Below are 85,787 nucleotides of genomic sequence, written 5' to 3' on the forward strand. Positions count from 1 at the left end.
CGGTACCCGCATCTTCGGCCCCGTGGGTCGCGAGCTGCGCGACAAGAAGTTCATGAAGATCATCTCGCTGGCTCCGGAGGTGATCTGATCATGGCGAAGATCAAGAAGGGCGACCTGGTGGTCGTCATCTCGGGTTCGCGCAAGGACCGTGGCAAGCAGGGCCGTGTGCTCGAGGTGCTGACGGACCGCGACCGTGTGATCGTCGAGGGCATCCACCGCGTCACGAAGCACGTCAAGGTCGGTCAGTCGCAGCGCGGCTCCCGCACCGGCGGCATCGAGACGGTCGAGGCGCCCATCCACATCAGCAACGTGATGCTGGTCGACCCCGAGACCAAGCGTGGTACCCGGGTCGGCTACCGCACCGAGCAGGTCGAGCGTGACGGCCGCACCCGCACTGCGCGGGTCCGCGTCGCCAAGCGCTCCGGTAAGGACATCTGATGACCGCCGAGACCACCTACCCGACGCCGCGTCTGAAGACCCGGTACAACGAGGAGATCCGCTCGACGCTCCGCTCCGAGTTCGATCACGAGAACATCAACCAGGTCGCGCGCCTGGTGAAGGTCGTCGTGAACATGGGCGTGGGCGACGCGGCGAAGGACTCGAAGCTGATCGAGGGCGCGATCCGCGACCTCCAGCAGATCACCGGTCAGAAGCCGCAGGTGACCAAGGCCCGCAAGTCCATCGCGCAGTTCAAGCTGCGTGAGGGCATGCCGATCGGCGCCCACGTGACGCTGCGCGGCGACCGGGCCTGGGAGTTCCTGGACCGCCTGCTGTCCACCGCACTGCCCCGGATCCGCGACTTCCGCGGGCTGTCCGCCAAGCAGTTCGACGGGCACGGCAACTACACCTTCGGTCTCACGGAGCAGTCGATGTTCCACGAGATCGACCAGGACAAGATCGACCGTGTCCGCGGTATGGACATCACGGTCGTCACCACCGCGACCACCGACGAGGAGGGCCGGGCGCTGCTGAAGCACCTGGGCTTCCCCTTCAAGGAGGACTGACATGGCGAAGACCGCCCTGAAGAACAAGGCCGCGGGCAAGCAGAAGTTCGCCGTGCGGGCCTACACCCGGTGCCAGCGGTGCGGTCGTCCGCACTCCGTGTACCGCAAGTTCGGGCTGTGCCGGATCTGCCTGCGGGAGATGGCCCACGCCGGCCAGCTCCCCGGTGTGACCAAGAGCAGCTGGTAACCAACGACGTCGCAGGTCCGCGGACGGGCCCGGCCACCTAGGCCGGCCCGCCGCGGATACCACGGCGAGGAAGGGCAAACGCCCCCATGACGATGACCGACCCGATCGCAGACTTCCTGACCCGTCTGCGGAACGCGAACTCGGCGCACCACGACGAGGTCACGATTCCGTACTCGAAGCTGAAGTCGCACATCGCGGAGATCCTCCAGGCGGAGGGTTACATCTCCGGCTGGACCGTCGAGGACGCCCGCGTGGGCAAGAACCTCGTGGTCTCCCTCAAGTACGGCCCGAACCGCGAGCGTGCGCTCGTCGGTATCAAGCGCGTGTCCAAGCCCGGTCTGCGGGTGTACACGAAGTCCACCAACCTGCCCAAGGTGCTCGGCGGCCTGGGCGTGGCGATCCTGTCCACGTCCTCCGGTCTCCTCACCGACAAGCAGGCCGCCAAGAAGGGCGTGGGTGGGGAAGTCCTCGCCTACGTCTGGTAAGTCCGAGACGGAAAGGAAGTCAAGCAATGTCTCGAATCGGCAGACTCCCCGTCCCGGTCCCGACCGGTGTGGACGTCAACATTGATGGCGCCGTGGTGACGGTCAAGGGCCCCAAGGGCACCCTGACCCACACCGTCGCCTCCCCGATCCAGGTCGCTCGCGACGAGGACGGTGCCCTGGTGGTCACCCGTCCCGACGACGAGCGCCTCTCCCGCTCGCTGCACGGCCTGACCCGCACCCTGATCTCGAACCTCGTCACCGGTGTCACCGCCGGCTACGAGAAGAAGCTCGAGATCGTGGGCACCGGTTACCGCGTGACCGCCAAGGGCTCGGACCTCGAGTTCGCCCTGGGCTTCAGCCACCCGGTGGTCGTCAGCGCCCCCGAGGGCATCACCTTCGCCGTCGAGTCCCCGACCAAGTTCTCGGTCGCCGGCATCGACAAGCAGCAGGTGGGCGAGGTCGCCGCCAACATCCGGAAGATCCGCAAGCCCGAGCCCTACAAGGGCAAGGGTGTGCGCTACGCGGGCGAGAACGTCCGCCGCAAGGTCGGAAAGGCTGGTAAGTAAGCCATGGCGATCATCGTCAAGGGCAAGGGCAAGTCCATCGCCCGTAAGCGCCGCCACCTGCGTCTGCGCAAGAAGATCGCGGGCACCGCCGCGCGTCCGCGCCTGGTCGTGACCCGGTCCAACCGGAACATCGTCGCCCAGATCGTCGACGACGGCGTGGGCCGCACCCTGGTGTCGGCCTCGTCGCTGGAGGCGGACCTGCGCGCCGCCGACGGCGACAAGAGCGCCAAGGCCAAGCGGGTCGGCGAGCTGATCGCCGAGCGCGCCAAGGCCGCCGGCATCGACGCGGTGGTCTTCGACCGCGGCGGTAACAAGTACCACGGCCGGGTGGCCGCGGTCGCCGACGCCGCCCGCGAGGGTGGGCTGGCCCTGTGACCACGACCATTCCCGCATCGAAGGTGAGGAACCACTGATGGCTGCTCCTCAGCGCAGCAACACGGGCGCACCGCAGGGTGGTGGCGACCGCCGCGATGGTGGCCGCCGCGACAACCGCCGCGGGGACGCCCAGGAGAAGAGCGCGTTCCTGGAGCGCGTCGTCTCGATCAACCGTGTCGCCAAGGTCGTCAAGGGTGGTCGTCGCTTCAGCTTCACCGCCCTGGTGGTCGTGGGCGACGGCGACGGCACCGTGGGTGTCGGCTACGGCAAGGCCAAGGAGGTGCCCGCGGCGATCGCCAAGGGTGTCGAGGAGGCGAAGAAGAACTTCTTCCGCGTCCCCCGCATCCAGGGCACCATCACCCACCCGATCCAGGGTGAGGCCGCTGCCGGTGTCGTCTTCCTGCGTCCCGCCTCCCCGGGTACCGGTGTGATCGCCGGTGGTCCGGTGCGTGCGGTGCTGGAGTGCGCCGGCGTGCACGACATCCTGTCCAAGTCCCTGGGTTCCTCCAACGCCATCAACATCGTGCACGCCACGGTGGCGGCGCTGAAGGGCCTGGAGGAGCCGGCCGCCGTGGCCGCGCGCCGCGGCAAGACCCTCGAGGAGGTCGCCCCGGCGGCCCTCCTGCGGTCCCAGGCCGCCGGTCGCCCGGACAAGGCAGAGAAGGTGGGTGCGTGATGGCCCGCCTGAAGGTGACCCAGACCAAGTCCGCCATCGGCGGTAAGCAGAACCAGCGCGACACGCTGCGCACCCTGGGCCTCAAGCGGATCGGCGACGTCGTCGTCAAGGAGGACCGTCCCGAGATCCGCGGCATGGTCAACACGGTGACGCACCTGGTCGCGGTCGAGGAGGTGGAGTGACGATGGCTGACGAGAAGAAGGCCACTGAGTCCACGGCTCCGGAGGAGGCGCCGGCCAAGGCTCCGAAGGCGACCAAGGCGAAGGCTGCGGCCTCCGAGGCTGCGGCCGAGAAGCCCGCCGCCAAGAAGCCGGCCGCCAAGGCGAAGACCGAGGCTGCGGCCGCGGACAAGCCGAAGGCCGCCGCCAAGAAGCCCGCTGCCACCAAGGCCGCCAAGGAGGAGAAGACCACTGAGGGTGCCGGCGGCACGCTCAAGGTCCACCACCTCCGCCCGGCCCCCGGCGCCAAGACCGCCAAGACCCGCGTGGGTCGTGGTGAGGCGTCGAAGGGTAAGACGGCCGGCCGCGGTACCAAGGGCACCAAGGCCCGGTACCAGGTGCCGGAGCGCTTCGAGGGTGGGCAGATGCCGCTGCACATGCGGCTGCCCAAGCTCCGCGGCTTCAAGAACCCGTTCCGGGTCGAGTACCAGGTCGTGAACCTGGAGAAGCTCGCGTCGCTGTACCCCGAGGGTGGCGAGGTCACCGTCGAGGACCTGGTGGCCAAGGGTGCGGTCCGCAAGGGCCAGCCGGTCAAGGTGCTCGGTGCCGGTGAGCTCACCGTGAAGCTCTCGGTCGCGGTGGACGCGCTGTCCGGTTCGGCCAAGGACAAGATCCTGGCCGCCGGCGGCAGCATCGCGCAGCAGGACTGAGTCGGACGACGGGGCCGGTGGGATTCCTCCCACCGGCCCCGTTGCCGTCTCCACGGTCGGTCGCCCCCGGCTCCCCGGCCGACCACCCCCGGTCACCTGGTGGGGCACCGGATACCCGTGTCCCGCGGGTTGTCCGTTAAGGTTCCTCAGAGACATCTGAGCCGAGCCATGCCCGGAACGGATCGACCAGCAGGCAGACCCCCGGCAGCACGCCGGCCCGGACCGGCTCCGCCGGACGACATCCCGCCCGTCGGCGGAAGCAGGAGGACAGGTGCTCAGCGCATTCGTGCGGGCCTTCAGGACCCCGGACCTGCGGCGCAAGCTGCTGTTCACGATCGCGATCATGGTCGTGTTCCGGATCGGCTCATTCCTGCCCACCCCTGGCGTCTCGTACTCCAACGTCCAGGTCTGCATCGAGCAGTCCGGGTCGGACAGCGGCGTCCTGGGGATCGTGAACCTGTTCAGCGGTGGGGCCCTGCTCCAGCTGTCGGTGTTCGCGCTCGGGATCATGCCGTACATCACCGCCAGCATCATCGTCCAGCTGCTGCGCGTGGTGATCCCGCGGTTCGAGGCCCTGCACAAGGAGGGCCAGTCCGGCACCGCGAAGCTGACCCAGTACACCCGGTACCTCACCATCGGCCTGGCGGTGCTGCAGTCCACCACCGTGATCATCACCGCGCGCAACGGCGGCCTGTTCACCGGCTGCTCGGTGGAGGTGATCCCGGACGGGTCGATCCAGACCACCGCGCTGATGATCCTCACCATGACCGCCGGTACCGGCCTGATCATGTGGCTGGGCGAGCTGATCACCGAGCGCGGTGTCGGCAACGGCATGTCCCTGCTGATCTTCACCTCGATCGCGGCGCAGTTCCCGAGCGCCATGTGGTCGATCGCCGGTGGCTCCGGCGGCCTGGGCGCCTTCGCGATCGTGCTGCTGATCATCATCCTGGTGATCGGCCTGGTCGTGTTCGTCGAGCAGTCCCAGCGCCGGGTGCCGGTGCAGTACGCCAAGCGGATGGTCGGGCGCCGGACCTACGGCGGGTCGAGCACCTACATCCCGATCAAGATCAACATGGCCGGTGTGATCCCGGTGATCTTCGCGTCCTCGCTGCTGCAGGTGCCGGCGCTGCTGGCCGGCTTCGGCGACCAGACCGCGGGCTGGAAGCAGTGGGTGGCGAACAACCTGGCCAACCAGGGCGCCCCGCTGCACATCGGCCTGTACGTGCTGCTGATCGTGTTCTTCTGCTACTTCTACACCGCCATCACGTTCAACCCGGACGAGGTCGCGGACAACATGAAGAAGTACGGCGGCTTCATCCCCGGCATCCGGGCCGGCAAGCCGACCGCCGAGTACCTCGACTACGTGATCACCCGGATCACCGCGCCGGGTTCGATCTACCTGGCCCTGGTCGCCCTGATCCCGACCATCGCGTTCATCGTGCTCGGCGTCGGGACCTCGATCCCGTTCGGCGGCTCGTCGATCCTGATCGTGGTCGGGGTCGGCCTGGAGACCGTCAAGCAGATCGAGTCCCAGCTCCAGCAGCGTCACTACGAAGGGTTCCTGCGATGAGTTCGCCCCGTCTGATCCTGCTCGGCGCCCCCGGTGCCGGGAAGGGCACCCAGGCTGCCCGGCTGGCCGAGCGCCTGGGGATCCCGGCGATCTCCACCGGCGACATCTTCCGCGCCAACATCAAGGGCGGCACGGACCTGGGCCGGGCAGCGCAGGAGTACACCTCCCGCGGCGAGCTGGTCCCGGACGAGATCACCGACTCGATGGTCCGCGACCGGCTGGCCGAGTCCGACGCCGCCGAGGGCTTCCTGCTGGACGGTTACCCGCGCAACACCGCGCAGGTGGCCGCGCTGGACGCCACCCTGACCGACGCGGGCACCGCGCTGGACCTGGCCGTCGAGCTCACCGTCGACCCCGAGGTCGTGGTGCCGCGGCTGCTCAAGCGTGCCGAGATCGAGGGCCGCGAGGACGACACCGAGGACGTCATCCGCCGCCGGCTGGACGTCTACGCCGCCGAGACCGCGCCGATCTCCGGGCTGTACGCCGCCCGGGGCCTGCTGGTGCAGGTCGACGGCCTGGGCGAGGTCGACGAGGTCACCGAGCGGCTGCTGGCCGCGATCTCGGCCCGGCTGGGCTGATGTCCTTCATCGGCCGCGAGAAGATCGAGCTCAAGACCCCGGACCAGATCCGCCTGATGCGGCGGGCCGGGCTGGTGGTGGCCGACGCACTGGCCGCCGCCCGTGCCGCGGCGGTGCCGGGTGCGACCACCGCCGATCTGGACGCGGCCGCCGCCGGGGTGATCGCCGCCGCCGGTGCCACCCCGTCCTTCCTGGGCTACTACGACTACCCGGCCACCATCTGCGCCTCGGTCAACGACGAGGTGGTGCACGGCATCCCGGGGGACCGGGTGCTGCAGCCCGGTGACCTGGTCTCGATCGACTGCGGCGCGATCGTCGAGGGCTGGCACGGCGACTCGGCGTTCTCCGTGGTGCTGGACCCGGCCGACCCGGCTTACCAGGCGCTGGTGGACGTGACCGAGCGGGCGATGTGGGACGCGATCGCCGCCCTGTGGTCCGGCGACGGGCTCGCCGACCGGCTGAACGTGGTCGGGGAGGCGGTGGAGGGCGCGGTGGACGCCAGCGGCGGCTCCTACGGCATCATCGAGGAGTACGTCGGGCACGGCATCGGCACCCAGATGCACCTGCCGCCGGACGTGCTCAACTACCGGGTCCGCGACCGACTGCCGAAGCTCAAGGCCGGAATGTGCCTGGCGATCGAGCCGATGATCACGGCGGGCACCATCGCGACCGAGACGCTGGCCGACGACTGGACCGTGATCACCGCGGACGGGTCCCGGGCCGCGCACTGGGAGCACACCGTGGCACTGTTCGAGGACGGCCTGTGGGTGCTGACCGCGGTGGACGGGGGAGCCGCGGAACTGACCGCCCGGGGCATCCCGGTGGCGGCGCTGGACTGAACCGTTCGCATTTCCCCGACGGTGGCCGATGGCGTATGCTCATCCGTTGGGTGTGCGCCCTCGCGCTGTCGCACGCTCGTCCGTGGGTTCGCCGTTCATCCGGCAGTGCCCGCGCGCGAGCTCGGCACGGTGGGGGACCGGGCACACGCACCGCATCTCGATCCAGCCGGGACACCGGCAGGGGTGCGGGTCGGAAGTGAAGCACAACAGTTAGCGGAGGACATGGCGAAGAAGGACGGTGTCATCGAGATCGAGGGCAGCGTGGTCGAGGCTCTGCCGAACGCGATGTTCCGCGTCGAGCTGACGAACGGTCACAAGGTTCTCGCCCACATCTCGGGCAAGATGCGCCAGCACTACATCCGGATCCTCCCCGAGGACCGGGTGGTGGTCGAGCTCAGCCCGTACGACCTGTCCCGCGGGCGCATCGTCTACCGCTACAAGTAAACCGACCGATCGAGCATCGCCGCTGGCCCGGCTGGGAAGTCGGGCTCCGGCGGCGGAGGAACAGGCCATGAAGGTCAAGCCCAGCGTCAAGAAGATCTGCGACAAGTGCAAGGTGATCCGCCGGCACGGTCGTGTCCAGGTGATCTGCGAGAACCTGCGCCACAAGCAGCGTCAGGGCTGATTCAGCCCGGACCCAGGTCCGATTGACCCCAGGTGACCCACGAGCGGTCACCGTCAGCGCATCGCCGCACCGCACCACCCCCCGGGTGGTCGGTGAACCCCCGGTCCGGAGGCCGGGGCCCGCAGCCGAGCGGGAGGACGATGGGGAAGACCTCCGGACGAAGTACAGGAGCCGTCAGGCACATGGCACGTCTTATCGGCGTCGACCTCCCCCGCGAGAAGCGGCTGGAGATCGCGCTCACCTACATCTACGGCGTGGGTCGCACCCGCGCCAAGGCCACGCTCGAGGCGACCGGGATCAGCCCGGACGTCCGCGTGAAGGACCTGGACGACGCCCAGCTGGTCGCACTGCGCGACTACCTGGAGGGCAACTACAAGCTCGAGGGTGACCTCCGCCGTGAGGTTGCCGCCGACATCCGCCGCAAGGTCGAGATCGGCTGCTACGAGGGTCTGCGTCACCGTCGCGGCCTCCCGGTGCGTGGTCAGCGCACCAAGACCAACGCTCGTACCCGCAAGGGCCCGAAGCGCACCGTCGCCGGCAAGAAGAAGGCCGGCCGCAAGTAAGCCGCCGGCGGCCCGCGTGCTGATCCAGCACCGCAGGGCCGGCAGCAGCACGCGACCCGTAGACCCGCAGCAGAGAGAACGAGCGAATGCCTCCCAAGACCCGTACCGGTGTGCGCAAGCCGCGCCGCAAGGAGAAGAAGAACATCTCCGTGGGCCAGGCCCACATCAAGAGCACCTTCAACAACACGATCGTCTCGATCACCGACCCGAGCGGTGCGGTGATCTCCTGGGCCTCCGGCGGCGACGTCGGCTTCAAGGGCTCCCGCAAGTCGACCCCCTACGCCGCCGGCATGGCGGCCGAGGCCGCTGCTCGCAAGGCGCAGGAGCACGGCATGAAGAAGGTCGACGTCTTCGTCAAGGGCCCGGGCTCCGGTCGTGAGACCGCGATCCGCTCCCTGACCGCCGCTGGTCTCGAGGTGGGCTCGATCCAGGACGTGACGCCGCAGGCGCACAACGGCTGCCGCCCCCCGAAGCGTCGCCGCGTCTGATCCCGTCGCCACCGGTGTCCCGGTCTCGTTCGCGAGGCCGGGACGCCTGTGGCTGGTCGCCCGGGTGGACCGAGACCCGCGCGGCCCTTTGCGTACCTGCGCTGCGTCATATGGCGGACGCACGCTGAGAGGAACACCGAAGTGCTCATCGCACAGCGCCCCACCCTGACCGAAGAGGTCATCTCGGAGAACCGGTCCCGGTTCTCCATCGAGCCGCTCGAGCCCGGCTTCGGCTACACGCTGGGCAACTCCCTGCGCCGGACGCTGCTGTCGTCCATCCCCGGCGCCGCCGTGACCAGCATCCGGATCGACGGTGTGCTGCACGAGTTCAGCACCGTCCCGGGGGTCAAGGAGGATGTCACCGAGATCATCCTCAACATCAAGAACCTGGTCGTCTCCTCGGAGAACGACGAGCCGGTCGTGATGTACCTGCGCAAGCAGGGCACCGGTGACGTGACCGCCGCCGACATCGTGCCGCCGGCCGGTGTCGAGGTGCACAACCCCGACCTGCACCTGGCGACGCTGAACGAGAAGGGCAAGCTCGAGATCGAGCTGACCGTCGAGCGCGGCCGTGGCTATGTGTCGGCCAACCAGAACAAGGCGATGGAAGCCGAGATCGGCCGGATCCCGGTCGACTCGATCTACTCGCCGGTGCTCAAGGTCACCTACAAGGTCGAGGCCACCCGTGTCGAGCAGCGCACCGACTTCGACAAGCTGATCGTCGACGTCGAGACCAAGGCCGCCATCTCGCCGCGGGACGCCCTGGCGTCGGCCGGCAAGACCCTGGTCGAGCTGTTCGGTCTGGCCCGGGAGCTGAACGTCGAGGCCGAGGGCATCGAGATCGGCCCGTCGCCGACCGACCAGGCCCTGGCCGCCGACCTGGCGCTGCCGATCGAGGACCTGCAGCTGACCATCCGGTCCTACAACTGCCTCAAGCGCGAGGGCATCCACACGGTGGGCGAGCTCGTGGCGCGTTCCGAGGCCGACCTGCTCGACATCCGCAACTTCGGTGCGAAGTCGATCACCGAGGTCAAGGAGAAGCTGGCCGAGCTGAACCTGTCCCTCAAGGACAGCCCGCTCGACTTCGACCCGACCGCCGCCGCGTACTACGACGGTGACGAGGGCGACTTCGCCGAGGACGAGCAGTACTGACGCCGGGGAGGCCGGCGACGGATGCCGGCCAGCCCATCATTGGAACCAAGGAGTAACGACATGCCTACGCCCACCAAGGGTCCCCGGCTCGGTGGCGGTCCGGCGCACGAGCGGCTGATCCTGGCCAACCTGGCCACTGCGCTGTTCGAGCACAAGCGGATCACCACCACCGAGACCAAGGCGAAGCGCCTTCGTCCGCTGGCCGAGCGCCTGATCACCTTCGCCAAGCGCGGTGACCTGCATGCCCGTCGCCGGGTGCTGACCGTCGTGCGCGACAAGTCCGTGGTGCACACCCTGTTCACCGAGATCGCCCCGGCGATGGCGGAGCGTCAGGGCGGCTACACCCGGATCACCAAGATCGGCCCCCGCAAGGGTGACAACGCGCCGATGGCCGTGATCGAGCTCGTGCTCGAGCCGGTCTCGCCGAAGCAGGCCGTGGTCCGCGAGGCCGCCAAGGCTGCCGAGAAGGCCGCGCCGAAGACCGAGGAGGCTCCGGTCGAGGAGACCACCGAGGCTCCGGCCGAGGACGCGACCGAGGCGACCGAGGCTCCGGCCGAGGAGACCGCCGAGGAGACCACGGACGAGGCCGACAAGGCCTGAGTCCGGCTGCTACGCACGAGGCCCGGTCCGCCCCCGCCACGGGGTGGGCCGGGCCTTGTCGTGTCCGCGGCGGTAGCGTCGGGGCATGGTGCCGGTGCTCTTCGTCCACGGTCTGCGGACCTCCCGGACCATGTGGCGGCACCAGCAGCAGGCGCTGGAGCGGTTCGGCTGCCGGACCCTGGCGGTGGACCTGCCCGGCCACGGCGAGCGGCGCGGCGAGCGGTTCACCCTGGACGGCGCGGTCAGGGCGGTGGCGGACGGGGTGGACGCCCTGGGCGGCCGGGCGCTGGTGGTCGGGTTGTCGCTCGGCGGGTACGTGGCGATCGCGCACGCGGCGCGGCATCCGGAGCAGGTGGCCGGGCTGGTCGCGGCGAGCTGCTGCACCCGGCCGCTGCGGCTGCTGGTGGACGGCTGGGCGGTGCTGGCCCGGGGGATCGCCCGGCTGCCGGACGGCGGGGCCGGGCTGAACCAGCGCTCGGTGGATGCGGTGCTGTCGCGGCAGGCGGCACAGGACGTCGCGGCGGGCGGCTTCGCGCTGGACGTGATGGACGACGTGCTGCGCGCGATGCGGGCCGCGGACCCGGTGGGCGACCTGAGCCGGGTCACCGCGCCGGTGTGGCTGGTGAACGGCCGCTACGACCACTTCCGCGGCGAGGAGCGCCGGTTCCTGGCGGCCTGCCGGGACGGCCGGCTGGTGATCGTGCCGCGGGCCACCCACCTGGTCAGCCTGAGCGCCCCGGTCGCCTTCACCCGGGTTCTGCTGGACGTGCTGGCCGAGGTCAGTCGGTGCTCAGCGCCCAGGCCCGCACCCCACCGGTGATCCCGGCCTGGTTGGGCACGATCACCACGTCGTCGCCGAGCCGGGCCAGGCTGGTCGCGGTGATCGCCCGGGAGTTGCCGCCGCCCAGGTAGAGCCGGTCCCAGCGGAACACCGGTCGCAGGCCGTCGATCATCCGGCGCACCCGGCGGGACCACATCGCGTCGCCGAGCCGGGCGCGCTGGATCTGGCCGATGTACTCGTCGTAGGTGGTGCCGCGGTGGATCGGGGCGTGCGACCACTCCAGGTGCGGGGCCAGCCGGCCGCCGTCGAACAGTGCCGAGCCGAGACCGGTGCCCAGGGTCAGCACCAGCTCGACGCCCGAGCCGGAGACCACCCCGGCGCCGTGCACCTCGGCGTCGTTCAGCACCAGTGCCGGGACGCCCAGCCGCCGCTCGAACGCCGCCCGGATGTCGCAACCGGCCCAGGCGTCCACCAGCTCCGGCTCGACCCGGGTGTGCGGCCCGGAGCGGGTCACGTAGTGCGGGGTGGCGACCACCACGCCGTGCCGGATCATCCCGGGCATGCCGACCGTGACCCGGTCGGCGGGCGGCAGTTGCCCGGCGATGTCGGCGATGGTGTCCACCAGGCGCTCCGGCGGGAGCGGGTAGGGCGTCGGCACCCGGACCGCCGGGGCGTGCAGCGTGCCGGAGGCGTCCAGCACGGAGGCCTTGATCCCGCCACCGCCGCAGTCGACGGCCAGGGTGTACGGACTGGGCGAGGCGGTGGGCACCGGTCAACGGTAGAGCAGCGGGAGGGTCGTAGGCTCATCGGGTGCCCGAGCTGCCCCCCGCCACCCCCGTGCGTGTCCGGATCGATCTGGCCTACGACGGCACCGACTTCGCCGGGTGGGCCCGCCAGCCCGGGCTGCGCACCGTGCAGGGGGCGGTGGAGGACGGTCTGGCACTGGTGCTGCGCTCGGAGCACCGCGGGCATGCCGCCCCCCGGGTGACCGTGGCCGGCCGGACCGATGCCGGGGTGCACGCCCGCGGCCAGGTGCTGCACGTGGACATCCCCGCCGAGGTCTGGGCCGAGCTGCCCGGGCGCTCCGACCGCGACCCGGCCACCGCGCTGCGCACCCGGCTGACCGGGGTGCTGCCGCCGGATGTGGTGATCCGCCGGGCGCAGGTCGCCGCCGACGGCTTCGACGCCCGGTTCTCCGCGCTGGCCCGGCGGTACGTGTACCGGATCTGCGACGACCCGGAGCTGCGCGACCCGCTGCGCCGGGCACACGTGGTCTGGCACCGCCGCCCGCTCGACGTCGCGGCGATGCACACCGGCGCGCAGCGGGTGCTCGGCCGGCACGACTTCGCCGCGTTCTGCAAGCCGCGGGAGGGTGCCACCACCATCCGCACCCTGGACGAGCTGAGCTGGACCCGGGCCTCCGGCGGGCCGGATGCCGGCCTGGTGGTCGCCACCGTGCGGGCGGACGCGTTCTGCCACTCGATGGTGCGGGCCCTGGTCGGGGCCAGCCTGGCGGTGGGGGAGCACCGGCGGGGGATCGACTGGCCGGCCGAGCTGCTGGTCGGTGGCCGCCGGGACCCGGGCTCCGCGGTCGCCCCGCCGCACGGCCTCACGCTGGAGGAGGTGCTCTACCCGCCGGACGCGGAGCTGGCCGCCCGGGCGGTGCGGACCCGGGCACCCCGGTCCGCCGATGACGTGGAACGGCCGCCGCTGCCCCGCCCCGGCGACTGATCGGGGCGGAACAGCGGCGGCCGGGTCAGGGGGTCAGAACTCCTGGTCCTCGTCGATGACGTGCACCGCGGCCTCCTCGGCGGAGGCGGCACCACCGTCCACCCCGGCATCCACGGCGAACTGGTCGTTGCCACCGGCCTCGACCGCATCGTCGTCCTCGGCCAGGCGCCCGGCCCGGTCGGGCTGGCGGGCCGGATCCACCGGCGGGTCGGCGTCCCAGATCTCGGGCTCCTCCTCGGCCACCCGCTGGTCCAGGGTCTCGCCCCGGGACTCCTCCCAGGGGGTCTCGCCCCAGTGGCTGACCGCGGGGCGCGGCCGCTCCGGCGGGGAGTAGCCCTCGTCGAGCAGGTCGGCCACGCCGCGCTCGACCAGCGTGTCCTCCTCGGGCAGCTGGTTCGCGTCGCCCTCGGCGCCGGTGGCGGGATCGGTGCTGGTGGCAGGGGTGTCCTCGGTCATGGGACCACGGTCGCACCGCCCGGGTCCGGTCGCCAGCGGAGGGCAAATGACCTGGCTCACCGCGGGGGTCCGGGGGCATCCTGACCGGCATGGGCCACCTCGATGTCAACGGAGTCGGGTACGTGCTGCCCGACGGCCGGCCGCTGCTGAACGAGGTGCACCTGCGCGTCGGTGAGGGCAGCCGGATCGCGCTGATCGGGCCGAACGGCGCCGGCAAGTCCACCCTGCTGCGGATCATCACCGGCGAGCTGACCCCGCACGGCGGCACGGTCACCGGCTCCGGCGGGCTGGGCGTGATGCGCCAGGACGTGGGCCGGATCGCCGACGACCGTTCGGTGCGCGACCTGCTGGCCGAGCTCACCCCGGGCGCGGTGGGCGCGGCGGCGCGGGAACTGTCCGCGGCCGAGCTGGCGATGATGGAGTCCGACGACGAGCCGGCCCAGATGCGTTACGCCCAGGCGCTCGCCGACTGGGCGGACGTCGGCGGCTACGAGGTCGAGGCCGACTGGGACCGGGTCACCGACGCAGTGCTGTCCATCCCGTTCGAGCGGGCCCAGCACCGCGGGGTCCGCACGCTGTCCGGCGGGGAGCAGAAGCGGCTGGTGCTGGAGGCGCTGCTGCGCGGCCCGCAAGAGGTGCTGCTGCTGGACGAGCCGGACAACGCCCTGGACGTGCCGACCAAGCGCTGGCTGGAACGGCGCCTGATCGACTCGGACAAGACCGTCCTGCTGGTCAGCCACGACCGCGAGCTGCTCAGCCGGGTGCCGACCGCGATCGCCACCCTGGAACCGCGGCCGGCCGGCGCCGGGATCTGGATCCACGGGGGTGGCTTCGGCGGCTACGCCCAGGCCCGCGCGGACCGGATGGCCCGCCAGGAGGAACTGCTCCGCCGCTGGGAGGAGGAGCGCGCCCAGCTCAAGGCGCTGGTGCAGATGTACAAGCAGAAGGCCGCCTACAACTCCGACATGGCCAGCCGCTACCAGTCCGCTCAGACCCGGCTGCGCAGGTTCGAGGAGGCCGGGCCGCCGGAGCAGTTGGCCGCCGAGCAGCACGTGCGGGTCCGGTTGCAGGGCGGCCGCACCGCCAAGCGCGCCGTGATCGCGGAACGCCTGGAATTGACCGGGCTGATGCAGCCCTTCGATCTGGAGATCTGGTTCGGCGAGCGGGTGGCGGTGCTCGGGTCGAACGGCTCGGGCAAGTCGCACTTCCTGCGGCTGCTGGCCGCCGGTGGCACCGACCCGGAACCGGAGCAGCGACCGGTGGATGCGCTGCCGATCGAACCGGTGCGGCACACCGGCCTGGCCCGGCTCGGCTCACGGGTGCTGCCGGGGTTCTTCGCGCAGAACCGCCAGCACGCCCAGGACGCCGAGTTCGCCGACCGGACGCTGCTGGAGATCCTGCACGCCGGTGACGGCCGCCGGAAGGGGATGGGCCGCGAGCCGGCCAGCCGCGCGCTGGACCGCTATGAGCTGGTCGGGTCGGCCGAGCAGCGGTACGGCACGCTGTCCGGTGGGCAGCAGGCGCGGTTCCACATCCTGCTGCTCGAACTCGGCGGAGCGACCCTGCTGCTGCTGGACGAGCCGACCGACAACCTGGACCTGCACTCGGCCGAGGCGCTGGAGGCCGGGCTGGCCGCCTTCGAGGGCACCGTGGTCGCGGTGACCCACGACCGGTGGTTCGCCCGGGGCTTCGACCGGTTCCTGGTGTTCGGCGAGGACGGCGCCGTGGTGGAGACCCCGGAGCCGGTCTGGGACCAGGGCCGGGTGGTGAGAGCCAGGTGACTTTGACCGTCCCAGGGCGGGGCGGCTACCCTGGTGAGTCGTTGTGCGTTCACCCGTCGAGCACCGGTGCGATCCCACTCGCCCGCTCCCGGCACTGACGTGCGGCAACACATTCATCGGCTGGACCCGGCTTCTACGGGCTGCCGTGGACACAGTCAGATAGAAGAGACGAAGGCTACGACCGTGCGCACGTACACCCCGAAGCCCGGCGACGTCCAGCGGAACTGGTATGTCATCGACGCGACCGATGTTGTCCTGGGCCGCCTGGCCACCCACGTGGCGACTCTGCTGCGCGGCAAGCACAAGGCGACTTTCGCCCCCCACGTGGACGGCGGTGACTTCGTCATCGTCATCAACGCGGAGAAGGTCGCCCTGACCGGCAACAAGCGTGAGACCAAGCTCGCCTACCGCCACTCCGGTTACCCGGGTGGTCTGCGGGCGACCCCGTACTCCGAGCTGCTCGAGAAGCACCCGGAGCGCGCGATCGAGAAGGCTGTCCGGGGCATGCTCCCGAAGAGCTCGCTCGCTCGCCAGCAGCTGTCGAAGCTGAAGGTCTACGCAGGCGCCGAGCACCCGCACGCCGCCCAGCAGCCCCAGCCCTTCGAGATCACCCAGGTCGCGCAGGGCTGACGCCCGCGACGCCAGAACACAGGACGCGAGGAATACCAGTGGCCGAGACCACGGTCGACTTTGACCTTGAGGGCGAGACCCCCAGCAGCTACACCTCCGAGACCGCCGCTCCCGCCGGTCGTGGCCAGAGCCTGACGGCTCCGGGCCAGGCCCTGGGCCGCCGCAAGGAGGCGATCGCCCGCGTGCGCCTGGTGCCCGGCACCGGCCAGTGGAAGATCAACGGGCGCACGCTCGAGGAGTACTTCCCGAACAAGGTGCACCAGCAGCTCGTCAACTCCCCGCTGAAGCTGGTGGAGGTCGAGGGCCGCTTCGACGTCATCGCCCGCATCTCGGGTGGCGGCGTCTCCGGCCAGGCCGGTGCGCTGCGTCTGGGCATCTCCCGGGCGCTGAACGAGATCGACGCCGAGAGCAACCGCCCGGCGCTGAAGAAGGCCGGTTTCCTGACCCGCGACGCCCGCGTCGTGGAGCGCAAGAAGGCCGGTCTCAAGAAGGCCCGCAAGGCCCCGCAGTACTCCAAGCGCTGATCCCAGCGCACGCGGCCGATGGCCCCGAGGGTCCGACCCTCGGGGCCATCGGCCGTTTCGGTGCCGCCAGGTCTGCGGCAGGATCGAACCGCGTCAACGACGGCGTGTGGAAGGAAGGGTCCGCGATGGGACGACTGTTCGGCACCGACGGGGTGCGTGGCCTGGCCAACCGGGACGTCACGGCGGAGGTGGCACTCGACCTGTCGGTGGCCGCCGCGCACGTGCTCGGCACCCGGGGCGAGTTCGCCGGTCACCGGCCGCGCGCCGTCGTCGGCCGCGACCCCCGCGCCTCCGGCGAGTTCCTGTCCGCCGCGGTGGCCGCCGGACTGGCCTCCGCCGGTGTCGACGTGATCAACGTGGGCGTGCTGCCCACCCCCGCGGTCGCGCACCTGACCGGCGCGCTGGACGTCGACCTGGGCGTCGTGCTGTCCGCCTCGCACAACCCGATGCCGGACAACGGGATCAAGTTCCTGGCCCGCGGCGGTCTCAAGCTGGACGACGACCTGGAGCTGGCGATCGAGGCCCGGCTGCGCGAGGACTGGAAGCGACCGGTCGGCGCCGACGTCGGCCGGATCCGCACCGACACCGGCCAGGCCGGGGAGCAGTACATCGAGCACCTGGTGAAGACCATCGGCGGCACCTCGCTCAGCGGGCTGCGGATCGCGGTGGACTGCGCGAACGGCGCCGCCTCCGAGGTCGGTCCCGCGGCGCTGCGCGAGGCCGGCGCCGACGTGGTCGTGATCAACGCCTCCCCGGACGGCCGCAACATCAACGAGGCCTGCGGGTCGACCCACCCCGAGCAGCTGCAGGCGGCCGTGGTCGCCTCCGGCGCCGACCTGGGCGTGGCCTTCGACGGGGACGCCGACCGCTGCCTGGCGGTGGACCACAGCGGCGTGCTGGTCGACGGCGACCAGATCATGGGCGTGCTGGCCCTGGCGCTGCGCGAGCGGGGCGCCCTGGCGCAGGACACCCTGGTGGTCACCGTGATGAGCAACCTCGGCCTGCGGCTCGCGATGCAGGCAGCCGGGGTGCGCACCGTCGAGACCGCGGTCGGCGACCGGTACGTGCTGGAGGAGATGCGGGCGCACGCCTACTCCCTGGGTGGTGAGCAGTCCGGCCACGTGATCATGGCCGACCACGCCACCACCGGCGACGGCACGCTGACCGCCCTGCACCTGGCGGCCCGGGTCGCCGAGACCGGCCAGAAGCTGTCCGAGCTGGCCGGGGTGGTGCGCCGGCTGCCGCAGACCCTGATCAACGTGCCCGGGGTCGCCAAGGACCGCGCCGACTCCGACGAGCCGCTGCTGGCCGCCGTCGCCGCCGCGGAGACCGAGCTGGGCCAGACCGGCCGGGTGCTGCTGCGCCCCTCCGGCACCGAGCCGCTGGTCCGGGTGATGGTCGAGGCCGCCACCCAGGACGACGCCGACCGGGTCGCCGGTGGGCTGGCCGACGTGGTCAAGGACCGGCTGGCGCTGTGACCGGCTGGCCCGCCGCCCCCGGCGCCGAGCACGCCCGGCAGGCCACCTGGCCGGACGAGCTGGTCCGTGAGCAGGTCGCCGCCGTGCTCGCCACCGCCGCCGCGGACCCGAGCGGGATCGTGCCGATCGTCCAGGCCGGTCACCCGGCGCTGCGGATGCGCGCGGTGCCGCTGACCGGTCAGCTCGACGCCGCCACCCTGGCCGAGCTGGTCGCGGTGATGCGCCGCACCATGCACGCCGCACCCGGGGTGGGGCTGGCCGCGCCGCAGATCGGGTTGCCGATCGCGCTGGCCGTGGTCGCCGACCCCGGCGGCGGCGATCCGGAGGTGGAGCAGATCCGCGAGCGGCCCGAGCTGCCGTTCCGGGTGCTGGTGAACCCGCGCTACGACCTGGTGCCCGGCGAGGAGCCGGAGCCGGTCGCGTTCTACGAGGGCTGTCTGAGCGTCGAGGGCTACCAGGCCGTGGTGCCCCGGCTGCGCCGGCTGCGGCTGGTCTGCACCGACGAGCACGGCGCGGCGGTGGACGAGGTACTGCAGGGCTGGCCGGCCCGGATCGTCCAGCACGAGACCGATCACCTGAACGGCGTGCTCTACCTGGACCGGGCGCTGACCCGGTCGCTGTCCACCGTCGAGGAGTACGGCGGTCACTGGGCGAGTCAGCCGCGACCCGAGGAAGCCGCCCGGGTCCTCGGCTTCTGAGCGTCATCCCCGAGGGGGAGAGCACGGTCGTGGGATGTCCTTCGCCCGACCGATGCCGGTGTCGGAACCCCGAGGCACGATAGGGGGAACACCGGGGAGATGTGGGGGCTTTCCCCCATGCCGACCCAGCCGCCCCGCCACCTACCGTTCCAAGCGGTAGCGGGACGACGACTCGGGAGGCGAAGGACAGGTGCTCCAGGACTGGATCGCGGCGATCGAGGGGTGGATCCCCGCGATGGCCGGGTCGCCGTGGGCCTATCCCGCGCTGGCCTTGTTCGCCATGATCGACGGCTTCTTCCCGCCGATCCCGTCGGAGTCGGTGGTGATCGCCCTCGCCTCGCTCTCGGTCGCCCACGGTGAACCCCACCTGCTGCTGATCGGCCTCGCGGCGGCGGTCGGCGCCTGGAGCGGTGACCAGATCGCCTACGTCATCGGCTCCAAGGTGGATGTGCACCGGCTCCGGTTCTTCCGCAGCGAGCGCGGGGCCAAGACGCTGGCCTGGGCGGAGCACGCCCTGGCGCACCGCGGCTCGTCGTTCATCCTGGCGGCCCGGTACATCCCGATCGGCCGGGTCGCGGTCAACATGACCGCCGGTGCGCTCGGCTACCCGCGGCGGCGGTTCATGGGCCTGACCGCGCTGGCCGGCGTGACCTGGGCGGTCTACGGCACCTTGATCGGCGTGGGTGCCGGGGTCTGGCTGGCGGACCACCCGCTGATCGCCGTGGTGGCGGGCGTCGTGGTCGGCACCGTGGTCGGTCTGGCGATCGACTGGGTGCTGCGCCGGTTCACCCGGATCGGGCACACCCCGCCCTCGTCGGCCCCGGCCCCGGCCATCGCGCCGATCCCGGGACCGCCGGTGGTCGCCGCCGGTGCACTGCCGCCCGAGGAGGGCTGCGCACCCCTGCGCTGACCCCGGCACGCCGGTGACCTGGCTCACCCGCCCGGTCACGGCCGGACAACGATCACCGGGTGCCGCGTCACGATCCGGCATCGCCGGGCCGGTTCACCCGAACGGCTGCCTACCCTCGTCCGGGGCCACAGCGCTGTCGCCCCGTCACGTCCCGCCGGGCCGTGGCGAACAGGTGACGGCGGAGGGCGATCGACGTGCGACGGGTGTGGGCGGCAGTGGTGGTGGCGGCCTCGGCCGTGCTCGCCGCGGGCTGTGCCGTCCAGGCCACGCCGACCGTCACCGCGGTGCCCAGTGCGGTCCCGTCCACCGCCCGGGCGATCACCGGCCCCGACTGCCTCGCCCCGCAGGTGTTGGCCGATCTCGGCTTCGACCCCGGCGACCGCGGCTCCGGCTCCGTGCACGCCGACGCCCCGGCGGCCGGTCCGGTGCCGGAGGGCTTCGCGCCGGTGCTGGTGGTCGAGTGCAGCACCGGTGAGCTGCTGACCGACGAGGACGGCCAGTGGGAGGCGGTCACCGCCACCCGCCGCGAGGGTGATCTGGAACCCCTGGTCGAGGCACTGTCCGGCGACCGGACCGCCGCGCCCGGGACCGGGTGCGCCCCGGAGGTGCAGCAGACCGAGCTGTGGCTGGTCGACTCGATGGGCGATGCCGTCCGGGCCGCGGTGCCCGGGTCGGTCTGCGGCCGGCTGCCCTCCCGGGTACGGGCGGAGCTGGACCGGTTGGACGCGGTGGACGTCGAGGCCTACCCGGTCCGGCTGGCCGTGCCACGCAGCGACGGCAGCTGAGCCCTACAGCTTGCGCAGCCGGACCCGGCGCACCGCATGGTCGCGGCCCTTGGTCAGCACCAGGGTGGCCCGGCTCCGGGTCGGCAGGATGTTCTGCACCAGGTTGGGCGCGTTGATCGCGTCCCAGATGCTCTCCGCCTTGGCCACCGCCTCCGCGTCGCTCAGGCTGGCGTACCGGTGGAAGTACGACTCCGGCCGGCTGAACGCGGTCGAGCGCAGCGACAGGAACCGGTCGACGTACCACTGCCGGGCGTCCTCGGTCTTGGCGTCCACGTAGATCGAGAAATCGAAGAAGTCGCTGACCGCCAGGTTGCTGGTGCTGCCCGGCGCGGCCGGACGGGCCGGCTGCAACACGTTCAGGCCCTCCACGATCAGCACGTCCGGGCGGCGGACGACCACCTCGGCGCCCGGCACGATGTCGTAGGTCAGGTGGTCGTACACCGGCGCCCGGACCTCCGCGTGCCCGGCCTTCACCTGCGCGACGAACTGCAGCAGCTTGCGCCGGTCGTAGGACTCCGGGAAGCCCTTGCGTTCCATCAACCCGCGGCGCTGCAGCTCGGCATTCGGGTACAGGAAACCGTCGGTGGTCATCAGCGACACGTTCGGGGTGGCCGGCCAGCGGGCGATCAGCTCGCGCAGCAGCCGCGCGGTGGTCGACTTGCCGACCGCCACCGACCCGGCGACACCGATCACGTACGGGGTGCGGGGGGTGTCCTCGCGCAGGAAGGTCGACGACGCCGCGTGCAGCCGCCGGGTGGCGGTGATGTACAGGTCCAGCAGCCGGGACAGCGGCCGGTAGATCGCGTCCACCTCGGCCAGGTCGATCGGGTCGCCGAGTCCGCGCAGCCGCGTGACGTCGTCGTCACCCAGCGGCAAGGGGGTCGAGGCCGACAACCTGACCCAGGCCTCCCGGTCCAGGTCGACGAACGGGGAGGAGCTGACGGCAGCGTCGGATCGCACCGGACGATTCTGCCTGATCGGCGAGGGTGGCGCGGGCCACAGCGCGTCCAGCGGGACCACCCCCAACGTCTAGACTCGCGGCCATGTGTGGAATCGTCGGGTACGTCGGGGCGCATCGGCCGGATGGCCAGCCGCTGGAGGTCGCGCTCGAGGGCCTGCGCCGGCTGGAGTACCGCGGGTACGACTCCGCGGGGGTCGCCCTGGTCACCGCCGACGGCCTGGCCACCGCCAAGAAGGCCGGCAAGCTGGCGAACCTGGTCGAGGAGCTCGACGCTCACCCGCTGCCGCCGGCCACCGCCGCGATCGGGCACACCCGGTGGGCCACCCACGGCGGTCCCACCGACGTCAACGCGCACCCGCACGTGGCCGGCAAGGTCGCGGTGATCCACAACGGCATCATCGAGAACTTCGCCCCGCTGAAGGAGGCGCTGCTCGCCGAGGGCGCCCAGCTGCTGTCCGAGACCGACACCGAGGTGGTCGCCCACCTGCTGGCCGCGGCCTACGACGAGGTCGGCGACCTGGCCGAGGCGATGCGGACCGTGGTGCGCCGGCTGCACGGCACCTTCACCCTGCTCGCGGTGCACGCCGACCACCCGGACACCGTGGTCGGCGCCCGGCACGACAGCCCGCTGGTGGTCGGGCTCGGCGACGGCGCGAACTTCATGGGCTCGGACGTCGCCGCGTTCATCGCCCGCACCGACCGGGCACTGGAGCTGGCGCAGGACCAGGTCGTCACCATCACCCCGGACGCCGTGGTCGTGACCGACTTCGACGGGAACGCGGCCGAGGGCCGGGAGTACACCGTGGACTGGGACGCGGCCGCCGCGGAGAAGGGCGGCTTCCGCTCCTTCATGGACAAGGAGATCGCCGACCAGCCCCAGGCGGTCGCCGACACCCTGCTCGGCCGGACCGACATCGCCGGGAAGCTGATCCTGGACGACCTGCGGATCGACGAGTCCGTGCTGCGCTCGGTGGACAAGATCATCGTGATCGCCTGCGGCACCGCCGCCTACGCCGGACACGTGGCCAAGTACGCCATCGAGCACTGGTGCCGGATCCCGGTCGAGGTCGAGCTGGCGCACGAGTTCCGCTACCGCGACCCGATCGTCAACGCCCGCACCCTGGTGGTTGCCATCTCCCAGTCCGGCGAGACCATGGACACCCTGATGGCGATCCGGCACGCCCGGGAGCAGGGCGCCAAGGTGCTGGCGATCTGCAACACCCACGGGTCGACCATCCCGCGCGAGTCCGACGCCGTGCTCTACACCCACGCCGGGCCCGAGGTCGCCGTCGCCTCCACCAAGGCGTTCCTGGCCCAGATCACCGCCGCGTACCTGCTCGGCCTGTACCTGGCGCAGCTGCGCGGCAACAAGTTCTCCGACGAGATCGGCGAGATCCTGGCCGACCTGCGCGAGATGCCCGGCAAGATCCAGCAGGTGCTGGACCGCTCCGACCGGGTGCGCGAGATCGCCCGCTGGATGGCCGACACCTCCTCGGTGCTGTTCCTCGGCCGGCACGTCGGCTTCCCGGTGGCGATGGAGGGCGCGCTCAAGCTCAAGGAGCTGGCCTACATCCACGCCGAGGGCTTCGCCGCCGGCGAGCTCAAGCACGGCCCGATCGCGCTGATCGAGCCCGGGCAGCCGGTGTTCGTCATCGTGCCGTCCCCGCGTGGGCGCGACTCGCTGCACTCCAAGGTGGTCTCCAACATCCAGGAGATCCGGGCCCGTGGCGCCCGCACCCTGGTGATCGCCGAGGAGGGCGACGACGCGGTCCGGGCGTTCGCCGACGAGGTGTTCTACGTCCCGCAGTCGCCGACCCTGCTCGCGCCGCTGCTGGCCGTGGTGCCGCTGCAGATCTTCGCCTGCGAGCTGGCCACCGCCCGCGGGCTGGACGTCGACCAGCCGCGCAACCTGGCCAAGTCGGTCACGGTCGAGTAGGCCCGATGATCGTCGGGGTCGGCATCGACGTGGTGGACGTGGCCCGGTTCATCGCGACCGTGGAGCGGGTGCCCGCGCTGCGGACCAAGCTGTTCACCCCGGACGAGCGCGATCTGCCCGACGCCTCGCTGGCCGCCCGGTTCGCCGCCAAGGAGGCGATCGCCAAGGCGCTCGGTGCCCCGGCCGGCATGCGCTGGCAGGATGCGACCGTCCGCCGGGTGGTCGGCCGGCAGCCGGTGGTCGAGATCACCGGCACCGTGGCCGCCCGCGCCGCCGAGCTGGGCGTGGACCGGTTCCACCTGTCCCTGTCGCACGATGCCGGCATCGCCAGCGCGATGTGCGTCGCCGAGCGCGACTGACCCCGCGCCGCGGGCTGCCCGCCCGCATGCGCCCCTCGCGCCTCTGTCGCCGAGAGTGCACGAATGCAGGTCTCAGCGGTCAGGAGGCGTGCATTCGTGCACTCTCGGCGAGGGCGGTGTGGATTGCGTGCAGAGCTGAGCGGGGGAGCTGGAGATCGTCGGCGGTGCAGGTGATGACGCGCCAGCCGAGGGTCTCGAGGTCGCGGCGGCGGGTGATGTCCCGGCGCCAGGTCGTCCGGTCGGTGCGGTGCACGTCCCCGTCGTACTCGATCGCGAGCCGAGCCTCGGGATAGGAGAGGTCCGGCCGGGCGACCGGGTTCCCGAGGCGGTCCAGCACGCATCGGTTCACCTCCGGGTCGGGCAGACCCGCCGCGCGCAGCAGCAGACGCAGGCGGCTCTCCATGCACGAGTCGGTGCCGGGCCGCAGCAGCGACAGTCCTTCCCGCAGCCGTCGCGACCCCCGGGTGCCCGGGGCGAGCTGGTCGACGGTCTGGTGCAGCCGGGCGAGCGTGCTGATCGGGTGCTGTCGCCGCAGCAGGGCGTCCCCGGCGACGACCAGCTCCGCGACGTCCAGTCGGGCACCGAACTGCGTCCACGCGGTCTCCGCGGTGACGACCGGCAGCCGGTACAGGATCACCGTGGCCGGCGGCGCGCCGGTGCGGTGCCCGGCCACACCGGCCCGGCGCGGTGGCATGAACAGGCCCGGGACCAGCACGTGCAGCGCGTCCGGGCTGGGCAGACCGCGCGGTGGATCGGCATCCCACAGCTGCCAGGCAGTGGCATGGCTGAACACGCTGCCGGCCGGGAGCACGGGGAGCAGGTCGAGGCACCGGCCCACCACGTCGGTCGCCGGGCGAGGGCTGCGCGCGCCGTGCCAGGGCGCCGGGACCCGGGCGAGCCGGGAACGCGACACCCCGGCCAGCCGCGCCTCGGCAAGCGTGAACGGGCGGGCGGCGAGATCCGGCGGCAGCGACCGGGCTGAGACAGGCACCCCCGCAGCGTCGACCACCCCGCACCCCCGACGCCACCACCCCACCCCTCCCTGGGGACGACCGCCACCCCGCGCACTCCGTGCACAACTGACCGCTCCGGGTCGCGCCCCGCCGAGAGTGCACGAATGCACGCCTCCCAGGCCCGGAAGCCTGCATTCGTGCACTCTCGGCGCGCTGTGCGCTGTGCGCGGGAGGGGTCGTGCGCGGGGAAGGGCTGTGCGCGGGGAGGCGGTCGTGCGCGGAGGGCGCGGCGCGGTCAGGTGGGGGCGCGCGCCGGGGCGGGCGCGGCTGGGCAGGTGGGGGCCGGGCGCTGGGCGGGCGCTCGGGCGGGCGGCCGGAGAAATCGGTGGCGCGGGGCCGGGCGCGGGGAGGACCGTGGATCCCGGAATCAGGAACCGGGAAGGGTCAGGACGATGCGGGCATGGGGCTGGGACGACGGGTGGGAGGCCGCCTGGGCGGACTCCGGCGCGGGCGACGCCGGCCGGGTGCCCGGGCGGGTGGTCCGGGTGGACCGCGGATCGGTCGAGGTGGTCACGGCGACCGGCGACCGGCGGGTGCGGGTGGACGGCGCGGCGGTCGGGGACTGGGTCGCAGTGGCCAACGACGGCCGCGGGGATGTGCTGGAGCGGCGGACGGTGCTGGCCCGGGCGAGTGCGGGCCGGGACTCCGGCGAGCAGCTGCTGGCGGCCAATGTCGACCTGATCGGCGTGGTCGAGCCGTTGCGGCCCACCGCGAACCCCCGCCGGGTGGAACGTCTGCTCACGTTGGCCTGGGCCGGTGGGGCGCCGCCGGCGGTGGTGCTGACCAAGGCCGATCTGGCCGAGCCGGGCGCCGGCGATCCGGTGCGGTCGGTGGCGGTGGGCGCCGAGGTGGTCGAGGTGTCGACGGTGACCGGGCAGGGCATCGACGAGGTGCGCGAGCTGGTGCGCGGGCGGACGTTCGCGCTGGTCGGGCCGTCGGGGGCGGGTAAGTCCAGCCTGGTGAACGCGCTGGCCGGCGAACAGCTGGTCGAGACCGGCGAGGTCCGCGGTGACGGCCGGGGGCGGCACACCACCACGGCAGGGACGCTGATCGCGCTGCCGGGGATCGGCTGGCTGGTGGACACCCCGGGGCTGCGGACGGTCGGGATGACCGGCGCGGAGGACGGGCTGGACCGGGCGTTCGCGGACATCGCCGAGCTGGCGGAGGAGTGCCGGTTCGCGGACTGCGCGCACCACAGCGAGCCGGGCTGTGCGGTGCTGGCCGCGGTGGACGACGGGTCGCTGGACCCGGCCCGGCTGGACAGCTACCGGCGCCTGGAGCGGGAGATCGCCTCGCAGGCCCGCCGCCGGGAGAGCAAGGACCGCTCGGCCGAGCGCCGGGACGGTCGTGCGCACGCCCGCGGTGTGCGCGAGGTGATGGCGGCCAAGAACCGCCGCTGACCGCCTGCTGACACGGGACCGCCCCGCGACCCGGGTGCCGGGGCGCGGGGCGGTCGGGTGCTGTGCTCAGCGCAGGGCCGGGGCGACCTCGCGCTCGAACAGCTCGATGCTGCTGCGGTCGTAGGCGGCGTCCGCGAAGTAGCAGATCGCGTAGGTCATGCCCAGGGCGCGCAGCTCGGTCAGCTTCTCGGCGATCTGCTCCGGGGTGCCGACCAGCGGACCGTTGCGGAACCCTTCCGCCTCGGCGGCCGCCTTCTCCGGGATGGTCAGGGAGTAGTGCTCCTCGATCCAGGCGATCTTGTCGTCGACCTCGGACTTGGTGGCGCCGATCACCACGTTGTAGTTGGCCGAGCGGGTGATCTCGTCGTAGTTGCGGCCGATCGCGGTGCAGTGCTCCTGCAGTACCTGCGACTTGTGTGCGAAGCCGGCCGGGCTGCCGTCGAAGTTGGTGTACTGCGCGTGCTCGGCGGCGATCCGGAGGGTCTTCTTCTCTCCGCCGCCGGCGATCCACAGCGGCGGCCCGTCCACCTGCAGCGGCAGCGGCGACAGCTGGGCGCCGTCCACCTGGTAGTGCGTGCCGTCCAGGGTCGCCACGCCGTTGGTCCACATCTGCTTCATGATCTGGACGCCCTCGTCCAGGGCGGCCAGCCGGGCACCCGCGGTCGGGAAGCCGTAGCCGTAGGCCCGCCACTCGTGCTCGTACCAGCCGGCGCCGATGCCCATCTGCACCCGGCCGCCGCTGATCACGTCGGCAGTGGTGGCGACCTTCGCCAGGTACGCCGGGTTGCGGTAGGCCATGCAGGTACACATCTGGCCGAGCTTGACCCGGCTGGTGGTGGCCGCGTAGGCGTTCATCAGGCTCCACGCCTCATGGGTGGCCTCACCGTTGGGCTCGGGCACCGCGTGGAAGTGGTCGTAGACCCAGATCGAGTCCCAGACGTCGCCTGTGTCGGCGTGCTGGGCGAGGCCGTTCATGACGGACCAGTGCTCGGCCGGCGCGATGCCGGTGAGGTCCTGCCGCCAACCCTGGGGGATGAAGAGTCCGAAGCGCATGAGCTGAACCTAGCGCCGCCCGGGCCGGCACGGAGGACCTGAGTAGTGTCCGCACGGACCGATCACGCCGAACGGCCGGGCAACCGGGCCGCCGGTCGGACAGGATGGGCACATGATCCACGGGTACACCGCCGCCCAGATCCGCGCCGCCGAACAGCCGCTGCTCGCCGCGGGCCGGCCGCTGATGCAGCACGCCGCGTTCGCGCTCGCCGGGGTGGTGGCGGGCGAGCTGGCCGGCCGCCGGGGGGCGGTGGCCGGGTCGACGGCGGTGCTGCTGGTCGGGTCGGGGAACAATGGCGGCGACACGCTGCACGCCGGGGCGCTGCTGGCCACGCGCGGCGTGCGGGTGCTCGCGCTGTGCACCACGGACCGGCCACATGCCGAGGGGCTGGCGGCCCTGACACGCGCGGGCGGCCGGGCGGTGCTGGTCGTGGACGGGCTGGACCTGGACCCGGACCCGGCGGCGACGGGCGCGGACCGCGGGGCCGGGGGTGCGCCCGGCGGGGCGAGGGATGCGGCCCTGGACACGGACGCCGCCACCGAGGGCGCAGACCTCGACCCGGACACCGCCGCCCGGGGCGCAGGCCGGCACGATGCCCACCCCGCCCCCCTGCCCCGCCTGTGGGCCGGCGACGCCGCCGCCGAGGCCGCCACCGCCGACGTGCTGCTGGACGGCCTGCTCGGCATCGGGGGCCGGGGCGCGCCGCGCGGGGTCGCCGGGGTGCTGACCACCGTGCTGGCGCAGACGCTCGCCGACGGCGGGGACGGTCCGCTGGTGGTGGCGGTGGACGTGCCGAGCGGGATCGGGGTGGACGACGGTGCGCTGCCGACCGACGGGACCGTGCTGCCCGCGGACCTGACCGTGACGTTCGGTGGGGTGAAGGCCGGGCTGCTGCTGCCGCCGGCCAGCGGCCTGGCGGGCACGGTGCGACCGGTGGAGCTCGGGCTCGGGCTGGACGCCGGGGCCGCGGCGGTGATCCGGCTGGAACCGGCGGATGTGGCGGCGTTGTGGCCGGTGCCGGGGCCGGGGGATCACAAGTACACCCGCGGGGTGCTGGGTGTGGTCGCGGGGACCGCCACCTACCCGGGTGCCGCGGTGCTGACCGTGCAGGCGGCCGCCCGGGCGGGGGTCGGGATGATCCGGTACCAGGGACCGGACCGGGTGGTGGACGCGGTGCTGGCGGCCCGGCCGGAGGTGGTGCACGGCCCGGGCCGGGTGCAGGCCTGGCTGCTGGGCCCCGGGGTCGATCCGGCCGACCGGGACCAGGCGGACCGGGTCCGGGCGGCGCTGGCCAGGGCGCTCGCGGCGGGGGAGCCCGCGGTGCTGGACGCCGGGGTGCTGGCGCTGCTGCCGGACCGGGTGGCGCCCTGGTGTGTGCTGACGCCGCACGCCGGGGAACTGGCCACCCTGCTGTCCGGTCGCGGGGCGCATGTGGACCGGGCGGCGGTGGAGAGCGAACCGGTGCGCTGGGCCCGCCGGGCGCAGGAGCTGACCGGTGGCACCGTCCTGCTCAAGGGCTCGACCACGGTGATCGCCGGACCGCAGGGGGTGTGTTACGCCCAGGCCGACGCCCCGGGCTGGCTGGCCACCGCCGGTGCGGGCGACGTGCTGTCCGGGCTGTTGGGGGCGCTGCTGGCCGGGCGGGCGGAGGAGGTGGTCGCCGACCCGTCCAGTGCGGCGGCGCTCGCGGCGGTGGCGGCGCTGGTGCACGGCCGGGCCGCGGACCGGGCGAATCCGGGCGGCCCGGTGACCGCGGGGGCGGTGGCGGAGGCGATCGCGGCGACCGTCGCCGGACTGCTGACCGAGGAGGACGAGGATGCCTGAGCCGACCGTGCTGGACGCCACGCTGCTGGACCGGGTGCGGTCCTGGATCGACACCGGCGGGCGGCACCTGCTCGGCCTGGCGGGTGCGCCGGGCGCCGGGAAGTCCACCCTGTCCGCCGCACTGCTGACGGCGTTCCCCGGGCAGTGCGTGGTGGTGCCGATGGACGGCTTCCACCTGGCGCAGTCGGAGCTGGAGCGGCTGGGCCGGGCGGCGCGCAAGGGGGCGCCGGACACCTTCGACACAGCGGGGTACGTGGCACTGCTGCGCCGGCTGCGGGCGGCGGAGGAGACGGTGTACGCCCCGGAGTACCGCCGGGATCTGCACAACGCGGTGGCCGGGGCGATCCCGGTCCCGCCGGAGGTGCCGGTGGTGATCACCGAGGGCAACTACCTGCTGCTGGACGACCACGGCTTCGGGCCGGTGCACGGGCTGCTGGACGAGTGCTGGTTCGTCGAGCTGGACGAGCGGGTGCGGCTGGACCGGCTGGAACGACGGCACGTGGCGACCGGGAAGTCCCCGGTGGCGGCGCACGAGTGGACCCGGGGTCCGGACCAGCGGAACGCGGAGCTGGTGGCGGCCACCGCGGCCCGGGCGGACCGGCGGGTGCGGGTGGCGTGAGCCACTCGGTGCCCGGTCACCGGCCGCGCGGTGCGAAACTGTCCCGGTGAGCCTGTACCCCGCACGCGCCGTCGTCGACCTGGGCGCCATCCGCGCCAATGCGCGCACGCTGGTCCGGATCGCCGACGGGGCGGCGGTGATGGCGGTGGTGAAGGCCGACGCCTACGGTCACGGGCTGGTGCCGGTGGCGCGGGCCGCGGTGCAGGGCGGCGCGAGCTGGCTGGGCACCGCGCAGCTCGCCGAGGCGCTGGCGCTGCGCGAGGCCGGGATCGATGCCCGGGTGCTGACCTGGCTGTACGCACCGGGGGCCCCGCTGGACCTGGCGGTGGCCGCGGACATCGACCTCGGGGTCGCGGCCGGCTGGGCGCTGGACGAGGTGGTCGCGGCGGCGCGGGCGACCGGGCGGACCGCGCGGGTGCACCTGAAGGTGGACACCGGGCTGGGCCGCAACGGCGTGACCCCGGCGGAGCTGGGCCCGGTGCTGGACGCCGCGGCCCGCCACCAGGCCGAGGGGCTGATCCGGGTGGTCGGGGTGTTCAGCCACCTGGCGTTCGCCGACACGCCGGGCCACCCGACGCTGGACCACCAGCTCGGGGTGCTGCACCAGGCGGTCGAGGCGGCCCGGTCGCGCGGGATCGAGCCGGAGCTGCGGCACCTGGCCGCCTCCGCCGCCGCGCTGACCGCCCCGGAGCTGCACCTGGACCTGGTCCGGGCCGGGCTGGCGCTGTACGGGCTGAGTCCGGTGCCGCAGGTCGGCGGGCCGGCGGACTTCGGGCTGGTGCCGGCGATGACGCTGGAGGCCGAGTTCGCGACGGTGAAGCAGTTGCCCGCCGGGCACGGGATGTCCTACTCCCACCACTACGTGACCCCGGTGGACACCACGGTCGGGGTGGTGCCGCTCGGCTACGGCGACGGGATCCCGCGGCATGCCTCCGGGGTGGACGGTGCGCCGGGTGCGCCGGTCGCGGTCGGTGGCCGGGAGCTGGCGATCGCCGGGCGGGTCTGCATGGACCAGTTCATGGTGGACCTCGGGCCCGGGGCGGCCGAGGTGGCCGGCGACCGGGTGACGCTGTTCGGGCCGGGCGGTCCGTCGGCGGAGGACTGGGCCCGCGCGGCGGGGACGATCAGCTATGAGATCGTGACCCGGCTCGGGGCGAGGGTCCCCCGGGTGTACGTGGACAGCGACGAGGGCGTGAAGGGCGAGGCATGACGATCGAGGTGGAGCTGCCGGACGCCGGCAGCACCCGGGCCTACGGCGAGGCACTGGCCGGGCTGCTGCGGGCCGGTGACCTGGTGGTGCTGACCGGTGACCTGGGGGCGGGCAAGACCACGCTGACCCAGGGGATCGGCACCGGGCTGGGCGTGCGGGGCGCGGTCGCCTCGCCGACGTTCATCATCGCCCGGGTGCACCCGTCGCTGGTGGACGGCCCGGCCCTGGTGCACGTGGACGCCTACCGGCTCGGTTCGCTGGACGAGGTGGACGCGCTGGACCTGGACGCCTCGCTGGAGGAGTCGGTGACCGTGGTGGAGTGGGGCGAGGGCCTGGTCGAGCAGCTCGCCCAGGACCGGCTGGAGATCGCGCTGCACCGCCCGCACGGCGGCGACCCGCTGGCCGAGGACGCCTCCGCCGGGACCCGGCGCGTGACCCTCACCCCGGTGGGCGAACGCTGGCGCGACGTCCCGCTGCCCACCACCCCCACGGTCTGAGGAGACACCCGTGCCGCTGCTTGCCCTGGACACCTCGTCCGCCGCCTCCGCCGCCGTGCTGGCCGACGACGGCGCCACCCTGGCCACCCGGTCCTCCGGCGAACCGCGCCGGCACGCCGAGCTGCTGACCCCGCTGATCGAGCGGGTGCTGGCCGAGTCCGGCGTGGACCGCACCGAGCTGACCGCGATCGTGGCCGGGACCGGGCCCGCGCCGTTCACCGGTCTGCGGGTCGGCCTGGTCACCGCCCGCACGCTCGGACTCGCGCTGGACGTCCCGGTGTACGGGGTGTCCTCGCTGGACGCCCTGGCCGGGGCTGCGCTGGACCTGCCGGAGGCCGCGCAGGCCGGTGAGGTGCTGGTGGTGACCGACGCCCGCCGCAAGGAGGTCTACTGGGCCCGCTACCGCGCGGTGGTCGGCGCCGGTGCCCAGCGGTCGGTGGAGCTGGTCGACGGTCCCGGGGTGGACGCCCCGGCGGTGCTGGCCGAGCGCGGCCTGGACGGGGTGCTGGTGGTCGGACCGGGCACCGCGCTGTACCCGGAGCTGCTGCCCGCCGGTGCGCAGGTCGGCGACCTGGACCCGGCGGAGCTGGGCCGGGTGGCGCTGGCCCGGCTGGCCGAGGCGGTGGCCGCGTCCCCGGATCTGCCGCTGCCGGAGGCCGCCGTGCAGCTGCCGACCGAGCCGCTGTACCTGCGCCGCCCGGACGCGGTGCCGCCGCCGGCCGCCAAGCGGGCCTCGGCATGACGGTGGTGCTGCGGCCGCTGACCGCGGATGACCTGGACGCGCTGGACGCGATGGAGCAGGCGCTGTTCGGGCCCGGGGCGTGGTCGCGTGCCTCGATGGCGGAGGAGATCGCCGGGCCGGGCCGCTGGTACGTGGGTGCGGAGTCCGGTGGCGAGCTGGTCGGCTACGCGGGGCTGTGGTTCGACGGCGACGACGTGCAGGTGATGACGCTGGGCACCCGCCCGGACGCCCAGCGCCGCGGGATCGGCCGGATGCTGCTGGAGGCGCTGGTGGCCCGGGCCCGGGAGCTGGACGCGGACTCGGTGCTGCTGGAGGTGCGGGTGGACAACGCGCCGGCCCTGGAGCTGTACCGCCGGGCGGGGTTCCGGCGGCTGGCGCTGCGCAAGCGGTACTACCAGCCGGAGAACGTGGACGCCTGGACGATGCGCAAGAACCTGCGGACAGCGGACGACCCGGCCACCCCGCAGGTGTGACCGGGTCGTCGGGGACGCGGGCTCAGACCGCCTGCGCCACGTCCTCGAAGTCGAGCCGGGTCTGCCGCGGCCAGCTGGCCGGCATCCCGAAGCCGTCGACGTCGGCCGGCGCGTGGCCGACGTTCAGCACTGCCAGCGCCCGCCAGCCGGTGCCGGTGAAGAACTCGGCATCCACCCCGGCCGCGTCGAAGCCGGTCATCGGACCGACCTGCAGGCCCGCGGCGCGCAGGCCGACGATCAGGTAGCCCAGCTGCAGGAAGGCGTTGTCGCGGGCCATCGCGGTGCGGGCGGCCTGGTTCGGGTGCAGGTTGTCCCGGACACCGGGGATGTGCGGGGCCAGGCGCGGCATCTGCTCGTGGAAGTCGACGTCGGCGGCCACCACGATCGACAGCGGGGCGCGCTGGGTCTTGGCCTTGTTGCCGTCCGCCATGTGCGAGACCAGGCGCTCGCGGCCGGCCGGGGTGCGCACCAGCAGCAGGCGCAGCGGCAGCGAGTTCATCGCGGTCGGGCCCCAGCGGACGACGTCCCAGACGGCGCGGATCTGCTCGTCGGTGACCTCGTCCTCGGCGAAGGTGTTCACCGTGCGGGCGGTGCGGAACAGCAGGTCGGTGACCTCGTCCGGCACGAGCGCGGAGGAGGTGGCGGTGTCAGTGGTCATGTCCTGCTGAACCGGACGGCAGATGTGCGGCATTCCAGATTGTTGCCGTGAGCACCATCACACCCGGACGGGCCGTCCGCGCCGACCGGCCTATCCTTGTGCCCATGCCCGATGCACCCCTGGTCCTGGGGATCGAGACCTCCTGCGATGAGACCGGCGTGGCCCTGGTGCGCGCCCACCCCGACCGCAGTGAGCTCCTGGTCGACACCGTCGCCTCCTCGATGGACGAGCACGCCCGGTTCGGCGGGATCATCCCGGAGATCGCCTCCCGCGCCCACCTGGAGGCCATGCTGCCGACCATCCAGCGCTCGCTGGACACCGCCGGGGTCACGCTGGGCGACATCGACGCCGTGGCCGTCACCGCGGGCCCCGGCCTGGTCGGGTCGCTGACCGTCGGTGCCGCAGCCGCCAAGGCGCTGGCCTTCGGGCTGGGCAAGCCGCTGTACGGCGTGAACCACGTGATCGGCCATGCCGCGGTGGACGAGCTGGTTGACGGCCTGTTCCCGGACCGGGTGATGGCGCTGGTGGTCTCCGGCGGGCACTCCTCGCTGCTGCTGATCGACGACGTGGTGACCGGGGTGCACGAGCTGGGCTCCACCCTGGACGACGCCGCCGGCGAGGCCTTCGACAAGGTCGGCCGCCTGCTCGGACTGCCCTACCCCGGTGGGCCGCACATCGACCGGCTGGCCCGGGAGGGCAACCCGGAGGCGATCCGGTTCCCGCGCGGGCTGACCGCCGCCAAGGACCAGGAGAAGCACGCCTACGACTTCTCGTTCTCCGGGCTCAAGACCGCGGTCGCCCGCTGGGTCGAGGCCCGCCGGGACGCCGGGGAGGAGATCCCGCTGGCGGATGTCTCGGCCAGCTTCGCCGCCGCGGTCGCGGACGTGCTGACCGCCAAGACCATCGCGGCCTGCCGCCGGCACGGGGTCGACACCCTGGTGATCGGCGGCGGGTTCAGCGCCAACTCCCAGCTGCGGGAGCTGGCCGCCGAGCGGTGCGCCGAGGCCGGGATCGACCTGCGCATCCCGCCGATCCGCTACTGCACCGACAACGGCGCGATGATCGCGGCGCTCGGGGCGGCGATCGTCCGGCGCGGGATCGCCCCGTCGGCGCTGGACATCGGAGTGGACTCGGCGATGCCGCTGGAGATCGTCACCGCCTGAACCGCAGCCGCCAGATCCGGGCGCCGAGGGCGAAGGGCAACGCGAACACCAGGACGTGCAGGGCGAACCAGCCCCAGCTCAGCGACCAGGTGGTGGACAGTTCCGCCGGCCCCGCGGTGTAGTCGAAGGTGGCGCCCAGCACCACGCGCCGGGCGCTGAGCGTGCCGTCGCCGGCCAGGTCGGCCAGCGCGTCCAGCGTGCCGAAGCCGTAGGCCAGCCCGGTGTACAGCGCGAAGGCCAGCGCGATCGCGCCCCAGACCGTGCCCGCGGTCCAGCGCGGGATCGGGCGGTCCAGCGCCTCCAGGTAGCCGTCGGCCAGGACGCGCGGGTTGCCCAGGTCGTCCAGCGCCCGGCCGAGGCCGACCTCCGCGGCGGTGGCAGCCAGTTCGCGCCGGACCTCGCGGGTCAGGGCGCTCGCCTGGGGGTGGTCCTGGATCGCCCAGGAGAAGCGGATCAGCACCAGGTCGCGGCGCAGTCGGTCGCGCAGGGTGGTCATGCGGGCTCCTTCGGGTCGCGGGCGGCGATCAGCAGCTCGCGGACGGTGCGGTCGAGTGCCGACCAGGACTCGGCGGCGGCCCACAGCTCCGCGGTGCCGTCGCCGGTGGGGCGGTAGTACTTGCGGGCCGGGCCGTTGGGCGAGGGGACCAGCCGGGAGCTGATCCGGCCCTCGCGTTCCAGCCGGTTGAGCACCGGGTAGACGGTGCCGGTGGTCAGCTCGGTCAGCCCGGCGTCGCGCAGCCGGTCGACCAGCTGGTAGCCGTAGGCCTCCTGCTCGCTCAGGGCGGCGAGCACCAGCATGGGCAGCACGCCCTTGAGGAGTTGGCTGTCGCGGGTCACCTGAACATGGTATCGCCAGCTATCGGGTATTGCCAACTAGCGACTACAGCGGACGCCCCGCCCGCATCTCCGCCACCAGCGAGGCCACCACCGCGTCCAGCTCCCCGCCGTGCCGCCGGGCCACCGCGCGCTGGCGCTGGTACGAGGCGCCCTTGCGCAGGATGACCCGCACCGAGTCCAGCTCCTGGGCGCAGCCCAGCCGCTCGGCCACTGGGGCCAGCTCGGTCAACAGCCGGGCCACCGCATCGGTGACCAGCTCCTCGTTCCCGGCGGCGTCGGTGATGATGATCGCGTCCATGCCGTAGCGCGCCGAGCGCCACTTGTTCTCCTGCGCGAACCACGGCGGCACGGTGGGCAGCGGCTCGCCGCGATCCAGCATGGTGGAGAAGTGCTCGACCAGGCAGTGGGTCAGGGCGGCCAGCGCGGTGACCTCCAGCAGGGTGGGCGCCCCGTCGCAGATCCGGGCCTCGATGGTGCCGAACCGGGGCGAGGGCCGCACGTCCCAGCGCACCTCGTCGAAGGCGTCGATCACCCCGGTGTGCAGCATGTCCCCGACGTACGCCTCCAGCTGCTCCCAGCGCTCGAACTGGAACGGCAGCCCGGCGGTGGGCAGCTGCTGGAACATCAGCGCCCGGTTGGAGGCGTAGCCGGTGTCCTTGCCGCCCCAGAACGGGCTGGAGGCGGACAGCGACTGCAGGTGGGCGAAGGTGGTGAGCAGGGCGCGGGAGATCGGCAGCACCTTGTCCCGGTCCTCGATGCCGACGTGCACGTGCACGCCGTAGATCAGCATCTGCCGGCCCCACCACTGGGTGCGGTCGATCAGGGTGGCGTAGCGCTCCTTGTCGGTGACCTTCTGCTGCGCCCACCGGGCGAACGGGTGGGTCCCGGCGCTCATCAGCTCGACCCGGAGCGGATCGGTGAGCGCCCGGACCCGGTCGATCGCCCGGGACAGGTCCGCCCCGGCCTCGCCCACGGTCCGGCACACGCCGGAGACCACCTCGACCGTGTTGAGCAGCAGCTCCTGCTTGATCGCCGGGTCGTCGTCGCCGACCGCGTCCAGCACGGTGCGGGCCACCTGCCGCAGGTCGCCGGAGTCGGCGTCCACCAGGGCCAGCTCCCACTCGATCCCGACGGTCGACCGCTCGGAGCGGGCGAAGTCCAGCCGCGCCGGGGTGGTCATCAGCCCACCGGCTCCACGACCAGCACCCGCTGCTGCCCGGCGACCCGGGTGAGCACCAGGGTGGTCTCGGCATCGCCGCGCAGGTCGAGCTGGCGGCGCAGCTGCTCGGGCACCACCGCGGTGCCGCGCTTCTTGATCGTGACGATGCCGACCCCGCGTTCGCGCAGGTAGGCCTTCAGCCGCTTGAGGCCGAAGGGCATCGAGTCCAGGACCCGGTAGCCGGTGGCGAAGGCGGTCGGGTGCAGCACGTCGGAGGTCACATAGGCGATGGTGGGGTCGACCAGGCGTCCGTGCACCTCGGCGGCGACCTCGGCGACCAGTCCGGCCCGGATCACCGCACCGTCCGGCTCGTACAGGTAGCCGCCGACCGGCCCGGGGTGCGCGACCGCGCCGGTGCCGCGCAGCTCGGCGGCGCCACCGTCCGACCCGAGCAGCAGGGCGGAGCGGCCCGGACCGGCGGGGGCGAGCGGGCCGCACCACAGGCCGAGTTCGACCACGTCGCCGTCCACCGACACCCACTGGGCCTCGGCGTCCTCGGGCAGCGCCGAGTGCGGCACCCCGGGGCCGAGCTTCATGCCGAGCGCGGGCACCCGGTCGCGCAGGGCCAGCACCCGGTCCAGCGGCGGGCTGTAGGCGGCCGGGTCGTGCCGCCGGGCGCCGGAGCCGGTGCGCCGGGCCGGGTCGGCGTACACCCCGTCCACCCCCTCGGCGGCGAAGTCCACCGCCAGCCCGTCCCCGTGCCGGACCACGGCCTCCGGGAAGTGCCGCAGGTTCACCGTGGCCAGGGCGGCGGTGGTCTCGTCCGCCTCGACCGCCAGCACCGGCAGCCCCACCGCGGCCAGGGTCATCGCATCGGCGCCCAGCCCGCAGGTGAGGTCGGCCACCCGGGTCACCCCGGCGTCGCGGTACCGGCGGGCGTGCCGGGCGGCCACCACCAGCCGGGTGGCCTGCTCCAGTCCGGTGGGGGTGAACAGCATCCCGTCCGCGAACTCACCGAGCTTCTCCCGGCCCTTGGCGCGCAGCCGGGACTGGGTGAGGGCGGCGGCAACCAGCTCGGGGTCCAGGCCGTCCCGCCGCAGCCGCTCGGACAGGGCCATCGCCCGGTCGGGGTCGTAGGGCGGCAACGCGGACAGCAGGGCCCAGCCCTCGGGGCTGAGCAGCTTGGCGAGTCCGGGTCCGACCGAGTCCATCCGGCGATCCTCGCACGCCCGGCTCACTGGCACTCGCCTTGACCGAGTGCTAACGGCTTTCTACAGTGACAGCTGGCACTCTCCATCGGAGGGTGCCAGCCCGTACGACTGCCGGCACCCGCGACGACGGCCGGTCGTTCGGTTTCTTGTACTGGCAACTCACAAGCGAGAAGGGGAGGTCCGCCGTGTCGGTCTCCATCAAGCCGCTCGAGGACCGGATCGTCGTCAAGACGCTCGAGGCGGAGCAGACCACTGCGTCCGGTCTGGTCATCCCGGACAGCGCCAAGGAGAAGCCCCAGGAGGGCGAGGTCCTGGCGGTCGGTCCGGGTCGCATCGACGACAAGGGCAACCGCGTGCCGCTCGACGTCGCCGTGGGTGACAAGGTCATCTACAGCAAGTACGGCGGCACCGAGGTGAAGTACGACGGCGAGGAGTACCTGATCCTCTCCGCCCGCGACATCCTGGCCATCGTCACCAAGTGACGCTCGGCTGAGCAGGCCCCCACCGGTTCGCCGGTGGGGGCCTTTTCGCTGTCCGGAGCTGCCCGGACATGCGACGAGGGCCCTGACGGTCTCGCACCGTCGGGGCCCTCGTCGGGTGACGACGGCGGACTGTCGCGGTATCGCACCGCGGACCGCCGCCATCGAGTTCGTGGGGTGTTACACCACCGCGCTGCGTCCGGCGCGCTCGGCCAGGACGGCAGCCCGCTCGTCCTCGCTCAGGCCGCCCCACACGCCGTAGGGCTCCCGGACGGCCAGCGACTGCTCGCGGCACTCGTTCAGCACCGGGCAGGTCGCGCAGATCGCCTTGGCTGCCTCGGCCCGGCGCCGGCGGGCGGCGCCGCGCTCACCCTCGGGGTGGAAGAAGAGGTTCTCGTCGGCGTCCCGGCAGGCGCCCTGGTACTGCCACTCCCAGAGCTCCATCACGGGGCCCGGGAGGCGGGAGATCTCAGCCATCGACTACTCCTGAACGGTGGTGGTGCGGGGGTCACGATCCGGTCGGCGCCGTTTCAGGACCTGTCCGGTGCGTGCTGATGGGAACACTACAACCGAGTCGGAAGTTGTTCAAGCCTGGGTGCCCAGGGACCTACGTCCCAAGATCATGACGCGGTTCGTGAAGCGATTTCCGCTCTCCGGTTGGAAACCGCGTCAGCCCACCGGCACAATCGGGAACAGGTGCGCTACCCCCTGGCGCGGACGAGGACTGACGAACTGATGCAGAACGGCGATGAGCCGGACGCCCTGCCCGAGGGCGCAACCCTGACCCCGGCGGCGGTCGCACGACGACTGGGCGTGGCCGCCGCCACCTTGCGCACCTGGGACCGCCGGTACGGACTCGGCCCCTCCGAGCACACCGCCGGCGCGCACCGCCGGTACACCGCCGCCGATCTGGAACGGTTGACCGCGATGCGCTCGCTGACCCTGGGCGGCGTCGCCCCGGCGGAGGCCGCCCGGCTGGCCCGCAGCGGGGCCACCGGCCGTCACCTGGCCGTGGTGCCCGATCCGTCCCCGGCGGTGGAACCCGGCGACGGTCCGGTGCCGCTGCCGGAGCAGGAGCCGGTGGCCGCCACCCCGACCGAGGTGGTGGACGCGGCGCTGCGCGGCGACTCGGCCGCGATGCGCGCGCTGCTCACCCCGGGCGAGGACCTGGCCCGCTGGTGGTCCGACCTGATCGTGCCGGCCCGGGCCGGGGTCGCCGCCCGCACCGTGCTGGCCCGGCCCGGGGACGAACCGGACGAGGTGATCGTCGCCGCCGCCCTGGCCGCCCTGCGCGACCGGTTCAGCCGGGTGCCGCGCCACCCGTCCCGCCGCCGGGTCGTGCTGCTGTTCGCCCCGCCCGGGGAGTCACGGCCGCTGGAACTGCACGTGCTCGCCGCCGCGCTGGCCGATCACGGCCTGGACGCCCGCGTGGTGGCCGGACCGGCCGGCCGGACCCGGTTGGGCGAGATCGTGACCATGACCAGCCCGTCCGCCGCGGTGGTGATGTCCGAGCGCGAGGACCCGGACCTGTCGGTGATCGAGGCGCTGTCCGCCCAGCACCCGGAGCTGTTGCAGTTCGTGATGGTCCCGGACGCCGCCGCCGGACTGGTGCCGCTCAGCCATCGGGTGCAGCGAGTACGGTCGTTCGCGGGTGTCCTGCACGAGGTCGTGGCGGTCGCGGAGGGGGCGGCCGGCGGCGTCCGGTGAGCGCCGGGCAGCCCGGGCCACTAACGTCCGGGAAGATCTGGCCGATACAGAAACCATCGACCGGACAGTCTGGTCGGCGGAAGGCGGAGGTCGATGGCGGGCGTCGTGGTGTGCCACGGATCCACGACGGTGCGGGAACGCATCGTCCTGACGGCGCTCGGCGTACCCGCCCTGGCACCGGTGCGAGCAGCGGGTTCGGTCGACGAACTGGTCGCCCTGGCCCGGCGGGTACCGCCGACGATCGTGCTGCTGGACGCACACCTGCCCTCGCCCGGGCCGATCGAGGCGATCCGCCGGCTGCGGGCCATCCCGGCACCGGCCACCGTGGTGATGCTGGCCGTCCCCGGTGACGAGATCGCGCTGGACCGGGCGATCGCCCTGGGTGCCCGCGGATACCTGTCGCCGGACGTCGGCCGGGCCGAGCTCGCGGCGGTGGCGGCGCACATCCTCGCCGGACCGGGAACGCCCGACCCCCGCGGTGCCGACGGCGTGAGCGGCCAGGACGGCCTGGCGGCGGCGGCGACCGCGGCCGCCACCGCGGTGCTCACCCCCGATCTGCCGGCCCAGACCCACGGCGGCGTCGGTGAGGTCCAGCTGACCAAGCGGGAGATCGAGGTGCTGGTCGGGATGAGTAACGGCCGCTCGAACGCCCAGATCGGCCAGGAGCTGTACCTGTCCGAGGACACGATCAAGACCCACGCGCGGCGGCTGTTCCGCAAGCTCGGGGCCTCCGACCGGGCCCAGGCGGTGGCGATCGGACTGCGCCGCGGGCTGATCCACTGACGGTTCGGGGGCGCTGCGCGCGGGGCCTATCATCGGGGAATGACCGACCTGGGCACCCCCGGATCCACACCCGCTCACGACCCCTTCGGCTTCATCGGTCTCACCTATGACGACGTGCTGCTGCTCCCCGGCGAGACCGACGTCATCCCGAGCGAGGTCGACACCACCACCCGTCTGACCCGCGAGATCGAGCTGCGCATCCCGCTGGTGTCCGCCGCCATGGACACCGTCACCGAGTCCCGGATGGCGATCGCCATCGCCCGGCAGGGCGGCATCGGCATCCTGCACCGCAACCTGTCCATCGCCGACCAGGCCCACCAGGTGGAGCTGGTCAAGCGCTCGGAGTCCGGCATGGTCTCCGACCCGGTGACCGTCGGCCCGGACGCCACCCTCGCCGAGCTGGACGACCTGTGCGGCAAGTACCGGGTCTCCGGTCTGCCGGTGGTGGACGCCGACAACACCCTGCTCGGCATCATCACCAACCGCGACCTGCGCTTCGTGCCGGGCGAGGAGTTCGCCACCCGCACGGTCCGCGAGTCGATGACCAGCCAGCCGCTGATCACCGGCCCGGTCGGCATCGCCCGGGAGGACGCCGCCGCGCTGCTGGCCAAGCACAAGGTGGAGAAGCTGCCGCTGGTGGACGACGCCGGCCGGCTGCGCGGGCTGATCACCGTCAAGGACTTCGTGAAGTCCGAGCAGTACCCGCTGGCCACCAAGGACACCTCCGGCCGGCTGGCCGTGGGTGCGGCGGTCGGGTTCTTCGGCGACGCCTGGGACCGGGTGACCGCACTGGTCGAGGCCGGGGTGGACGTGCTGGTGGTGGACACCGCCAACGGTCACGCCCGGCTGATGCTGGACATGGTGCGCCGGATCAAGTCCGACCCGGCCACCCGGCACGTGCAGGTGATCGGCGGCAACATCGCCACCCGCGAGGGCGCTCAGGCGCTGGTCGACGCCGGGGTGGACGCGGTGAAGGTCGGGGTCGGCCCCGGCTCGATCTGCACCACCCGGGTGGTTGCCGGGGTCGGTGTGCCGCAGGTGACCGCGGTGTACCAGGCCGCGCTGGCCGCCAAGCCGGCCGGGGTGCCGGTGATCGCCGACGGTGGCCTGCAGTACTCCGGTGACATCGCCAAGGCGCTGGTGGCCGGGGCGGACTCGGTGATGATCGGCGGCCTGATCGCCGGCTGCGACGAGTCCCCGGGCGACCTGGTGTTCGTCAACGGCAAGCAGTTCAAGCGCTACCGGGGGATGGCCTCGCTGGGCGCCATGCAGTCCCGTGGCGACCGCCGGTCCTACTCCAAGGACCGCTACTTCCAGGGCGACCTGTCCGACGACGAGATCATCACCGAGGGCATCGAGGGCCAGGTGCCCTACCGTGGCCCGCTCGCCGCGGTGGCGCACCAGCTGGTCGGTGGCCTGCACCAGTCGATGTTCTACGTCGGCGCGCGCAGCGTCCCCGAGCTGCAGGACCGCGGCAAGTTCGTCCGGATCACCCCGGCCGGGCTGAAGGAGTCGCACCCGCACGACGTGCAGATGGTCGCCGAGGCGCCGAACTACAGCGCCCGCTGACCCACCCGGAACGACGAAGGGGCCCCTCCGCTCGGAGGGGCCCCTTCGTCGTGGGTGGGTCAGTCCCGGAAGGTCTCGATCTGCGCGCCGAGCTCGACCAGCCGCTCCTGCAGCTGCTCGTAGCCGCGGGCGATGATGTCGACGTCGCGCAGCACGCTGGTGCCCTTGGCGGCCAGCATGCCGAGCAGGATCACCACCGCCGGGCGCAGGGCCGGCGGGCAGGACACCTCGGCGCCGGACCACCGGGTCGGGCCGCTGATCTGCAGCCGGTGCGCGTCCAGCAGCCGCACGTCGGCGCCGAGCCGGGTCAGGTCGGTCAGGTGGATCGCCCGGCCCTCGTACACCCAGTCGTGCACCAGAGTGGTGCCCTCCGCGCAGGCGGCGATCGCCACGAAGAACGGCAGGTTGTCGATGTTCAGGCCCGGGAACGGCATCGGGTGGATCTTGTCCAGCGGGGCGCGCAGCTCGCTGGGGAAGACGGTCAGGTCCACCAGCCGGGTCCGGCCGTTGTGCGCGGTGTACTCGGCGGACAGCTCGTAGCGCAGGCCCATCTCGGACAGGGTGGCCAGCTCGATCTCCATGAACTCGATCGGCACCCGGCCGACCGTGATCTCCGAGCCGGTGACGATCCCGGCGGTCAGCAGGCTCATCGCCTCCACCGGGTCCTCGGAGACCGCGTACTCCACGTCGGCGTCGATCTCGGCCTTGCCGTGCACCCGCAGCGTGGTGGTGCCGATGCCCTCGATCCGGACGCCGAGCAGCTCCAGGTAGAAGCACAGGTCCTGGACCATGTAGTTCGGGCTGGCGTTGCGGATGATGGTCAGGCCGTCCCGGCGGGCGGCGGCCATCAGCGCGTTCTCGGTGACGGTGTCGCCGCGCTCGGTGAGCACGATCTGCAGGTCGGTGCTGCCCGGGTCGGCGACCTTGGCGTGGTACCGGCTGTTGGTGGCGGTCACGGTGAGCCCGAACGGCCGCAGCGCGATCATGTGCGGCTCGACGGTGCGCGAGCCCAGGTCGCAGCCGCCGGCGTAGGGCAGCTGGAAGTCGTCGAACTGGGACAGCAGCGGGCCGAAGAACATGATGATCGAGCGGGTGCGCACGGCAGCGTCCACGTCGATCGCTTCCAGGTCCAGGTCGCGGGGGACCACGATCTCCAGGTCGCGGCCGTCGCCGGACCAGGTGGCCCGCACGCCGATCGAGCGCAGCACCTCCACGATCCGGTCGACCTCGACGATCCGGGCGACGTTGCGCAGGGTGGTGGTGCCGCGGTTCAGCAGGCTGGCGCACAGCAGGGCGACCGCGCCGTTCTTGGAGGTGTTGACGTCGATCCGGCCGGACAGCTTCTGCCCGCCGGTCACCCGCAGGTGGGTGCGCTGCGGGCCGCCGACCGTGACGATCGGGGAGTCCAGGGCGGCGCCGATCCGGGTGAGCATGTCCAGGCTGAGGTTCTGGGTGCCCTGCTCGATCCGGTGCACGGCGGACTGGCTGGTGCCGAGAAGCTCCGCCAGCTGGGTCTGGGTCAGACCGCGGTGGCGACGGGCGGAGCGGACGAGCGAGCCGACGTGGGCCAGCTGCTCAGGCAGGGTGCGCACGGCGGGGATGGCGCCGGTGGCGGGTGCGGTGGTCTCAGTCACCCGGCGACCGTAACTCACGGATGAGATATCGGCGACCCACAGGATGTGAAGATCGGGTGTCTGTGGGGGATTTCGCAGGTCAGCGGGATCTCAGATATGAGTTTCAGGCGATCAGCGTGTCCTGCACCGGGCGTCCGACCGGCGCCGGGTGGTGCTGCGGGGCCGCCGGGGGGAGGGCCGCCGGTGCCCGCGGGCTCGGCACCGGCCACACCGTGCCCGCGCCCTCTCCGGTCAGGCCTTTCTCCGCCCGCCAGGCGTTGAACGCCTCGGCCCAGGCGCGGTGGGCGGTCACCTGGTAGTCGTGCAGCTCGCTCAACGGCAGCTCGCCCAGGTGCGGGAACCGGTCCACGATCCGGTCCAGCACGTCCAGGGTGGCGACCACGTCCACATCCGCGGTGTGCAGCTGCCCGGTGTCGACCACCTGGTACACCCCGCACAGGTCGACCAGCTTGCGCTTGCCCCGCCGGTACCGGTCCTCGGCCCGGTCCAGCACCAGGGGGTCGATCACCGGCACCAGGGCGCCGCCCAGCCGCTCGCTCACCGTCGCCAGGCCGTGCCGCTCCAGCTCCGCCTCCAGCAGGCACAGGTCGAAGGAGGCGTTGTAGGCCACCACCGGCACCCCGTCCCGCATCGCCTGGGCGATGGTGGCGGCGATCTCGTCCAGGGCGCCGGCCGGGGGGACGCCGTGCTCGCGGGCGTGCTCGGTGCTGATGCCGTGGATCGCGCTGGCCGCCGCCGGGATCGGCACCCCGGGGTCGATCAGCCAGGTCCGCACGTGGGTGCCGGCGGCGTCCCGGCGGACCAGGGCGGCGGTGACGATCCGGTCGTGGGTGACGTCGATGCCGGTGGTCTCGGTGTCGAAGCCCAGCAACGGGCCCCGCGTCCATCCGGTCTGGCCGGTCATGTCGGTCATGTCGTCATCCCCTCACGTGCTGCGGCCAGCATCGCACCGGCCGCCGACACCGCCGGGGAGGCGGCCCCGGCAGGTCGCGGATGCGCGATCGGCCGTGCCGTCGCAGGGTGGGAGGGAACCACCCATCAAGGAGGACCCATGCCTGACCTGAGCGGTAAGACCGTCGCGTTCCTGACCAGCGAGCACGGTGTCGAGGAGCCGGAGCTGACCACCCCGTGGCAGGCGGTGCAGGACGCCGGGGGCACCCCGGTGCTGGTGTCGGCCAAGCCCGGCACGGTGAGCGCGGTGAACAACGACCTGGACCCGGGCGGCGACTACCCGGTGGACCGCACGGTGGACCAGGTGCAGGTCGGCGAGCTGGCCGCCCTGGTGATCCCGGGCGGCACGGTGAACGCCGACACCCTGCGCACCCAGTCGGCGTCGGTGGCGCTGGTCAAGGACGTGCTGGCGGCCGGCATCCCGGTGGCGGCGATCTGCCACGGGCCGTGGACGCTGATCGAGGCCGGCGTGGTGGACGGGGTCACCCTCACCTCCTACCCGAGCCTGGCCACCGACCTGCGCAACGCGGGCGCCACCTGGGTCGACCAGGAGGTGGTCACCAGCGAGGTCGGCACCACCAGCCTGATCACCTCCCGCAACCCGGGCGACCTGCCCGCGTTCAGCGCCGCGGTGGTCGAGGCCGCCGCGGGCTGAAACCGGGGCGGGGGCACCGGTAGCCTGACCCGGTGAGCAACGAGATCGAGATCGGCCGCGGCAAGCGCGCCCGCCGCGCGTACTCCTTCGACGACATCGCGGTGGTGCCCTCCCGGCGCACCCGTGACCCGGAGGAGGTCTCGGTCGGCTGGCAGATCGACGCCTACCACTTCGACCTGCCGGTGCTCGCCGCGCCGATGGACTCCGTGATGAGCCCCGCCACCGCGGTGGCGCTGGGCCGGGCCGGCGGGCTCGGGGTGCTCGACCTGGAGGGTCTGTGGACCCGCTACGAGGACCCCGAGCCGCTGCTGGCCGAGATCACCGGGCTGGACGCGGACGGTGCCACCGCCCGGATGCAGGAGATCTACGCCGCGCCGATCGACCCGGAGCTGATCCGGCTCCGGCTCGGCCAGATCCGTGAGGCCGGGGTGACCGTCGCCGGGGCGCTGTCCCCGCAGCGCACCCAGGAGTTCTGGAAGGTGGTCGTCGACGCCGGGGTCGACCTGTTCGTGATCCGCGGCACCACGGTGTCGGCCGAGCACGTCTCCGGCCGGGCCGAGCCGCTGAACCTCAAGCGCTTCATCTACGAGCTGGACGTACCGGTGATCGTCGGTGGCGCCTCGACCTACACCGCGGCGCTACACCTGATGCGCACCGGGGCGGCCGGGGTGCTGGTCGGCTTCGGCGGCGGGGCGGCGCACACCACCCGCACCACGCTGGGCATCCACGCCCCGATGGCCACCGCGCTGGCGGATGTCGCCGCGGCCCGCCGGGACTACCTGGACGAGTCCGGCGGCCGGTACGTGCACGTGATCGCCGACGGCGGGGTGGGCCGCTCCGGCGACCTGGTCCGGGCGGTGGCCTGCGGGGCGGACGCCGTGATGCTCGGCGCCGCGCTGGCCCGGGCGACCGATGCCCCCGGCCGTGGCTGGCACTGGGGCTCCGAGGCGCACCACCCGCACCTGCCGCGCGGCGAGCGGGTGCAGGTCGGCCAGGTCGGCACCCTGCAGGAGGTGCTGTTCGGCCCGGGCAAGACCGCCGACGGCACGCTGAACCTGATCGGTGCCCTGCGCCGGGCGATGGCGACCACCGGGTACTCCGACCTCAAGGAGTTCCAGCGGGTGGAGCTGGTGGTCTCCCCGTACCAGCCCCGCTGACCGCCGGCCGACTCCTGGTCGGCGGGCCCCTGCCGCACTAGCGTGGGCGCCAGTCACGCCCGGCCGAGCGGGCGCACGGAGCGAGGGAGCTGCCGATGTCCGGTCATGGGGTGCTGCACGGCGTCGGGGTCGGGCGGGGGATCGCGGTCGGGCCGGTGGTGCGGGTCGAACCCGCCCCGCAGGTGGCGCCGGACGCTCCGGTCGTGCGCGACGGGTCCCCGGTGCCCACCGAGGACCTGCCCGAGGCGGTGGGGGAGGCGTTCGCCGCGGTGGCCGCCGCCCTGAACGCCCAGGCCGCCCGCGCCACCGGCACCGTCGCCGAGGTGCTGTCCGCCACCGCGCAGATGGCCGACGATCCCGCGCTGCGCCAGCAGGTGCTGGACCGGGTGCGCGGTGGTGAGCCCGCGGTCGCCGCGGTGGATGCCGCCGTGGACGGCTTCGCCACCCTGTTCGAGCAGGCCGGCGGGTATCTGGCCGAACGGGTCACCGACCTGCGCAGCGTCCGGGACCGGGTGGTGGCCCGCCTGGCCGGACTGCCCGCGCCGGGGGTGCCGGAGCTGACCGTGCCCGCGGTGGTGGTGGCCCGCGACCTGGCCCCGGCGGACACCGCGGCCCTCGACCTGGACCGGGTGCTGGCCCTGCTCACCGAGGAGGGCGGCCCCACCGGGCACACCGCGATCATCGCCGGGCAGAACGGCGTGCCCTGCGTGGTCCGGGTGGCCGGGATCACCGCGGTCGCCGAGGGCACCGTGGTCGGGGTGGACGCGGCCACCGGCAGCGTGGTGATCGAGCCCGACGCGCAGGTGCGCGCGGAGCTGGCCGCCAAGGCCGACCGGGAGCGGGCGCTGGCCGAGGACACCGCACCCGGGGCGACCGCCGACGGTCACGCCGTCCAGCTGCTGGCCAACATCGGCACGGTCGAGGACGCCGAGCGGCTGACCGACTCCGCCGCCGAGGGCGTCGGGCTGTTCCGCACCGAGGTGCTGTTCCTCGGCCGGGCACAGGCGCCGAGCGTCCAGGAGCAGACCGACACCTATGCCCGGGTGTTCCGGGCGCTGGGCGAGCGCAAGGTGGTGGTGCGGACCCTGGACGCCGGGGCCGACAAGCCGCTGGCCTTCGCCAACCCGGCACCGGAGGAGAACCCGGCGCTCGGAGTGCGCGGTTACCGCCTGGTGCGCACGGTGCCGGAGCTGCTGCACGACCAGCTGACCGCGCTGGCCGCCGCCGGGGCCGAGACCGGGACCACCCCGTGGGTGATGGCGCCGATGGTGGCCACCGCGGCGGAGGCCCGGGCGTTCGCCGCCGCGGCGCACGGGGCGGGGCTGCGCCGGACCGGGGTGATGGTGGAGGTGCCGTCGGCCGCGCTGCGGGCCCGGGCGGTGCTGGACGAGGTGGACTTCGTCTCGCTGGGCACCAACGACCTGGCGCAGTACACGATGGCCACCGACCGGCTGCGCGGTGAGCTGACCGACCTGCTCGATCCCTGGCAGCCCGCGGTGCTGGAGCTGGTCGCCGCCACCGCCCGCGGCGGGGAGCAGACCGGCAAGCCGGTCGGGGTGTGCGGGGAGTCCGCCGCCGACCCGCTGATGGCGCTGGTGCTGACCGGGCTGGGCGTCACCAGCCTGTCCATGTCACCCGCCGCGCTGCCCGCGGTGCGATTCGCCCTGCGCCGGCACACCCTGGCCGAGTGCCGGGCACTGGCCGAACTGGCCCTGTCCGCCGCCGACTCGGTCTCCGGCCGGTCCGCGGTGCGCGCCGCGGTGAAGCCGGAGGTCAGCGAGCTGGGCTGAGCACGGGGCTGCCCCGCCCCGGACCGCCGCGTAGCCTGACCGGCATGGTGCCGGAAGCGCTGCGCGACCCCGAGACCGACCCGCTGGCCACCCTGGTCCTGGAACCGGAGCTGGTGGCCGACCTGGTACGCCGGGCCCGGGCGACCGGCCCGCACGCCACCCATCACGCACCGTGGACCGGTGCGCCGCTGGCCACCCTGCCGCAGAGCACCCCGGAGGACCTGGCCGCTGCTGCCCGGACCGCCCGGGCGGCGCAGCGGCGCTGGGCGGTCACCGGGCACCGGGAGCGGGCCGCCCTGCTGCGCCGGACCGCCCAGCTGGTGCTGGCCCGGCAGTCGGATGTGCTGGACCTGATCCAGCTGGAGAACGGCAAGGCACGGGCCGCGGCGCTGGAGGAGGTCGCCGACGTGGTGCTGGGCGCCCGGTTCCTGGCCGGTCACGCCGGGCGGGTGCTGGCCGAGCAGCGCCGGCCCGGGCTGCTCGGTCCGCTGACCAGCGTCCGGGTGGCCCGCGACCCGGCCGGGGTGGTGGCGGTGGTCGCACCGTGGAACTACCCGCTGAGCCTGACCCTCGGCGACGTGCTGCCGGCCCTGGCCGCCGGGAACGCGGTGCTGCTGCGACCGGACCCGCAGACCCCGCTGACCGCGCTGTGGGCGGCCGAGCTGCTGGCCGACGCCGGGTTCCCGGACGATCTGGTGCAGGTGGTGCTCGGCGACGGACCCACGGTGGGGGACCGGTTGATCGACCACGCCGACCACCTGCTGTTCACCGGGTCCACCGCCACCGGCCGGCTGGTCGCCGCCCGGGCCGGCGGTGAGCTGGTGCCCAGCACCCTGGAGCTCGGCGGCAAGAACGCGCTCTACGTGGCCGGTGACGCCGACCCGGACCTGGCCGCCGAGGGGGCGGTGCGGGCCTGCTTCGGCGGCACCGGGCAGCTGTGCATGTCGGTGGAACGGCTGTACGTGCACCGGGACGTCGCGGCGGCGTTCAGCACCGCGTTCCGGCGCCGGGTGCGGGCGCTGCGGCTCGGCACCGGGCTGGACTACGGCTACGACCTGGGCTCGCTGACCGGGCCGGAGCAACTGGCCCGGGTGGTCGAACACGTCGAGGACGCGCTGTCCGGCGGGGCCCGGCTGCTCACCGGCGGGGCGCAGCGCCCGGAGATCGGGCCGTACGTCTACGAACCGACCGTGCTCACCGACGTCGGCCCGCACGCCCGGATGTTCGCCGAGGAGACCTTCGGGCCGGTGGTCGCCCTCGGCGAGGTGCGCTCCGACGACGAGGCGGTCGCCGCGATGAACGACACCCGGTACGGCCTGCACGCGGCGGTCTGGTCCGGGTCGGTGCGCCGCGGCCGGGCGGTGGCGGACCGGCTGCGGGTCGGGTCGGTGGACGCGAACGAGGGTTACCAGGCGTCCTGGGGCTCCTGGGCGGCGCCCCAGGGCGGCCGGGCGGACTCCGGCTGGGGCGCCCGGCACGGGGCCGAAGGGCTGCTCGCGCTGACCCGCAGCCGCACGGTGGCGGTGCAGCGCGGGGTGCACGCCGGCCTGGGTCCCGGGCGGCTGCTGTCCGGGCCGCCGGAGCACTGGGCCCCGCTGCTGCTGTCCGGGCTGCGGCTGCTCAGTGGTGTCCGGCCGGGGCGGGGACCGCGGCCTCCGGCGGCGGGATGAACGCCACCTGGTTGCGGCCCCGGCGCTTGGCCTCGTAGAGGGCGGCATCGGCCCGGGCGGCCAGGGTCGCCGGGTCGTCGTCCGGGCCGGCGGTCACCCCACCCATGCTCATCGTCACCCGCAGGCCGGCGGACAGGTCCTCCCACGGGTGGGCGGCCACCATGATCCGGATCCGCTCGCAGGCGGCCAGCGCGTCGGCCGGCGGGCACTGCCGCAGCACCAGCACGAACTCCTCGCCGCCGACCCGGGCCACCACGTCGCCCAGGCGCAGGCAGGCGGTCATGATCTGGCCGACCCGGCGCAGCACCTCGTCGCCGACCGGGTGCGAGTGCTGGTCGTTCACCGACTTGAACAGGTCGAGGTCGGCCACCACATAGGCCAGATCCGGTTCGCCGTGCCGGCCGTGCAGCACCGCGTCCAGCCCGCGCCGGTTCAGCAGGCCGGTCAGCGGGTCGTGGGCGGCGTCGTGGGCCAGCGACCGGTTCAGCGCGGCCAGCTCGGCGGCGTGCTGGCGGGTCTGGTCGTGCGCCTGGCGCACCCGGTCCACGTCGAGCTGGGCGTTCACCAGGATGCCGCGGCGCTCGGCGGCCTGGTCGCGCTGCTCCATCACCGCCTCGTGGTACTGCCGGTGGGTGTCCAGCGCCTGCGCCAGGTCACCGGCGTCCTCGTACACCGCCACCAGCTCGTGCAGCACATCGGCGCGCTCCATCGGGCGCGAGCCCTCGGACAGCACCAGGGCGGAGGTCAGCGTGACCTTCGCGGCGGACAGGTCGCCGAGCAGCCGGTGCAGCCGGCCGAGCGCGGCGTGGTACCGGATGGTCAGGTACCGGGCGGAGACCTGGGGCAGGGCGAGCGCGCACCGGTCCAGCACCTCACGCGCGGAGGCCAGGTCGCCGTGGGCCATCTGCGCCCGGGCCAGCCGGACCTGGGCCTCGGCGACCAACCGGGCGTTGCCGGCCGAGGCACCGACGCCGACCGCGGTCAGCCCGACCGTCACGCCCTGTTCGGCGTAGTGCACCGCCCGCTCGGCCAGCATCCGGGAGCTGGCCGGGTCGGTGACCGACAGCGTCTCGGCATCGTCGGTGGTCAGCTTGGCCAGGCCGGACAGGGTGGCGCAGGTGCCGTCCGGGCGGTCCACCCGCGGCCAGATCGTCATCGCCTCGGTCAGCAGCTCGTAGGCCTTCTCCGGGAACCGGCCCATCGAGATGTAGGTGTCCGCCAGGTTGTTCAGCGCGGCGGCGAGCCCTTCCAGGTCGCCGAGTTCGCGCCGGATCGCCAGCGAGCGTTCCAGCAGCTCCAGGGCGGACAGGTTGTCGCCGAAGCCGTTGTAGACCGCGGCCAGCCCCTGCAGCACCCGGCCCTCCCAGACCCGGTCCTGCAGCCCGGTCGCCAGTTCCAGCGCGCGCTCCATCGCCCCGAGGGCCAGCGCATCGTCGGACAGCAGGTGCCGGGCCCAGCCGGACAGGTACTCCAGCTCGATCTCCACCGCGACCAGGCCGTCGGCCCGCGCGCGCTCCAGCAGGCCGGGGACCAGCGCCACGCACAGGGCCGGCGCCGAGTCGCAGAGCGCGTCCACCTGCGCCAACTCGTGTCGCCAGTCCAACGGGTCGGCATCGCGCACCGCCCGGACAGTCGTCATGCTCGGATTATCGGCCCGGCTCCGGGCGACCCGCAGGCATCAAAAGGGTGAAGCGACCCTGACGCGCCGGAAAACCTCGGCGAAGCGGACATCGCAAGCGCTTCCGCGCCCGCATCCTCACCCGAACGGCCCCGGACACGACGGAGCCCGCCGCACCGGGTGCGACGGGCTCCGGCGGACGGCTCAGATCGTGGCGACCGCCTGGCGGGCGATCTCCAGCTCCTCGTTGGTCGGGTACACCACCACGGTCACCGGCGAGTCGTCGGTGGAGATGATCGTGGGCTCCTTCTTCCGGCCCTCGTTGCGGGCCAGGTCGAGCTGGATGCCCAGGCCCTCCAGGCCCCGCAGGGCGCCGGCGCGGACGATGTCGTCGTTCTCCCCGATGCCGGCGGTGAAGGCGATCACGTCCACCCGGCCAAGCTGGGCGTAGTAGTTGCCGACGTAGCCCTTGATCCGGTGGTAGTACACGTCCAGCGCGGTCCGGACGTTCTCGTCACCGGCGGCCGCCGCGTCGTGCACGTCGCGCATGTCGGTGTAGCCGGACAGGCCCAGCATCCCGGACTTGCGGTTCAGCAGCTCGTCCAGCTGGTCGATGGTGTAGCCGCCCTGGCGCGCCAGGTGGAACAGCACCGCCGGGTCGATGTCCCCGGAGCGGGTGCCCATCACCAGGCCCTCCAGCGGGGTCAGGCCCATCGAGGTGTCGATGCACCGGCCGCCCTGCACCGCGGAGGCCGAGGCCCCGTTGCCCAGGTGCAGCACGATGGTGTTGGTCGACGCCAGGTCCCGGCCCAGCCAGCCGGCCACCTCGCGGGAGACGAACAGGTGCGAGGTGCCGTGCGCGCCGTAGCGGCGGATCTTGTAGTCGGCCGCGATCTGGCGGTCGATGGCGTAGGTGTACGCCGCCGGCGGCATGGTGCGGTGGAAGGCGGTGTCGAAGACCGCCACGTGCGGGGTGTCCGGGAACGCGGCCCGGGCGGCGCGGACCCCGGCGGCGTTGGCCGGGTTGTGCAGCGGCGCCAGCGGGGACAGCTCCTCGATCTGGGCCAGCACCTCGTCGGTGACCAGCGCCGGTCCGTCGAAGACGTCACCACCCTGCACGATCCGGTGCCCGACCGCGGCCAGCTCGGCCTCGTCGATCGCCGGGCCGTGCTGGGCGAAGGTGTCCAGCACCAGGCGCATGCCGACCTCGTGGTCCGGGATCGGCTGCTCCAGCTCGGTCTTGCCGTCCGGGCCCTCGTGCTTGAGCTTGCCGACCTCCAGGCCGATCCGCTCGACGATGCCGGAGGCCAGGGCGTCCCCGGACTGGACGTCGACCAGCTGGTACTTGATCGACGAGGAACCGGAGTTGATGACGAGGACGTTGTTCACTTCGTGCCTTCCGAGGTCGAGCCCAGCGCCTGGGCCTGGATCGCCGTGATGGCGACCGTGTTGACGATGTCCTGCACCAGGGCGCCCCGGGACAGGTCGTTGACCGGCTTGCGCAGGCCCTGCAGCACCGGGCCGACGGCCACGGCGCCGGCGGAACGCTGCACGGCCTTGTAGGTGTTGTTCCCGGTGTTCAGGTCCGGGAAGATGAAGACGGTCGCCCGGCCGGCCACCGCGGAGTCCGGCAGCTTGGTCTGGGCCACCGAGGCGTCCACGGCGGCGTCGTACTGGATCGGGCCCTCGACGTTGAGGTCGGGGCGGCGCTCGCGGACCAGCTCGGTGGCGGCCCGGACCTTGTCCACGTCCGCGCCGGAGCCGGACTCGCCGGTGGAGTAGGACAGCATGGCGATCCGGGGCTCGATGCCGAACTGGGCCGCGGTCTGCGCGGAGCTGATTGCGATGTCGGCCAGCTGCTCGGCGGTCGGGTCGGGGTTGACCGCGCAGTCGCCGTAGACCAGCACCCGGTCCTCCAGGCACATCAGGAACACGCTGGACACCACGGAGACGCCGGGCACGGTCTTGATGATCTCGAAGGACGGCTTGATGGTGTGCGCGGTGGTGTGCGCGGCACCGGAGACCATGCCGTCGGCCAGGCCGAGCTGGACCATCATCGTGCCGAAGTAGCTGACCGAGGACACGATCTCCCGGGCCCGCTCGACGGTCATGCCCTTGTGCTTGCGCATCTCGGTGTACTCGGCGGCGAACCGCTCCAGCAGCTCGCCGGACTTCGGGTTCAGCACGGTCGCGTCGGCCAGGTTCAGGCCCAGCTCGGTGGCGCGGGTCCGGATCGCGGTCTCGTCGCCCAGGATGGTCAGGTCGGCGACCTCGCGCTGCAGCAGGGTGGAGGCGGCGCGCAGGATCCGGTCGTCGTTGCCCTCCGGCAGCACGATGTGCTTGCGGTCCGAGCGGGCCCGGTCCAGCAGCTCGTACTCGAACATCAGCGGGGTGACGACCTCGGGGGACCCGACCTCCAGCGCGGCCAGCGCCTCCTCCGCGTCGGTGTACTTCTCGAACAGCGCCAGCGCGGTGTCCACCTTGCGCTGGGAATCCGCCGACAGCCGGCCGCGGGTGCTCGCCGCGGCGTTGGCCGACCGGAAGGTGCCCGCCTCGGTGCGGATGATCGGCAGCTTGGAGCCCATGCCCGCGATGAGCCGCTCGACGATCGGCGCCGGGGCGAACCCGCCGTTGAGGATGATGCCGGACAGCGAGGGGAAACCGTCCGCCCGGTGCGCGGTCAGCAGGCCCAGCAGGATGTCGGCCCGGTCGCCGGGGGTGATCACCACGACCCCGTCCGAGATCCGCTCCAGCAGGTGCTCCATCGACATCGCGCCGACCAGCACCTCGGTGGACTCCCGGGACAGCAGCTCCGGGTCACCGCTGACCAGGGTGCCCTCCACCGAGTCCATCAGCTGACGCACGGTCGGGGCGACCAGGAACGGGTCCTCCGGCAGCGCCCAGGCCCGGGTCAGGTCGGACAGCCCGGCGCGCACCGCGTCGACCGCCTCCGGGTCGCAGCGGTTGGCGACCACGGCCACCACCTGGGCGTGCGCGGCCTCCAGCTCGGTCAGCGAGGCGGCGGCGACCTGGCGGACCTCCTCCGGGGTGCGGCCCTGGCCCTTGACGCACAGCAGCACCGGTGCGCCCAGGTTCGCGGCGATCCGGCCGTTGAACGCCAGCTCGGCCGGGCCGGCGATGTCGGTGTAGTCCGAGCCGACGATCACGACCACGTCGCACTGCCGGGCGACCGCGTGGTAGCGCTGCACGATGGTGGCCAGCGCGGCCTCCGGGTCGGCGTGCACCTGCTCGTAGGTGGTGCCGATGCAGTCGTCGTAGCTGAGGTCGACCCCGTCGTGGGCCAGCAGCAGTTCCAGCACGTAGTCGGAGTTGCCGGTCGAACGCGCGATCGGCCGGAACACCCCGACCCTCTGCACGGTGCGGGTGAGCAGGTCGACCAGGCCGAGGGCGACCGTCGACTTGCCGGTGTCACCCTCCGGGGACGTCACGTAGATGCTGCGGGCCACGGGTGGGGCTTCTTCCTCTTCGCCGATCCGGGGGTCGCCCCGGTTGGATAGATGATGGGATGAATTCTGCCGGACTGCCGGTGCCCGCCGCGATGCCCTGAGTGGTGGCGGTGGTCACCTCCCCGGCACAGTCACCCCTCCGAGGGGCGGCACCGTGTGACCTTGGTCCCGGAAAACGGGCGATGGCCCGCACCGGGTGGTGCGGGCCATCGCCTCGGGATCACTCGTTGTCACCGCCGGTGTCCGCGGTGTTCTGCTGCGGGCCACCGACCTCGGTGCCGGTCTCGCCGGCATCCGGCCAGACCCAGTTGCGCACCTCCGGCAGGTCCTCGCCGTGCGCCCGGGTGTACTCCCGGGCCCGCAGCCGGGCGTCCACCATCTGCTGGCGCAGCCCGGCGTACTTCGACCCGAGCGACGGCACCTGGTCGATCACGTCGATCACCAGGTGGAACCGGTCCAGGTCGTTCAGCATCACCATGTCGAAGGGCGTGGTCGTGGTGCCCTCCTCCTTGTACCCGCGCACGTGCAGGTTCTTGTGCCCCTTGCGGCGGTAGGTCAGGCGGTGGATCAGCCACGGGTAGCCGTGGTAGGCGAACACGATCGGCTTGTCCGTGGTGAACAGGGTGTTGAACTCCCGGTCGGACAGGCCGTGCGGGTGCTCCCGCTCGTCCTGCAACCGCATCAGGTCCACCACGTTGACCACGCGGACCTTCAGCCCCGGCAGCTCCCGGCGCAGGATGTCGGCCGCGGCCAGCACCTCCAGCGTCGGGACGTCACCGGCGCAGCCGAGCACCACGTCCGGGTCCTCGCCGTCCACCTCGGTGCCCGCCCAATCCCAGATGCCCAGGCCCCGGGTGCAGTGCGCCACCGCCTCGTCCATCGTGAGGAAGTTCGGCGCCGGCTGCTTGCCGGAGACCACCACGTTCACGTACTGCCGGGACTTCAGGCAGTGGTGGTAGGTGGACAGCAGGGTGTTCGCGTCCGGCGGCAGGTACACCCGGACGATCTCGGCTTTCTTGTTCACCACGTGGTCGATGAAGCCGGGGTCCTGGTGGCTGAAGCCGTTGTGGTCCTGGCGCCAGACGTGGCTGGACAGCAGGTAGTTCAGGCTGGCGATCGGCCGGCGCCACGGGATGTGGTTGGTGACCTTCAGCCACTTGGCGTGCTGGTTGAACATCGAGTCGACGATGTGGATGAACGCCTCGTAGGAGGTGATCAGCCCGTGCCGCCCGGTGAGCAGGTAGCCCTCCAGCCAGCCCTGGCACTGGTGCTCGGACAGCATCTCCACCACCCGGCCGAACCGCGCCAGGTGATCGTCGATGTCGGTGGGCAGGTACTCCGCGTTCCACTGCTTGTCGGTGACGTCGAACACCGCCTGCAGCCGGTTGGACGCGGTCTCGTCCGGGCCGAAGATCCGGAAGTTGTCCGGGTTCCGGCGGATCACCTCGGTCAGGTACTGGCCCAGCACCCGGGTCGCCTCGGAGATCGACCCGCCCGGCACCGGCACGTCGACCGCGAAGTCCCGGAAGTCCGGCAGCCGCAGGTCCTTGAGCAGCAGACCGCCGTTGGCGTGCGGGTTGTCGCTCATCCGCAGCTGTCCGGGGGGCGCCAGGGCGGTGATCTCCTCCTTGACGGCGCCGTTCTCGTCGAACAGCTCCTCCGGCCGGTAGGACTGCAGCCAGCCCTCCAGCACGTGCAGGTGCTCGTCGGTGTCCCGGGCCGAGGCCAGCGGCACCTGGTGCGAGCGCCAGGACGCCTCGACCTGCTTGCCGTCGATCACCGGCGGGCAGGTCCAGCCCTTCGGGGTCTTGAAGATGATCATCGGCCAGGCCGGACGGGACTCGTCGCCCGCCGCCGCCCGCGCCTTGATCTCCGCGATCTCGTCCAGCACCTCGTCCAGGAGCTTGGCGAACCGGGTGTGCACCTCGAGGTGGTCCTCGCCGTCGAAGCCGCCGACGAACAGATGCGGGTTGTGGCCGTAGCCGCGCATCAGGTCGAGCAGCTCGTCCTCGGGGATGCGCGCCAGCACGGTCGGGTTGGCGATCTTGTACCCGTTCAGGTGCAGGATCGGCAGCACGACACCGTCCTTGGCCGGGTCGATGAACTTGTTCGAGTGCCAGGAGGTGGCCAGCGGGCCGGTCTCCGCCTCGCCGTCACCGACCACCGCGGCGACCAGCAGGTCCGGGTTGTCGAAGGCGGCGCCGTAGGCGTGCGACAGCGCGTAGCCCAGCTCACCGCCCTCGTGGATCGACCCCGGCGTCTCGGGGGCCACGTGGCTCGGGATGCCGCCCGGGAAGGAGAACTGCCGGAACAGCCGGCGCACGCCCTCGGTGTCGTGGGTGATGTCGGAGTAGACCTCGGAGTAGGTGCCGTCCAGATAGGCCGACGCCACCAGGCCCGGACCGCCGTGACCCGGACCGGTCAGGTACAGCGTGGACTGCTCGCGCTCGGCGATCACCCGGTTCAGGTGGGCGTACAGGAAGTTCAGGCCCGGCGTGGTGCCCCAGTGGCCCAGCAGCCGCGGCTTGACGTGATCCTTGGTCAGCGGTTCCCGCAGCAGCGGGTTCGCCAGCAGATAGATCTGGCCGACCGACAGGTAGTTCGCCGTGCGCCACCAGGCGTCGATGCGTCGGAGCGTCTCGTCCGAGACGGGCTGGCCGGAGCCGGTCCGCCAGGTGGCGAGCTGCGGCGTCGTCGTGCTCATGCTCTCTCCCCGTGTGTGGTGCGATGCACTGATCGTGCGGGCCCGGCGGGACCCTCGTGCCGGGCATCTTCAGCTTCGTGGCGAGTTGCGCCACGAGCCGGGACGTCCGACCCAGGCCGGCCCCAACCGCCTGAGGGCGATCCATCGCCATCAAACCGCATCTGACCTGGGCCTGCACCCGACCGGGTGAACGAGCGTGTGACCTGCGGGGTCGCCGGACGCTGATCGCACTTCCCGGCGCGGCGGGTACCGTGAGGTGGTGCCCCAGCCGCGAACCGACGACCGCCCCGCCGCGCCGCCGCGCGACCCGGCCGCCGCGCCCCGGCGCACGCTCTGGCAGGTCGCCCGCACGCCGCGGATGATCGGCCTGCTGATCCTGTTCCTGGCCGCCGCCGCGGTCTGTGCCCGGCTCGGGATCTGGCAGCTCGACCGCGCCGAGATCCGCGGCGCCGCCGCCCAGCAGGCCGCCCTGGAGGAGACCGAGGCCGCCCCGCCGGTGCCGATCGACGACGTGCTCGCCCCGCAGAGCAGCTTCGACGGCGCACTGGTCGGCCGCCGGGTGATCGCCACCGGGCAGTACGAGGCCGACGGGCAGCTGCTGGTCGCCGACCGGGTGCTGCACGGCGAGACCGGCTGGCTGGTGCTCACCCCGCTGCGCACCGACTCCGGCGCCGTGCTGCCGGTGGTCCGCGGCTGGGTCGACGACCCCGACTCGCCGGTGCTGGCCGTGCCCGAGGGCGAGGTCACGGTCACCGGGTACCTGCAGGCCTCCGAGGACTCCGGCCAGGCGCCGGACGCCCTGCCCGCCGGGACCACCGACTCGATCTCCTCCGCCGAACTGCTCGGCGTCTGGGGCGGGCCGATCTGGACCGGCTACGCCGTGCTGTCCGAGTCCGATCCCGCGCAAGACCCCGGCCTGGAGCTGCTCGGCCCGCCGACCCGCTCCGGCACCGGGCTGAACATCCAGAACCTGGGCTACGCCGCGCAGTGGTGGGTGTTCGGCGGCTTCGCGGTGTTCCTGTGGATCCGGCTGGTCCGGGACGAGATGCTGCGGTCTTCCGGCACCGACCCGTTCGCCGAGCTCGCCGCGGAGGACGACCCGGCCGCACCGGAGCCCGCCCCCTGATCCCTGGCGCTACACCGCCGTCTGGCACGCCCCGCGCTGATCCGGCCCGGACACCGCCTCCCCGCACCGCATGACATCGGACACATCGACGCGCACACTGGCGAAGAACGCGCGCGACCCATGGCACCACCCGTCCACGGACCGGGAGACTGACGATGGAACGCATGACGAAGGCGGCTGTCGCGATCGGGGGCGCCGCGGTGCTCCTGCTCGGCGGCGCGGGCACCCTGGCGTACTGGACGGATGACGGCACCGCCGCCGGCACCGATCTGTCCTCCGGCTCACTGACCGTCGATCCGGGCACCTGTGCGGCCTGGGCCTACACGGCGGCCGAGGGCGGCGGGGCGGTCACCGAGATCGTTCCCGGCGACACGGTCGAGACCACCTGCACCTTCGAGGTGACCGGCACCGGCGACCACGTCGGGGTTGCCGCCGTGGTGGTCAGCGACAGTGCCTTCACCGGGGCGGGCGCGCTGCCGGCCGCGCTCACGACCTCGGTGTCCGAGGTCACCCTGGCCGGGACGACCCTCGCCGTCGACCCCGCCGGCACCCTGGACCAGCCGGTGGCGCTGGACCCGGGCACGGCGGAGGACCTGTCGGCCGTGGTGACCGTCGACTTCCCCTACGGCACGGCGGCGGACAACACGACGCAGGTCAGCACCGCCACGCTCGACGACCTCACGGTCACGGTGCAGCAGGCCCACTGCGGCCCGTCGGCGACCCCGGCCTGCGTCGCGGGGCCGTGATCGGCGGGCCCACCGGTCGGATGCGGGGGGTGCTGCGGTTCGTCCGGCTGGCCGGGTCGACGATGCTGGTCGGCGTGGCCGGGCTGGCGCTGCTCGCGGGCGTCCTGGTGCCGCGGATCGCCGGTGCGACGCCGTATGTCGTGCTGACCGACTCGATGGCGCCGGGGATGCCGAGCGGGTCATTGGTGGTGGTGCGGCCGGTCGCCGCCGAGGACGTGGCGGTCGGCGACGTGATCACCTACCAGCTCCGGTCGGGGGAAGAACAGGTCGTCACGCACCGGGTGGAGGCGATCGGCACCCGGGTCGGCGGCGAGCGCGTGTTCACCACCCGCGGGGATGCGAACACCGTCGCCGACCTGCGGCCGGTGCGGGCGGTGCAGGTGCGCGGCGAGCGCTGGTACGCCGTGCCGTACCTCGGCCGGGTCTCCGCGCTGCTGACCGGGTCCGAGCGGCAGGCGGTCGCGACGGTGCTCGCGGCGGTGCTGCTCGGCTACGGCGCCTGGCAGGTGGTGCAGGCCCGGCGCGAGCGCGGACGCCCGATGCCGGCCCCGGGGGTGGCGACGTGAGGGCCCGCGCCGGCGCCTCGGTCCTCGCCGCGCTCGCGGTGGTGCTGCTGCTCGCGCCCTCGGCGAGCGCCGCGAATCCGGGCGAGGAGGTCGGACTCAGCCGGGACGGCGTGACCTGGTCGCCCGACCTGACCACCGACCTGTTCGATCCCGCGATGGTGTGGGTGCCCGGCGACGACGAGGTCACCACGCTGTACGTCCGCAACCAGTCCGGGGAACCGGCCCGTGGCTTCGCCCAGGTGCTGGTGGGGCCGGAGGACGCGGAGTTCGCCGAGGACCTGCGGGTGCGCACCCGGTACGACGGCGGCGCCTGGACCGTGGGCGCGACCTCCCGGACGACCGGCTTCGCCGTGGGGGCGGTGCTGCGGATCGACATCGGGGTGCAGTTCGACCCGGTCTCGGGCAACGAGAGCGAGGGGCGGGCGGTGCCGCTCGCGGTGCGCGTGGTGCTCGCGAGCGTCATCCCGGGCCGGGACGTCGACCCCACGCCGAGCCCCGGCACGCCGGTGGGTGGTGCGGGCGGCGGTGCGGTGCCGGCCCCCGCGGGTGCGCCGGTGGTCGGGGACGTCGCGGCCGGGGACGGTGCCGTCGGCGCGGGCGCGGCGGTCCGCTACGGCGGGCTGCTGGGTGCCACCGGCGCCGACGCGCTCCGGGTCCTGGTCGCCGCCGGGGTGCTGGTGCTCACCGGCGCCTGGTTCCTGGTCGCGCGCCGGCATCGACGGGGTGCACCGTGACCGCCCCGGCCGGGCAGCCGCCGCGCCGCGGCCGCCGGGCCGCCCTCACCGCCGTGGGCGTGGTGGCCGGCCTGATCCTCGGGATCGGCGGTGCCTGGGCGTACTGGACCGCGACCGGCACCGCCCCCGCGCCACCGGCGCTCACCTCCGGCAGCCTCGACATGACCGTGAACGGCACGCTGGCCGGTCAGGGCGGGACGGTCGCGCTCGGCACGGCGCTGACGCTGACCGACGCCCGGCCGACGATGGGCGACTCCGCGGCGGTCACGGTCGGCAACACCGGCAGCACGCCGTTCCAGGTGACGGTCACCCCGAGCGCGCAGGGCACGCTCGCGCCGTACCTGGTGTCCACCGTGGCCTACGGCGGGACGGTCTCGGGCTCGGGGTGCACCGGCGGGAGCGCCACCCCGGCCGTCATCGAGCCCGGCGGCATGCTCAGCGTCTGCGTGGCCGTGACCGTCGACGCCTCCGCGCCGGCCTCGGCCCAGGGCACCACCGGGTCGGTGGCGCTGTCCGTCGTCGCCACGCAGGTGACGCCGTGAACCGCCGACCGCCCCGCCACCGTGGCCGTCCCGTGCTCGCCGGGCTGCTGGCCGGGCTGCTGGCCGGGGTGGTGGCCGGGTTCCTCGCCGCCACCGGGGTGGTCACCGGGGCGCCCGCGAACGGGTACTGGCAGGACCAGGCCACGGTCACCAGCGGCACCTTCACCACCTGGGTGGTCACGGATGTCGCCTGTCCGAATCCGGCCTGGGGGTCGGGGCACCGGCTGAGCTGGACCGCGCCGGCGGGGTCCAGCTCGGTCGCGACGCTGACCGTCTCACCCAGCCCCAGCGGTTTCACGTCCTGGGCCTCGACGTTCCGGGTCGGCACCCCCGACACCGACGGATCGCCCGCCGAGTGGGGCATCACCACGTCGAACCTGTTCGAGACCACCCAGTTCGACGGCACCTGGACCCTGGTCGTGACGCCCCCGGCGCCCACCGGTGGCTGGACCGCGACCCGCACCGGCACCTGGACGCTGCACTACACCAGTGGTACCAGCGGAACGAACACCTGCACGGTCAACCCGTGAGCCGGCCGGTCACTCGCGCTGCCAGGACTCCCAGAGCGCTGCGTAGTCGCCGCCCGCGGCGACCAGGTCGTCGTGCGGGCCGATCTCGGTGATCCGGCCGCCGTCGACCACGGCCACCCGGTCCGCGTCGTGCGCGGTGTGCAGGCGGTGGGCGATCGCCACCACGGTGCGGCCGGCCAGCACGGAGGACAGCGAGCGTTCCAGGTGCCGGGCGGCCCGCGGGTCGATCAGCGAGGTCGCCTCGTCCAGCACCAGGGTGTGCGGGTCGAGCAGCACCAGCCGGGCCAGCGCGATCTGCTGTGCCTGCGCCGGGGTCAGCGCCACCCCGCCGGAGCCGACGCCGGTGGCCAGACCCTCGGGCAGTGCCTGCACCCAGTCCCAGGCGTCCACCGCCCGCAGCGCGCGTTCCAGGGCGGCGTCGTCCGCCTCCGGGTCGGCCAGCCGCAGGTTGTCCGCCAGCGGGCCGACGAACACGTGGTGCTCCTGGGTGACCAGGGCGACGTGCCCGCGCAGCTCGTCCAGCGGCAGGTCGACCAGCGGCACGTCGCCGACGGTGACGCTGCCGCCGGTGGGCGGGTGGATGCCGGCCAGCATCCGGCCGAGGGTGGACTTGCCGGCGCCGGACGGTCCGACCACGGCCAGGCGTTCGCCGTCGGTCAGGTCCAGGTCGACGCCGTGCAGCACGTCGTGGCCCGGGCGGTAGGCGTAGCGCACGGCCTGGGCCCGGACGTGCTCGTCGTCGGGCCGGTCGGTGCCCTCCTCGCGGTCCGGCCGGACGTCGGCCACCCCGATGATCCGGGCCAGCGAGGTCGCGCCGACCTGGATCTCGTCCAGCCAGAAGATCAGCTCGCCGATCGGGTTGATCACCTGGATCGCGTACAGCGCGACGGTGGTGACCGCTCCCACGGTGGCGTGGCCGGTGGAGATCAGGAAAGCGCCCCAGATCAGCACGGTCACGACCGGCAGGACGAACGAGGTGTCGACCCCGGGGAACAGCACCGAGCGCAGATTGAGGGTGGCCGACTCGGCCTGGAAGGCCTCGCGCAGGTCGGCGTCCAGCCGCCGGCGCCGCCGGGCACCCAGGCTGAGCGCGTCGACGGTGCGGGCGCCCTCCACCGACTCGGTGAGCGTGCCGTTGATGGTGGCGTAGGCGGCGGACTCGCGCAGGTAGGCCTTGGTGGCCCGGCGCAGGTACCACCGGGAGATCCCGATCAGCAGCGGCGCACCGGTGAACAGCCCGAGCGCCACCAGCGGGCTGGTCAGGATCGCGGCGACCACGGTCAGCAGGGTGGTCGCGGTGGTGACCAGCACCCGGGGCACGCCGAACCGCACGGTGTACTGCACCCGGTCGATGTCGGTGGTGGTGCGAGCGACCAGGTCACCGGTGCCGGCCCGCTCCACGGTGGACAGCGGCAGCCGGGTGACGGTGGCGATGAACTGCTCGCGCAGATCGGCGAACACCGTCTCGCCGAGCACCATCGCCGCGCGCTGGGCGTAGCGGATCAGCACGGTCTGGGCGAGCACCGCGATCACCAGCACCAGGATCGTGCGATCGGCGGTGGCGGTGGTGGTGCCGGCCTGCACCGCGTCCACCAGCCGGCCGAGCAGCCACGGACCGGCCAGCCCGGCGGTGGCCGCCAGCACGTGCAGCGTGACCACCCAGGACAGCGAACGGCGGTGGCGGCGCAGCAGCTCGGCGGTGTGGCGGCGCAGCGTGGGGCCGTCAGCGACCGGCAGTCGCATGGCGGGTCACCTCCTCGGTGGACTCGTCGTCGTCGGAACGGGAGACCACGCGGCGGTAGGCGGCGTGGCCGGACATCAGGGTGCGGTGCGGGCCGGTGGCGGTGACCCGGCCGTCCTCGATCAGGGCGACCTCGTCCACCGCGTCCAGCACCAGCGGGCTGGCGGAGACGATCACGGTGGTGCGCCCGCGCCGGTGCTCGGCCAGGCGCTGGGCTATCCGGGCCTCGGTGTGTGCGTCCACCGCGCTGGTCGGCTCGATCAGGATCAGCACCTCGGCGTCGGTGAGCAGCGCCCGGGCCAGGGCGACCCGCTGGCGCTGACCGCCGGACAGCGACCGGCCCTTCTCCTCCACCTCGCCGTCCAGCCCGCCGGGCACCGAGTCGAGCACGTCCCCGGCGTCGGCTACCCGCAGCGCGGTGAGCAGGTCCTCGCGCCCGGCGCCGCCGCGCACGTCCAGCTCGTCGATCAGGGTGCCGGTGAACAGGTGCGGGGTGGACTCGGCGACCACGATCCGGCCGCGGACCTCGGTCAGCCCGAGTTCGCGCAGCATGGTGCGGCCCCACGTCACCTCGGACAGGGCGGGGTCGTCGCCGGCGGACCGGGCGGGGGCGTGCCGGCCCAGCCGCAGTGCGATCCGCGCGGTGTCGTCCGGGTCGGCGCCGACCACGGCCAGCAGCCGCCCGGGGCGGACCACCAGGCCGGAGCGCTGGTCGACCAGCTCCTGGTCGCCCGCGGGGGAGGGCGCGAGCACGGCCGGGTCGTCGTGGCCGGCCACCGGCACCCGCAGCACGTTCAGGATCTTGCGGGCACCGACCAGCGCGCGGGTGATCACCCGGATCGCCTCGCTGGCGGTCCACAGCGGCTGGGTCAGGAAGGCCGCGAAGCCGTAGAACGACACCAGCTGGCCGGGGGTGATCTCCCCGGCGATCGCCAGCCGGGCGCCCGACCAGACCACCACGGCCAGGAACAGCCCGGGCAGCAGGGTCTGCAGCGCGTCCAGGAACGACTGGGTCTGCGCCACGGCGACCCCGGTGCCGCGCACCTTCTGCGACTGCTCGCGGTAGCGCGCGCTGAACACCTCCTCGCCGCCGATGCCGCGCAGGATCCGCAGCCCGGAGACGGTGTCGGCGCCCAGGGTGGTCAGCCGGCCGGTCGCCTCACGCTGGGCGGCCTGGCGGCGTTGCAACGGCGGGACCAGCAGGGAGAGCACCGCCACCACCACCGGCAGCCCGAGCAGCACCAGCAGCCCCAGCGGGGTGGAGATGGTCAGCAGCACGACGCCGAGGGTGAGGTAGGCGACGATCCCGCCGATCAGCCGCGGCAGGATGTGGAAGACCTCGCCCATCCGCAGCGCGTCGGAGGCCACCGTGGCGACCACCTCGCCGGTGGGCAGCGTCTCGGTGACCGCGTCGCCGGTCCGGGTGACGTGGTGGCCGATCTGCTGCGAGGAGCCGAGGGCGGCGCGCAGCCAGTTCTCCACGTCCAGCCGGTGGCCCCACACGTTCGTGCCGACCTGGGTCATCCCCAGGGCGAACAGCAGCAGGCATCCGCTCCACAGGCCGGAGCTCAGCCCGTGGGTGAGACCGTCGTCGACGACGATGCCCAGGGCCAGCGGCTGCATGGCGGCGGCGACGTTGCCGATGATCGCCATCACGGTGGCGCCGAGCAGCACGCCGAGCTGGCGGCGGCTCAGCCATCGCAGGTAGGCCCACGGTCCGGTGAGCGGCGGGTGCCCGGGTTCGGGCTCAGGAAGGGGACGCACGATCGAGAACGCTACGGGTGAGAACCGACACACAGGAACGTGATTTCGATCCGTGGATCGCGCCGGTGGGGGAGAATCGGCGCCAGCCATCATCCGCATCGAGAGGACCACCATGTCGCAGACCCCGGCGGCTGCCCAGGGCCCCGCAGACCCTGCAGTCCCCGCCGACCCTGCCGCCCGTGCCGTCGCCGTCGCCCGCGCCCGGCTGACCCGCTACCGCGTGATGGCGTGGATCACCGGGACCATGCTGCTGGTGCTCTGCCTGGAGATGCTGCTCAAGTACGTCTTCCACGCCGGTGGCCTGGACGCCGCCGGGCACCCGGAGCCGGTGCTGGGCACCTGGGTCGCGATCGTGCACGGCTGGATCTACGTGCTCTACCTGGTCACCGTCGCCCAGCTCTGGTCCGCGATGCGCTGGACCGCCGGCCGGCTGATCACGATGGCGCTGGCCGGTGTGGTGCCGGTGATGTCCTTCGTGCTGGAGCGCCGGGTGCACGCGGACGCGCTGGCCAGGATCCGGCGGGTGGAGGCGCAGTCCTCCGCGGCCACTACCCTGGACGGGTGACCGACTCCACCCCTCAGGCCGCCTCGGCCGACCGCCCGGTGCTGGTGGTCGACTTCGGTGCGCAGTACGCCCAGTTGATCGCCCGCCGCGTCCGCGAGGCGAATGTCTACTCCGAGATCGTCCCGCACACCGCCACGGTGGAGCAGATGCTGGCCAAGGAGCCGGCGGCGATCATCCTGTCCGGCGGGCCGTCCTCGGTGTACGCCGACGGTGCGCCCTTCGTCGACCCGGCGCTGTTCGAGGCCGGGGTGCCGGTGCTGGGCATCTGCTACGGCTTCCAGGCGATGGCCAAGGCCCTCGGCGGCGAGGTCGCCCAGACCGGTCAGCGCGAGTACGGCGGCACCGCGGTGGAGGTGGTGGCCGGCGGCACGGTGCTGGCGGACAGCCCGGCCGAGCAGACGGTGTGGATGAGCCACGGCGACGCGGTGCACGCGGCGCCGGAGGGCTTCGAGGTGCTGGCGACCTCCTCCGGGTCGCCGGTCGCGGCCTTCGAGGATCGGGGCCGGCGGCTGTTCGGCGTGCAGTGGCACCCGGAGGTCAAGCACTCGCCGCTGGGCCAGCGCACCCTGGAGCACTTCCTGTACCAGGGCGCGGGGCTGACCCCGGACTGGAACCCGGGCAACGTGATCGCCGACCAGGTGGCGCGGATCCGCGAGCAGGTCGGCGACGCCAAGGTGATCTGCGGCCTGTCCGGCGGGGTGGACTCCTCGGTGGCCGCGGCGCTGGTGCAGAAGGCGATCGGCGACCAGCTGACCTGCGTGTTCGTCGACCACGGGCTGCTGCGCTCCGGCGAGGCCGAGCAGGTCGAGACCGACTTCGTCGCCTCCACCGGCGTGAACCTCAAGGTCGTGGACGCCCGGGAGCGGTTCCTGACCGCGCTGGCCGGGCACACCGACCCGGAGACCAAGCGCAAGATCATCGGCCGCGAGTTCATCCGGGTGTTCGAGGACGCCGCCCGGGAGATCGTCGCCGAGGCCGGTGCGCACGGTGACCAGGTGAAGTTCCTGGTGCAGGGCACCCTCTACCCGGACGTGGTCGAGTCCGGCGGCGGCGAGGGCGCGGCCAACATCAAGAGCCACCACAACGTGGGCGGTCTGCCGGACGACCTGCAGTTCGAGCTGGTCGAGCCGCTGCGCGCGCTGTTCAAGGACGAGGTCCGGGCGGTCGGCCTGGAGCTCGGCGTGCCGGAGACCATCGTCTGGCGCCAGCCGTTCCCCGGCCCGGGCCTGGGCATCCGGATCATCGGCGAGGTCACCCAGGAGCGCCTGGACGTGCTGCGCGCCGCCGACCTGATCGCCCGCGAGGAGCTGACCAAGGCCGGGCTGGACCGGGAGATCTGGCAGTGCCCGGTGGTGCTGCTGGCGGACGTGCGCTCGGTGGGGGTGCAGGGCGACGGCCGCACCTACGGCCACCCGATCGTGCTGCGCCCGGTGTCCAGCGAGGACGCGATGACCGCGGACTGGTCCCGGCTGCCCTACGACGTGCTCTCGGTGATCTCCACCCGGATCACCAACGAGGTGCCGGAGGTGAACCGGGTGGTGCTGGACGTGACCAGCAAGCCGCCGGGCACCATCGAGTGGGAGTGAGCTGACCCGCCACGGCCCGGCACCCCTCGCGGGTGCCGGGCCGTCGTGTGTGTGCAGCTCAGTCCTGGTGCACCAGCGCCAGGGTCCGGCGCAGCGCGTCCACCTCGACCTGGCCGGGGGCGGAGGCCGCTCCCACGGTGCCGAAGGTCGCCGCGGAGCCGAAGACGCCACCGGCGAGCCGGGACACCACGCCGGTGCCGGCCATCGCCATCGTGATCAGCGGCTGGTCGACCCGGCGGCGGACCGCGAGGGTGGCGGACAGCAGGGTCAGCACGTCCTCCGGCGACCGCGGCATGACGGCGATCTTGAGCACGTCGGCGCCCTGCTCGGCCATCGCCAGCAACCGCCGCTCGATCTCCTCCCGGTCCGGGGTGCCGTCGAAGTCGTGGTTCGAGGCGACCACCGGGACACCGGCGTCGTGGGCGGCGGCGATCACCCGCGCCGCGGTGGCGTGCCGGAGTTCCACGTCCACCAGGTCGGCGATCCCGGCCTCCAGCAGTGCCCGGTAGACCACCAGGTACTCCTCGCCGGGCATCGGCAGCTCGCCGCCCTCGGCCCCGGTGCGGATGGTGGCCAGCAGCGGCAACCCGTCCAGCGCGGCGACCAGGGCCCGGCCGGCCTCGACCACGGCCGCCAGGTCGGAGCCGCCGGCCAGCAGGTGGTCCACCCGCCACTCGACCAGGTCGGGCCGGGCGGCGACCACCGGGGCGGCCTGGGCGACCAGTTCGGCGGGGGTGCGGGCGGTCAGCGGCACGATCACCGCGGGGGTGCCGGTGCCGAGGGTGACCCCGCGGACGGTGACCGGGCGGCGGGCGTCGAGGTCGGTCATCAGTCCTCCTGCGGTTCGCCGAACAGCTCGGCGCGGATCTGGTTCAGCGGCATCGGGGTGCCGGTCCACAGCTCGAAGGCCGCGGCGCCCTGGTGCAGCATCATGCCCAGGCCGTTCATGGTCCGGCACCCGGCCGCCTCGGCCTGTGCGAGGAACAGGGTACGGGCCGGGGAGTAGACCACGTCCGAGACGAACAGGTCGGGCCGCAGCACCTCGGGGTCGGGCAGCGGGGACAGGTCCTTGAGCGTGCCCATGCCGACGTTGGTGGCGTTGGCCAGCACGCTGGAGGCGGCGACGCAGGCCCGGAAGTCCTCGATGTCGTCCAGGTCGTGCAGCACGGCGGTGGCGGAGGTCTGCTCGGCGATGGTCTGCACCGTGTGCTCGGCCACCGGCCAGACCGCGTCCCGGCGGTTGAAGATGTCGATCCGCTCCACGCCGTCCAGGGCGGCCTGGATCGCGATGGCCGTGCCCGCGCCGCCGGCGCCGATCATGGTGATCCGCCGGCCGGCCGGGTCGATGCCGGCCTCGCGCAGCGCGGTCATGTAGCCGATCCCGTCGGTGACATGGCCGGTCAGGTGGCCGTCGTCGTTCACCACGGTGTTCACCGCGCCGACCATCCGGGCGGCGGGGGACAGGTCGTCCAGCAGCGGCAGGATTGCCATCTTGTTCGGCATCGAGACGTTCCAGCCCCGCACCCGCAGGGCGCGCAGCCCGGTGACCGCGTCGGCGAGCTGGTCGGTGTCCACCTCGAAGGCCAGGTAGGCGTAGTCGAGGTCCAGCTCGGCCAGCGCCAGGTTGTGCATCCGCGGGGACATGCTGTGCCGGATCGGGTAGGCGATCAGGCCGAGCAGCTCGGTGTGGCCGGTGATGGCGCGGATCGTTCCGTCGGGCATCGGGACTCCCTCGTCGTATTGGACGTACTCGGTAGTTCATTGTTGCGAGCCGAAGCTGCCCGAACCGGGTCGATGGTCCTGTCATGATGCTCGGGGCCGTCATCGGCCGGAGGGAGAGATGAGCATGGTGGCAGCAGAGCCGTCGGCACCGAGGACCCGCGACGCGGACCGGACCCGGCAGGAGATCCTCGGCGCGGCGATCGAGGAGTTCTCCGCCAAGGGGCTGCTCGGGGCCCGGGTGGACGCGATCGCGGAGCGGATCCACACCACCAAGCGGATGATCTACTACTACTTCGGCTCCAAGGAGGGCCTGTACCGGGCGGCGCTGGCGGAGTCCTACCGCGGCACCCGGGCGCAGGAGCAGGGGCTCGGGCTGAACGAGATGCCGCCGGAGCAGGCGCTGCGCGAGCTGGTGCGCTCCACCCTGTGCTACGACGCCACCCACGAGTCCTTCGTCCGGCTGGTGCTGTTCGAGAACCTGCACGGCGGCGAGGCGATCCGGCACCTGGACGACGAGGACCGCGAGGTCAACCAGGGCGCCCTGCTGATCCTGGACGACATCCTGGCCCGCGGCCGGGCCGAGGGGGTGTTCCGGGACGGGCCGGATGCGCCCTCCGCCCTGGACGTGCACCAGGTGATCAGCGCGCTGGCGTTCTTCCGCACCGCGAACCGGGCGACCTTCCGGGAACTGTTCGGCCGGGACATGCTCGGCGAGGAGACCCGGCGGCACGTGCGCGAGCTGGTCGAGGACACCGTGTTGCGCCTGGTGCGCTCGTGACGGCAATCACAAGACTCTGACCTGCACGGACGTCACCGCGCGGGACCTCGGACCCATCGACCTGCCTGCGGGACGCGCGATCTTACTAACTAACCAGATCGGTACTTAGCACCGCCGTCCGCACCGGGAGGACCCCCTGTGACCGTCGCGCCCTCTTCCCCCGTCGACCTCGCCGCGGCCGGGCTGCTGCCCGCACCGCTCGCCGTGCCGCTGCCGGACCGCGAGCCGGCCCCGCACGTCCCGCACCTGCTGTCACCGCTGACCGTGGGCACGATGACCCTGCGCAACCGGGTGGTCATGCCGCCGATGGGCTCCAACTTCGCCCTGCCGGACGGCACCGTCTCCGACACCCAGCTCGACTACTACGAGCAGCGCGCCCGGGGCGGCACCGGCCTGATCATCGTGGAGAACATCTGCGTCGCCTTCCCGGCCGGGTCGAATGGCACCACCCAGCTGCGGATCGACCACGACCGCTATCTGCCCCGGCTGTACGAACTGACCGAGCGGATCCACCGCTACGGCGCCAAGGCCGCGGTGCAGCTCAACCACGCCGGTGCCTCCGCCAACCCGGCCCGCACCGGCACGCCCGCGCTGTCCTCCTCCGCGGTGCCGTCCAAGCCCGGTGGACTCGCGCCGACCCCGATGACCGCCGAGCAGATCGCCGAGGTGCCCGGTCAGTACGCCGCCGCCGCGCTGCGCGCCAAGAAGGCCGGCTTCGACGCGGTGGAGGTGCACGCCGGGCACTCCTATCTGCTCTGCCAGTTCCTGTCCCCGCTGTACAACCGGCGCACCGACGAGTACGGCGGCAGCCCGGCCAACCGGGCCCGGCTGGTGCGCGAGGTGCTGGACGCGATCCGGGCGGCGGTCGGCCCGCGGTTCCCGGTCGCGATCCGGATCAGCGCGGACGAGCTGGTCGCCGGGGGCAACACCCTGGACGACTCGGTGGAGCTGATGCGATTCCTGGCCGACGCGGTGGACCTGATCGATGTCTCCGCCGCACTGTCCGGCAACCTGCAGTACCAGATCGACCGGATGGACCTGCCGGACGGCTGGCGGTCCGGGATGGCCCGCCGGTTCCGGGAGGAGTTCGGCACGCCGACCATCGTGTCCGGCAACATCCGCGACCCGCGGGTCGCCGAGCGGATCATCGCGGACGGGGACAGCGACCTGGTCGCCCTCGGCCGCGGGCTGATCGCCGACCCGTGGTGGGTGCGCAAGGTCGCCACCGGCTGCGCGGACCGGATCCTGGACTGCATCTCCTGCAACATCGGCTGCGCGGACAACCGGATCCGGCTGGACCGGCCGATCCGGTGCACGGTGAACCCGGACATCATCGGGCACGAGGACTACCTGCGCCGCCGGGTGGACCGGCCGACCCGGGTGGTCGTGGTCGGCGGCGGGGTCGGTGGCCTGGAGGCCGCGTGCACCGCGGCCGAGGTCGGCTGCCAGGTGATCCTGCTCGAGGCCCGGGACGTGGTCGGCGGGATGGTCGGTGAGGCGGTGCGGCTGCCCGCCAAGCGCCGGATCGCTGCCTTCCTCAACCACCTGGTGCGCCGCGCGGCCCGGAGCCGGGTGGAGATCCGCACCAACACCCCCGCCACAGTGGACCTGGTCCGGTCGCTGCAGCCGGACGTGGTGGTGAACGCCACCGGTTCCCAGCCGGTGCTCCCGCCGGTCCCCGGGCTGCGCGAGCGGGTGGATGTGCCCGGCACGCAGGTGTTCTCGATCCTGGGCGCCACCGCCGGGGTGGACGAGCTGGACCGGCTGGCGGGGCGGCCGGTGGTGGTGATCGGTGGCGGCGCGGTGGGCCTGGACGTGGTGGAGGCCTGCGTCGCCGTGGGCGCCCGGGTCACGCTGGTCGAACGGCTGGACCGGGTGGCCGGCGACCTGGACGTGATCACCGCGCTGCAGATGCACGAGATGCTGGACCGGCACGGGGTCGAGGTGCTGACCGGCACCACGCTGACCGAGGTCGGCGACGGCTGGGTGGACGTGACCGACCCGGAGGGCACCCCCCGGCGGCTGACCGGCGACGCCACCTACATCTGCCTGGGCATGCGCGGGGACCGGGGCAGCTATCCGGGCCTGGCGGCGGCGTTCGCCGGCACCGGGGTGGATGTGCTGGACATCGGCGACTCGGCCGGCGGCGGCAAGATCATCGACGCCACCCGCGGCGGCCGGGACGTGCTGCTCACCCTGACCGAGCGCGGCGTTCTGCCGGCATGAGCGAGGGCCCCCACCCCGGTCCGGGGTGGGGGCCCTCCTCTGCGATCAGGACCGGGCGCGTACCGCCGCGGTGATCGCCGGGACCAGCTCGAACAGGTCCCCGACCACCCCGAAGTCCGCCACGGTGAAGATCGGCGCCTGCGGGTCCTTGTTGATCGCCACCACCGTGCGCGACCCGGACATCCCGGCCAGGTGCTGGCTGGCGCCGGAGATGCCACAGGCCAGGTACAGGTCCGGGGCGACCTTCTTGCCCGAGATGCCGACCTCCAGCTCCACCGGCACCCAGCCGGAGTCCGCCGGCGGGCGGGAGGAGGCGACCGCGGCGGTCGGCCCCAGGGCGGTGGCCAGTTCCCGCAGCACGTCGAAGCCCTCCGGGCCGCCCATCGCCCGGCCACCGGAGACCACGATCCGGGCGTCCTCCAGCGCGGCGGCGTCCCCGGCGGTGGGCAGGAACTCCACCAGGGTGGTGCGGGCCGGGCGCTCCGGTGCCGGGTGCGCGGTGACCGTGGCGGCCGGGCCGTCCTCGGCGGGCGCGGGCAGGCCCCCGGTGCGCACGGTCAGCAGCGGTAGGCCGCCGTTCACCTGGCAGTGCACCAGCCGGGTGCCGCCGTAGCCGCTCTTCGTTCCGGTGACCACCCCGTCGGCGACCTGTACCGCGGTGACCTCGGTGATCACCCCGGTGTCCAGGATCGCGGCCAGCCGGCCCAGCGCCTCGGCGCCGACCGTGTTCGCCGGGGCCAGCACGGCCACCGGGGCGTCCTCGGCCACCAGCGCGGCCAGGGCGGCGGCGACCAGCTCCGGGTCCCGGCCGTCCGCGGGCACGTGGTGCACGGTGCTCGCTCCGGCCGCACCGGCGCGCTCGGCGACGGTGCCCGGCTCGGCGGCGACCAGGACCGCCTCGACCGGAGTGCCGGTCCGGCCGGCCTCGGCGATCAGGGCCAGGGCGGCGTCGGTGGGGACGGCGTCCCGGGTCTCGACCAGGACCCACAGTGCGTTGCTCATCGTCTGTCTCCTCACAGCACGCCAGCGCCGACCAGCGCGGCGACCAGCTTCTCGGCGGTGTCCTGGGCGGTGTCCCCGGCGATCACGGTGCCGGGCTCGCGGACCGGGGGCTCGGTGACGTCGACCACCACGGTGTGCGGCGCAGGCGTCACGCCGAGGTCGGCGAGCCCGATCACGTCGAAGCGCGCCTTGTTCGCGGCGAGCTTGCTCTTCACCGACGGGTACCGCGGGGTGTTGACGTGCTCGTCCACGGTGACCAGGCCGGGCAGCGGCAGCCGGACCCGCTCCTGGCCGTCGTCGACCACCCGGGTGCACAGCAGGGCGCCGTCCTCGGCGTCCAGGGCGGTGACCGCGGTGACGGCGGGCAGGCCGAGCAGCTCGGCGACCATCGCCGGGACCACCGGGGTCCCGCCGTCGTAGGAACGTGCGCCGGCCAGCACCAGATCCACCCCGTCCATACGCCGGACCGCGGCGGCCAGCAGCCGGGCGATGGTCAGGCCGTCCGCAGCGGACAGCCCCTCGTCGTCCACCCGGATCCCGGCGTGCGCGCCGACGCTGATGCACTCCTTGAGCGTGCTGGTCGCGGCGGCCGGGCCGAGCGTGATCACGGTGACCGTGCCACCGGCGGCCTCGGTGAGCTGCACCGCGGCCTCCACGGCGTTCCGGCCCACCGGGTCGGTGATCCGGGCCGCGGTGGCCGGGTCCGCGGCCGGGTCCTCCGGGACCTGCTTGACCAGGACTGCGATGTTCATCTCCGACTTCCTTCCTCGGGTCAGCGCGCCGCGACCGGCGGCGCGCAGGGGTCCACCAGGGCCGCGGCACGTGCACGCAGCACGTCCTTGCGGACCTTGCCCGCGGGTGACAGCGGCAGGGCGCCGACCACCTCCACCCGGGCGGGGATCTTGTACTTCGCCAGGCCGCGGCACAGGAACTCGCGCCGCAGCCCGGCCAGGTCCGGGGCGGCGACGCCCGGATCACAGACCAGGAAGGCGCAGACGCACTCGCCCAGCCGCCGGTCCGGCATCGCCACCACGGCGGCCTCCCGCACCCCGGGCAGCTCGCGCAGCACCTGTTCGATCTCGGCGGCGGAGATGTTCTCCCCGCCGCGGATGATCACGTCCTTGCGCCGGCCGACGATCCGCAGAAAGCCGTCCTCGTCCAGCCGGCCCAGGTCGCCGGAGTAGTACCAGCCGTCCTGGTCCAGGACGGCGGCGGTCAGCTCCGGTTCGCCCAGGTAGCCGCGGAACACCTGCGGGCCGCGGGAGGCCTCCTCGCCGACCTCGCCCACCGGCAGCGTCTGGTGGGTCTGCGGGTCGACGATCCGGATCTCCACCCCCTCGACCGGGCGGCCGTCGGTGGTCAGCACCCGTTCCAGGTCGTCGCGCGGGGTGGTCAGGGTGTGCGGGGCGCTCTCGGTGGAGCCGTAGACGCTGAGCAGCCGGACGCCGTGGTCCAGTGCACGCCGGGCCAGAGCACGGGGGACCGGCGACCCGCCGCAGCCCAGGAAGCGCAGGCTGTCCGGCATCCCGTCCGTGCTGGGGTCCAGCTCGCAGGCGTCCAGCAGGCAGGTCACCACGCTGGCGGCGGCCATCCCGCAGGTGGCGCGCTCGGCCCGGATCATCGCCAGGCTGTCCGGGCCGGAGGGCACGTCCAGCAGCAGGCTGGTGCCGCCGATCAGGTACGGCAGGGTCAGCCCGTGCAGGTACCCGGTGGCGTGGCCCAGCGGGGCGGGCATGAACACCCGGTCGTCGTGGCCGAGTTCCAGGGCCGCGGCGAAGGCCAGCTCGCCGGAGAGCACGTTGCGGTGCGAGAGCAGGGCGCCCTTGGGCCGGGCCTCGCTGCCGGAGGTGAACAGCACGGTGGCGATGTCGTCGCCGCGCCCGGGGGTGCGCCACGGGTCGGCCAGCGGGTCGATGTCCGCCAGCTCGTCCAGCGTCGGCGCGCCCTGCGCCCGCTCGCCCTCGTGCTCGACCACGGCGACCGCCACCGGGTGGTCCTGCTCGGCGGCCAGCCGCAGCGCGACCCCCTGGTAGGACGTACACCGGAACCGGGTGGGCACGATCAGCGCCCTGCTGCGGCAGGTGGCCAGCACCCAGCGCAGCTCGGCCTCCCGGTAGGCGGTCAGCACCGGGTTCACCACCGCGCCGATCCGCAGGCAGGCCGCGTTGACACAGGTGAACTCGGCCCAGTTCGGCAGCTGGACGGAGACCACGTCCCCGGCCCGCACCCCGCGGGCGTGCAGCCAGGTGGCGATCCGGGCGGCCCGGTCGTCGGCCTCGGCGTAGGTCAGCCGGGTGCCCCGGGAGTCCACCACCGCCGGGTGGTCCGGGTGCTGGGCGACAGCGGCCCGCCAGCGGTCGTCCAGCGAGGTCATCAGCCCTGCCGGAAGTCCACCCCGGCGCCGTTGGCCGGGTAGTTCCAGGAGTAGCCCTCGGCGCCGGTGAACAGGCGCTCGCAGACCAGGCGGCAGTTGCCGCACTCCAGACAGCCCACGTGGTCGAAGGTCATCACCTGGGCCGCCTCGTCCCAGACGTAGCGCTGGGCGGGGCAGCTGGTGGCGCAGGCCCGGTCCGAGGGACAGGTCCGGCAGGCGACCGGGTCGATCACGATGTGCGGGTGGTGCTCGTCGGTGGCGAAGGTGGTGCTGGCCAGCAGTGCGTCGATGCCGGTGCTCACAGTGTCCGGACTCCCTTCAGCAGGGTGCGGGCGGTCCGCACCGGCTTCTTCAGCTGCCGGGCGGCGCGCCACAGGGTGCTGCCGACCGGGGTGAGCGGCTCGGGGCCCTGGTGGTAGAGCGCGGCCATCGTGTCGACGGCGAGCTGCGGGTAGACGGTGAACAGGTCGGTGGTGGCGTTCATCCAGTCGTGCGCGCCGCGGGTGGCCCGGAAGTCGCGCAGCAGGCCCTGCTCCAGCCGGGTGCCGTAGCCGGCCAGTGCCTCGCGGGTGGGCGCACCGTCACCGGCCTCGATCAGGGTGTCCGCGGCGGCGATCCCGCTCATCACGGCGTAGTCCATCCCGCGGATCGTGAAGCCCCGGTTCAGGCACAGCCCGGCCGCGTCGCCGCAGACCAGCCACCCGTCGCCGGAGAACGCGGGCAGCGTGTCGTAGCCGCCCTCGTAGACCAGGTGCGCGCCGTACTCGACCAGCTCGCCGCCCTCGACGTACCGGGCCAGCGCCGGGTGCTCCCGCAGCGCCTGCGCGGTCTCGACGATCGGCCGCCCGGAGGCCTTCCAGCCCGCCGAGTCCAGCACCAGCCCGAGCGAGACCGAGTCGGTGTTGCTGTAGCAGAACACCCCGCCGAACACCCCGTGCGTCACCGCGCCCATCCCGAGCAGTGCCGCACCCTCACCGGGCCGGACGCCGAAGATCCGGTCCACCTCGGCCGAGGAGCCGAACCGGTAGACGAACTTGGCGCCCACCGCGACCGCGTGCGGGTCGAGCCGGCGGATCAGCCCGGCGCGTTCCAGCAGCAGCGGGTTGATCCCCTCGCAGTCGATCACCACGTGGGCCTCGAGCTCGTCCTCCCCGGCCCGGACCCCGCACACCCGGCCGTCCCGCACGATCAGCGACTCGACGGTGGTGCCGGTGATCAGCATCGCCCCGGCCTCCTCCGCCTGGGCGGCCAGCCACTCCAGCAGCGGGGTGGCCAGCACGGTGTACGACTCCTGCGCCGAGCTGGTCAGGGTGGACTCGACCGTGACCGCGTCGGTCTCGGTCAGCATCGCCAGCAGCTCGCGCTTGACCTCGCGCTGCACCGGCGCCTCCTGCCACCGGTCGCCGAGCAGCTCGCGCAGCGCGTAGGAGTAGATCCGCCCGCCGGTCAGGTTCTTGGACCCGCAGGTCGGCCCGCGCTCGATCACCAGCACCGAACGCCCGGCGGTGGCGAGCCGGTACGCGGCGGCCAGGCCGGCGAACCCGCCGCCGACGATGATCGCGTCGAAGACGTCCTCGTCCATCAGACCGCGTACTCGCGCTCGAGGGCCTTGCCGATCACCAGGGCCTGGATCTCGTTGGTGCCCTCCATGATCTGGAAGACCTTGGCGTCCCGGAAGATCTTCTCCACCGGGTACTCCTTGGTGTAGCCGTTGCCGCCGAACACCTGGACCGCCTTGGAGGCCACGTCCTGCAGCATGTCGGTGACCAGCATCTTGGTGATCGCGCCCTCCTTGGCCACCGGCAGACCGGCGTCCATCAGCCGCATGGTGTTGTTCACCAGGCAGCGGGCGGCCTCGGTCTGGGCGGCCATGTCGGCCAGCAGCTTCTGCACCAGCTGGAAGTGGATGATCGGCTCGCCGAACTGCCGCCGCTCCGAGGCGTAGCGCACCGCCTCGTCCAGGGCGCGCTGCATCATGCCGACGCAGATGGTGGCCATGAACGCCCGGGACAGGTTCAGCCCGGTCATGCAGATCTTGAAGCCGCCGCCCGGTTCGCCGACCAGGTGGTCCGCCGGCACCCGCACCTCGTCGAAGACCACGTCACAGGTGTTGGAGGTGCGCAGCCCGCACTTGTCCTCGTGGTGGCCCCAGGACACCCCGGGCCGGTCGGTCTCGACGATGAAGCAGGAGATGCCGCGGTGACCGGCGTCGGGGTCGGTCTTGGCCAGCACCGCGTACACCTTCGAGATGCCGCCGTTGGTGATCCAGGTCTTGGTGCCGTTCAGCACCCACTCGTCGCCGTCGCGCACCGCGGTGGTCCGGATCGCGGCAGCGTCGGAGCCCGCACCCGGCTCGGAGAGCACGAAGGCGCCCAGCCCACCGGGGGCGACCAGGTCGGCGAACAGCTTCGCCTGCTCCGGAGTGCCGGCCAGGATCACGTTGCGCAGCGCCACGAAGGTGGACACCAGGGTGATCGCGTAGCCCGCGTCCACCTTGCCGAGCTCCTCGAACACCATCGCGGTGGTCTCGAAGTCCAGGCCGCCACCGCCGAACTCCTCCGGGATCTCCAGCATGTGCAGGCCCATCTCGAAGGCCGAGTCGTAGAAGTCGGCCGGGCACTCGCCGGCGCGGTCGCAGTCGGCGATCTTCGGCTGGATCTCCTTGGTGACGAACTCGCGCACCATCGCGATGAGTTCGGACTGCTCCTCGGTGTAGATCAGTGCCACGGTCAGTGCTCCTCGGGGGTCGGGGTGGTGGGGCCGTCGACGGCGCCCTCGGACCGCAGCGCCGCGATCCGGTCGGGGGAGTAGCCGAGTTCGGCCAGGACGGCGTCGGTGTCGGCGCCCTGCGGACGGGACAGCCGCAGCTCCGGCTCGCCCTGCCCGGCGAACCGCACCGGGTTGGTGGGCAGCAGCCGCTCGGCGCCGTTGGGGTAGGTGACGGTGCGCAGCACGTCGTTGGCCTGCGCCTGCGGGTCCTCGTACAGGTCGGTGGGCAGCTGGCACTTGGCCAGCGGCACGTCGTGGTCGCCGAACAGCTCCAGCCACTCCGCGGCGGGCCGGGTGGCGAAGGCGGCGTCCAGCAGGTCGACCACCTCGGCGTTGCGCCCGGCTTCGTTCACCGCGGTGCACACGCCCAGCACCGGGTCGCCGGCCACGTCCTCGCGGCCGACCAGGCGCATCACCAGGTCGAAGTCCCGGTCGTACTCCGGTGCGCACAGCGCCATCAGGCCGCCGTCCGAGCCGTAGTAGGTGTTGTTGAACGGGTTGATCACCTCGCGGCGATCCTTGGGGTAGGCGTTGCCGTACTGGGCGGCGATCATCGCCTGGTTCAGCATGAAGACGCCGGAGTGCAGCAGCGAGGCGGTGACGTAGTCGCCCTGGCCGGTGCGGTCGCGCTGGTGCACCGCGGCCAGGATCCCGGCGGCCAGCACGAAGGAGACCTGGAAGTCGCCGAAGCCGGAGGGCGGCAGCATCGGGGAGGACCCCCGGTTGGCCGTGGTGGCCAGCACCCCGCCGCGGGACATGTAGGTGGTCATGTCGAAGCCCGCCGCGTCCTTCAACGGGCCCTCGGCGCCGAAGCCGAGCACCTGCGCCATCACCAGCCGCGGGAACCGCCGGTGCAGGGTGTCGAAGTCGTAACCCAGCTTGACCAGCGACTTCACCCGGGTGCTGGTGACGAAGACGTCGGCGTCCGCCAGCAGCCGGTCCATCACCTCCCGGCCGCCCTCGGTGCGCAGGTCGACGGTGACGAAGCGCTTGTTCATGTTGGACATGTCGAAGCCGGGGTTCTCGTCGTCGGTGCACGGCGTGCCGAAGACGGTGCCCTGGGTGCGACCGGGGTCGCCGCGGGGCGGTTCGACCTTGATCACGTCCGCGCCCCACTCGCCGAGGATGCGCTGGGTGGTGGGTGCGGCAAGGAAGGCGGTCATGTCGATGACCCGGAGGCCGGCCAACGGCTGCATCTCGATGCTCCGATCGTGGGGGTGGAACCGCCGGTCCGGACCGAGCCGATGGCCCGGACCGGCGGGGGATCAGAAGGTGTCGCCGCCGTTGGCGATCAGCCCGCGCGCCGCGGTGATCCGCTGCACGGTGGGCGGGCCCTCCTCCAGCCACATGGCGCGGCAGTCGCGGTACAGCCGCTCCACCGGGCCGTACTCGCAGTTCTCGAAGTAGCCGATGCCGCCGAGGATCTCGAGCATGTTGTCCGAGACCAGCTTCACGGTCCGGATCGAGAACAGCTTGCACATCGCGGCGAAGGTGTCCGCCTCCTCGCCCCGGTCGTAGCGGTCGGCGGTGTCGTGCACCATCTGGCGCAGCGCGTAGATGTGCGTGCCGGACTCGGCGATCATGTGCTGGATCTCCTGGCGGGAGGCCAGCACCTTGCCGAAGGTGACCCGGTCCTTGGCCCGGGCGATCGAGATCTCCAGCATCCGCTGGGCCATGCCGAGGTTGGAGTCGGCGATGTGGGCCCGGGACAGCCCGAGCGAGAACATCGCGACGTGGTAGCCCTCGCCGACCTCGCCGAGCCGGTACTTGTCCGGCACCCGGCAGTCGGTGAACCGCAGGCCGGCGTGACCGGCACCGCGGCAGCCCATCATGTGCTCCATCTCGACGATCTCGTACCCGGGGGTGTCCACCGGGACGAAGAACGCGGTCAGCCGGTGGTCCTTGTCGGCGGCCGGGTCGGTGAGCGTGATCAGGTAGGTGCCGTCCGAGCAGTCGGTGTGGGAGATCAGGGTCTTCTCCCCGTTGATCACCCAGTCGTCGCCGTCGCGGACCGCGGAGGTCTTGATGTCGGCGCCGGAGCCGGCCTCGGCCTCGGTCAGCGCGAAGTTGATGTAGAGCGTCTTGTCCGCGAACCGGGGCATCGCCCAGGTCTTGAGCTCCTCCTGGCCGAAGTCGTCCATGATCCGCCAGTTCAGGCCGGCCGCGTGGTGCAGGTGCATCCGCATGCCGCCCGGGCCGCGGGAGAACTCCTCCTGGACCTGGAAGATCTGCTTGGTGCTCAGGCCCCAGCCGCCGTACTGCTCGGGCAGATAGAACCGGTACAGGTTGTGCTTGCGGGACAGCTCGAAGAACTCGGGCGGGAAGACGTTGGTCTTCTCGATCTCGTTCTGCATCTCATCGAAGGGGCCCTGGGCGAGTTCGCGGATCTCGGCGAGGTAGCTCTGGAACTCCTCGTCGGTCTCCGGCTTGTGGTCGAGCACGGGGGTACCTGCCTCCTGATCGGGGTGCACGACCGCGGACGGGAGCGACGTCGCTGTCGTACTCACTGGTTCGTACAAACTCAGAAGCAGACTGTCAGCGCTGCTGGTCAGCGGCGAGGGACCATCGTCCCGACTCCCCGGATTCCGCCCGGGTGAAGCGCGGAATCACCGGGGTATTCGGCCGCCGGAAACTCGGGACTTCGGTCCCTTCGTGAAGATCGTCACAAGGAGCACCATGTACTACCGGGTGAGTACCTGCGGCTCAGAGGAGCGCTGCGCGCGTGAGGTGACCCCAGCCCCCCGTCTGCTCCCCTGGAAAGGTTCGCCATGAAGAACCGCTACGCACCGACCGCGGGGTCGGTGTACCTGTACTTCTTCCTCTACGGCATGGCCGTGATCATCCTGTCCCAGAACTCCTCGCACCTGCAGGAGCAGTGGAACTGCACCGAGGGCAACGTCCTGATGGCGCTGTCCGGTATCGGGATCGGCAAGATCATCGGCCCGTCCTTCGCCGGGTTCCTCTCCGACCGCATCGGCCGCCGGTTCATGGTGTTGAGCTCGCTGGCGATGTACATCGTGTTCATGCTCGGCGTCGTGGTCAGCCCGACCTGGCAGGTGGGCTTCGCGCTCGCGATCTGGTTCGGCCTGGCCAACGCCGTGATGGACACCGGGACCTACCCGACCCTGATGGAGGCGTTCCCGCGCACCGCGGGCTCGGCCAACATGCTGGTCAAGGCCGCGATCGCCGCCGGCCAGTTCGCCCTGCCGCTGATCATCAACGCGATGGCCAACGCCAACGCCAACTGGAAGATCCTGTTCATCGCCGGCGCGATCCTGCTCGCAGTGATCTTCCTGATCATGCTCAAGGTGCCCTTCCCGGACTACAAGGCGCTCGCCGCCGAACAGAAGGCCGCGATCGACGCCAACGCCGCCACCGAGGAGGGGGCCACCGGCGCCCGGATCGGCATGGAGGGCGTCGCCCTGGTGCTGTTCGGCTTCACTGCCACCGCCATGTTCTGGCTCGCCCAGAACTCGCTGCCCGCCATCGGCCAGTACATGGCCGACATGAGCGAGGACGCCGGCCGCGGGCTGATCTCCTGGTACTCGATCGGCTCCTTCGCCGGGGTGTTCATCACCGCCTCGCTGGTGGCCCGCAAGTTCCGGCCGGTCACCTTCCTGGTGGTCAACCCGGTCGCCTCCGCCGTCGCCTACCTGCTGATGGTGCTGATCCCGAACTCCACCCTGTACCCGGTGCTCGCGTTCGTGATCGGTTACTTCGCCGCCGGTGGCCTGTTCCAGCTCACCGTCGTGGTGCTCGCCGAGTTCTTCCCGGTCCGCAAGGGCGTGGTCACCTCGATGATCGGACTCGCCTCCGGTCTGGCCGCCTTCGTCCTGCCCTACGTGTCCGGGTGGCTGGTCGACTCGGCCGCCGACAAGGCCGGTGGCTACACCAACGTGACCTGGGTCGGCCTCGGGGTCTGCCTGGCCTCCGTGGTGCTCGGCCTGTTCGTGCTGGCCCGGCACCGCAAGGTGTTCGTCCGTACCGTGGCAGCCGCCGACGCGGAGAAGGCCGCGCGGTCCGCCACCGCCTGACCCGTTCCGCTCGCCCCCACCCCCTGCCGCCCGAGGAGTCCCGCGATGCCCGCCGAAGTCGTGGAAGGTCTGCCCGCCGATGTCACCCCGCGGCAGGCCCGCCGTGCCGCCACCAGCTCCTTCGTCGGAGCCGTGATCGAGTGGTACGACTTCCTGATCTTCGGCCTGACCGCGGCGACCGTGTTCAACACGCAGTTCTACGCCTTCGACACGCCGACCATGAACCTGCTGGCGTCCTTCGCGACGCTCGGCATCGGGTTCCTGTTCCGGCCGCTGGGCGGACTGGTCTTCGGGCGGATGGGGGACCGGGTCGGGCAGAAGCAGGTGCTGATCGTCACCATGACCCTGATGGGGATCTGCACCGGCCTGGTCGGCTGCCTGCCCACCTTCGCCCAGGTCGGGTGGTGGTCGCCGATCCTGCTGACCGTGCTGCGCTCGGTGCAGGGCTTCGCGGTGGGCGGTGAGTGGGGCGGGGCAGCCCTGCTCGCCGTCCGCCACGCCCCGTCCGGGCGGCGCGCGTTCTACTCCTGCGGCGTCCAGCTCGGCTACGCGGTCGGCCTGGTCGCCGCCTCCGGCGCGGTCAGCGGGATGAGCTCGCTGACCGGCGACCACTTCGAGAGCTGGGGCTGGCGGGTGCCGTTCTGGTTCTCGCTGCCGCTGATCGCGGTCGGGCTGTGGATCCGGTCCGGCGTGATCGAGAAGCCCAAGGACCCGGCGACCGGCCAGGCCCGGCGCGGTTCGGTGCTGGTCGCGATCCGGCAGTCGCCCAAGGCGTTCCTGGAGATCATCGGCCTGCGGCTGGTCGAGCTGCTGACCATGTACATCGTCACCACCTTCGCGGTCGCCTACGGCGTGTCCCACCTGGGGATGCCACGCGAGCAGATGGTGGACGTGGCACTGATCGTCGGCGCGCTCGGCCTGATCTCGATCCCGACCTTCGCGTACCTGTCCGACCGGTTCGGCTGGCGGCGGATCTATGTGATCGGCGCACTGATCGGTGCCGCGGGCGCGTTCCCGTTCTTCTTCGCGATGGAGTCCGGCAGCTTCCTGCTGGTCGTCGTGGTCGCGATCGTCCTGATCAACATCGCCCACGACATGGCGGTGTCGGTGCAGCAGCCGCTGATCACTCAGATGTTCGGCGCCGAGCACCAGAACACCGGCGCCGGGGTCGGCTACCAGGTGGCCTCCGCGATCGCCGGCGGGTTCACCCCGTTCCTGGCCACCGCCATGCTGGCCTGGGCCGACGACCAGTGGTGGCCGGTGGCGACCTACCTGCTGGTCGGCTGCCTGGTCTCGGCGGCGGTGGCGGCGTTCGCGGTGCGGGGGTCGAAGGGCTGAGCGCCTGAGGTCCGCGCGCCGGGTGGCGACCCGGGTGGAGTGAGCGGGGTGCTGACCGTAGTGTGCGCCGACCGGGGCGAGCCGACCGCGGCGCGCAGGTCGGGGCGTGCAGACCGCGGCGGGCCAGCCGCAGTGAGCCGGCCGCGGCAGGTCGGCTGCGGTGAGGTGACCGCGGCAGGTCGGCCGCAGTGAGCTGGCCGCGGCGGGCCGATGGGAAGGCGGCGGGACTGCGATCGAGGTGGCTGGCGGTCGCCTGGACCGGCCCTGACGCACCCCCAATTGCTCCTCGGGACCGGGGCTATGGACGGGAACTCGGCACGGGCGCAGACCAGGCAGGCCGCAAGGTCGGCCCTCCGGCCCGCCGGTTCGAGGGTTCGCGGGTTGGCGGGGGAGTGTCAGTGGTGGGGTCTAGTGTCGTGACATGGGACCTGACCTGCGCGAACACGACCCGGACACCACGTCCGGCGTGGTCGGGTTGCCCGGGTCCGCGATGGTGGCCGCCGAGCCCGATCAAGCCGTATGGGACCTGCTACTCGCCCCACCCACCCCACCCCAGGACGCCCCGGAGCGTGGCGATGGTGTGACCGCGTGGGCGCGCAAACTCGCCACCGTGGCCCCCGGCCCGTCGCTGGCGACCCTGCTCGACACCGTCCCGGCGGACTCGTTGACCGACGACGAAGCGGTCGAGATGGTCGCCGCCGCCCGCCGCATGGCCGCCTGGGCGGACGCCAAGGCCGCCGCGTGGGCCGCGACCCTCGCTCACCGGGACTCGATGCGCCCGACCGGGTCACCCAGCACCCGGATGCAGGACGGGTGCCTGGCCGCCGACGAGCTCGCGATGCGGTTGGCCGAATCCAGACAGACCAGCGCGGCGCTGGTGGCCTCGGGGGTGGCGTTCGAAGGGATCCTGCACCCGGTGGGTGAGGCGCTGGCGGGCGGGCAGGTCGATGCCCGCCGGGCCCGGGTCCTGGTCGACCGGCTGCACGGCATGGACGCCGAAGTCATGATCGAAGTCCAAGAACGCGTGCTGCCCGAGGCCGGGCGGCGCACGGTGACCCAACTACGCCGGGACGTGGACCGGGTGTTGGTCGAGGTCGGTGGGGCCTACGCGGCCGACGAACACCGCCGTGCCCGCCGCACCCGCCGCGTCACTCACCCGATGCTGCTCGCCGACGGGATGGCCGGGATGTGGTGGGTGCTACCCGCCGTGGACGCCGCGCGGGTCGATGGGCTGCTGGACACCGCGGCCCGCACCGCCCGCACCGCAGGCGACCCCCGCACCCTGGACCAACTACGCGCCGACGGGCTGCGTGACCTGGTCCTGGGACCACCACCCTGGACCGCCGACCTCGACAACCCGGTCGGCCGGGCGACCCGGCCCGGACCCGACAGCGCGCACACGGTCGAGAGCAGGAACCCGGCCACGGGTACGAGCAGCACGCGTGCGAGCTCCGCGGACTATTGCCCCACCCGAAGCGACGCCTTCGGCATGACCGGCACCCACGGCACCGACAACCCGCCAGGTTGCGCGCATGCCCTGGTCGGCACCCGCGACACCGGCGACCCCCACACCACGGACGCCGACGTGGCCGCGGGCCCCGGCGGGCGCGTGGTGAGCGGCACCGAGGACGCCAGCGCGCCCGGGAGCGGTACTGGTGCGGTGGTGGCCATGGGCACGGGTTCCGATGCGGGCACCGGCACCCAGGACGCGGGTGGGCCCACCCACCGACCGGCCAGCACGGGTACCTGTACCCGCCCGCACGGTGCGACCACCGTGCACGTCACCGTCGCGTTGACCACCCTGCTCGGGCTGGACGAACGCCCCGGCGACCTGCACGGCATCGGACCAGTGGACGCCGACCAAGCCCGCCAGGCCGCGTTCGCTGCCGGGGCGACCTGGCGGCGGCTGGTCACCGACCCCCAGACCGGGGCCGTCCTGGACGTCGGGCGGCGCCGCTACCGGCCACCAGACCCCCTGGCCGCCCACGTGCGAG

Annotated in this window: 87 protein-coding genes and 1 pseudogene (1 of these 88 only partly in view); 59 read left to right on the forward strand and 29 right to left on the reverse strand. The window is 72.9% G+C overall.

What is annotated here, in order from left to right:
• The 20 genes from rplN to HGA03_RS13125 form a co-directional block, all read left to right on the forward strand.
• Nucleotides 1-88 carry the final stretch of a 50S ribosomal protein L14 gene (gene rplN / locus HGA03_RS13030; protein WP_168630722.1) on the forward strand. Its footprint begins 281 nt before the window's first position, so the window shows 88 of its 369 coding nt (coding positions 282-369); its start codon lies beyond the left edge, outside the window; its stop codon occupies nt 86-88.
• 2 nt (nt 89-90) lie between these two features.
• Nucleotides 91-438 (forward strand): 50S ribosomal protein L24, encoded by a 348-nt coding sequence (gene rplX, locus HGA03_RS13035; protein ID WP_168630723.1) that lies wholly within the window; start codon nt 91-93, stop codon nt 436-438.
• Nucleotides 438-1,004 (forward strand): 50S ribosomal protein L5, encoded by a 567-nt coding sequence (rplE, locus tag HGA03_RS13040; RefSeq protein WP_168630724.1) that lies wholly within the window; start codon nt 438-440, stop codon nt 1,002-1,004. Before rplX ends, rplE begins: the two co-directional genes overlap by 1 nt.
• Nucleotide 1,005: 1 nt before the next feature.
• The gene (locus HGA03_RS13045; RefSeq protein WP_168630725.1) at nt 1,006-1,191 is read left to right on the forward strand and encodes a type Z 30S ribosomal protein S14; all 186 of its coding nucleotides are present in this window, start codon (nt 1,006-1,008) and stop codon (nt 1,189-1,191) included.
• An 86-nt stretch (nt 1,192-1,277) separates the two neighbouring features.
• Complete coding sequence (rpsH, locus tag HGA03_RS13050) at nt 1,278-1,676, forward strand: 30S ribosomal protein S8 (protein WP_168630726.1); 399 nt, start codon at nt 1,278-1,280, stop codon at nt 1,674-1,676.
• A 26-nt stretch (nt 1,677-1,702) separates the two neighbouring features.
• Complete coding sequence (gene rplF / locus HGA03_RS13055; RefSeq protein WP_168630727.1) at nt 1,703-2,242, forward strand: 50S ribosomal protein L6; 540 nt, start codon at nt 1,703-1,705, stop codon at nt 2,240-2,242.
• 3 nt (nt 2,243-2,245) lie between these two features.
• On the forward strand, nt 2,246-2,617 hold the full coding sequence (gene rplR, locus HGA03_RS13060; protein ID WP_168630728.1) for a 50S ribosomal protein L18: 372 nt from the start codon (nt 2,246-2,248) through the stop codon (nt 2,615-2,617).
• Between the two features lie 37 nt (nt 2,618-2,654).
• Nucleotides 2,655-3,293, forward strand: coding sequence for a 30S ribosomal protein S5 (rpsE, locus tag HGA03_RS13065; protein ID WP_168630729.1), 639 nt, complete (start codon nt 2,655-2,657; stop codon nt 3,291-3,293).
• Entirely contained in the window at nt 3,293-3,475 is a 183-nt protein-coding gene (gene rpmD / locus HGA03_RS13070) for a 50S ribosomal protein L30 (RefSeq protein WP_168630730.1), read from the forward strand. The genes rpsE and rpmD overlap by 1 nt, the downstream gene beginning before the upstream one ends.
• Nucleotides 3,476-3,477: 2 nt before the next feature.
• Entirely contained in the window at nt 3,478-4,161 is a 684-nt protein-coding gene (rplO, locus tag HGA03_RS13075; protein ID WP_168630731.1) for a 50S ribosomal protein L15, read from the forward strand.
• Between the two features lie 271 nt (nt 4,162-4,432).
• Nucleotides 4,433-5,731 (forward strand): preprotein translocase subunit SecY, encoded by a 1,299-nt coding sequence (gene secY / locus HGA03_RS13080; protein ID WP_168630732.1) that lies wholly within the window; start codon nt 4,433-4,435, stop codon nt 5,729-5,731.
• Complete coding sequence (locus tag HGA03_RS13085) at nt 5,728-6,309, forward strand: adenylate kinase (protein ID WP_168630733.1); 582 nt, start codon at nt 5,728-5,730, stop codon at nt 6,307-6,309. Before secY ends, HGA03_RS13085 begins: the two co-directional genes overlap by 4 nt.
• Nucleotides 6,309-7,148: a type I methionyl aminopeptidase gene (map, locus tag HGA03_RS13090; RefSeq protein ID WP_168630734.1), complete on the forward strand. Its 840-nt coding sequence runs from the start codon at nt 6,309-6,311 to the stop codon at nt 7,146-7,148. Before HGA03_RS13085 ends, map begins: the two co-directional genes overlap by 1 nt.
• 222 nt (nt 7,149-7,370) lie before the next feature.
• Nucleotides 7,371-7,592, forward strand: a complete 222-nt coding sequence (gene infA / locus HGA03_RS13095; RefSeq protein WP_013770189.1) for a translation initiation factor IF-1 — start codon at nt 7,371-7,373, stop codon at nt 7,590-7,592.
• A 67-nt stretch (nt 7,593-7,659) separates the two neighbouring features.
• Nucleotides 7,660-7,773 (forward strand): 50S ribosomal protein L36, encoded by a 114-nt coding sequence (gene rpmJ, locus HGA03_RS13100; protein ID WP_013117849.1) that lies wholly within the window; start codon nt 7,660-7,662, stop codon nt 7,771-7,773.
• A gap of 182 nt (nt 7,774-7,955) precedes the next feature.
• Nucleotides 7,956-8,336 (forward strand): 30S ribosomal protein S13, encoded by a 381-nt coding sequence (rpsM, locus tag HGA03_RS13105; protein ID WP_168630735.1) that lies wholly within the window; start codon nt 7,956-7,958, stop codon nt 8,334-8,336.
• Nucleotides 8,337-8,422: 86 nt separating this feature from the next.
• Complete coding sequence (rpsK, locus tag HGA03_RS13110; RefSeq protein WP_168630736.1) at nt 8,423-8,824, forward strand: 30S ribosomal protein S11; 402 nt, start codon at nt 8,423-8,425, stop codon at nt 8,822-8,824.
• A 141-nt stretch (nt 8,825-8,965) separates the two neighbouring features.
• Nucleotides 8,966-9,976: a DNA-directed RNA polymerase subunit alpha gene (locus tag HGA03_RS13115; protein ID WP_168630737.1), complete on the forward strand. Its 1,011-nt coding sequence runs from the start codon at nt 8,966-8,968 to the stop codon at nt 9,974-9,976.
• Between the two features lie 60 nt (nt 9,977-10,036).
• Nucleotides 10,037-10,576, forward strand: coding sequence for a 50S ribosomal protein L17 (rplQ, locus tag HGA03_RS13120; RefSeq protein WP_168630738.1), 540 nt, complete (start codon nt 10,037-10,039; stop codon nt 10,574-10,576).
• 85 nt (nt 10,577-10,661) lie between these two features.
• The gene (locus HGA03_RS13125) at nt 10,662-11,396 is read left to right on the forward strand and encodes an alpha/beta fold hydrolase (RefSeq protein WP_168630739.1); all 735 of its coding nucleotides are present in this window, start codon (nt 10,662-10,664) and stop codon (nt 11,394-11,396) included.
• On the opposite strand, the gene HGA03_RS13130 is transcribed toward HGA03_RS13125, so the two are convergent.
• Nucleotides 11,356-12,126: an ROK family protein gene (locus HGA03_RS13130; RefSeq protein ID WP_168630740.1), complete on the reverse strand. Its 771-nt coding sequence runs from the start codon at nt 12,124-12,126 to the stop codon at nt 11,356-11,358. The genes HGA03_RS13125 and HGA03_RS13130 overlap by 41 nt on opposite strands.
• Nucleotides 12,127-12,167: 41 nt before the next feature.
• Here HGA03_RS13130 and truA point away from each other — a divergent pair, with 41 nt between their 5' ends.
• Complete coding sequence (truA, locus tag HGA03_RS13135; protein WP_239073719.1) at nt 12,168-13,088, forward strand: tRNA pseudouridine(38-40) synthase TruA; 921 nt, start codon at nt 12,168-12,170, stop codon at nt 13,086-13,088.
• Nucleotides 13,089-13,121: 33 nt separating this feature from the next.
• Here the strand turns inward: truA and HGA03_RS13140 are convergent, their stop codons facing one another.
• Nucleotides 13,122-13,544: a DUF5709 domain-containing protein gene (locus HGA03_RS13140; RefSeq protein ID WP_168630741.1), complete on the reverse strand. Its 423-nt coding sequence runs from the start codon at nt 13,542-13,544 to the stop codon at nt 13,122-13,124.
• Nucleotides 13,545-13,633: 89 nt separating this feature from the next.
• Between HGA03_RS13140 and HGA03_RS13145 the strand changes: the two genes are divergently transcribed.
• From HGA03_RS13145 to HGA03_RS13175, 7 genes are all read left to right on the forward strand, one after another.
• Complete coding sequence (locus HGA03_RS13145; protein WP_168630742.1) at nt 13,634-15,325, forward strand: ABC-F family ATP-binding cassette domain-containing protein; 1,692 nt, start codon at nt 13,634-13,636, stop codon at nt 15,323-15,325.
• 183 nt (nt 15,326-15,508) lie between these two features.
• On the forward strand, nt 15,509-15,955 hold the full coding sequence (gene rplM / locus HGA03_RS13150) for a 50S ribosomal protein L13 (protein ID WP_168630743.1): 447 nt from the start codon (nt 15,509-15,511) through the stop codon (nt 15,953-15,955).
• A 38-nt stretch (nt 15,956-15,993) separates the two neighbouring features.
• On the forward strand, nt 15,994-16,479 hold the full coding sequence (rpsI, locus tag HGA03_RS13155) for a 30S ribosomal protein S9 (RefSeq protein WP_168630744.1): 486 nt from the start codon (nt 15,994-15,996) through the stop codon (nt 16,477-16,479).
• A 125-nt stretch (nt 16,480-16,604) separates the two neighbouring features.
• Nucleotides 16,605-17,957, forward strand: coding sequence for a phosphoglucosamine mutase (glmM, locus tag HGA03_RS13160; RefSeq protein WP_168630745.1), 1,353 nt, complete (start codon nt 16,605-16,607; stop codon nt 17,955-17,957).
• Entirely contained in the window at nt 17,954-18,655 is a 702-nt protein-coding gene (locus tag HGA03_RS13165) for a peptide deformylase (protein ID WP_239073718.1), read from the forward strand. Before glmM ends, HGA03_RS13165 begins: the two co-directional genes overlap by 4 nt.
• A 190-nt stretch (nt 18,656-18,845) precedes the next feature.
• Nucleotides 18,846-19,565: a DedA family protein gene (locus tag HGA03_RS13170; RefSeq protein ID WP_239073717.1), complete on the forward strand. Its 720-nt coding sequence runs from the start codon at nt 18,846-18,848 to the stop codon at nt 19,563-19,565.
• Nucleotides 19,566-19,768: 203 nt separating this feature from the next.
• The gene (locus tag HGA03_RS13175) at nt 19,769-20,350 is read left to right on the forward strand and encodes a hypothetical protein (RefSeq protein WP_168630746.1); all 582 of its coding nucleotides are present in this window, start codon (nt 19,769-19,771) and stop codon (nt 20,348-20,350) included.
• Nucleotides 20,351-20,353: 3 nt separating this feature from the next.
• Here HGA03_RS13175 and coaA read toward each other — a convergent pair whose 3' ends face one another.
• The gene (coaA, locus tag HGA03_RS13180) at nt 20,354-21,310 is read right to left on the reverse strand and encodes a type I pantothenate kinase (RefSeq protein WP_239073716.1); all 957 of its coding nucleotides are present in this window, start codon (nt 21,308-21,310) and stop codon (nt 20,354-20,356) included.
• 83 nt (nt 21,311-21,393) lie between these two features.
• On the opposite strand from coaA, the gene glmS reads away from it, so the two are divergent.
• Complete coding sequence (gene glmS / locus HGA03_RS13185; RefSeq protein ID WP_168630748.1) at nt 21,394-23,247, forward strand: glutamine--fructose-6-phosphate transaminase (isomerizing); 1,854 nt, start codon at nt 21,394-21,396, stop codon at nt 23,245-23,247.
• A gap of 5 nt (nt 23,248-23,252) precedes the next feature.
• Nucleotides 23,253-23,606: a holo-ACP synthase gene (locus tag HGA03_RS13190; RefSeq protein ID WP_168630749.1), complete on the forward strand. Its 354-nt coding sequence runs from the start codon at nt 23,253-23,255 to the stop codon at nt 23,604-23,606.
• 79 nt (nt 23,607-23,685) lie between these two features.
• Here the strand turns inward: HGA03_RS13190 and HGA03_RS13195 are convergent, their stop codons facing one another.
• Nucleotides 23,686-24,597 (reverse strand): hypothetical protein, encoded by a 912-nt coding sequence (locus HGA03_RS13195; RefSeq protein WP_168630750.1) that lies wholly within the window; start codon nt 24,595-24,597, stop codon nt 23,686-23,688.
• A 414-nt stretch (nt 24,598-25,011) separates the two neighbouring features.
• Between HGA03_RS13195 and rsgA the strand changes: the two genes are divergently transcribed.
• The gene (gene rsgA / locus HGA03_RS13200; RefSeq protein WP_168630751.1) at nt 25,012-26,019 is read left to right on the forward strand and encodes a ribosome small subunit-dependent GTPase A; all 1,008 of its coding nucleotides are present in this window, start codon (nt 25,012-25,014) and stop codon (nt 26,017-26,019) included.
• A gap of 66 nt (nt 26,020-26,085) precedes the next feature.
• On the opposite strand, the gene HGA03_RS13205 is transcribed toward rsgA, so the two are convergent.
• Entirely contained in the window at nt 26,086-27,072 is a 987-nt protein-coding gene (locus HGA03_RS13205) for an LLM class F420-dependent oxidoreductase (protein WP_168630752.1), read from the reverse strand.
• Between the two features lie 112 nt (nt 27,073-27,184).
• Between HGA03_RS13205 and HGA03_RS13210 the strand changes: the two genes are divergently transcribed.
• Genes HGA03_RS13210 through rimI form a run of 6 tightly spaced genes read left to right on the forward strand, consistent with a single transcriptional unit; the run spans nt 27,185 to nt 32,438 of the window.
• On the forward strand, nt 27,185-28,897 hold the full coding sequence (locus HGA03_RS13210; protein ID WP_168630753.1) for a bifunctional ADP-dependent NAD(P)H-hydrate dehydratase/NAD(P)H-hydrate epimerase: 1,713 nt from the start codon (nt 27,185-27,187) through the stop codon (nt 28,895-28,897).
• Complete coding sequence (locus HGA03_RS13215; protein ID WP_168630754.1) at nt 28,890-29,516, forward strand: nucleoside/nucleotide kinase family protein; 627 nt, start codon at nt 28,890-28,892, stop codon at nt 29,514-29,516. The genes HGA03_RS13210 and HGA03_RS13215 overlap by 8 nt, the downstream gene beginning before the upstream one ends.
• Before the next feature lie 46 nt (nt 29,517-29,562).
• Nucleotides 29,563-30,726: an alanine racemase gene (gene alr, locus HGA03_RS13220; protein WP_168630755.1), complete on the forward strand. Its 1,164-nt coding sequence runs from the start codon at nt 29,563-29,565 to the stop codon at nt 30,724-30,726.
• Nucleotides 30,723-31,223 (forward strand): tRNA (adenosine(37)-N6)-threonylcarbamoyltransferase complex ATPase subunit type 1 TsaE, encoded by a 501-nt coding sequence (gene tsaE / locus HGA03_RS13225; protein ID WP_168630756.1) that lies wholly within the window; start codon nt 30,723-30,725, stop codon nt 31,221-31,223. Before alr ends, tsaE begins: the two co-directional genes overlap by 4 nt.
• 10 nt (nt 31,224-31,233) lie before the next feature.
• Complete coding sequence (gene tsaB, locus HGA03_RS13230; RefSeq protein ID WP_168630757.1) at nt 31,234-31,965, forward strand: tRNA (adenosine(37)-N6)-threonylcarbamoyltransferase complex dimerization subunit type 1 TsaB; 732 nt, start codon at nt 31,234-31,236, stop codon at nt 31,963-31,965.
• The gene (gene rimI / locus HGA03_RS13235; RefSeq protein ID WP_168630758.1) at nt 31,962-32,438 is read left to right on the forward strand and encodes a ribosomal protein S18-alanine N-acetyltransferase; all 477 of its coding nucleotides are present in this window, start codon (nt 31,962-31,964) and stop codon (nt 32,436-32,438) included. The genes tsaB and rimI overlap by 4 nt, the downstream gene beginning before the upstream one ends.
• Before the next feature lie 22 nt (nt 32,439-32,460).
• On the opposite strand, the gene HGA03_RS13240 is transcribed toward rimI, so the two are convergent.
• Nucleotides 32,461-33,096 carry a malonic semialdehyde reductase gene (locus HGA03_RS13240; RefSeq protein WP_168630759.1) on the reverse strand — a complete coding sequence of 212 codons (636 nt, stop codon included), beginning with the start codon at nt 33,094-33,096 and terminating at the stop codon, nt 32,461-32,463.
• Nucleotides 33,097-33,200: 104 nt separating this feature from the next.
• Here HGA03_RS13240 and tsaD point away from each other — a divergent pair, with 104 nt between their 5' ends.
• Complete coding sequence (gene tsaD / locus HGA03_RS13245) at nt 33,201-34,259, forward strand: tRNA (adenosine(37)-N6)-threonylcarbamoyltransferase complex transferase subunit TsaD (protein WP_168630760.1); 1,059 nt, start codon at nt 33,201-33,203, stop codon at nt 34,257-34,259.
• On the opposite strand, the gene HGA03_RS13250 is transcribed toward tsaD, so the two are convergent.
• The 4 genes from HGA03_RS13250 to HGA03_RS13265 are packed head-to-tail and all read right to left on the reverse strand — an operon-like array spanning nt 34,249 to nt 37,466.
• Nucleotides 34,249-34,755 carry a hypothetical protein gene (locus tag HGA03_RS13250; protein WP_168630761.1) on the reverse strand — a complete coding sequence of 169 codons (507 nt, stop codon included), beginning with the start codon at nt 34,753-34,755 and terminating at the stop codon, nt 34,249-34,251. The two genes, tsaD and HGA03_RS13250, sit on opposite strands and share 11 nt — an antisense overlap.
• The gene (locus HGA03_RS13255) at nt 34,752-35,096 is read right to left on the reverse strand and encodes a PadR family transcriptional regulator (RefSeq protein ID WP_239073726.1); all 345 of its coding nucleotides are present in this window, start codon (nt 35,094-35,096) and stop codon (nt 34,752-34,754) included. The genes HGA03_RS13250 and HGA03_RS13255 overlap by 4 nt, the downstream gene beginning before the upstream one ends.
• 43 nt (nt 35,097-35,139) lie before the next feature.
• Entirely contained in the window at nt 35,140-36,276 is a 1,137-nt protein-coding gene (locus tag HGA03_RS13260; RefSeq protein WP_168630762.1) for a glutamate--cysteine ligase, read from the reverse strand.
• Nucleotides 36,276-37,466 (reverse strand): THUMP-like domain-containing protein, encoded by a 1,191-nt coding sequence (locus HGA03_RS13265; RefSeq protein WP_168630763.1) that lies wholly within the window; start codon nt 37,464-37,466, stop codon nt 36,276-36,278. Before HGA03_RS13265 ends, HGA03_RS13260 begins: the two co-directional genes overlap by 1 nt.
• A gap of 185 nt (nt 37,467-37,651) precedes the next feature.
• On the opposite strand from HGA03_RS13265, the gene groES reads away from it, so the two are divergent.
• Nucleotides 37,652-37,948 (forward strand): co-chaperone GroES, encoded by a 297-nt coding sequence (groES, locus tag HGA03_RS13270; protein WP_168630764.1) that lies wholly within the window; start codon nt 37,652-37,654, stop codon nt 37,946-37,948.
• Between the two features lie 177 nt (nt 37,949-38,125).
• Here the strand turns inward: groES and HGA03_RS13275 are convergent, their stop codons facing one another.
• On the reverse strand, nt 38,126-38,422 hold the full coding sequence (locus HGA03_RS13275; protein WP_168630765.1) for a WhiB family transcriptional regulator: 297 nt from the start codon (nt 38,420-38,422) through the stop codon (nt 38,126-38,128).
• Nucleotides 38,423-38,680: 258 nt separating this feature from the next.
• On the opposite strand from HGA03_RS13275, the gene HGA03_RS13280 reads away from it, so the two are divergent.
• From HGA03_RS13280 to guaB, 3 genes are all read left to right on the forward strand, one after another.
• A complete protein-coding gene (locus HGA03_RS13280; protein WP_168630766.1) occupies nt 38,681-39,652 on the forward strand; it encodes a MerR family transcriptional regulator in 972 nt (323 codons plus the stop codon).
• A gap of 129 nt (nt 39,653-39,781) precedes the next feature.
• Entirely contained in the window at nt 39,782-40,435 is a 654-nt protein-coding gene (locus HGA03_RS13285; RefSeq protein ID WP_239073725.1) for a response regulator transcription factor, read from the forward strand.
• 39 nt (nt 40,436-40,474) lie between these two features.
• The gene (gene guaB / locus HGA03_RS13290; protein WP_168630768.1) at nt 40,475-42,004 is read left to right on the forward strand and encodes an IMP dehydrogenase; all 1,530 of its coding nucleotides are present in this window, start codon (nt 40,475-40,477) and stop codon (nt 42,002-42,004) included.
• 59 nt (nt 42,005-42,063) lie between these two features.
• On the opposite strand, the gene HGA03_RS13295 is transcribed toward guaB, so the two are convergent.
• Entirely contained in the window at nt 42,064-43,638 is a 1,575-nt protein-coding gene (locus tag HGA03_RS13295) for a helix-turn-helix domain-containing protein (RefSeq protein ID WP_373307716.1), read from the reverse strand.
• Between the two features lie 103 nt (nt 43,639-43,741).
• Nucleotides 43,742-44,551: an exonuclease domain-containing protein gene (locus HGA03_RS13300; protein ID WP_239073724.1), complete on the reverse strand. Its 810-nt coding sequence runs from the start codon at nt 44,549-44,551 to the stop codon at nt 43,742-43,744.
• A gap of 138 nt (nt 44,552-44,689) precedes the next feature.
• Here HGA03_RS13300 and HGA03_RS13305 point away from each other — a divergent pair, with 138 nt between their 5' ends.
• From HGA03_RS13305 to HGA03_RS13320, 4 genes are all read left to right on the forward strand, one after another.
• A complete protein-coding gene (locus tag HGA03_RS13305; RefSeq protein WP_168630769.1) occupies nt 44,690-45,244 on the forward strand; it encodes a type 1 glutamine amidotransferase domain-containing protein in 555 nt (184 codons plus the stop codon).
• A 32-nt stretch (nt 45,245-45,276) separates the two neighbouring features.
• Nucleotides 45,277-46,401 carry a GuaB3 family IMP dehydrogenase-related protein gene (locus tag HGA03_RS13310; RefSeq protein ID WP_168630770.1) on the forward strand — a complete coding sequence of 375 codons (1,125 nt, stop codon included), beginning with the start codon at nt 45,277-45,279 and terminating at the stop codon, nt 46,399-46,401.
• Nucleotides 46,402-46,496: 95 nt separating this feature from the next.
• Entirely contained in the window at nt 46,497-48,191 is a 1,695-nt protein-coding gene (gene ptsP, locus HGA03_RS13315) for a phosphoenolpyruvate--protein phosphotransferase (protein WP_168630771.1), read from the forward strand.
• Between the two features lie 44 nt (nt 48,192-48,235).
• The gene (locus HGA03_RS13320; protein ID WP_168630772.1) at nt 48,236-49,861 is read left to right on the forward strand and encodes a succinic semialdehyde dehydrogenase; all 1,626 of its coding nucleotides are present in this window, start codon (nt 48,236-48,238) and stop codon (nt 49,859-49,861) included.
• On the opposite strand, the gene HGA03_RS13325 is transcribed toward HGA03_RS13320, so the two are convergent.
• The 4 genes from HGA03_RS13325 to HGA03_RS13340 all read right to left on the reverse strand — a co-directional run bounded on the left by HGA03_RS13325 (nt 49,812) and on the right by HGA03_RS13340 (nt 57,650).
• Nucleotides 49,812-51,500 (reverse strand): tetratricopeptide repeat-containing diguanylate cyclase, encoded by a 1,689-nt coding sequence (locus HGA03_RS13325; RefSeq protein ID WP_168630773.1) that lies wholly within the window; start codon nt 51,498-51,500, stop codon nt 49,812-49,814. The genes HGA03_RS13320 and HGA03_RS13325 overlap by 50 nt on opposite strands.
• A 183-nt stretch (nt 51,501-51,683) precedes the next feature.
• Nucleotides 51,684-52,868, reverse strand: a complete 1,185-nt coding sequence (locus HGA03_RS13330) for an acetate/propionate family kinase (protein WP_168630774.1) — start codon at nt 52,866-52,868, stop codon at nt 51,684-51,686.
• Entirely contained in the window at nt 52,865-54,946 is a 2,082-nt protein-coding gene (pta, locus tag HGA03_RS13335; protein WP_168630775.1) for a phosphate acetyltransferase, read from the reverse strand. The genes HGA03_RS13330 and pta overlap by 4 nt, the downstream gene beginning before the upstream one ends.
• A 220-nt stretch (nt 54,947-55,166) precedes the next feature.
• Nucleotides 55,167-57,650 carry a phosphoketolase family protein gene (locus HGA03_RS13340; RefSeq protein ID WP_168630776.1) on the reverse strand — a complete coding sequence of 828 codons (2,484 nt, stop codon included), beginning with the start codon at nt 57,648-57,650 and terminating at the stop codon, nt 55,167-55,169.
• Between the two features lie 259 nt (nt 57,651-57,909).
• Between HGA03_RS13340 and HGA03_RS13345 the strand changes: the two genes are divergently transcribed.
• The 6 genes from HGA03_RS13345 to HGA03_RS13370 all read left to right on the forward strand — a co-directional run bounded on the left by HGA03_RS13345 (nt 57,910) and on the right by HGA03_RS13370 (nt 61,894).
• Complete coding sequence (locus HGA03_RS13345) at nt 57,910-58,776, forward strand: SURF1 family protein (protein WP_239073723.1); 867 nt, start codon at nt 57,910-57,912, stop codon at nt 58,774-58,776.
• Between the two features lie 164 nt (nt 58,777-58,940).
• The gene (locus tag HGA03_RS13350) at nt 58,941-59,522 is read left to right on the forward strand and encodes an alternate-type signal peptide domain-containing protein (RefSeq protein WP_168630777.1); all 582 of its coding nucleotides are present in this window, start codon (nt 58,941-58,943) and stop codon (nt 59,520-59,522) included.
• Between the two features lie 29 nt (nt 59,523-59,551).
• A complete protein-coding gene (locus HGA03_RS13355) occupies nt 59,552-60,088 on the forward strand; it encodes a signal peptidase I (protein WP_373307714.1) in 537 nt (178 codons plus the stop codon).
• Nucleotides 60,085-60,822 carry a hypothetical protein gene (locus tag HGA03_RS13360; protein ID WP_168630779.1) on the forward strand — a complete coding sequence of 246 codons (738 nt, stop codon included), beginning with the start codon at nt 60,085-60,087 and terminating at the stop codon, nt 60,820-60,822. The genes HGA03_RS13355 and HGA03_RS13360 overlap by 4 nt, the downstream gene beginning before the upstream one ends.
• Entirely contained in the window at nt 60,819-61,364 is a 546-nt protein-coding gene (locus tag HGA03_RS13365; RefSeq protein ID WP_168630780.1) for a SipW-dependent-type signal peptide-containing protein, read from the forward strand. Before HGA03_RS13360 ends, HGA03_RS13365 begins: the two co-directional genes overlap by 4 nt.
• A complete protein-coding gene (locus HGA03_RS13370) occupies nt 61,361-61,894 on the forward strand; it encodes a hypothetical protein (protein WP_168630781.1) in 534 nt (177 codons plus the stop codon). Before HGA03_RS13365 ends, HGA03_RS13370 begins: the two co-directional genes overlap by 4 nt.
• A gap of 9 nt (nt 61,895-61,903) precedes the next feature.
• On the opposite strand, the gene HGA03_RS13375 is transcribed toward HGA03_RS13370, so the two are convergent.
• Both HGA03_RS13375 and HGA03_RS13380 read right to left on the reverse strand, forming a co-directional pair.
• The gene (locus HGA03_RS13375) at nt 61,904-63,637 is read right to left on the reverse strand and encodes an ABC transporter ATP-binding protein (RefSeq protein WP_168630782.1); all 1,734 of its coding nucleotides are present in this window, start codon (nt 63,635-63,637) and stop codon (nt 61,904-61,906) included.
• The gene (locus HGA03_RS13380) at nt 63,618-65,399 is read right to left on the reverse strand and encodes an ABC transporter ATP-binding protein (protein WP_239073722.1); all 1,782 of its coding nucleotides are present in this window, start codon (nt 65,397-65,399) and stop codon (nt 63,618-63,620) included. The genes HGA03_RS13375 and HGA03_RS13380 overlap by 20 nt, the downstream gene beginning before the upstream one ends.
• Nucleotides 65,400-65,511: 112 nt before the next feature.
• Between HGA03_RS13380 and HGA03_RS13385 the strand changes: the two genes are divergently transcribed.
• Both HGA03_RS13385 and guaA read left to right on the forward strand, forming a co-directional pair.
• The gene (locus tag HGA03_RS13385) at nt 65,512-65,964 is read left to right on the forward strand and encodes a DUF3817 domain-containing protein (RefSeq protein ID WP_168630783.1); all 453 of its coding nucleotides are present in this window, start codon (nt 65,512-65,514) and stop codon (nt 65,962-65,964) included.
• Nucleotides 65,961-67,550: a glutamine-hydrolyzing GMP synthase gene (gene guaA, locus HGA03_RS13390; RefSeq protein ID WP_168630784.1), complete on the forward strand. Its 1,590-nt coding sequence runs from the start codon at nt 65,961-65,963 to the stop codon at nt 67,548-67,550. Before HGA03_RS13385 ends, guaA begins: the two co-directional genes overlap by 4 nt.
• A gap of 58 nt (nt 67,551-67,608) precedes the next feature.
• Here the strand turns inward: guaA and aroD are convergent, their stop codons facing one another.
• Together aroD and HGA03_RS13400 are read right to left on the reverse strand one after the other, a co-directional pair.
• Nucleotides 67,609-68,379 carry a type I 3-dehydroquinate dehydratase gene (aroD, locus tag HGA03_RS13395; protein WP_168630785.1) on the reverse strand — a complete coding sequence of 257 codons (771 nt, stop codon included), beginning with the start codon at nt 68,377-68,379 and terminating at the stop codon, nt 67,609-67,611.
• Nucleotides 68,379-69,272, reverse strand: a complete 894-nt coding sequence (locus HGA03_RS13400; RefSeq protein WP_168630786.1) for a shikimate dehydrogenase — start codon at nt 69,270-69,272, stop codon at nt 68,379-68,381. Before HGA03_RS13400 ends, aroD begins: the two co-directional genes overlap by 1 nt.
• A 124-nt stretch (nt 69,273-69,396) precedes the next feature.
• Here HGA03_RS13400 and HGA03_RS13405 point away from each other — a divergent pair, with 124 nt between their 5' ends.
• The gene (locus tag HGA03_RS13405) at nt 69,397-70,050 is read left to right on the forward strand and encodes a TetR/AcrR family transcriptional regulator (RefSeq protein ID WP_168630787.1); all 654 of its coding nucleotides are present in this window, start codon (nt 69,397-69,399) and stop codon (nt 70,048-70,050) included.
• A 138-nt stretch (nt 70,051-70,188) separates the two neighbouring features.
• On the forward strand, nt 70,189-72,276 hold the full coding sequence (locus tag HGA03_RS13410; RefSeq protein ID WP_203767683.1) for an oxidoreductase: 2,088 nt from the start codon (nt 70,189-70,191) through the stop codon (nt 72,274-72,276).
• A gap of 45 nt (nt 72,277-72,321) precedes the next feature.
• On the opposite strand, the gene HGA03_RS13415 is transcribed toward HGA03_RS13410, so the two are convergent.
• From HGA03_RS13415 to HGA03_RS13450, 8 genes are all read right to left on the reverse strand, one after another.
• Nucleotides 72,322-73,278 carry an electron transfer flavoprotein subunit alpha/FixB family protein gene (locus HGA03_RS13415; protein WP_168630788.1) on the reverse strand — a complete coding sequence of 319 codons (957 nt, stop codon included), beginning with the start codon at nt 73,276-73,278 and terminating at the stop codon, nt 72,322-72,324.
• Nucleotides 73,279-73,289: 11 nt separating this feature from the next.
• The gene (locus HGA03_RS13420) at nt 73,290-74,030 is read right to left on the reverse strand and encodes an electron transfer flavoprotein subunit beta/FixA family protein (protein ID WP_168630789.1); all 741 of its coding nucleotides are present in this window, start codon (nt 74,028-74,030) and stop codon (nt 73,290-73,292) included.
• A gap of 20 nt (nt 74,031-74,050) precedes the next feature.
• Nucleotides 74,051-75,652, reverse strand: a complete 1,602-nt coding sequence (locus tag HGA03_RS13425) for an AMP-binding protein (RefSeq protein WP_168630790.1) — start codon at nt 75,650-75,652, stop codon at nt 74,051-74,053.
• Nucleotides 75,652-75,954 carry a ferredoxin family protein gene (locus tag HGA03_RS13430; RefSeq protein WP_203767681.1) on the reverse strand — a complete coding sequence of 101 codons (303 nt, stop codon included), beginning with the start codon at nt 75,952-75,954 and terminating at the stop codon, nt 75,652-75,654. The genes HGA03_RS13425 and HGA03_RS13430 overlap by 1 nt, the downstream gene beginning before the upstream one ends.
• Entirely contained in the window at nt 75,951-77,234 is a 1,284-nt protein-coding gene (locus tag HGA03_RS13435) for an FAD-dependent oxidoreductase (RefSeq protein ID WP_168630791.1), read from the reverse strand. The genes HGA03_RS13430 and HGA03_RS13435 overlap by 4 nt, the downstream gene beginning before the upstream one ends.
• Nucleotides 77,234-78,379 (reverse strand): acyl-CoA dehydrogenase family protein, encoded by a 1,146-nt coding sequence (locus tag HGA03_RS13440; protein ID WP_168630792.1) that lies wholly within the window; start codon nt 78,377-78,379, stop codon nt 77,234-77,236. The genes HGA03_RS13435 and HGA03_RS13440 overlap by 1 nt, the downstream gene beginning before the upstream one ends.
• A gap of 2 nt (nt 78,380-78,381) precedes the next feature.
• Entirely contained in the window at nt 78,382-79,617 is a 1,236-nt protein-coding gene (locus tag HGA03_RS13445; RefSeq protein WP_168630793.1) for a CaiB/BaiF CoA transferase family protein, read from the reverse strand.
• 69 nt (nt 79,618-79,686) lie between these two features.
• Nucleotides 79,687-80,862, reverse strand: a complete 1,176-nt coding sequence (locus HGA03_RS13450; RefSeq protein WP_168630794.1) for an acyl-CoA dehydrogenase family protein — start codon at nt 80,860-80,862, stop codon at nt 79,687-79,689.
• 327 nt (nt 80,863-81,189) lie between these two features.
• On the opposite strand from HGA03_RS13450, the gene HGA03_RS13455 reads away from it, so the two are divergent.
• The 3 genes and pseudogenes from HGA03_RS13455 to HGA03_RS18490 all read left to right on the forward strand — a co-directional run.
• A complete protein-coding gene (locus HGA03_RS13455) occupies nt 81,190-82,455 on the forward strand; it encodes an MFS transporter (protein WP_168630795.1) in 1,266 nt (421 codons plus the stop codon).
• A gap of 45 nt (nt 82,456-82,500) precedes the next feature.
• Complete coding sequence (gene shiA / locus HGA03_RS13460) at nt 82,501-83,793, forward strand: shikimate transporter (protein WP_168630796.1); 1,293 nt, start codon at nt 82,501-82,503, stop codon at nt 83,791-83,793.
• A 421-nt stretch (nt 83,794-84,214) separates the two neighbouring features.
• Nucleotides 84,215-85,787 (forward strand): annotated as a pseudogene (locus HGA03_RS18490) (hypothetical protein); the annotation flags it as partial.

Origin of the sequence: Cellulomonas denverensis (genome assembly GCF_012396125.1) — a bacterium.
Taxonomy (GTDB): Bacteria; Actinomycetota; Actinomycetes; order Actinomycetales; family Cellulomonadaceae; genus Cellulomonas; species Cellulomonas denverensis.

Bases quoted from the DNA above. Each gene is read 5' to 3' on its own strand.
- rpsE (WP_168630729.1), top strand. From the start codon at position 2,655: ATGGCTGCTCCTCAGCGCAGCAACACGGGCGCACCGCAGGGTGGTGGC.
- HGA03_RS13215 (WP_168630754.1), top strand. From the start codon at position 28,890: ATGCCTGAGCCGACCGTGCTGGACGCCACGCTGCTGGACCGGGTGCGG.
- HGA03_RS13045 (WP_168630725.1), top strand. From the start codon at position 1,006: ATGGCGAAGACCGCCCTGAAGAACAAGGCCGCGGGCAAGCAGAAGTTC.
- rplF (WP_168630727.1), top strand. From the start codon at position 1,703: ATGTCTCGAATCGGCAGACTCCCCGTCCCGGTCCCGACCGGTGTGGAC.
- HGA03_RS13415 (WP_168630788.1), bottom strand. From the start codon at position 73,278: ATGAGCAACGCACTGTGGGTCCTGGTCGAGACCCGGGACGCCGTCCCC.
- HGA03_RS13425 (WP_168630790.1), bottom strand. From the start codon at position 75,652: ATGACCTCGCTGGACGACCGCTGGCGGGCCGCTGTCGCCCAGCACCCG.
- rplR (WP_168630728.1), top strand. From the start codon at position 2,246: ATGGCGATCATCGTCAAGGGCAAGGGCAAGTCCATCGCCCGTAAGCGC.
- HGA03_RS13265 (WP_168630763.1), bottom strand. From the start codon at position 37,466: ATGGACTCGGTCGGACCCGGACTCGCCAAGCTGCTCAGCCCCGAGGGC.
- HGA03_RS13375 (WP_168630782.1), bottom strand. From the start codon at position 63,637: ATGCGACTGCCGGTCGCTGACGGCCCCACGCTGCGCCGCCACACCGCC.
- rplO (WP_168630731.1), top strand. From the start codon at position 3,478: ATGGCTGACGAGAAGAAGGCCACTGAGTCCACGGCTCCGGAGGAGGCG.
- HGA03_RS13320 (WP_168630772.1), top strand. From the start codon at position 48,236: ATGGTGCCGGAAGCGCTGCGCGACCCCGAGACCGACCCGCTGGCCACC.
- HGA03_RS13140 (WP_168630741.1), bottom strand. From the start codon at position 13,544: ATGACCGAGGACACCCCTGCCACCAGCACCGATCCCGCCACCGGCGCC.
- tsaD (WP_168630760.1), top strand. From the start codon at position 33,201: ATGCCCGATGCACCCCTGGTCCTGGGGATCGAGACCTCCTGCGATGAG.
- HGA03_RS13205 (WP_168630752.1), bottom strand. From the start codon at position 27,072: ATGCGCTTCGGACTCTTCATCCCCCAGGGTTGGCGGCAGGACCTCACC.
- infA (WP_013770189.1), top strand. From the start codon at position 7,371: ATGGCGAAGAAGGACGGTGTCATCGAGATCGAGGGCAGCGTGGTCGAG.
- rimI (WP_168630758.1), top strand. From the start codon at position 31,962: ATGACGGTGGTGCTGCGGCCGCTGACCGCGGATGACCTGGACGCGCTG.
- glmS (WP_168630748.1), top strand. From the start codon at position 21,394: ATGTGTGGAATCGTCGGGTACGTCGGGGCGCATCGGCCGGATGGCCAG.
- HGA03_RS13260 (WP_168630762.1), bottom strand. From the start codon at position 36,276: ATGACCACCCCGGCGCGGCTGGACTTCGCCCGCTCCGAGCGGTCGACC.
- aroD (WP_168630785.1), bottom strand. From the start codon at position 68,379: ATGACCGACCTCGACGCCCGCCGCCCGGTCACCGTCCGCGGGGTCACC.
- rplX (WP_168630723.1), top strand. From the start codon at position 91: ATGGCGAAGATCAAGAAGGGCGACCTGGTGGTCGTCATCTCGGGTTCG.
- HGA03_RS13210 (WP_168630753.1), top strand. From the start codon at position 27,185: ATGATCCACGGGTACACCGCCGCCCAGATCCGCGCCGCCGAACAGCCG.
- shiA (WP_168630796.1), top strand. From the start codon at position 82,501: ATGCCCGCCGAAGTCGTGGAAGGTCTGCCCGCCGATGTCACCCCGCGG.
- HGA03_RS13400 (WP_168630786.1), bottom strand. From the start codon at position 69,272: ATGCCCGACGGAACGATCCGCGCCATCACCGGCCACACCGAGCTGCTC.
- rpmD (WP_168630730.1), top strand. From the start codon at position 3,293: ATGGCCCGCCTGAAGGTGACCCAGACCAAGTCCGCCATCGGCGGTAAG.
- HGA03_RS13190 (WP_168630749.1), top strand. From the start codon at position 23,253: ATGATCGTCGGGGTCGGCATCGACGTGGTGGACGTGGCCCGGTTCATC.
- HGA03_RS13085 (WP_168630733.1), top strand. From the start codon at position 5,728: ATGAGTTCGCCCCGTCTGATCCTGCTCGGCGCCCCCGGTGCCGGGAAG.
- HGA03_RS13300 (WP_239073724.1), bottom strand. From the start codon at position 44,551: ATGACCGACATGACCGGCCAGACCGGATGGACGCGGGGCCCGTTGCTG.
- HGA03_RS13325 (WP_168630773.1), bottom strand. From the start codon at position 51,500: ATGACGACTGTCCGGGCGGTGCGCGATGCCGACCCGTTGGACTGGCGA.
- map (WP_168630734.1), top strand. From the start codon at position 6,309: ATGTCCTTCATCGGCCGCGAGAAGATCGAGCTCAAGACCCCGGACCAG.
- rpsK (WP_168630736.1), top strand. From the start codon at position 8,423: ATGCCTCCCAAGACCCGTACCGGTGTGCGCAAGCCGCGCCGCAAGGAG.
- ptsP (WP_168630771.1), top strand. From the start codon at position 46,497: ATGTCCGGTCATGGGGTGCTGCACGGCGTCGGGGTCGGGCGGGGGATC.
- rpmJ (WP_013117849.1), top strand. From the start codon at position 7,660: ATGAAGGTCAAGCCCAGCGTCAAGAAGATCTGCGACAAGTGCAAGGTG.
- glmM (WP_168630745.1), top strand. From the start codon at position 16,605: ATGGGACGACTGTTCGGCACCGACGGGGTGCGTGGCCTGGCCAACCGG.
- HGA03_RS13250 (WP_168630761.1), bottom strand. From the start codon at position 34,755: ATGACCACCCTGCGCGACCGACTGCGCCGCGACCTGGTGCTGATCCGC.
- HGA03_RS13240 (WP_168630759.1), bottom strand. From the start codon at position 33,096: ATGACCACTGACACCGCCACCTCCTCCGCGCTCGTGCCGGACGAGGTC.
- rpsH (WP_168630726.1), top strand. From the start codon at position 1,278: ATGACGATGACCGACCCGATCGCAGACTTCCTGACCCGTCTGCGGAAC.
- rplQ (WP_168630738.1), top strand. From the start codon at position 10,037: ATGCCTACGCCCACCAAGGGTCCCCGGCTCGGTGGCGGTCCGGCGCAC.
- guaB (WP_168630768.1), top strand. From the start codon at position 40,475: ATGACCGACCTGGGCACCCCCGGATCCACACCCGCTCACGACCCCTTC.
- HGA03_RS13385 (WP_168630783.1), top strand. From the start codon at position 65,512: ATGTCGCAGACCCCGGCGGCTGCCCAGGGCCCCGCAGACCCTGCAGTC.
- tsaE (WP_168630756.1), top strand. From the start codon at position 30,723: ATGACGATCGAGGTGGAGCTGCCGGACGCCGGCAGCACCCGGGCCTAC.
- HGA03_RS13455 (WP_168630795.1), top strand. From the start codon at position 81,190: ATGAAGAACCGCTACGCACCGACCGCGGGGTCGGTGTACCTGTACTTC.
- HGA03_RS13280 (WP_168630766.1), top strand. From the start codon at position 38,681: ATGCAGAACGGCGATGAGCCGGACGCCCTGCCCGAGGGCGCAACCCTG.
- rpsM (WP_168630735.1), top strand. From the start codon at position 7,956: ATGGCACGTCTTATCGGCGTCGACCTCCCCCGCGAGAAGCGGCTGGAG.
- HGA03_RS13275 (WP_168630765.1), bottom strand. From the start codon at position 38,422: ATGGCTGAGATCTCCCGCCTCCCGGGCCCCGTGATGGAGCTCTGGGAG.
- HGA03_RS13305 (WP_168630769.1), top strand. From the start codon at position 44,690: ATGCCTGACCTGAGCGGTAAGACCGTCGCGTTCCTGACCAGCGAGCAC.
- HGA03_RS13125 (WP_168630739.1), top strand. From the start codon at position 10,662: ATGGTGCCGGTGCTCTTCGTCCACGGTCTGCGGACCTCCCGGACCATG.
- HGA03_RS13340 (WP_168630776.1), bottom strand. From the start codon at position 57,650: ATGAGCACGACGACGCCGCAGCTCGCCACCTGGCGGACCGGCTCCGGC.
- HGA03_RS13350 (WP_168630777.1), top strand. From the start codon at position 58,941: ATGACGAAGGCGGCTGTCGCGATCGGGGGCGCCGCGGTGCTCCTGCTC.
- HGA03_RS13420 (WP_168630789.1), bottom strand. From the start codon at position 74,030: ATGAACATCGCAGTCCTGGTCAAGCAGGTCCCGGAGGACCCGGCCGCG.
- HGA03_RS13405 (WP_168630787.1), top strand. From the start codon at position 69,397: ATGGTGGCAGCAGAGCCGTCGGCACCGAGGACCCGCGACGCGGACCGG.
- HGA03_RS13435 (WP_168630791.1), bottom strand. From the start codon at position 77,234: ATGGACGAGGACGTCTTCGACGCGATCATCGTCGGCGGCGGGTTCGCC.
- rsgA (WP_168630751.1), top strand. From the start codon at position 25,012: ATGCGGGCATGGGGCTGGGACGACGGGTGGGAGGCCGCCTGGGCGGAC.
- HGA03_RS13445 (WP_168630793.1), bottom strand. From the start codon at position 79,617: ATGCAGCCGTTGGCCGGCCTCCGGGTCATCGACATGACCGCCTTCCTT.
- rplE (WP_168630724.1), top strand. From the start codon at position 438: ATGACCGCCGAGACCACCTACCCGACGCCGCGTCTGAAGACCCGGTAC.
- HGA03_RS13145 (WP_168630742.1), top strand. From the start codon at position 13,634: ATGGGCCACCTCGATGTCAACGGAGTCGGGTACGTGCTGCCCGACGGC.